This window comes from Photobacterium phosphoreum, from assembly GCF_002954725.1.
Taxonomy (GTDB): Bacteria; Pseudomonadota; Gammaproteobacteria; order Enterobacterales; family Vibrionaceae; genus Photobacterium; species Photobacterium phosphoreum.
Map to the genome: position 1 here is coordinate 1737200 of NZ_MSCQ01000001.1, position 115343 is coordinate 1852542.

Below are 115343 nucleotides of genomic sequence, written 5' to 3' on the forward strand. Positions count from 1 at the left end.
GCTTGTTCTACTGGCGCAACATAGGGTTGAGGTTCAACATGCGGCGCAGCTTGTTCTACTGGCGCAACATAGGGTTGAGGCTCAACATACGGCGCAACTTGTTCTACTGGTGCAACATAGGGTTGAGGTTCAACATACGGCGCGGCTTGTTCTACTGGTGCTACATAGGGTTGAGGTTCAACATACGGCGCAGCTTGTTCTACTGGTGCAACATAGGGTTGAGGCTCAACATACGGCGCAGCTTGTTCTACTGGTGCAACATAGGGTTGAGGTTCAGCATGTAATGTCGATGCAGTATCCATTAATGGATCAATAACGGCTGCTGTTGGGCGAATAATAGGGGTTGTATGAGTAGGGGGATAAACAGGATCCTTTCGCTCAAAAGACGGTGCTATCGCCGACTCTTGATGAGAAGTCCCTTTATAAGATGAGAGTAATAAATCATCTTGATCATCATTATTTCCGTTATGCAGATGTTCTGCATAAGGCATATCCGATTCTGCTGCGATTTCAGTCGCAAACGGACGCATGATTTCGTGCTTATCTGAACGTAATTTATTCAGGATCCACGTTAAACTTGCTAACGTCTTTTCACCTAACAAATCAGCAATTGTTGTCCATGAAATTCCGGTAAATAAGGTAAAACCAATCGCCCATGAGCACATAAGCAGTAAGGTTGCCCCGAGTACATTTAATAGCGGTAAGGTTATATTGGCAACAACATCGCCAATCACACCACCTGATGAGAAATACCAAATATCATCAAAGTTAAGATCAGCCAAACCACAACTGCTTAGAATTAATAACATTAACCCCACCCAGCGGGTACCATAAACCATATAATCCAGTGACAATACTTTAGAGCGGCGATAATAAATAAACCACCCTAATAACACTAAAGCAATGGGAATAATGTAGGCCAGTGCCCCAAAAATAAAGAACAGTGTATCTGCGACTAATGCGCCAAATGAGCCGGCCTTATTTTGAACAACGCCTTCCCAAGCAGTCTGCGACCAAGATGGATCGGCGGGATTAAATGTGACTAGCGCGACCATCATATAAATGGCAACTAAAATACTGATGATCAAAAAACCTTCAATAATGCGTTGCCCACCTGATAAACGCATTTTGGGCAGTTTTTTACCTTTAAACTTCCTCAAGAATAACTCCGGTGTTTCTATCAAATTCGAATATTTTTGCCAAAATGCTGATATTTTCAGCGACCAACGCTAATACTTTGCAGCTAAGCGCAACACAGTATCAAATACCAAGCGATATCGTTGGCAAACTCACAAATATAAAGTAAATGTCTTAATGCCATCATTCTATACTAAAAGACCACATTGTCTGTGTCCGACACCCTTTAAAATACAATTTTTTTTAGTGATCAGTAATAAATGGTAAACCATAAAAGTTAACTATCTCAAACGGCTAAGCATTGTTTATTTTAGACGGTCAGTTATCAAATAAATTCATCATTATGTCAATTCATGCCGACATCTGGATAATTAAACAGCACTTTTTATTCTTATTACGTATAAACAAATACACCCTGAACAACAATCATGTCATTCAGGGTGTATATATTTGACGCTATCACATTGATTAAATCGCGAATATTTAGCGAGTCTTGATAACCAAGTTATTACTTTGCTTAACTTCTTCCATAACAACATAGGTACGGGTATCGTTAACACCCGGAAGACGCAATAACGTTTCACCAAGCAATTTACGGTAAGCTGACATATCTGATACACGTGTTTTCAACAAGTAATCAAAATCACCAGAAACAAGATGACATTCCTGAATATCTTCTAGTTCTTGTACCGATTTATTAAACTGTTCAAAAACATCTGGTGCACCACGGTTCAATGTGATTTCAACAAATACTAATAATGAAGCATCAAGAAACTGTGGATTTAGTAGTGCAGTATACCCACTAATATAGCCTTGGCGCTCTAAACGACGTACACGCTCGAGACATGGCGTTGGTGATAAGCCAACACGCTTTGAAAGCTCTACGTTTGAAATTCGACCATCTTTTTGAAGTTCATTCAAAATATTACGGTCAATGCGATCCAATTCCTTGGATGGTTTCTTTTTGGTATCTACCATTTATATTCCACCTTCTCACTTCCTTGCAAAAAAATATACTACATCTTATCTATTTTTAGAATCAAATACTCTAATAGTCAAACAATCAGTGATAAATATCAGATGATCATGCTATTTATTTACAATAATTGTTTAATTCTATTTCAGAGTAGTGATAGCGGTTACACCCTAACATCCGAGGATTGTCCTGAAAGCAGCCATTAAAAAACAAACATTTAACTATTTGTACCAAAATAAAGTTGATTATCAAAGCAAATTAATCACATCAATACAAATAGGTTAACAAATTGGTGTTTTTTATCGAGTCTTAACGCTTAAATCAATCGCTAAACTCTCGTTATTCGCAAAATTAAAATGTGACTTATTGACTATTTTTCTTAATTAAGCTTGTGCTAGATCAAAAAATCACGATCTGACTTTTCACTTTTAACGCTTCAAAAAACCCGGCCGCTACGGTATTTTTGTGACCAATGTAACATCTACAATTTAATGCAACTCAAGTGCTGTTAAACATTTATGGCTCAACGCCAATAGTGCCAACAAATTATTGATTGTCTTACATCCTCTTCCTTTACGACTGCAATTTACCTACAATCAGTCTTCCATAATAATAATATTCAGCCTGGAGAAAAAATGAGTAACGTAAAACATTGTGAACTACTCATCCTTGGTTCTGGACCTGCAGGTTACACCGCGGCGGTTTATGCAGCACGTGCCAACCTCTCACCAGTAATGATCACTGGTATGCAGCAAGGTGGTCAACTTACGACCACGACAGAAATAGAAAATTGGCCGGGTGATGCAGACGAGCTAACTGGCCCTGCATTAATGGATCGCATGAAAGCCCATGCGGAAAAATTTGATACTGAAATCATTACTGACTTTATTAGCGAAACTGATTTTAGCCAACGCCCATTCCGCCTCAAAGGTGAAACGGGTGAATACACCTGTGATGCATTGATTATATCAACCGGTGCTTCTGCTAAATATATTGGTTTAGATTCTGAAGAAGCGTTTAAAGGCCGTGGTGTATCGGCGTGTGCTACCTGTGATGGTTTCTTCTACCGCAACCAAAAAGTAGCCGTTATTGGTGGTGGTAACACTGCTGTTGAAGAAGCGTTATATCTGTCAAACATTGCCGCAGAAGTACACCTTGTTCACCGCCGTGACACCTTCCGTTCAGAAAAGATTTTAATTAATCGTCTGATGGATAAAGTCGCCAATGGCAACATTATTTTGCACACTGATCGCACCCTTGATGAAGTATTAGGTGACGACATGGGTGTAACAGGTTTACGTCTTAAAGATACCCAATCAGGTGCGACAGAAGAACTTGATGTAATGGGTGTATTTATTGCGATTGGCCACCAGCCAAATACGGCTATTTTCAATGGTCAACTTGATATGGAAAATGGCTATATTAAAGTCCAATCAGGTCTTCACGGTAACGCAACTCAAACCAGTGTTGAGGGCATTTTTGCTGCGGGTGATGTGATGGATCATACCTATCGTCAAGCCATTACCTCTGCGGGAACAGGTTGCATGGCAGCACTCGATGCAGAACGTTATTTAGATGCATTAGCTGACCAACAATAAATAACATAAAGCGACTGTTTATACTGTGGCTTTTTTCCCTTACCGCACTATGCATCTCAACCATAGTGCGGTAAGAGCAACTCACCATAAATACCGTAATGAAACCTTATTTATATGGATAAAGAATTACAACGCGATTTGACCAAATGGTTAAAATCCCAAAGTAAACTCGCCAAACGCTGGATGATGTTCAGTATTGGCTTAGGGTTTATTTCGGGATTATTGCTTATCGGGCAAGCGGCTTTATTAGCCAATATTCTGCATCAACTGATCATCGAACATACGGATAAATACCAACTCGTAAATCAGTTTGTTGGCCTTATTATTATTATTGGATTACGTGCATTATGTAGCTGGGGACGAGAAGTTTGTGGCTATCGCTGCGGTGAACAAATTCGACTCCACATTCGCCAATTAATTCTCAACCGCTTAAAAAACCTAGGTCCTGCTTATATTAAAGGCAAACCTGCGGGTGTATGGGCAAGTCTAGTGCTTGAACAAGTGGAAGAAATGCAGGATTTCTTTGCGCGTTATTTACCACAAATGTCACTGGCGGTATTAATTCCAGTGGTTATTTTAGTGGTAGTATTCCCTCTTAACTGGGCTGCTGGCTTAATCTTCCTTATTACTGCGCCTTTAGTGCCCTTCTTTATGGCATTAGTCGGTTTAGGTGCTGCAGATGCTAACCGTCGTAACTTTAAAGCCTTACAGCGTTTATCTGGGCATTTCTATGACCGCTTACAGGGTTTATCAACTCTACGGTTATTTAATCGCGTTGATGCTGAAGCTGAAAATCTAGACGCAGCGTCACATGTGTTGCGTAAACGCACCATGGAAGTACTACGACTCGCCTTTTTATCGTCGGCAGTATTAGAGTTTTTCTCTGCTATTTCTGTTGCCATTGTTGCGGTCTATTTTGGCTTCATGTTCATTGGTGAACTCAACTTTGGTAACTACGGTGTACCTGTTACGCTATTTACTGGTTTATTTGTATTAGTGCTCGCACCTGAGTTTTATCAGCCCTTGCGCGATCTTGGTACGTTTTACCATGCAAAAGCACAAGCGATTGGTGCGGCTGAATCTATTGTTGAGTTCTTAAACATTGAAGCAGATGAAATGAGCAGCGGTGAAAAACCATTACCAACGCCAAATGCGATTCAAATAACCGTTACCGATCTCGAAGTACTCAGCCCTGAAGGTCAAGTATTGGCTGGACCATTGAGCTTTACCATTAATACTAATGAACATGTGGCGTTAATTGGTCCAAGTGGTGCAGGTAAAACCAGTTTACTCAATGCCCTACTCGGCTTTTTACCTTATCGCGGCAGTATTAAAATTAATAATGTCGAACTGAACGAACTTAAACATGATCAATGGCGTCAAGCGATCAGTTGGGTCGGTCAAAATCCATTGTTAGTCCATGGTACTGTACGTGACAACATTACCCTTGGTGATCCAAGTGCCAGTAATGAGGCTATCGATCACGTTGCTCGCCAAGCCTATGCGGATGAATTTATTCAACGTCTTGAAAAAGGCTATGAACATCATGTAGGTGATCGCTCAGGTGGTTTATCTGTCGGTCAAGCACAACGTATTGCTGTTGCTCGTGCGATGCTACAAAACGGCGCTTTTTGGTTACTGGATGAACCCACAGCCAGCCTTGATGCTAACAGTGAACGTTTAGTGCTTGAAAGTTTAGCGTTAGCAGTCACTAACCGCACCACGTTAATGGTGAGCCACCGCCTTGATCAACTGCATGTGATGGACCGTATTCTGGTTATGGATAACGGTAAATTAGTTCAGAACGGTACTTTTGATACCATTAGTCATCAAGGTTTACTCGCCGACATGCTCACTCATACCGATAAGAGGGATCTCGATGCGTGATTTAATCCCTTACCTTAAACTTTATCGTAAACACTGGTTTGGCTTAACTTTAGGCATGATTTTAGGTTTATTAACACTATTATCTGCCATTAGTCTATTGACGTTATCAGGTTGGTTTATTGCCGCCTCTGCCGTTGCTGGTCTAAGTATTATTACTCGTCAAACCTTTAATTACATGTTACCTGGCGCTGGTGTACGTGGCTTTTCAATGTCACGGACTGCTGGCCGTTGGGGTGAACGTGTGGTTAGCCATAATGCGACCTTTAAATTGCTGGCTGATTTACGGTTATTCTTTTTCCGTAAATTAACGCCTTTAATTCCCGGTCGCCACGCTAATTTACGTGATGCCGATTTACTCAACCGTTTAGTCGCTGATGTTGATGCGATGGATCATATCTATTTACGTTTAGTCAGCCCGCTGGTTATCGGTATCTTAGGTATTACCATTGTTACTGGCTTTCTCGCTTGGTTTGATCCCACCATTGGTTTTACGCTGGGTGGCATTTTACTGGCATTAATGATTATTCTACCGATTGTTTTTTATCGTTTAGGTAAACGCAATGGTGAAACATTAACCCACGCTAAAGCCAACTACCGCATCACGCTGTTAGACTGGATCCAAGGCCACGCTGAATTATTACTGTTTAATGCTGAAGAACGCTACCGTCAACAAGCGGAAGCAGAGCAAGATAAATTACTTGATGCTCAGCGAAAAATGGCAAGCTTAACCGGCATTGCTAACGGTCTATTAATGGCAGCAACAGGCTGGACGCTAGTGCTCATTATGTGGATTGCAGCTAACGGTATCGCAGGTAATGCGCCTGATCCTTTCGTTGCAATGGTGGCATTTACGACCATGGCAAGTTTTGAAATGATGATGCCAGTCGCTGGTGCATTCCAATACTTAGGCCAAACATTATCGTCAGCTAAACGCCTTAATGAAATTATTGAAGCAACGCCTGACACTGTGTTTGATCCAAAAGGTTACAGCGCTATTGCTAAGGGTGATATTCGTCTTAATGATATTAGCTACACCTATTATGGCAGCGATAAACTGGTCGTTAAGCACCTGTCGCTTAACATTAAACAAGGCGAGAAATTAGCCCTGCTTGGACGTACGGGTTGTGGTAAATCAACCTTACTGCAATTACTAACGCGTAGCTGGGATCCTCAGCAAGGTCAAATCCTACTTGATGGGGTCGAACTGCCACGTTGGAGTGAACCTGCACTACGCAATGCTATTACCGTAGTCAGTCAACGCGTTGATGTCTTTAATGGCTCATTACGTGAGAACTTAGTCTTAGCCAAACCTGATGCTACCGATGAGCAATTTGTAGCAGCACTCCATAAAGTCGGTCTTAATAGCTTACTCGACGATAAAGGCTTAGACACCTGGCTTGGCGATGGTGGTCGACATATCTCTGGTGGTGAACGTCGTCGTATTGGTATTGCGCGCGCCCTCCTTCATGATGCACCGATCCTATTGTTAGATGAGCCAACGGAAGGACTTGATCGCCGTACTGAACAGCAAATATTGACCTTATTACTTGAGTTTGCCAAAGACAAAACCGTGGTATTTATTACTCACCGTTTAGTTGGTCTCGATAGTATGGATCAAATTTGCTTAATGGACGAAGGTGAGATCATTGAACATGGCCAGCATCAACAACTGCTGGCACAAAATGGTCGATACGCTGAATTATGTCGTCGTATTTAATCACAGCTTAACTCACTAGCACCAATATAACGCCGATAATCAATTGTGATTATTGGCGTTTTTTTTATCAGTCGTTAAATGTTATATTGATAACAGTAGCCTTTGACGCGCATATTATTGATAAAAATGACGATTTATATACCCGAAATTGATCCGTCTTCATTGCAATTCCCAGATCCAAATACCGCACTCCTTGACCCTAATGGTCTGCTCGCTTTTGGGGGCGATCTTAGTCCACAACGTTTATACCAAGCTTATCGTCATGGTATTTTTCCATGGTATTCACAAGGTGAGCCTATTTTATGGTGGAGTCCTGATCCTCGAGGTGTTTTTATTCCACAGCAATTTACGCCCAGTAAAAGTTTGCGTAAATTTATGCGTAAATCACCGTATACGATTACACTCAATCATGCATGTCATGCCGTGATCCGCCAATGTGCTGAATCACGCGGCCCAGATCAAACGTGGATCACAGAAGCGATGATTAACGCCTACCAAACATTGCATGATGTGGGTGATTGTCACTCGGTAGAAGTCTGGCAAGATCAACAATTAGTCGGTGGTTTTTATGGAGTGGCTGTTGGACGTATTTTTTGCGGCGAGTCGATGTTTTCCCTCGCTGATAATGCCTCGAAAGTGGCTTTATGGTACTTCTGCCATCATTTCAATCAACATGGTGGTCAGTTAATTGATTGCCAAATGATGAACCCACACCTCGCATCTTTAGGCGCGAGTGAATTAGATCGTACTGCTTTTTTAACACAACTGCATCAGCATCGAGACACCGTATTAGCGGCTGAATGTTATCACCCTCAAACTTTAGTGTTATAACGAATTAATGATGAAAGAATTATCCTTACAACTGGGCCTTACCCCTGAAAGTGATTGTAATTACTTACCGCAACAGCGTGACCAACTTGGTGTTGTGATGGATCAACCCTGGTTAACCCCTAATGGTTATGATTTATTAATTAGTTCTGGGTATCGTCGTAGCGGCAGCATTATCTATAAACCAATGTGTAAACACTGTAATGCCTGCACCCCATTACGGGTTGATTGTTCTCAATTCACACCCACTAAAAGTCAAAAACGCCAACAAAACCAACTCAAAAAACTGCAGTGGGAATTTAAACAACAATTAGACCCAGATTGGTTTGAACTCTATGAACGTTATATTACTGTTCGCCATGCCAGTGGTTCAATGTTCCCTGCTAATAAACAGCAATTTTTTGATTTTATTCGCGCACCATGGATGAAAACGGCGTTCTTACATATTTATGAAAATAATCAATTAATTGCCGTTGCTATTACCGATGTTTTTCCCGATTCACTGAGCGCGGTTTATAGCTTTTTTGAGCCAGAACATAAGTTATCATTAGGGACATTGTGCGTGCTATTACAAATTGAAGTTTGCCATCAAACGCAACGCCAATGGCTCTATCCTGGCTATCAAATCGATCAATGCCGTGAAATGAATTATAAAGTTCGCTTTGTACCACATCAAAAATTAATTAACGGTGAATGGGTAGGTTAATTATCAAAAAACACGCTAAACGGTCAAATTAACCGCAACAGTGAAATATTTTGCATCTGCTTTTGTTAATTTACTGAGAAAAAATGGATTAATCGCGAACAAAAGCTGACAAAAACAACTGGCAAGGGTAAAATTACGTCCTAAACTTTACACTCAAACAGTTTCAAGGCATTATCCAGCCCGATCAAGATGAATGGCTGGTAGCCTAAGAGGATTCAATGGCAAAAGAAGACGTAATTGAAATGGCTGGTACTGTACTAGATACACTACCAAATACAATGTTCCGCGTTGAGCTAGAAAACGGTCACGTTGTTACTGCTCACATCTCTGGTAAGATGCGTAAGAACTACATCCGTATCCTTACTGGCGACAAAGTAACTGTGGAACTGACTCCTTACGACCTAACTAAAGGTCGTATCGTCTTCCGCGCACGTTAATCTTTCTCTAAAAGATTAGTGCTGCAAATAAAACCCAGCCTTTTGCTGGGTTTTATTTTAGCGAATGATGATCACAAGTAGTCATAATATAAAAACGCCGCAGATAGTTGGTACTATCTACGGCGTTTTTGCTTATGTGAAATACACTAACAAGATTTTATTAGTGGGCAGCTTCCATCTCACTACTGAATTGGAAATCTAGTTCACCATTAATGTAATCAACGCGTACTGAACCACCATTAACTAATGAACCAAACAACAATTCATTGGCAAGTGGTTTTTTAAGCTTCTCTTGAATCACACGAGCCATTGGACGTGCACCCATAGCCTTATCGTAACCTTTCTCAGACATCCACTCTCGTGCACGCTCAGACACTTCCATTGAGACACCACGTGCATCTAACTGTGCTTGTAGTTCCACAATAAACTTATCGACCACTTGTCCAATAATGTCTTTTTCTAGGTGGTTAAACCAAATGATATTATCAAGACGGTTACGGAATTCAGGGGTAAAGACACGTTTAATCTCTGCCATCGCATCATGGCTATGATCTTGCTGGATCAGACCAATTGATTTACGTACTGTTTCCGTTACTCCGGCATTGGTTGTCATTACAAAAATGACATTACGGAAATCAGCTTTACGGCCATTGTTATCGGTTAGTGTACCGTTATCCATTACTTGTAATAACAAGTTAAATACATCAGGGTGTGCTTTTTCAATTTCATCAAGCAATACCACTGAATGAGGATTTTTGATCACCGCATCCGTTAATAATCCACCTTGGTCATAACCAACATAACCAGGAGGCGCACCAATCAAACGACTGACGGTATGACGCTCCATGTATTCAGACATATCAAAACGCAGTAGTTCTATGCCCATCGTACGCGCTAACTGTACCGTGACTTCCGTTTTACCAACACCTGTTGGCCCGGCAAATAAGAACGAACCTACGGGCTTATTATCGGCACTTAATCCTGCGCGGCTTAACTTAATCGCTTCCGTTAATACATCAATCGCACCATCTTGACCGAAGACGAGCATTTTCAGTCTCGTATCCAAACTTTGCAATACATCACGATCACTGCTTGAAATTGATTTTTCTGGAATACGTGCCATTCGAGCAATCATGGCTTCAATATCACCGACATTGACCGTTTTTTTACGACGACTTGCAGGCGCTAAACGACAACGAGCACCCGCTTCATCAATGACATCAATCGCTTTATCAGGTAAATGACGTTCATTAATGTATTTTGCTGATAATTCCACCGCAGCACGAATCGCTTTATTGGTAAAACGAACTTCGTGGTGAGCTTCGTATTTTGATTTTAAACCCATCAAAATTTTAGTGGTGTCATCAAGTGACGGTTCAACGACATCAATTTTTTGGAAACGACGCGATAGTGCACGCTCTTTCTCAAAAATATTGCTGTATTCTTGATAGGTTGTTGAACCCATACAACGTAACTTACCACTACTCAATAATGGTTTTAGTAAGTTAGCCGCATCGACCTGACCACCAGATGCTGCACCAGCACCAATAATGGTGTGGATTTCATCAATGAATAAAATCGCATGTTCTTCTTTTTCAAGCTGCTTTAAAATACCTTTAAAACGCTTCTCAAAATCACCACGATACTTAGTACCGGCTAATAATGAACCGATATCCAAAGAATAAATCACACAGTCTTGAATAATTTCAGGTACTTGACCTTCAACAATACGCCACGCAAGACCTTCTGCAATAGCCGTTTTACCGACACCAGCCTCACCCACTAATAGCGGATTATTTTTACGACGACGGCAAAGCACTTGCACTGTACGCTCAAGCTCTTTATCTCGACCAATCAGAGGATCAATACCACCTGCTTTTGCTAACTGATTAAGGTTAGTCGCAAAATTTTCAAGTTTATCTTCCGAACTTTGTTCAGTACGTTGTTCTTCGGTATTGCCAATCTCTGAAGGGTTTACATCATCATTGTCACTGCCTTTAACAGTGCCATGAGAAATAAAATTCACCACATCAAGACGGCTAATATCACTCTTCTTCAGTAGATATGCAGCATGCGACTCTTGCTCGCTAAAAATCGCAACCAGTACATTAGCACCAGTTACTTCGCTGCGACCAGAAGACTGCACATGAAACACCGCACGTTGCAACACTCGCTGAAAACTCAACGTTGGTTGAGTTTCACGGCTCTCGTCATCCACTGGAATTAAGGGTGTTGTTTGTTCAATAAAAGAATCTAGCTCTTTACGCAACAAATCAAGATCAGCGCGACACGCTAATAAGGCCTCTTGCGTAGCTACATTATCTAACAGAGCCATCAATAAATGTTCGACCGTCATAAACTCATGACGCTTTTCCCTTGCGCGTGCAAATGCACCGTTCAGGCTCGCTTCAAGTTCTTTATTTAGCATAAGGCACCTCCCCTAAAAACCACTCAATATGGCGTGCCGGAAAAAGATTATGCTTTTTCCATCGTACATAACAACGGGTGTTCATTTTCCCGTGCGTACATCATTACTTGCGCAACTTTGGTTTCTGCTACTTCGGCGGTGAAAGTGCCACAAATGGCTTTACCTTCATAATGTACCGCGAGCATTAACTGAGAAGCTTTCTCCAGATCCATGGAAAAAAAAGTTTGTAACACATCGATCACAAAGTCCATCGGCGTGTAATCATCATTATTTAAAATTACTTTATACATCGATGGCGGCTTAACTTGGATTTCTTCCTTATCCAGTACATCAGATTCAGGATTCATCCATTCGTATAACTTACTCATAGTTTTATCTTAGTTCATTCATTCGTGAGCTGGCTATAGCCAAGTTAATAAAAGATTTTATTAAAATGTTACAAACAATACTTGACTGACTAGTTTATTTTACTACATTGTAAATTGTAGTGGATATAATCTGCATTAAAATCGCATTAGTATGCAATCAAACGTTACAAAATGATCGACTAATGTCAAATGGAACTTGAATGCAAAAAGGATGTATAAGCATGGCAATAGGTACAGTGAAATGGTTCAATAACGCCAAAGGATTTGGCTTCATCTGTCCCGAAGAAGGTGAGGACGATATTTTCGCCCACTATTCAACGATCCAGATGGATGGTTACCGAACACTTAAGGCAGGTCAACAAGTGAACTACGAGGTTCAAACTGGCCCTAAAGGTTACCATGCAAGTGCTATTGTTCCCGCACAAGGCGATGAAGCCAAATAAGCGGATTCAGTATTAATTGCCTATTAAAAGGTGGGATTATGCCACCTTTTATTTATTCATTCGAAATCAAACGCTAATAACAGACACAATATACCAATTACCCACTGACTTCGACAGTCATCTAAGGTTATTCAGTGTTCGTATTCAATTTTACATTATAATATTCATCGGCAGCTAAAAATACGTTTTTTTACCCTTCGTAACAACCGCATAAAACCCGCATAAAAATCGCATAAAAAAAGGTGTTTTATCATTCTTTTAAATGCGACTCAAAACAGCATTTAGTTAACAAAAAACAAACATCACATTTATAGATCTATCCTATGCCTATTTTAATTGACTGCCTATATCTAGATAGTTCTCTTGTTATATGTTTGAGAGTTAGCGCACGAGTGCATAGTGTATTTAATTAATTTACCACCATATTTTCTCTGTTTACCCAACACTTTTGCATTAATAAATCAGTTTAATAATACAACGACAATAAAAAAGGCCCAGCCAATGCTGAGCCCTAAGCGGTTTATATCGATTTATCTAATGATTACATTTGTTCAATCATATCATCAGCAAATTCAGAACATTTACGTAGGTTAGCACCGTCCATTAGACGCTCAAAATCATACGTTACTGTCTTATTACTGATCGCAGCTTCCATTGAACTGATAATTAAATCTGCCGCTTCTGTCCAACCCATATGACGTAACATCATTTCAGCAGAAAGAATCAGTGAGCCTGGATTTACTTTATCTTGGCCTGCATATTTAGGAGCTGTACCGTGAGTTGCTTCAAACAATGCCACACCATCACCAATGTTGGCACCTGGTGCAATACCAATACCGCCAACCTGTGCAGCCAATGCATCAGAGATGTAATCACCATTAAGGTTCATGGTTGCAATCACATCATACTCTTCTGGACGCAGTAAAATCTGTTGTAAGAAGGCATCAGCAATACAATCTTTAATCACAATTTCTTTGCCCGTATTTGGATTTTTTAATGTCATCCAAGGGCCGCCATCAAGTAATTCTGCACCGAATTCTTGTAGCGCAACGTCGTAACCCCAATCTTTAAACGCACCTTCAGTAAATTTCATGATGTTACCTTTATGAACTAAAGTTAACGAATCACGATCATTATCAATGGTGTACTGGATTGCAGCACGTACTAGACGTTTAGTTCCCGCTTCTGATACGGGCTTAATGCCAATACCACATTGTTGTGGGAAACGAATCTTCGTCGCGCCCATTTCTTGCTGTAAGAACTGAATCACTTTATCTGCTTCAGCTGTTCCAGCTTGGAATTCAACGCCAGCATAAATATCTTCTGAGTTTTCACGGTAAATAACCATGTCGGTTAACTCAGGACGTTTAACTGGGCTTGGTACGCCATCAAAATAACGGACAGGGCGAACACAGATATAAAGATCAAGCTCTTGACGCAATGCAACGTTAAGAGAACGAATACCGCCACCAACAGGTGTAGTTAATGGGCCTTTAATGGCAACTTTATATTCGCGAATAAAATCAAGCGTTTCTTGTGGGAGCCATGCGTCATCGCCGTAAACTTGGGTTGATTTCTCACCTGTGTAGATTTCCATCCACTCAATCTTTCGATCACCGGCATAGGCTTTCTTAACGGCGGCATCAACAACTTTAATCATTGCTGGACTTACATCAATCCCGATACCGTCACCTTCGATGTACGGAATAATCGGGGCATTAGGAACAATCAATTTACCTTCAGCGTCTACTGTGATTTTTTGACCTGCTGTTGGTACAATTACTTTACTATCCATTTTAAATCTCCTGGCATCCATTTGTTATCATTTTGTAAGAGGCGAGCAAATCATACTTTAAATTTTATCAATACGTCAATTATGTAATTTTTCACGTATAATATGATTGTCCAACTCATTAACTCTCACAACAACGCGTATTTATGAAGCCAAACACTACAAATCGTCAACCTCTTCGTGCCAATAATGAGCGTCGAGCGTCAAGAAAAATAAATAAACCGAAGCGTCCTCGCGGCCCTCAAAAAGTCATTTTATTTAACAAACCTTATAACACTTTGACCCAGTTTTCAGGTGAACCTGGTGACAGTACTTTAGCTGATTTCATTCCAGTAAAAGATGTTTACCCAGCAGGTCGATTGGATAAAGACAGTGAAGGATTATTGGTACTAACCAATGATGGTATTTTGCAAGCTCGATTGACACAACCACAGTCAAAACAAGCAAAAGTCTATTGGGTACAAGTTGAAGGTGCACCAACAGAAGAGCACTTACAGCAGTTACGTGATGGGGTGACATTAAAAGATGGCCCAACATTACCAGCGGGAGTTGAAGTGATCGAATCACCACAAATGTGGGATCGCACACCGCCGATTCGTGAGCGTAAAAACATTCCAACAACATGGATCGCGATTACCTTACGTGAAGGTCGTAATCGCCAAGTACGTCGTATGACAGCGCATATTGGTTTTCCAACATTACGCTTAATTCGTTACCAAATGGCACAATGGACGGTAGCCGATCTAGCACCCGGCGAATGGAAAGAAATAACCCTTCCATCTCCCACCCTCAGTTAATTTATCATTTGAATAATTCGCGCTCCATATTGAATATCGGAGCGCATTATTCCCATCAGTAGCATAAAACTATTTCCCTCAACAAAAAACTACACATTTTTGTCTACATCCTCTATGATTGAGGCAAATAGCAAACGTTTGCTATTTGATTTAATCTAAGCGCTAATAATAACAACAATAATGCCTTAATTTATATATCTATCCGTTTTTAAAGGTTTTTTTGTGTCGCTACTGTCTAAATGAGAACTGTCATTATCGTGAATAACTATTTATTGGAGTGTGATTCTGCTCTCGATCTGTTTCAGGCGCTGGGTTTCTGTTAGAATTACGCTCTTAACACTAAATTAGCGACAGTAGAGAAATATGTCTGATAACAGCCAAAAGAAAGTCATTGTCGGCATGTCCGGCGGCGTAGATTCATCAGTATCCGCTTACCTGCTTCTTCAACAAGGTTATCAAGTTGAAGGCTTGTTTATGAAAAACTGGGAAGAAGACGATAACGACGAATACTGCTCTGCTGCAGAAGATCTCGCTGATGCACAAGCGGTATGTGACAAACTTGGTATTACACTGCATACCATCAATTTTGCAGCTGAATACTGGGATAACGTGTTTGAATACTTCCTTGCTGAATACAAAGCAGGTCGTACGCCAAACCCAGATATTTTGTGCAACAAAGAAATCAAATTTAAAGCCTTCCTTGAGTTTGCCGACGAAGTGCTTGCAGCCGACTATATAGCAATGGGTCATTATACTCGTCGCAGTTTCCCGACAGTTGAAGGTGAAAAACCTCAAATGCTGCGCGGTGTCGATAACAACAAAGATCAAAGCTATTTCTTGTACACCTTAGGTCACGAGCAAATAGCACGTAGTTTATTCCCTGTTGGTGAGCTTGAAAAACCTGAAGTTCGTCGCATTGCTGAAGAGCAAGGTTTAATCACTGCCAAGAAAAAAGATTCAACCGGTATTTGTTTTATCGGTGAACGTAAATTTACCGAGTTTTTAGGTAAATACCTACCCGCTCAACCGGGTAAAATTGAAGTCGCGGATGATGGTAGTGTTATCGGTGAGCACCAAGGATTGATGTACCACACATTAGGTCAACGTAAAGGCTTACATATTGGTGGTCAAAAAGGCGGAAATGGTCTTGAAGACGCATGGTATGTTGTTGATAAAGATCTAAAACGTAATGTGCTTATTGTTGGCCAAGGTAAAGATCATCCTCGTTTAAAATCAAACGGTTTGATTGCCTCTCAATTACATTGGGTTGATCGTCAACCGATCCGTGAGACAATGGCATGTACGGTGAAAACACGTTACCGTCAGCAAGATCTTGCTTGTACTGTTATCCCAATGGATGATGAAACCATTAAAGTGATTTTTGATGAGCCTCAAATTGCGGTAACACCTGGACAATCCGCTGTGTTTTATAACGGTGAAATCTGTCTTGGTGGCGGCATTATTGAAGAGCGAATCTAAAGGAGTTTTTGCGCGTGGCTTACTCTATTTATGATCGAACGATTGCGTTTGCAGGCATATGCCAAGCAGTCAAATTAGTTCAAGACGTTGCCCGTAATGGCAATTGCGACTCAGCAGCATTAACCACTATGCTCAACAGCATTATGGCAACCGATCCTACCAATACGGTAGGTGTTTACGGCAACGAAGCTGATTTACGTATCGGTTTAGAATCGATGGTACGTGATATTGATGGTTCATCATCAGGCAGTGAAATAACGCGCTATCTTGTTGGCGTTATGGCGCTTGAACGTAAACTATCAGCACGTCGCGATAGCATGGCACAACTGGGTGATCGGGTTGACACATTGAAGCGTCAAACAGCTCATTTTGAACTACTTGATGAACAAATGCTGAGTAATATTGCCAGTATTTACTTAGATATTATCAGTCCATTAGGACCTCGAATTCAAGTATCAGGTACGCCAGCACAATTACAATTACCCCATGTTCAGCACCGAGTGCGCGCATTATTACTTGCCGCTGTTCGTAGTGCCGTATTGTGGAGTCAAGTTGGTGGTAAACGTCGCCATTTATTATTTGGTCGTAAGCAAATGCTAGAGCAAGCAAAAATTCTGCTCGCTCGAAACTAAGTTAACGCATTGCTCACTCCCATTCAGCCTGAAAAATCAGGCTGAATATCAATTTTGTTTTAACCCTCATAAACCAGGAGAGATCAACATGGAACTGTCAGCACTGACAGCTGTTTCCCCAGTAGATGGCCGCTACGGAAGCAAAACAAGCGTACTACGCAGTATTTTTAGTGAATTCGGTTTACTAAAATACCGCACTATCGTTGAGATCCGTTGGTTACAAAAATTAGCCGCTACTGATGCTATCGTGGAAGTTCCTGCATTCAGCGCAGAAGCGAATGCTTTTTTAGATCGTATTGCTAGTGAGTTTAGCGAGCAAGATGCACTTCGTATTAAAACAATCGAATGCACTACAAACCACGATGTAAAAGCAGTTGAATACTTCCTAAAAGAAAAAGTGGCAGAACTGCCTGAATTACATGCCGTAAATGAATTTATTCACTTTGCATGTACCTCAGAAGACATTAACAACCTGTCGCATGCATTAATGCTAACAGAAGCACGCAAAAACGTGATGCTACCTGAAGTGCGTAATGTTATTGATGCAATTAAAGCACTAGCAAACGAATACCGTGACATTCCAATGTTAACGCGTACTCACGGTCAGCCAGCTTCTCCATCAACAATGGGTAAAGAAATGGCAAACGTGGCGTACCGCATGGAACGTCAATATAAGCAAATCGAAAACGTTGAAATCCTTGGTAAGATCAATGGCGCGGTTGGTAACTACAACGCTCACCTATCCGCTTACCCTGATATCGACTGGCACCAATACAGTGAAGAGTTTGTGACTGCGCTAGGGATTACATTCAATCCTTACACAACACAAATTGAACCACATGATTACATCGCAGAATTATTTGATGCCTTTGCGCGTTTCAATACTATTTTGCTTGATTTCGATCGTGATGTTTGGGGTTATATTGCATTAGGTCACTTTAAGCAAAGAACAATTGCAGGCGAAATTGGTTCTTCTACCATGCCGCATAAAGTTAACCCAATCGACTTTGAAAACTCAGAAGGTAATCTTGGTCTTGCTAATGCAATCTTTAATCACCTAGCACAGAAACTTCCTGTTTCTCGTTGGCAGCGTGACCTAACAGATTCAACAGTATTACGTAACCTAGGTGTCGGTTGTGGTTATGCAATTATTGCTTATACATCAACGCTAAAAGGTATCAGCAAGCTTGAACTTAACCAAGCTGCGCTAGAAGCTGAATTAGACCGTAACTGGGAAGTGCTTGCAGAGCCAGTACAAACAGTAATGCGTCGTTACGGCATTGAAAAACCGTATGAAAAACTTAAAGAATTAACTCGTGGTAAACGTGTTGATGGTGAAGGTATGCGTACATTCATTGATGGTCTAGAATTGCCTGAACATGAAAAAGCCCGTCTTAAAACGTTAACACCAGCGAACTACATTGGTGATGCTATTAAGTTAACGGATCAGCTATAAATTGCCATCAGTATAATTTAAGCTAACAAAAAAGGACGTTATTGATTAACGTCCTTTTTTATTAACCTTTAGCTGTCAATTAATTGACGGTTTATTGACAAAACAAATAGCGCCTACTCTTATACTTTTTAACAGCAACTTAAAGATTCATTACTTATTTTGTAAATAGTCAATATTTATCATTAACATCCCATATTTTATAAAAATGCACAAGTATATAAAACAAACGACTTATTCCAAAATGGAATTATCAACCAATTTCATATTCGTTTTATTACAGATCAATATCTTACTATTATATAAAAAATGATAAATATAGTATGATTTGATTTTTTATTGTTTTCATAACTCTTCAGAAGCATCTCGAATTTATTTTTGCTATCTTAATTATGTTAATTGGCAAATATAATAGTAGAGTTATCTCATCGTGATCATTCGACGTCCTTCAATTTCATTATATAACATTACATTAGTGATGTTACTTATCACTATCGGTTTAGTGGTGTTAGCACTTACTTCGCATACTGTTGGTCGTCAACTGTTTAAATATAATCTTGAATTATTTGAGCATCAACGGACTGAGAACTATTTACAAAGCATTAAATCTACTTCTATCTTGCTTGATAACCTCCAATATCACCTTTCTTATTCTTGTGATAAAAAAGACATTTCAGAGCTCGAGCGCGCCAGCTATTACTCAGCAAATATTCGTAGTATTAGCTTGGAAACTGACTCAGGTAAAATCTGTGGTGATCACAATAATCTCAGTAAACTTTACGACCCATTAACTGAAAAAATCCCATTAAATCGCGAAGTTATTCTTGTCGCAAATGCCGATAATGATGAATCAATTCTTCAATACCGTAAAAAAGTGGTTGGCGGAATTATTACCGTTGACATAGAAAAGCAGCCCATTAATTCTTTATTATCAGATGCTTGTGATAACTGCTGGTTGCAAGTTATCGAAAATAATGGCATCTCTTTATATACCAGCGATACAAAACATGCTTCCAAGATCATATTTTCACATCCATTAGTTCAAAATAATGCCCTTAATGATATGGTTAAACCTATTTTATCAATACCATTTCATAATAAAGCATGGATAAAATATTATGTTACTCCAGAAGTAATTACTGGCTACCGTGCTCACATTAAGCCCTTTTTGCTGTTTATTTTAAGTGGTCTTATTTTTATTGTATTAGTGATGCTATATCGTCGCTATCACAGCACCAGTATTATTCAATTCTTAATACTCAATGCGATCAAACAAAAACATTTAGTGCCTTATTACCAATCTATTATTGATGCTGAAAAAGGCATAACATGCGGTTATGAAGTATTAATTCGTTGGGAAACTAAAAAAGGTAAAGTTATTCTACCTGATGAGTTTATTCCTCAATGTGAAGCTAATGGTGTTATTACACCGTTAACCTTTCAATTAATTAATACTGTTGCACGTGATATTCGTAAATTAGAGATGCAACATGGTAAAACGCTACCTTATTATTTCAGTATCAATATCAGTGCCAGTGTACTGCAAGATCCTGAGTTAATTGAGATTACACGCTCAGCCCTAGCCCATTATCATATTGCGCCACATAATATTGCTTTTGAGTTAACTGAACGCTCTCCGATTGATAATATCGAACAAGCAGAACAAAATTGTATAAAACTCAATGCAATGGGCATTCAAATTAAATTGGACGATGTCGGCAACGGGTATTGTGATTTCTTAGCATTACAAAAACTACAAGCAACAACGATTAAAATAGATAAAGTTTTCATTGATGACATTGACTCTTTGGCTGCTAATACCATCGTTCAGTCGTTAGTGGCATTTGCTGATAAAGCAGAAGTGGAAGTGATTGCAGAAGGTGTTGAAACAAAGCAGCAAGCACAAATATTGATAGATCTCGGTATTCGTTACCATCAAGGATTTTTATACAGTAAGCCAATACCGTTTTATTTATTAGCTAATGATAAGAATTTTAATGTCTAAGCCTGAAGAGCATATATTAGAAAAGCACAATTCAAAATGGAAAATTGAACATATTTTATGTAATCATAATATGATCAGACGTAGTTTAACTGTTTTTTTAAATCTACTGGCACTAATAGTAATCGTCGGATTTAGTTTACATCAAGAAATAAATGAAACACGTTTATATATAGAAGCAAACCTAAATCAAATAAAAAAAACAGCAGATTCATTAGCATATCGAAATAAACGTTATGCGAATACTGCAACAAAATCCATTGCTGATTTTAATAAGCAAAATAAACAATTACAAGTACTCGCAGATATTCATTATTACCCAAAATTAAAAGAATTTGGTTTTAATCGAGGCATTTATCCTAATAATTTGTTCAATGGCAGTTTAATAGGCCCTGGATTTCCTAATCAATTAATTCAAAAAGATACCCATTTATTTGTCGTGTTAGATGAACTATGGGCAGAACAACAAAATCATCCGATTGTATATAATTACTATTATGTTTCGCATGCTTTAAAGTACTTCTACCTATCATCTAAAATTCCAGCAAATCAATTTAATACCACCAAAGAATATTTTTTAACCGATTTTTATAATTATCAACACTCGATGTCTCAACAACTCAATAAATTACAAAAAGGGATGTATTACACTTACCCTTATATGGATTTTTTCTCTCACCAAAAAGTCATTACCATTAAATCTCCCGTTTATAGTAATAACGAAATTGTGGGTGATATTGGTGTTGATATTCCTGTAAAATCACTAATAAAATCAATCACCTTACCAAAAAAATTAAAATCTTCGCTCAACTTTTATCTTTATAATATAAACAAAAATCAAAAAATTGAAATTTATGATGGCTATAGCAGTCACCTATTGCCGCCAATTCCTGTGCATACTCATTTAAATAAGCAAACATTAATTTTTGCTGATATATCACCGTGGTTTTTTGTAAGCTTTGCGATAAAAATAACAATATTATGTATTTCTTTGTTAATTATTATCAATTATATGAATGTAGTATTAAAACGTCATAAATTTCAAAAACAACGTTATCAATTAGAAGCTTATACTGATTTACTCACTGGGTTATTTAATCGCCGAGTGATGGATACTATTATTAAAGATATCGTTACTGAAAATAATAATAAATCTCAACCCACGGCAATAATTATATTTGATGCTAATGATTTTAAAATAATTAATGATACCTATGGTCATAACATTGGTGACTTAGCATTAAAGCATATATCATCAACTATTAATGATATGACACGAGATAGTGATCTTTGTATTCGGCTCGGTGGGGATGAATTTTGTATCGTTTTACCTAATGCTAATTTAGAACAGGCATTAGTAATGGCAGATCGCTTAGAATTGGCTATTTTTAGTGGATACTTTTGTCATTACAATATTAAAATATCAATTTCAACAGGCTGTACTGTTATTGAAAAAAACGAAACGTTACATAATGCCTTAGTACGTGCCGATAAAATATTATATCGCAATAAAAAAAATAAAGCCGAAAATAAAAAAGCGTTACAACGGCAATTAAATAATTATATTTTCAAATCTCCACCAAAATTCCCTAAAGAAGAATAACACCCAGTTAATCACTGAGCGTTATTCATATATTAAAAATTAAGCTTCTAGGCATGCGACCACATGCTGATAAGTACCTTGCAGTTGTGGTTTTTTCTCAGCACAAATAGCAACCGCTTTAGGGCAACGAGTACGAAAAACACAGCCCGATGGCGGGTTCATCGGTGACGGTAAATCGCCTTCTAACAGCTCAATATGTTTATTACGCTCTAACTGTGGATCAGGGATCGGCACCGCCGACATTAAGGCCTTAGTATAAGGATGCTGAGGGTTAGCAAACAGAGCTTTACTGTCTCCCATCTCAACCGCATTACCTAGATACATTACCAATACTCGATCAGAAATATGTTTAACAACCGACAAATCATGGGCGATAAATATTAAACTTAGTCCCATTTCTTTTTGCAACGACTTAAGTAAATTCACCACTTGCGCTTGAATAGAAACATCAAGAGCTGATACTGGCTCATCACAAATAATCATTTTAGGCTTTAAAATCAACGCACGTGCAATACCAATTCGTTGACATTGTCCGCCAGAAAATTCATGAGGATAACGATTGATTACGTTCGGTAATAGTCCGACTTTTGTCATCATTGCTTGTACTTGTTGTTTGATTTCTTCGGCTGATAATTGGCTGTAAAATGCTTTTAATGGCTCTGCAATAATTTCGCCAACGGTCATACGTGGATTTAATGATGCTAATGGATCTTGAAAAATCATCTGAATCTGTTTGCGAGTTTCACGTCGAGCGCTGTGATTAAGCTTGGTCAGATCTTGTCCTAGCCATACCACTTGCCCTTCAGTCGCTTCTACTAAGCCAATAATGGCACGTGCAAAGGTCGATTTACCACAGCCAGATTCACCCACAACACCTAAGGTTTCACCTTCATACACACACACATTAATCCCATCAACCGCTTTTAATTTTGAAGGTTGACTCCAAGGCCATGCTGATTTAGACGCAATATTAAAATGTACTTTAAGGTTGGTAATATCCAATAATAATTTCTTTTCCGTCTTCATTACTATGCTCCCATATCAGCAAAACAAGCACGTAATCTATCTTGTGCAAACGGCATTAATAGTGGTGATTCTTGTTTACAGCGCGACAATACTCGATGGCAACGCTCTTGATACGGACAGCCAACAGGCAAACGTAATAAGTTCGGTGGATTACCTGGAATCGTTGGTAGATCTTCACCTTCGGTATCTAAACGTGGTATCGCACGTAGTAATCCCTCGGTATATGGATGGCTAGGACGATAAAAAATATCATTAATATCGCCGTATTCCATCGTTCGTCCAGCGTACATCACTAGCACTTTGTCACAACTACCTGCCACTACACCAAGATCGTGGGTGATCATAATGATCGAAGTATTAAAGTCAGATTTAAGATCATTTAATAACGTCATGATCTGCGCTTGTACCGTCACATCAAGTGCCGTTGTTGGTTCATCTGCAATTAACAACTTTGGTCGACATAGTAATGCCATTGCTATCATCACTCGTTGACGCATACCGCCTGAAAACTCATGCGGATACATGCTAATACGTTGACGAGCTTCTGGAATTTTAACCGCATCTAACATTCTTACTGATTCTTCAAAAGCTTGAGATCGACTCATGCCTTTGTGTAACATTAGCACTTCCATCAGTTGCTCACTGACTTTCATATACGGGTTTAATGACGTCATTGGATCTTGGAAAATCATCGCTATTTGTTCAGCACGAATGCGATTTAATTCTTTTTCAGATAAATTTAAAATCTCACGGCCTTCAAATTTAGCGCTACCACTAATAATGCCGTTCTTAGCCAATAACCCCATGATTGCAAATACGGTTTGGCTTTTACCTGAGCCAGATTCACCAACGATACCTAAAGTTTGACCTTGTTCTAGCGAAAAATTAAGATCATTGACCGCTGTAACATTGCCATCTGGTGTGGTGAATTCAACCCGTAAGTCTTTAACTTCTAACAAACTCATACTACTTCCTTGTGATCAACAATAAGCACCGTACATTCGCTTCGGTTATTATTTATTATCCAGTGAATGATGTTGGCGATAACCACTTTATTCATCTAACTGTAGTGATCAATAAAAAGTGATCAATAAAAACGGCACTGATCAATAAAATGGATCGCGGCTTATTTCTATCTATCTTTAGGATCTAACGCATCACGTAGACCATCACCGACATAGTTAAAACAGAACAATGTGATCATCATAAATCCAGCAGGAAACAATAACTGCCAAATAGCCACTTCCATCGTTTGTGAGCCTTCATTCAATAATGCTCCCCAACTTGTCATTGGTTCTTGTACTCCAAGCCCAAGGAAACTTAAGAAGGATTCAGTTAAGATCATCGCGGGTACTAACAAGGTTGAATAAACAGCAACAATACCTAACACGTTTGGCACAATATGACGGGTAATGATCCGCCAGCGGCTAACACCACTAACATGGGCTGCTTCAATGAACTCTTTACCTCGTAACGACAAGGTTTGACCACGAACAATACGTGCCATATCCAGCCACGAAATAGCCCCGATAGCGATAAAGATCAGCATGATATTACGACCAAAAAAGGTCACTAATACGATCACAAAAAACATAAACGGAATCGAATACAAAATTTCTAATATTCGCATCATGACCCGATCCGTTTTACCTCCAATAAAACCCGAAGCCGCGCCATAAAGTGTACCAATGACCACTGCCACTAAAGCACCTAATAAACCAACCATCAATGAGATTCGACCGCCGACTAATGTGCGCGTATAAAGATCGCGCCCTAGACTATCGGTACCAAAGAAATGCCCTTCTGCCCCTAATGATGGCGCGGCATGTAACGCATACCAATCAGTATCATCAAACGCATATTGGCTCACCATAGGTCCAAAAATAACCGCCAGTGTAATTAGTCCTAAAATAACGAGTGACACCATCGCTGCTTTATTACGGAAAAAACGTGAGCGCGCATCTTGCCATAAACTACGACCTTCTATTTCAAGGCTTTCTGAAAATTTCTCCAGCGCTTCAATATTATCTTTTTTTGTTAAAATCATAATTATCAGCCTCTTAGTAACGAATTTTAGGATCGATCATCGCTAACACAATATCGACAATAGCATTGAAGATAATCGTTAATGAGCCAATCAAAATCGTAATACCAAGCACTAACGAGTAATCACGATTAAAAGCAGCATTGACAAACAACTTACCGATACCGGGCAGACCAAAAATAGTTTCAATCACAACAGAGCCCGTAATAATGCCGACAAAAGCAGGTCCCATGTATGACACCACAGGCAACAATGCCGGGCGTAAAGCATGCTTTAATATAATATGTCGGTAGCTCAATCCCTTAGCACGAGCAGTACGAATAAAGTTACTGTTTAAGGTTTCAATCATGCTGCCACGGGTAATACGCGCAAAGGTAGCGACATACAGTAATGCCATCCCTAGCATTGGCAGAATAACAAACTTGAACGATCCATCTTGCCAGCCACCAGCAGGTAGCCACTGTAAATTAATGGCGAAGATATAAATCAATACAGGGGCGAGAATAAAGGATGGCATCACCACCCCCGCCATCGCAGTGGACATGATGGTGTAATCAAGCCACGTGTTTTGTTTTAATGCGGCAATGGTGCCGACAGTCACCCCCATCACCAATGCAAAAATAAACGCAAAAAAACCAATTTTGGCAGAGACGGGTAAGGCTTTAGAGACTAATTCGTTAACTGTAAAATCTTTATATTTAAATGAAGGCCCAAAATCCCCTTGAACAATATTGCCTAAATAGGTGATGTATTGTTCAGAAACAGGTTTGTCTAAACCATATTTTGCTTCAATATTGGCAAGAACTTCCGGTGGTAAAGGGCGGTCTGAGGTAAAAGGGCTACCAGGGGCGAAGCGCATCAAAAAAAATGAGATAGTGATCAATACCAAAAGTGTCGGTATTGCTTCTAAAATCCTTTTAGCAATGAATTTAATCATATAAAGCTACCGTATTTACTGTGCATGCGGGCGCTGCCTTCATAGTAGAAGGCAGCTAATTATTATTATGAAAAGCGTACTATTTAGCGATGAAGTACATATCTTTAGAGTAGATATTATCTTCTGCATTCTTCATTGGGTAACCACCTAATTGAGGGTTAACCAATCGCGCATTAACATAGTGATAGATAGGCATAATTGGCATATCTTGCGCTAAACTTGCTTCTGCTCGTTTATAATCGGCTGCACGATCTGCCGCTGTTGGGGCAAGAATGGCATCCTCAATCGCTTTGTCATAATCAGCACTAGCATATTTAGGGTAGTTCTGTGAGTGACCAGTGCGCATAATCGCTAAGAACGTTGAGGCTTCATTATAATCACCACACCAACCTGCACGAGACACATCAAAGTTACCTTGGCGCTTACTGTCTAAATAACTTTTCCACTCTTGGTTTTCTAATTGTGCTTCAACACCCAAACTTTTTTTCCACATTGATGCAATCGCAACCGCTATCTTTTTATGGTTTTCAGAGGTGTTGTACAACACTTTAAATGTCAGCGGATTATTCTGGTTATACCCAGCCGCTTCTAATAATGCTTTAGCTTTTTCTAAACGTTGTTTTTGATTTAATTTAGCGTAATCAGGCATTTCAACTTCAAGTCCGTTAGTTGCTAACGGCGTAAAGTTATACGCAGGCGTTTCACCTTTACCGACAATAAATTTCGCTAATACGTCACGATCGATAGCATAAGATAACGCTTTACGTACATCGCTATTATCAAACGGTTTACGTGCCGTATTAAACTCATAATAGTAAGAGCATAAATAAGGGGTTACTTTGACATCTTGCGGATAATCTTTGGTTAAACGCTTGAAATGTTCATTAGGCATTTCATACGTCATATCCACTTCACCAGCAAGAAAACGATTCATTGCAGCAACTTGGTTTTCAATCGGTAAGAATGTCACTTGATTGATCACTGTCGCTTTATTATTCCAGTAATTATTATTACGGGTTAATACAATACGTTCGTTCACAACCCAGTTATCAAGCTGATACGCACCGTTAGATACGTAATTGCCAACTTTAGTCCATTGATCACCAAACTTTTCAACAGCATTTTTATTAACAGGCTTCATTGAGGTATGTACAAGCATTGACGCAAAATAAGATAATGGCTTATCCAATATTACTTTTAATGTATGTGCATCAACGGCTTCAACACCTAATGTCTCAGGGGATTTTTTACCTGCAATAATATCTGTGGCATTTAACATGGTGGTCATATCAAGGTATGACGCATAAGGTGACGCTGTTTTTGGATCAGCTAGACGACGCCATGTATAAACGAAATCATCAGCGGTTACCGCATCACCATTCGACCACTTAGCATCATCACGTAGATGAAAAATCCACGTTTTGTTATCTGTCGTTTGCCATGATTTAGCAACACCAGCGACCAAGTTGCCTTCAGCATCTTGATTAACTAAGCCTTCAAGTAAATCACGAATAACATTAGATTCAGGTACACCAGATACTTTTTGCGGATCAAGCGATTCTGGCTCAGTGCCATTCGCACGTACTAATTCTTGTTTATCCGCTAATTTAATATCAGTGGGAACTTGTGCTGCAAAAGTTGAAAAAGAAGGAAGAGCAACAACGAGGCCTGCACCAAGTAACAAAGCTTGGGTAATTTTATTTTTATACATGTATTAACTCCAATACATCAATTATAACGTCCATGACATTCTCAGCAGGTCATATTAATTAATAACAAAATAGTAATTCTCTATCCTAGAGAACAACTACCAAACCGAAGAATTATCTAAAACATTAACAGGAGTTATATTAATTAGCCACAAACAGACAAATGAAACACATTTAATACCAAACATTTACTTAACAACACGTAACATTGACTAGATAAATGTTACATTTATAGGTTTTTACACCTATCATTGGTAAGGTTAAAGATATTAATATTATCAAAATGAGCTCATTATTACTTTTTTATGGTTATAATTTGTACATCAATCCTAAATTAGAATATAAAACCAATAAAACGCCTCACAACTAACCATAATGGAAACAATAACATTACAAATTAGACACAAAAAAAGGCACTACCTAAGTAATGCCCTTCTATATAATACTGCATAATGTTTACTTACTTTCGCTATCCAGTTTAATAAGCTGCTTGTCTTGACTCACCGCTTGCTCTTTTTGTTCCAGTAATAGCTGATCTTCATTGTCATGATGATGATTATCATTAACACCAATATCCGCCATCATCTGTTTGACTCTTTTACAAGACATTCGTTTATGCATTATCAACTTCTCCGCTGTTAAATGATGCCAGCAGACCTTTACTACTACTTCAACTACTTGGCCTTATACTAGCTAAATAATATCTTTCTAAATCTTCACCTTATAAATATGGCACATCAATCATGATCTTACCGCTTCATTCACTGTATTTTTGCGTATTAATAACAAAAGGATCTTAAAACAGTAACAGATAGATTATTTTATCTAACAACATCATAAGCTGGTAAAGATCCTATAAATTAGCTAATAAGCCCGCTACTATTTATCCACTAAGAAATATATCCTGCACCACCCTAAAATTCTTAGTAATACCTCTGTCATTTCATACGGTGAGAATAAGAGTAAAATTATGAGACCTACAGGCTGCATTTCACGACCAAGTCCATCCCGTTTTCGTACAAGTTACGTACCTACAACAACCGCCAATAAAGATAAGAATAAAAATAAGAAATAATATTTATCGTTAACCGTTATCGATAACAAAGCATAAAAAAAAGGAGCTAAAATTAGCTCCTTTTTTATATATCAAATTGTTATCACGACCATCTATCAGCAGCAGAATTATCAGTTTCACGCGCATCGACCCAGCGACTTTCTGATGGCGTTTGTTCTTTCTTCCAAAACGGTGCTTTGGTTTTTAAGTAATCCATAATAAATTCACAGGCTTCAAATGCAGCACCACGATGAGCACTTGTTACACCAACAAAAACTATTTGATCACCTAAATCAAGATCACCCACACGGTGAATAACACGTGTTTGTAATAACGGCCAACGGCTACGCGCTTGCACAATAATGTCTTGCAGCGCTTTTTCTGTCATACCAGGATAATGCTCTAACGATAAACCTGTTACTGCATCACCTTGGTTAAAATCACGTACTTTACCAATAAACGTTACTACTGCACCCGCTTCATTACCTTCAGCAAGTTTGGTGTATTCATCAGCAACAGAAAAATCCTCATGTTGAACTGAAATCATATTAACCCCCAGTAACGGGTGGGAAGAAAGCGACTTCATCACCATCTTTAATCGCAGTATCTAAGTGACAAATTGTTTGATTAACCGCAACCAATAATTTGCCTGACTCTAACGCTAACTGCCATTTATCACCACGGCTTAACAAGGCTTGACGTAAATCATCAGCGGTTGCAAATTCCGCTGCAACCTCAATCTTATCAATACCTACTAACTCTTTAATTTGAGCGAAAAACAATACATTAATCATGCTTCTGCCTTAAAGTGACCTGATTTTCCGCCCGTTTTTTCAAGTAAGCGTACTTGACTAATAACCATGTCTTTTTGAACCGCTTTACACATATCGTAAATGGTTAACGCCGCAACAGATGCCGCTGTTAATGCTTCCATTTCAACGCCCGTTTTACCAGCAAGCTTACAGCAAGATTCAATACGAACTTTATTCTCAGCAGGTATCGCTTGCAACTGAACTTCAACTTTCGTCAGTAATAATGGGTGACATAATGGAATTAAATCCCATGTTTTCTTGGCTGCTTGAATACCCGCAATACGTGCTGTCGCAAACACGTCACCCTTATGATGCTGACCTGAAACAATCAATGCTAATGTTGCGGGTGCCATGTGTACAAAGGCTTCTGCGCGCGCTTCTCGTACTGTTTCAGCTTTTGCCGAAACATCAACCATGTTAGCTTCACCTGAAGCATTAATATGGGTAAACTGATTCATTTTATATTCCCAATAAAAGCAATAACTTAAACACAATCAAAATGCTTATCTCGATTGCTTATTTATTATTTATTATCATTCTTCGTACTATTTAGCCGCCAATAGATGCAAGGTTTGGCGTCATGCCCGTTTTACCTTCATCGAGGAAGTGGCTGACCGCTTTTGTGTTTAAACTGGTTTGAATACGCTCAATGAGTTGTGGCTGCTGGCTATCATCTGCCAACAAATCGCGTAACTCGACACCATCTTCACCAAATAGACACAGGTGTAATTTACCTTTGGCTGAAATACGAAGACGATTACAGCTTTCACAAAAATTCTTTTCATATGGCATGATAAGGCCAATTTCACCAATATAATCAGGGTGATAAAAAACTTGTGCCGGGCCATCATTATTATCTTTAACTTTCAATAACCATCCATTCGCAATGAGATGATTACGAATACTCACACCTGAAACATGATGTTTACTAAAAAGACTGTCCATTTCACCAGTTTGCATTAACTCGATAAAACGTAATTGAATCGGGCGAGTTTTGATCCATTCTAAAAACTTCGGCAGTTCTTGAGAATTAAGATCTTTCAGTAATACGGTATTAATTTTAACTTGCTCAAATCCAGCATCAAAAGCCGCATCAATGCCTTCCATTACCTGATGAAACATATTTTCACCGGTAATTTGGTAAAACATTTTAGGATCTAAACTATCAACACTGACATTAATGTGTGTGAGCCCTGCCTGACGCCATTCATGGACATGTTTCGCCATACGGTAGCCATTAGTGGTCGTCGCCACCTTAGTGATGCCTGGTTGGCTCGCTACGGTACGAATAATATCAGTAAAATCACGACGCAAACTAGGCTCTCCGCCAGTTATACGTACTTTGGTTGTACCACAATCAGCAAAAGCTGCTGTCACTCGATGAATTTCATCCAAGGTTAAAAAAGAAGGTTTCTTCTTATCCGTCGGTTGATAACCATCAGGCAGGCAGTAAGTACATTTAAAGTTACACACATCGGTAACTGAGAGTCGTAAATAATAAAATTTACGATGAAAACTATCTTCTAATTGTTTAGCCACGGAACACCTTTCCAAATGCGGGAGGCCAGTTCATTTCTAAACCAACCCTGGTGACATTATGTCACTGGCGTTAATCACTTATTGACTCTTGATTATTCTTTTATGAATCAATCAAACAGCGCGTAGCAACTTAGTGAAAAAAGCTCGGAGTTATGGCAGTTATGCACATCAGTCGTTGATGAACTATTAATGTTACACAACGGCATGTCTTATTTAAAAGTATCAGAGTTTTTCGAAAATTGACAAATAACTGAAAAAAACAGGCTGACATTCTACCTTTCGAGCTGAAACACGACAATACTAGTTAGGTATTTAACGCTAAAATGATGTCAATAGTGGAGGATTTATGTCCAATATAATCGAATCAGCAACACTGGATGATATTGCTCTTTATCTACAACGAGAAGAAAGTCTTGATTCGGATTCTGCGCATACGGCTGCTCAACAGGTACTCGGTAATTTTATCGAAATGCGTAATAAAGGATTAATTAAAGGTTGGTATTTTGATGATTTTGGCCACTTAGAATTATTGCCAACCGACAGTATTCAATTATGGATTGATCAAACGAAGTGAAGTCACTAGGCATAATGGTTTTTATTTTGCGCGTAAATATGACCGAGTAGTCATGATTTCTCAACAAGAATAATCAAACCGTGATTGTTTATTTATTTAAAATCAGTCAGTTGATTTATTAATAACGTTTTAGTTCGACTTCGGCACCAGACTTGCTTGTCTACAAAAGAAGACATCTCAAACAATAGTGTCATCATGACTACTCTAAATATGCCTTTATTATTTCAAAAACGCCATATTCTGCCTACGGGACGGATGCAACTCCATTTATCTTCAATTACACATACCGCAATATTAAAAGCTATTTTATCATCAAAGATTGGCATCGGTATTTGTATGGTTAGCAATAAATCGTCACAACAACAGATATACGACATTGGTACCCGCGTTACGATTGAGGACTTTAACAAAAAACCAAACAACCACTTGATTAAATTAAATATTTACGGACAAGAACTGTTTAAAATTACAACTATTGAAGAATGTGATAATGATATTATATGGGGAAAATGCCAACAACTTCCTCAATGGCCTGTGCATCGTATCGCCACAGAACAGCAATTACTCGCGGTACGATTAAAAGTCATGTTTAACAAACATCCCGATTTAAAAAAGTTACACTACCAACATGAATTTAATAATTTAAGCTGGTTGTGCCAGCGCTGGCTTGAAATATTACCAGTACCCGCCCAAGAAAAACAAATTTTACTCAATCATCCTGATTGTCTTCATGCCTGTGATTACTTAATGAGCATGATTCAAACCCATCATTAACTCACCCCATCGCTAATATTTCTCATATTAAAATGAACATAAACCAATAAATGCACTAATCCATATCATTTGTTAAAATATACTCATAAAATAATAATTAGAACCCATATTATGTCTATAGAGAGTACAGCTGTAACTCGTATTGTTGCCATTGGTGGCGGCCACGGACTAGGTCGTGTTTTATCATCGTTATCCGATTATGGTTCACAAGTCACAGGTGTAGTAACCACAACAGATAACGGTGGCTCAACGGGTCGTATTCGTGCTTGTCAGGGTGGGATTGCCTGGGGAGATATGCGTAATTGTATTAATCAACTCATTACCGAACCGTCTATTGGTTCAATGATTTTTGAATACCGTTTTCGTGGCAACGGCGAACTTAATGGTCATAATCTTGGTAACCTGATGCTCACTGCACTGGACAATCTTTGTATTCGTCCTCTCGATGCCATCAATCTGATTCGCGATATGCTTCATGTTAAGCCGTATATTATTCCAATGTCTGAACACCCTTCAGATTTAGCTGCAATCACTTATGGTGGTAAAATCATTAGAGGTGAAACCAGCGTTGATGAATTAGCTGAAATCCCTAAACGCCTTTATTTAGAGCCTGCAATACCCGCAACTAAAGAAGCCGTTAGTGCCATAATGGAAGCAGATATTATCCTATTAGGCCCAGGTAGCTTTTTAACCAGTATTATGCCGGTATTACTATTGCGTGATATTGAACAAGCATTGAAAGTCAGTACAGCAAAAATTGCTTTTATTACGAATCTTGATAAAGAAAAAGGCCCAGCTGGAGAAATGAGCCTTGAAACGATGATTCATTGGTGTGAACGCGCAATGGCAGGAAGAGTCATTGATACCATCATTACTGACGTACATCAGCCACAACTCGCACCTCAATATCAGCAAATAGTACTTAATTTAGCCTCTAATAATCATGAATGGCGTCATGACCGCAACAAACTAAAGCATGCGGTTGATAGACTCATTGCTTCCCGCTAATTGTTTATACTCAACTGCCATTCCTTCGACCATTTGTCTAAATTGAGGCAAATGGTCAATCATCCAGTCATCTTGGCCTTGTCTGACGCGGTATTCACATTCTTGCGCCATTAATGCCAGATCATCAGCCCCAAAACTTGCCGCACTACTTTTAATTGCGTGGCTAATTTCTCCGATTTGATTCACTGATGGCTGACTTGATAGTTTCTGTAAATATTGTTCAAGTTCATCACTAAAAACATTAAGCAGTATCACTACTGTTTCAGCACCAACTTCCGCTGACAATCTTTTTAATGTTTCTGCATTTATATTAGTTGCCATTAATCAATCTCCCTACTACCCGCAGTTTCTTGCCAAGTTTGTAATTTACGATAAATTGTTGATGGGCTTACTTCTAATAATCCTGCGGCTCGAGGAACATTACCGTCACAAGCATCAATTGCCCATTGAATGGCGCGTTTTTCAACGATCCAAAGAGGTTCAACTTTATCTTTCTGTATTTCATCAACAAATGATGTGTTCACTGTAGACGTTAACGTATTCAATTGTGGATAGATCGACATAGGTGAAGCAATTTCCGCACCAACAATAGCATTTATGGGTGGTGGCACCATTTCTTTCGTTACTTCTTCTGCCGTATTTAACACAACAATATTACGAATAATATTTTGTAACTCACGCACATTTCCCGGCCAAGAGTAAGACTCAAAAAGTTGTAAAACTTCTTTTGAGAAACGACTAAAGTCTTTACCTTCTTCTAATGACATTAATCCAAGTAATGCATGAGCGATTTCGATGATGTCGTTACCACGATCACGCAAAGGAGGTAATGTAATCGGTATCACATGGAGACGGTAATAAAGATCTTCTCGAAAACGTCCTTCTTGGACTTCTTGCCATGGGTTTCTATTGGTCGCGCACACAAAACGAACATCAACATGGCAAGTTTTAGATGATCCTACCTTTTGATACGTCCCCGTTTGAATAAAACGCAGCAATTTGCTTTGTAAATCCAAATCCATTTCGCATAACTCATCCAACATTAAAGTGCCCTTATGTGCCATTTCAACGGCACCTTGGCGTTCAGTGGATGCGCCTGTAAATGCACCTTTTACATGACCAAATAATTCGCTTTCAATAAGTTCTTTGGGGATCGCCGCACAATTTAAAGCAATAAAGGGTTTATCGTGTCTTGGGCTCGCTGCGTGAATAGCCTCTGCACACACTTCTTTCCCTGTACCACTCTCACCCATAATAAACACAGTTGCTTTACTTGACGCAGCAGATTCAATAACACGATATACCGCTTGCATTGGTAAACTATTACCAATAAATCCTTGATATTGCGCGCCATCAGATTGTTTTGAGGGAGTATTAGATGATGATTTAGTGTTGCCTTTAAATACATTATTAACAGTGATGCGTAACCGATCAGCTTCGCAAGGTTTAATTAAAAAATCTTGGGCGCCTTGCCGAATAGCATCAACGGCAATATCGATTGACCCATGAGCTGTCATAATAACTACAGGAATATTACCGTGATCTTGTCGAACCTGTTGTAATACTTCCATGCCCGTCATATCGGGTAAACGGAGATCTAATAAGATTAGATCAGGAATAATATTTTTAATAAAACCTAGTGCGTCTTTACCTGTCCCCACAATGCTAACATTGAGTCCGAGGGGATTTAAGTAAGATTTATATAAGGCAGCCACTGACGCGGTATCTTCAACCATTAAGACTTGGCGTTGTCGTGTAATGCTTTCCATCGCTCCTCCAAAAACGAACCCCTGTAAACTAATTGTAATCAATTCAACAGAAACTGGGTTCCTAATTTGTATTTTTTATATTATGCCAGATTGCTTTGCATAATGGTTCGCATTTTGCGAAAACATTATTTTTCTGCGCTGATAACACGACAAATAAAGACACTATATTCAGCATCAATTCATAAAAAAAGCCTAATACACCCATTTTTAAAAGTTGGCATACAGTATGCATTATTAACACTGACTCTCATCTTAGGAGTCAACCTAGCCAACTGACGTTGTTTGTGGATTCTTTCACTTAACAATGAAGCCAACCGAACCTCTTTATCGGCTGGCTTTTTTTTTGCCTCAATAATACGATTTAAAAGCATATTATTAACAATGCCACTTCACTTACGATAATCATTAACTGTTAGCAATAAACTGCTGCCTTAATTGATGAATTTTATCTCGCGTGTCAGCCGCTTGTTCAAATTCTAAATTTTGCGCGAAGTCATACATTTGTTTTTCGAGACGCTGTATTTCAAGCTCTAATTGTTGCGGAGTTAATATTGAATACGTCCCTTTTGATTCCGCTACTTTATGTAAATCTGCGGCTTTATTGCGTGACTTAGCCCGTCCACTTGGAGCACCTAATTCTAATAAGTCACCCACTTTCTTATTAAGCTTTTGAGGGGTTATATTGTGCTCTAAATTATAAATTATTTGCTTTTCACGTCGACGTTGGGTTTCATTAATCGCACGTTCCATTGAACCAGTAATTCGATCACCATATAAAATAGCTTTTCCTTCAATATTACGAGCAGCACGTCCCATGGTCTGAATTAATGATCTTTCTGAACGCAAAAAACCTTCTTTATCAGCATCTAAAATGGCAACTAAAGACACTTCTGGAATATCTAGCCCTTCACGCAGTAAGTTAATCCCAACTAACACATCAAACTTACCTAAACGTAAGTCACGAATAATTTCAACCCGCTCAACGGTATCAATATCAGAGTGAAGATAACGTACTTTCACACCATGCTCAGTGAGATATTCAGTGAGATCTTCAGACATCCGCTTCGTCAACGTCGTGACTAATACCCGTTCTTTTTTTACTGATCGAATATGAATTTCCGATAATAAATCATCAACCTGAGTAGCGACAGGACGGACTTCAATTTCAGGATCAAGTAAACCTGTTGGCCGCACCACTTGCTCCGCTATATCGTTGCCTGATTTTTCTATTTCATAATTACCCGGCGTGGCTGAGACATAAATAGTTTGAGGGGCTAATGACTCAAATTCCTCAAACTTCATCGGACGGTTATCAAGTGCGGAAGGTAATCGAAACCCATATTCAACTAAATTTTCTTTACGTGAACGATCGCCACGGAACATGGCACCAATTTGAGAAACAGTAACGTGGGATTCATCAATAATTAATAAACCATCAGCAGGAAGATAATCAAACAAGGTTGGTGGCGGCTCCCCCTCTGTTCGTCCACTGAGGTAACGGGAATAGTTTTCAATACCAGAACAAAAGCCGAGCTCATTCATCATTTCGATATCAAATTGCGTTCGCTGCGAAATACGCTGCTCTTCAACCAATTTATTATTATCGAGTAATTGTTGCTTACGCTGGGTTAGCTCAAGCTTAATTTTTTCAATGGCTTCTAATATTTTCTCTCTTGGTGTCACATAGTGTGTTTTGGGATAAATCGTCGTACGGGCTAAGTTCCGTTGAATAATTGCGCCTGTCAGAGGATCAAATGATGAAATAACTTCAACTTCATCATCAAACAATTCCAATCGAATCGCTTCTTTTTCCGATTCAGCAGGGAAAATATCAATCACTTCACCGCGAACACGGAACGTACCGCGTTCAAAAACAGCATCATTACGTTTATATTGAAGTTCGGCTAAACGACGTAAAATATCACGTTGATTAAGTACATCACCGCGACGTACATGCAACATCATTTTCAAATACGATTCAGGATCACCTAAACCATAAATAGCAGAAACAGAGGCAATAATAATAACATCACGCCGTTCCATTAATGCTTTTGTTGCTGATAATCGCATTTGTTCGATGTGGGCATTTACCGATGCATCTTTTTCAATAAAGGTATCGGTGGTCGGTACATAAGCCTCTGGCTGATAATAATCATAATAAGAAACAAAATACTCAACCGCATTGTCAGGGAAAAAATCCCGCATTTCACCATATAGCTGAGCGGCTAAGGTTTTATTAGGAGCCATAATAAGGGTAGGACGGTTGGCTTGAGCAATGACATTTGCAATCGTGAACGTTTTTCCTGATCCCGTCACTCCCAGTAACGTTTGCTGTGCAAGACCAGAGTCGAGTCCATCCATTAATTGTGCAATTGCCGTGGGTTGATCACCCGCAGGAGAATAATCAGATACAAGGCTAAACAGCTTACTCATTACATATATCCGTAATAACAATACTGTCTATCATTGTGAGCACCCACCCAATAATGTCAATACTGGTTTGGATAAGTTAGTGAATACTCAATGTAGTAGCAGATGGCAGATGGCAGATGGCAGATGGCAGAAAAAATAGCTTCAGTAATAAAATATAACTTATTAAAATTTGAACACCAAACTCAATCTTAACAGTAAAAGTCACAACCTAGTATTAACACTAGGCCCCCTTTGGACTTTTAAATTTTATTACCGAAGCAAATCAACTAATGTTGAATTAAAAATAAAAACAGATATCTACATATAAAATATGTCATTGTTTTGACATCAAATATTTCATCTCTTACTAACTTTTGGATTAGAAGAAACAGAAGACAATAACGAATACAGAAATATTTAATGCCACAAAATAATAAGCAAAAGATCATCGATAATAAATACTGGTCAATGAATATATTAGCCAGCATAAATAACCAAGCTAAATAGATAGTGCCGCAATTTATCATGCAAACATAACAGCCACATGAATAAACAATAAAATCTGTTTTTATTCAATTAGATACAAACATCTAATGGTTATTTATTCTTATAGCTAAAATTAAATTTTATAATGTATTAATAAATTATTCATTGTATTTTATGTCTTTTTACTCATAAAACACTTTTTAATTATATCCACCTCTTAATATTCAACCAATATCATTACTTTCCTTATGAAATGTTATTCTTTGTATATCGTCTCGTCGATGACTCGTTTTATTAATTACTCCACATTGATGACAATAAATCCGATATCATCCACAGCTTTTACAATATTTGTTGGTATTTAATATCACACTATAGATAGTTATATTTATTCATTAATAGTAATAAATTTATATTTACGCTAGCAAATAGCCCCCTGTCACCATTGCTTTCAAAGCTAATTTACTCATCAAATACTTTATTCACACCAATCTAAACAATGATCCATCTCAGCATAGTTATCCACAGAAATTGTGGACAACACCTAAAAACCCATACCATTAGGCACTTCTTAAAAATCAAGTGTTTTTTATCAAAACAAAAAAAAAGCTAACCTAAATGGCTAGCCTCTCTCGATGTTAACTTTTGTTACAATAACCTTAATAACTAAGATTCATCAGGAACTGTACATCATCACCTGGTTGGTAATAAATTGGCTCATTACCATAACTAAAGAATTTTAATGGCTTGCCGTTAGCAGCATGATAACTAATGTTATTGTCGGTTATAGCCAACCATGTACCTTCAGGAATACCAATCACTGGCTCATGTTGATTAACTTCAAGAAACTCTTCAATACGCTCATCACGGGTTTCGCCCATATGACCTTCAACAGACGCTTCTAAATAGTGAGGATTAATTTGGAAAGGGACAAAATTTAATGACGATAAAATAGCACCAGTAACAATTGGCATATCATTCGTTGTACGAATAGTTGGACAACCGATATTCGTGCCCGCACTCCAACCAATATATGCCTTACCTTGTTTCAATACCGCTTTACGAATTGGACCTACTAACCCTAAATCATGTAAGGTTTTATTGAGTACCCAAGTATTACCACCGCTAACAATAATACCATCAGCTTGCTCAATAGCCGTGACAGGATCTTCAGCACGGTGCAAACCCGTTGCAATACAATCTAATCCTAATTTATCAAATGTTGCTTGAACTAATGCAACACGATCATCATGACTTGAACGAACAACAGCGTATGGGATCACAACAAAATGCTTCGCTCCAGTACGTTTTACTTGCTCGATAATTGCATCAGCGGCAAATTCCATCACATGAGTGTTACCAGCAATTTTACCGTTACTAAGTAATAAAATATCCATTGTTCCATCCTAATAGCTTATGTTTATTAATCATCCGTGTAATCACGAAGACTATTTATAGAAAACTCAGCTATATCAAACGCAGAATTGACTAACTTTACAACCGCCAGAATCACAATTTGCAAAAACTTCAATAAAAAACATTTATTTTTTCATAATAATTATCAGTTTATTCACTGAATAAACACATCTTCAGTCCCATAAAAATCAAAACCAATACATTTAAGCAACAATAGATCGCTAACAATAAGGTTAAAAGAAGATTTTTATTTAACTAAAAACTTATATTTCAATCAACTACTCAAATTTAATACTATTAATAGATAAAACCTTACCCTTGAGGAGTTGTTATAGGGCTCACAAAATCAGATAATGTTAAGATCTCTTGCAATGATAATGAACTCGGTATGACTGAATACCTGTTACTCCTCATCGGTACTGTGTTGGTTAACAACTTTGTACTCGTTAAATTCTTAGGCTTATGTCCTTTTATGGGCGTATCTAAGAAACTAGAAACAGCAATCGGAATGGGCTTAGCAACAACATTTGTGCTAACCCTTGCTTCTGTGTGTGCGTATCTCGTTGAAACCTACATTTTGGTACCTCTTGGTATCCAATATCTACGTACGCTTAGCTTTATACTCGTGATTGCAGTTGTGGTGCAATTTACCGAAATGGTGGTGCATAAAACTAGCCCAACACTTTACCGTTTATTAGGTATTTTCCTGCCGCTGATCACTACCAACTGTGCAGTGTTAGGTGTGGCTTTATTAAATACCAATGAGCACCATAACTTCATTCAATCCGTTATTTATGGCTTTGGTGCAGCGGTGGGCTTCTCATTGGTATTAGTATTGTTTGCCTCTATGCGTGAACGTATTGCTGCTGCTGATGTACCTGCACCATTTAAAGGTGCCTCAATTGCCATGATAACGGCAGGTCTTATGTCTCTTGCCTTTATGGGCTTTACTGGATTGGTGAAATTGTAATGAGCGGGATCTTAATTGCTGCCATTGTGCTCGCCGTTTTAGCGGCAATATTTGGCATTATTTTAGGTTTTGCTTCAGTACGTTTTAAAGTTGAAGCTGATCCGATTGTTGAGCAAATTGATGCTATTTTGCCGCAAACACAGTGTGGCCAATGTGGTTTTCCTGGTTGCCGTCCTTATGCTGAAGCAATAGCGAATGGCGAAATCATTAATAAATGCCCCCCTGGCGGTCAAGCAACCATTGAAAAGTTAGCCGACCTAATGGGGGTTGAAGTGCCTCAGGCTTCTGACGAAGTGACTAACAGCATTAAAAAAGTGGCGTTTATTCATGAAGATATGTGTATTGGATGTACAAAGTGTATTCAAGCATGTCCAGTCGATGCAATCGTCGGCGGCACTAAAGCCATGCACACAGTAATAAAAGATGAATGTACGGGCTGCGATCTTTGTGTTTCTCCTTGTCCTACAGACTGTATTGAAATGATCCCAGTAGAAGAAACACCGGATAACTGGAAATGGCAACTCAACCAAATACCGGTTGTTAATATTGCTGCGACAGTGAATGTAGAAAAGGTTAAGCCGTAGTCATGCTCTCAATTATTGAACAAATTAAACAAGGTAAGCTATGGGATTTCCATGGCGGTATTCACCCTGCTGAAAACAAAGCATTGTCGAGTAAGCAAGCCATTAAGGCTGCAGGCATTCCTCAAGAATTAATATTACCGTTAAAGCAACACATTGGCTCTCGTGGCGATATTATCGTCAATATTGGTGATTACGTATTAAAAGGCCAACCACTGACGCAAGGTGATATTGCGATGTGTGTACCTATTCATGCGCCAAGTTCTGGTACTATCACCGCGATAGAGCAACGTACTACCGCTCACCCTTCAGGCTTAACCGATTTATGTATCGTGATTGCAACCGATAACCAAGATACTTGGTGTCATGCAACGCAATATCCCGACTATCAAGATCGCGATCCTGCAGAGCTTATTGAAGCTATTCGTTTAGCGGGAATTGCAGGTTTAGGTGGCGCAGGTTTCCCTACAGCACGTAAGCTGCAAGGGGGTTTAGGTAATGTTGATATTCTGATTATCAATGCGGCTGAATGTGAACCTTATATCACCGCTGATGACAGACTAATGCAAGATTATGCCGATGAAGTTATCGAAGGCATTCGCATTTTACGTCATATTATCTCGCCCAAATTAACCTTAATTGGTATTGAAGATAATAAACCTGATGCGATCAAAGCATTAGAAGCCTGTGTCAACGAAGACGATAATATTATTATTCGCGTTATTCCGACCAAATATCCATCAGGTAGCTCAAAACAATTAGTGAAGCTATTAACCGGCCGCGAAGTACCAAGCCAAGCACGTTCAACCTCGATTGGGGTTATTATGCAAAACGTAGGTACTGCATTTGCAATTAAACGTGCAATTGTTAATGGCGAGCCATTAATTGAACGCGTGGTCACCTTAACCGGTGAGGCTTTTAAACAGCGCGGTAATGTCTTTGCTTTACTTGGTACACCGATTGCTTATTTGCTTGAAAAGTTTGATTATAAAGCCGATAAAAAATATCCGCGGGTGATTATTGGTGGCTCATTAATGGGCTTTACCTTGCCACATGCAAACGTCCCGATTACCAAAATTACCAACTGTATTTTAACGCCTAAGCGTAAAGAATTACCGCTGCATACTTATGAAATGGCCTGTATTCGCTGTTCTGCCTGTGCTGATGCTTGCCCTGCTTCATTATTACCACAGCAGTTACAATGGTATGCCAAAGATAAAAACTACGACAAATGTGAAGAATATAACCTAAGCGACTGTATTGAATGCGGTGCTTGTGCCTATGTTTGTCCAAGTGAAATACCGTTAGTGCAATATTATCGCCAAGCTAAAGCTGAAATTTGGGAACGTAAACAAGATGAAATGAGTGCCGAACGCGCTCGTCAACGTTTTGAAGCCAAACAACAGCGGATGGATCGCGATAAAGCAGAGCGTGAAAATCGATTTGCTAAAGCCGCTACCGATCGTCGCCAACACATGGCAACAGCTGGTGGAGATGATGCCGTTGCCGCAGCCATTGCCCGAGTGAAAGCCAAACAAGCAGCAGCAACTGATACTGCAACCCCAACAATAAAGCCTGCTGTTGCTGCTGCTATTGCTAAAGCAAAAGCGAAACAAGCCGCTTCAGTATCAGAAGAGGCAATACCAGACAACAGCGAAATGGCAGCACTGCGTAAACAACGTAAACTGCAAGCTCGTGAACAAAAAGCGGCTAAGCATGCAGAGTTAATGCAGCAACAAACCGTTACAGAGCAACCACCCGAGCAAGCTAGCGATAAAAAAGATGCCGTTGCCGCAGCCGTTGCACGTGCTAAAGCCCGTAAAGCTGCTCAGCAGGCACAATCAACCACTGAGACTCAACCTACGGTTGATGCTAAACCAACAACCGAAGTAGACACTGACGTTAACGTTGATCCTAAAAAAGCCGCGGTTGCCGCAGCCATTGCACGTGCTAAAGCGCGTAAAGCAGCCCAGCAACAACAACCAACAGCTGCCACTGAGCCTACGGCTGAAGTGAACTCTGACGTTGCAAACGATCCTAAAAAAGCCGCTGTCGCTGCTGCCGTTGCACGCGCTAAAGCCCGTAAAGCTGCCCAGCAACAACAACCAACAGCTGCCACTGAGCCTACGGCTGAAGTGAACTCTGACGTTGCAAACGATCCTAAAAAAGCCGCTGTCGCTGCTGCCATTGCACGCGCTAAAGCCCGTAAAGCCGCTCAACAAGAGCAAGCAACAGCTGCTGCCGAGCCTACGGTTGAAGTGAACTCTGACGTTGCAAACGATCCTAAAAAAGCCGCTGTCGCTGCTGCCGTTGCACGCGCTAAAGCCCGTAAAGCCGCTCAACAAGAGCAAGCAACAGCTGCTGCCGAGCCTACGATTGAAGTGAACACTAACGTTGAAAGCGATCCTAAAAAAGCCGCTGTCGCTGCTGCCGTTGCACGCGCTAAAGCCCGTAAAGCTGCCCAGCAACAACAAATAACAGCTGCTGAGCCTACAGCTGAAGTGAACACTAACGTTGAAAGCGATCCTAAAAAAGCCGCTATCGCCGCAGCCGTTGCACGTGCTAAAGCCCGTAAAGCAGCCCAGCAGGCACAATCAACCACTGAGACTCAGCCTGCGGTTGATGCTGAACCAACAACCGAAGTAGACACTGACGTTGCCGTTGATCCTAAAAAAGCCGCGGTTGCCGCAGCCGTTGCACGTTCTAAAGCCCGTAAAGCAGCTCAGCAGGCACAATCAACCACTGAGACTCAGCCTGCCGTTGATGCTAAACCAACAACCGAAGTAGACACTGACGTTGCAGTTGATCCTAAAAAAGCCGCGGTTGCCGCAGCCGTTGCACGTGCTAAAGCCCGTAAAGCAGCCCAGCAAGCCAATAAAGTACAACCCAACATTGAGGAAGAATAATCGTGGCTTTTAATATTGCCAGCTCACCCCATGCACATAACCGCCGCAGCACAAGTGCCATCATGCGTACTGTTATTTTATGTGCGATTTTTGGTGTTATTGCTCAATGCTACTTTTTTGGTTTGGGTACATTGATCCAAATTGTTTTCGCCTCAATCTGTGCGATTACCTTTGAAGCAATTGTGCTCAAATTACGTCAACGACCATTAGCGCCTTATCTACGTGATAATACTGCCCTCTTAACAGGTGTCTTAATTGGTATTTCAATTCCACCACTAGCACCATGGTGGATCACGGTGATCGGCGTATTCTTTGCTATCGTAATTGCTAAACACCTTTATGGTGGCATGGGTCAGAACCTGTTTAACCCTGCGATGGTTGCTTATGTGGTATTACTGATTTCCTTCCCTGTCCAAATGACAACATGGTTACCACCAATATCATTAAGTGCCAATCCCGTCACTTTTATGGACAGTCTATCGGCGATTTTTACTGGTTTTACACCTGATGGTTTTAGTGTTCAACAATTAAAAATGTCAGTCGATGGCTACACGATGGCAACCCCATTAGATACGCTAAAAACATCATTAAAAACAGGCATGACGATTGCAGAAGCAATGAAACAACCTGTGTATGGTACGCTGGCAGGTATTGGTTGGGAGTGGGTTAATATCGGCTTCTTATTAGGCGGGTTATTGTTACTTAAATTACGCGTTATTCAATGGCATATCCCTGTTGCAATGCTAACGTCATTATTCGTTATTAGTAGCATTATCTATGTCATCGACCCAAGCGTTGCAGCCTCACCGTTATTACATATGTTCTCTGGCGCAACCATGCTTGGTGCATTTTTTATTGCAACGGATCCTGTAACAGCATCAACAACGGTAAAAGGTCGACTGATCTTTGGTGCTTTTATTGGCGTAATGATCTACCTCATTCGTACTTGGGGCGGCTTCCCTGATGGTGTCGCTTTTGCTGTGCTATTGGCTAACTTGTGTGTACCGATTATTGATTACTACACACGCCCACGCACTTATGGACACTAATAATGAGCATGCCCATGTTTAAATCTATGAAAAAAAATGGTCTGATTTTGGCTGTTTTTGCTTTGTTATCAACAGCATTAGTTTCTCTTACTCACTATTTCACTGCTGATCGTATTTTTCAGCAGCAACAGCAGCAATTACTGGATACTTTAAACCAAGTTATTCCCGTTGCGAGCCATAATAACCTACTCTATAAGAGTTGTACTTTAGTTAAAAATCAGCAATATATCGGCACTAAAACTGCTATGCCTGCTTATATCGCGACTCAAGATGGTAAGCCGACAGGCATTGCTATTGAAGGTATTGCACCTGATGGTTATAGCGGTGCGATTAAACTGATTGTTGGGCTTGATACTAAAGGCGTTATAACCGGTGTGCGTATTTTAGAGCAACATGAAACACCGGGGCTGGGTGATAAAATTGAAACGTCCGTCAGTGACTGGATCTATAGTTTCACAGGTAAGCGGGTTAATGGTGCAAACGATCCTAAATTCCATGTTCGCAAAGATGGCGGTGAATTTGATCAATTTACAGGGGCAACCATTACCCCACGTGCTGTTGTAAAAGCGGTAAAAAATATCTCGTTGTACTGGCAAAATAATCAGCAGCAAATTCTGAGCCAGCCACTAGACTGTCCGAGTGAATAATTATGACAACATCTTATAAAGAGTTGATGAAAAATGGCTTATGGTACAACAACCCAACAGTAGTACAGCTGTTAGGTTTATGTCCATTACTCGCGGTGTCATCAACCGCGACCAATGCGCTCGGATTAGGGCTTGCCACTACCATGGTATTGGTGATGTCTAATTTTACTATTTCAGTCATTAGAAAATTAGTCCCGTCAGAAATCCGTATTCCTGTGTTCGTGATGATCATTGCGTCACTGGTAACTTGCGTACAGTTATTGATGAATGCTTATGTTTATGGCTTATATAAGTCTTTAGGTATCTTCATTCCTTTGATCGTAACTAACTGTATTATTATCGGTCGCGCTGAAGCTTTTGCGTCTAAAAACAAACCATTACCTGCCGTATTAGACGGTTTATGGATGGGGCTTGGTATGACATCAGCCCTATTTTTACTCGGTGCAATGCGTGAGATTTTAAGTAAAGGTTCGTTATTTGATGGGGCTAACCGCTTATTAGGTAACTGGGCATCAGTACTGCATATTCAAATTTTTCATTTTGACAGTAGCTTTTTACTTGCAATGTTACCGCCTGGTGCCTTTCTTGGTGTTGGCTTTATGATTGCACTTAAAAATATTATTGATAAATACAAAGCAGACAAACAATCGGTGTTAGAGAAACAGCAACCACCGAAAGTTGAACGTGCGCGTATTACCGATGCTAAATAATACGGTACTCGTCACTGACCAATAATAAGACTGGCTTGCGGGCCAGTTTTTACTATTGCTATCCCCATAAATATAATCAATGCTGTCAATATTACCCATCGGTGCTCACCCTTAATAATAATGGTGATATTGGCATTATATCTCGTCAGGAAAGACCATGAATAATCAAAAACGGGTTCAGATATTAGAACGATTACAAGCTGAAAACCCACACCCACAAACAGAACTTCATTGGACAACACCGTTTGAGCTATTAATCTCGGTTTTACTATCAGCACAAGCGACGGATGTTAGTGTCAATAAGGCAACAGCTAAGCTTTACCCTATCGCCAATACGCCGCAAGCTATCTTTGATCTTGGGGTTGATGGCGTTAAACAATATATAAAAACCATTGGCTTATTTAATTCTAAAGCTGAAAATGTCATCAAAACCTGCCGTATTTTGCTCGATAAACATAACAGCGAAATCCCAGAAGATCGCGAAGCGTTAGAAGCCCTACCCGGTGTCGGTCGTAAAACTGCCAACGTCGTGCTAAACACAGCCTTTGGTTGGCCGACAATTGCTGTTGATACCCATATTTTTCGCGTGTGTAATCGCACTAAATTTGCGATGGGTAAAAATGTTGAACAAGTAGAAGAAAAGCTGCTAAAAGTCGTACCCGCAGCATTCAAGGTTGATGTCCATCACTGGCTTATTTTACATGGGCGCTATACCTGTATTGCACGTAAACCCCGTTGCGGTAGTTGTATTATTGAAGACTTATGTGAATTTCCAGGACGACAAGAGATTGTCGATAATACTTAGGAATATCACCTCAAACACGAATCTTCAATACACGGATTAAATACTTGGTTGAACGATACAGGTCTGGCATCATGCGCCCAAGAATGCCGTGGTCAGTAAACGGTATAAAAAGTGTGAAGGTAGTCCGTGGTAGAAAATAGCCAACAATTAAGTAACAGTTACAACGAACAGGGTTACTTTGTTATTAGAAATTATTTCGATGAAGCTCAAATCTCATCGCTTAGAAAAGTAGTCTTGAAATTCCATGAATTATGGAAAGCAGACAACAAAGAGTTCTATCAAGAAGAAGCGTTTAACTCGTCTTTAATCACGGGAAGCGAATATTTACCTGTCGACGACAGAACGATACTTTTTGACTTTATCAGTTCCAAAAAAATCATGAATGTCGTCGATGCGGTAATACCAGAAAATCCTGCATTCATGAATACACAGCTGTTCTTCAACCCAGTAAATCCGCGACAAAAAGACTTCTGGCACCGTGACTGTCAATATGACTATGATATTGAAGACCAAATGAAAGTCATACTAGAAACACAAGTATTACATCTTCGCATCCCCTTATTTGATGAGCCCGGCATGGAGATCATCCCCGGAACACACAAACGATGGGATAATGAAGAAGAGTACAACGTTCGCCAAGAAGTGAATGGCAAAGTCAGTAATGATAGTATCTCCGGCGGTAAACAAATTGCGTTAGCGGCAGGTGACTTGTTGGTATTTTCTGCCGATATGATCCACCGAGGTTTATACGGATTAGATCGTTTGGCGTTGGATATTTTGATTTTTGATTCAGCAGCGGATTATGTCGACTACGTCGATGACGATTGCCTACCGACACAATCAATGTTGAATAAGATTGCCGATCCAAGATTATTTATCAACACCTTGCACCTAAAATCAATGGTGTGTTGTTAATAAAAACATATATATCATATAGTTAAAATACAAAAAGGAGCACCTCGATGCTCCTTTTTTATTAAAAATAACACCTCATTACAATGATTGGCAGTTACGATTAAAACCATTTTGTTTACGCTTAGCCGCTAACTCTTCAGCACCTTTTGCTAATCCCTTTAGTAATTGGTCCCGTTGTTGAGGTGATATTTTTTTACCACTAGCATCCAATGATTGCTGTAATTCTACCAGTGCTTTTTGATTATCACCTTGCAAATAACTTTCTTGCGCTAATGCAATATAAGCCATACTGCGCGCTAAAGGTTGGCCTTCATGTCCAAGAGCCTGTAATTGAGTATCTGCACCGGATTGACACAATTGTTGATTTTTAATCGCTGCTACAACTGGTTTTAAATTCGCTTTAACGACATTATTGAGTACATCTTTGGTCGTATCTGTTGCTACATTTTCAACCGTGGTGGTAAACATTTTGATGCCAATAATGGCTGCGGCAATGATCACAATGCCAGTTAATATACGCTTATTCATACCAAAATCCTTATTCAATGATTAACACCACCATCATAAAGGTGTGATCAACAAGCTATGTCAACGGAGGATTAACATTCTGATAATGAATAACTCAAACGGCACTACGCCCTAACGAAATAACCACTCGGCGGTTTTGATGACGACCAACAGGGGTTGAGTTATCCGCAATCGGTCGTCGTTTGCCATGTGCTTCGACTTGGATTCGATTGTCAGGTAAACCTAATGCTTTAAAATAGCCTTCAATTTTATCTGCTCGTTGCTCAGATAAACGCTGCCCTTCAACCGTACCTTGTGCTGAATCACTGTATGCCGCCACCAGCACTAAATCGATATCATCGGAGTAACGCACATAATCTGCAATTTGTGCTAATCGCTTTTGAGACATATTATTCAGTTCATCACTGTCATGATTATAATGTAAAATAGTAAAAGCAATATCATCAAAGCTAAATGGCATTAGGTTATTTAAGCATTGGCTAAATAGTTGATATGATTTATTAAAATTCACCGCAGACAAACCAACTTCTAACTGGCGCTGTTGTTGTGTCGGCCAACTTTTATAATTGAAAGTAGGGTTACGTCCATCTTCTAATTCAGCCAACATTTGCCATGCCGTATTTCCTTCAATATAACCATCAAATTGTTTAAAAAATTTCAGATTAACCATCGCATGTGCAGCATCACCAGGCATCCATGATGGCGGCATTGAGGTTAATTTAACATTACGGGTCGCCCCTAATTGACGATTCATCTTCAATTCAAAGTGAAGATTCATTGTTTTACTAGAAAGAGCTGAAAATTGCGCATTCCCGTAACCCGGAATAACATGATTAAGACGACACTCTAAAGGGGTATCAACTGTTATTTGCCACTGAGATTGGCTCGGCTGTGCCAAATAGTTTTTAGCCACAGCCATCGGCATTGAAAAAAACACACCCACAACTAATCCAATTCGCAACCAAGCTGTTAATAATTCAATTGAATTCATTTTATAACCAAACTAAAAGAAAATAATACAATGGCGATAACATCATTAATGCTTCTATATCGGCATTAATGCTGTGAGCTTTAGCCTTCTCTTATTTATAGAATTATCACCTTATCAAATCATACTTTCGAAAGCCTAACAGCAATGAAATTAGCGCATTAATCTGCCATAATATCTGATTCTATTATTTTGACAGCAGTGCTATGAGCCAAGATAACCAATTTAATACCCTAAAAAGTCGCTTTCGCGGCTACTTTCCTGTCGTCATTGACGTTGAAACAGCAGGTTTTAATTCAAAAACAGATGCCTTATTAGAAATTTGTGCTGTCACTTTACAAATGGATGAAGATGGTTGGCTAAAACCGGCAACGACCATTCATTTCCATGTTGCTCCTTTTGAAGGCGCGATCTTGCATAAAGAAGCATTGGAATTTAATGGTATTCGTGACCCATTTAGCCCATTACGTGGTGCGGTATCAGAAGAAGTTGCACTTAAAGAAATTTATAAGCAGATAAGAAAAGAACAAAAACACACTGACTGCACACGTGCAATTATGGTGGCACATAATGCGACGTTTGATCATAGCTTTGTAATGGCAGCATCAGAGCGCGCTAAACTAAAACGCAACCCATTCCACCCTTTTGCAACATTTGATACCGCTGCATTAAGTGGTTTAGCCTTTGGACAAACAGTATTGGCTAAAGCCTGTCAGACCGCTGAAATTCCATTTGATAACAAAGAAGCACACTCAGCACTATACGATACAGAACGTACTGCTGAATTATTTTGCAAAATCGTTAATAAGTGGAAACAACTTGGCGGCTGGCCACTCTTCACGCCATCAGCAGAAGAAACTGAAACAGAATAACGCTCATTATCTGCCCTTTCTATTAAACCCATCCTTGCATGGGTTTTTTTATACCTGTCACAAATACTCCTAGCTAACCACCAGCATAAATAAATCCCAATAATTTAACAATTAATTAACATTGCTCTTATACTTGATCTGTAATGCGTTTTGTTTTTCCTCATGGATGAATAAAAAATGAAATAACGACAACAGAGAGGCAGAATAATGTCCGTAAATATACGTTATCTTTCCCTTGTTCTTTGCACAGCCCTTACCAGTAGTTCAGCTTTTAGTGCCGGTTTTCAAGTATCAGAACAATCAGCATCAGGCTTAGGTCGTGCTTTTGCTGGGGAGGCAGCCATTGCTGATAATGCTGCCGTGATCTCTCGTAACCCAGCAGCAATGACTCAATTTAGCACCATGACAGTGTCAGTCGTCGGCAGTATCGTCATGCCCGATGTTGATGTGATTGCGTATGATGCGCCTAACGGTGTCCAAACTGCAAAAAATGTTGCTCCTACTGCTTTTGTTCCTGCCAGTTATTTTGTTCAACCGCTTAATGATCGTCTTTCTTGGGGGCTTGCCTTATTTTCAGGCTATGGCGTTACTACAGATTATCCCGCTGATTTTTATGATGGCACATCCGCAGGTAAAACCTCACTCGTTGCAATGAACTTAAATCCAAGTGTTGCTTACAAAGTTAATCACCAATTAAGCCTTGGTGTAGGTCTCAATGCTGTTTATGCCAAGGCTGAACTTTATCGTCATTATGGTCAGAATGCGTTACCTTTCTATCCCGCGATTAAGCCTAGTGATAAAACCATTAACATGGAAGGTGACACGTGGAGTTGGGGATGGAATATTGGAGCTTTCTATCAATTAGACGATAACAATCGTTTTGGCCTTGCCTACCGTTCTAAAGTTGATCTTGATTTTGAAGGCGATTTTACTGATTACTCTGGATTAGTATTAGGTAGTGCCAATCGGGGTAACACGATTAAAGGTAAACTTCCAGTTGTCCTACCTGCCACTGCTGAATTCTCAGGTTTTCATCAGCTTAATCATCAAATTGCCGTTCATTACAGTATTTTCTGGACTCAATGGAGCTTATTTAAGGAATTACGCGCCACCAATGAGCAATGTAATTTAAATGGTCAAATGCCGGGTATCTGCTTACTAAAAGATGAAGACTATAGTGATGCATTTCGATGGTCTATTGGTACCACATATACCCTCAATCCTAGCGTGATATTACGCGCAGGGTTTGCCTACGATGAACAAGGTGGTAAAGCCACATTGAGTATTCCTGATACTGACCGATTTTGGTATTCAGCTGGCGCAACCTACCAACATAGTCCTCAATTAAGCATTGATCTTGGTATTAGTTATATCTATGGCAAAGAAAGTGACTTTATTGAAAATAAACAACGTTTTACTGCCAGTAGTGTTGCCTATATTGGGGCTGCACAACTTAACTACACCTTTTAGCCGCTATACATAACAACATTTAATAAGGAAATATATGAACAAGTATATTTTAACGATACTAACAACAAGTTTAGGGCTAATGGGCTGTGGTGGTGACAATAAACTTGAGGGAGCACCAACGCTAGATCCAAGTATTACCGATAACATCAACGCCGCCACTAAAATTAACTTTGATTTAATCACTGATCCACAAAACCCTGTCCTCGTCCAACCCACTTATTTATTAATGGACAGTCGCGATGGCACCTTAAATACCGAACTCGCAGCAGCAGATCCCAATGATCTCAGCGATCCATTAGTCGCCATGGGACACACTGATGGTTGGAGTACAAGCCAACCACTACAACTGCAATTTGTTGGCGTTAACCTTGATAGTACCACTATCGCTAATGGCTTTTATTTAATTGAATCTAACGATCCTACCAATAGTACCGATACCACAGAACCGATTAAACTCACTCAAGAAAAGGGCGATTTTACGCTCTCAGCATCAGGTACTACCCTGACTGTTATGTTGTTAAAGCCGCTAAAACCAGCCAGTCATTATATGTTTGCGATTACTAATGACCTTAAAGACAGTAACGGTGATAGTGTCGGCATGAGCAACAGCTATGCGGTATTAAAAGCTAATGCACCCGCTCCTGTTGCAGCCCTACTTCCCGCCCAAAATATTACCCACGCCACAGAAGCTGAATTTGTTAAAGCGGGTGTTGACAAAAACAGTATTATGTTCTCTAGTTGGTTTACAACCGCTTCAGTCGGTGATGCCGTTTATGCCGTCAAAGCAGCCACTGCATTAGCATTACAACACGGCGCAAAAACAGTGTGGCAAGGCAGTGCTGTTAGCGATGACGTCACCGCTTCTGACCTACGCAGTCTGTTTACGTTTGCTAACCTTACTGATAGCAAAACAACCACACCACAAGCAAAAGGTGAAATCTATACAGGTACAGTAGCACTGCCCTATTTCTTAAATAATACTGCCGCAGGTTTTGTTATAACACCTTGGCAAAGTGGCATGCCAAGTTTAGCTATTATTAGTTCAATATTAACCACAGGCAGCGATGCTGATAAAGCAGCAATCATTGAGCAATTAGCCATACTGAATGTCACCCCGACCGATATTGCAGCGGCGAGCAGTGATGCTGACATACAACGTCGATTATTGACCACACTAGCAGGTGCAACACTGATATTAGCCAATGGTGAACAACTTGATCCACAGCGATTGATCACCCGCTTTAGTCCATTACCCAAATTACAATCAGTACAATATATTGATTACACGCTCGTTCTTCCGATAGATCCTAAATGCGACAAGATAGGAAAAAACGGCACTAATATTTATTTACACGGTATTACCAGCACCAAAGACAGCGTATTAGCACTGGCAGATAATATTATTGGTGATAATTGCCAAGCTATTTTTGCCATCGATCATCCATTACATGGCAGCCGAACAATCAAAGGTATTGATGGCAGTGCCAGTAACGGCCACCCTGAATACTATTTAAATTTATCAACGCTCACTGTCGCAAGAGACAATCTACGCCAAAGCACAAGTGACATCATTGGATTACGAGCAGCAATTGGACAAATATTTGCCACTATTGCAACGGGTGATACCACAGCAATAGGTAGCCTAGGCAATTTAAAAACCCTCGATCCAACGCAAGGGGTTAGCTTTATTGGCCACTCTTTAGGGGCTATTACGGGTGTTAGTGTGGCAAACCTTGTCAATCGTCCAGTAAGCCAACCTCAAACAGACGCTGTATTGTTTAATATCAATGCACTGGCATTAGCTAACCCTGGCGGTGAAATTCCTTATTTATTGCTTAACTCTGGCAGCTTTGGGGATTTTGTTAAGGGTAATTTAATGGCAACAACCAATGAAACGTTTAATGCTTTTTGTCAGCAACAGTCACTCGCCGCGGAGGTTTGTTTTAACACTTATCAAAGTAATTTGATCACACAAGGCGATCCAACATCACTCGCGATACTCACAGCAATGTATTCTACCTTTAATAATTTTGGGTATGCAGCCCAAACGGTGCTAGATACCATTGATCCAACCAACCACGCACCATTAATAAATTCAAACATCGCGGTATATCTGGCGCAGGTAAAAGACGATGCAACCATTCCAAACGCTGTCACGCTAGGTGCAACCGTTACTGGAACCAACATTGCTCAACCATACTCACCTTTTGCGGGCACAACCCCTTTAATTAGTGGTCTACAGCTGGTTATCACCACTCAATCAATCAGTCATCCAGTAATACGTAGCGCATTATTATTTAAAGCCGGTGATCACTCATCACTACTCTCACCACACTCTAATGCCGCGGTAACAAAAGAAATGCAACTAGGAATAGCCTCTTTTACAGAGAACAACGGTAAAAACTTAATCGTTACCAATAAAAGTGTTCTCACAACAACACCTTAATATTTTATTAAAAAAAATATCACATTATAAAAGCGAGCATTTTGCTCGCTTTTATTTCTTTTTAAAAACAATAACATATAACAATTTACACACCGAAAATCATACATTTGTACTGCGTATATTTTTTTCTCGACAAATACTGAAAATCAAGCACACTGTGATATATGAGATCAACGTCTCATAATAATAATTAAATCTGTTGTTTCAGTCGCTATAAATGCCCTAAAAAACGAAGCAATATCGTAAACATAAACTATAGATGGAACATCCCTTTTTATGAATCCTGTAATTATCGCCGTATGCATCATGCTGGTACTCGCTTTAATGCGAGTCAATGTCGTGGTTGCTCTTACATTTAGTGCCATTGTCGGTGGCCTCATCGGAGGATTATCCCTTACCGATGCTGTTTCTGCCTTTGAAGGTGGCTTAGGTGGCGGTGCAACAACTGCATTAAGCTATGCCATGTTAGGTGCTTTTGCCGTCGCTATTTCGCGATCAGGCATTACTGATGTCCTTGCTCAAAAAGTTATTAAGCGCATTAGCGGCCACGAAAATATCGCGGCTGCGACAGGTGTTAAATATAGCGTTCTTATCATTTTAGTATTACTTGCCATTTCTTCTCAGAACGTCATTCCTGTCCATATCGCCTTTATTCCAATTGTTATTCCACCGCTATTGCATGTTTTTGCAAAACTTAAACTTGATCGTCGATTAATTGCGTGTGTATTAACCTTTGGTTTAGTCACACCTTATATGGTACTTCCCATTGGTTTTGGTGGTATTTTCCTCAATAATATTTTGCTTAAAAACTTACACGATAATGGTTTAGATGTTGTTGCAAGCCAAGTGCCTATCGCAATGATTTTACCCGCTTGTGGCATGCTGTTTGGTTTATTAACTGCTATTTTTGTGAGCTACCGTAAACCTCGTGAATACTCAGAAGAAAAGATCCTAGCGAGTGAGCCAGAAAAGAAAGAAATTGATATGCGCCATGTTTATGTGGCTGTCGGCGCAATTTTTGCCGCATTAGGGGCACAACTTTACAGTGGCTCAATGATTATCGGTGGTTTAGTCGGTTTTATGGTGTTTACCTTTACCGGTGTTATCAAGTGGAAAGAAACCCACGACGTGTTCACTCAAGGTGTGCATATGATGGCAATGATCGGCTTTATTATGATTGCAGCAGCAGGTTTTGCAGCAGTAATGAAAGCAACAGGTGGCGTTGAAACTTTAGTTAACTCACTAGAAGCTATTATCGGTAACAACAAGCCATTGGCTGCATTGTTAATGCTAGTAGTAGGTTTATTAGTGACCATGGGTATTGGTTCATCATTCTCCACCATTCCCATCCTAGCGACAATTTATGTGCCTTTATGTATCTCTTTTGGTTTTTCACCAATGGCGACTATTGCAATAGTCGGTACGGCCGCGGCTCTGGGCGATGCGGGTTCACCTGCCTCTGATTCAACCCTTGGTCCAACATCGGGTTTGAATGCCGATGGACAACATGATCATATTTGGGACTCTGTAGTACCAACGTTTATTCACTACAATTTGCCATTGATCGCCTTTGGCTGGATAGCATCAATGATCCTTTAGTGATTGTCAGTTAAATATAACCCCAGTCATTTAAGATAAAACAAAAAAAACCGCCAACGGTCAACGTGGCGGTTTTTTTATAAGCGCTAAATAACACACTAATAGATAAGCTTACTCAGCAGCTTGTGCATCACTACGTGCAGCTGACTCTTTAATTAACGTCTGCAACTCACCTTTTTGGAACATTTCCAAAATGATGTCACAACCACCAATTAGCTCACCGTCAATCCATAATTGTGGGAATGTTGGCCACTGTGCATAAATAGGTAATTCAGCACGGATATCTGGATTTTGAAGAATATCTACAAACGCAAATTTCTCACCGCAGTTCATTAACGCTTGTGATGCTTGTGATGAGAAGCCACAGCTTGGTAATTTTGGAGAGCCTTTCATGTACAACAAAATAGCGTTATCTGCGATTTGTTGCTTAATTTTATCGATAGTTTCCATAGCTTCCTCGTCCGATTCTAATAATCATTTATTATAAACCCTACCATTCTACTTGGTTATCGTCACCAATAAAAATACTTTCAAATTATGTTTAGCGGCTCTTTTCAGCAATAAAGCGCAATCTTAGTTATATTGATATCTATTAAGTGGTTATTGACCTTATGAATAACGAGGTATAGGGTATTTTTTTAAGCTTAATGCTTTTAATAAACTAAAAACTTGCTAAAATAAAACGGTCAGATTCAAATAATAAGTAGGCGCCAACGTCTACTAGAAGTAATGTCGTGGGCAGTAAGCCCAATAACAACAATTAAAATGGAGAATTGAGCAATGGCATTTGAACTACCAGCTCTACCGTACGCAATCAACGCTCTTGAGCCACATATCTCTCAAGAGACACTAGAATACCATTACGGTAAGCATCACAACACGTATGTTGTTAAGCTAAACGGTCTTGTAGAAGGTACTGACCTTGCTGAAAAATCTCTTGAAGAAATCGTACAGACTTCTACTGGTGGTGTTTTCAACAACGCAGCTCAAGTATGGAACCACACATTCTACTGGCATTGCCTAAGTCCAAATGGCGGCGGCGAGCCAACTGGCGAATTAGCGGATGCAATTGTTAAAGCATTTGGTTCTTTCGCAGAATTCAAAGCTAAGTTCACAGATTCTGCAATCAACAACTTTGGTTCAGGCTGGACATGGTTAGTTAAAACAGAAGATGGCGCATTAGAAATCGTTAACACTTCAAACGCGGGTTGCCCTATTGCAGAAGAAGGTCTAAAAATGACTCCACTTCTAACAGTAGATGTATGGGAACACGCTTACTACATCGATTACCGCAATGTTCGTCCTGATTACATGGCTGCATTCTGGGCATTGGTTAACTGGGACTTCGCTGCTAAAAATCTAGCTGCTTAATTTACAGTAATAAAAACACTAAAAACCCGCTTATTTAAGCGGGTTTTTTTATTGCTCTAATATTTAAAATTAGGCTTTTGCTGCTAGTAAAATACGTAGTGTACGACGTAACGGCTCTGCTGCCCCCCAAAGTAACTGATCGCCAACCGTAAACGCATTCAGGTATTTATCACCCATAGCAAGTTTACGTAAACGACCAACAGGCACAGATAACGTTCCTGTCACTTTCGCTGGACTCAATTCTTGTACTGTAATATCACGCTCATTAGGGATCACTTTAACCCAATCATTATGGGATGCAATAATCGCTTCAACTTCATCTAGCGGAACATTTTTCTTGAGCTTTAATGTTAATGCTTGGCTATGACAACGCATTGCACCAATACGTACACACGTACCATCAATTGGAATCGGGCTATCTTGCAATCCTAAAATTTTATTGGTTTCAACCGATGCCTTCCACTCTTCTTTGCTTTGACCATTATCACGCTTAACATCAATCCATGGAATTAATGAACCCGCCAATGGTGCGCCAAATTCTTGAGCAGGAAAATCTGCCGAACGCAGTGTTTGTGCAACTTTACGATCAATATCTAAAATTGACGACGCTGGATTGGCTAACTCACTAGCAACAGAATCATTAACCACGCCCATTTGGCTGATTAACTCACGCATATTCTTGGCACCAGCACCCGATGCAGCTTGATAAGTTTGAGAGGTCATCCACTCAACCAAACCCGCTTTATATAAGCCGCCAACTGCCATTAACATCAAACTAACAGTACAGTTACCCCCCACATAGGTATTAATTCCGCTATGAATACCTTGCTGAATCTGATCAAAGTTAACTGGATCAAGAGTAATGATTGAATCGGGCTGCATGCGTAATGTTGATGCAGCATCAATCCAATAGCCTTTCCAACCTGCTTGACGCAATGCTGGATACACTTTTTCAGTATAACTACCGCCCTGACAGGTGATCACGACATCCAGTCGCTTTAATGCTTCAATATCAAACGCATCTTGTAGTACACCTGCATCTTTACCAAAATTGGGCGCCGCTAAACCGACTTGTGATGTGGTAAAAAAGACCGGGTCAATAACGCCAAAGTCACCTTCTTCGACCATGCGCTGCATCAAGACTGAACCCACCATGCCACGCCAACCCACTAAACCTACTGTCATCATTTGCAACTACACTCCCTGTGGTATTAAAATCTCTTTATCCATCTATAGAGATTTACGAGACCAAAAACAAGCATAATTTTCAATTATAAATAAAAAAATATCGTACTTTACACCTAACCATATTTTACGGCTTTATTATCATTTGAGTTTCTTATCAGCCACATTAGGTTTTATTATCGCTTATATTAGCATCAAAAAAAGCATAAAAACCAATCAATAATTATTATAAAACAGTATTTAATGGTTATTAAACGAGCTTATCCATTGATTATGCAATCAAGCTAGTAAAAGGTTAACCTTGGCAGAACTTTGAAAAAAAAACCTTTCCCTGATAGTCTCCCCTACTGTGAATAAGCAGGTAGATAATTCATAACTACTATAATTAGTAGCTTTTTATACTTTACCCATCACTTTTTATAAGATTTTAGTAGACACACCACAACTTTACAAAAAATATAAAACACAACATAAGAACCATCAATTAACACTAAAAGAACAACTAAAGTCAGTGTTTTACGAAAGATCTGCATCAAAAAGACTTAGATCACAGAAAGAAACATTATTTATCACGATGATAAATCAATTTGCTAAAGTAACGCCGCTTCAGTCGCCGTCTTTTTCAATCCGATTTAAAAACCAATGATAAATAGTATTGATTGGTTGGGTTGGACCCAATTTCAACAAGCTCGATAAAACAAGGTTAGAAGTATGGAAAAACAGACAATAGTGAAACTACCCTCAGTAATGCAAGTCATTATTGCCCTTGGTATTTTCCTTGCCCTTGCATTCTCTTTTACCTCAAAATTGAATTTGCCAATCCAACTGGCGTTATATATCGGTTGGTTTGTAATTATTGCACTAGGTATTAAACTCGGACACGATTACAAATCGCTAGAAAAAGCCGCGACAAAAGGTATTGCTAACGGCTTAGGCGCAGTACTGATCTTATTAGCTGTTGGCTCGCTAGTCGGCACTTGGATTGCTGGCGGTATTGTTCCAACTATTATTTACTACGGTCTTGAAGCGATTCACCCTTCCATTTTCTTGCTAGCAACAATGATCATCTGTTCATTAACGGCATTAGCAACAGGCACATCTTGGGGAGCTGCAGGTACTGCAGGTATTGCAATGATGGGTATCGGTCAAGGTCTTGGTATTCCACCACCAATGACAGCTGGTGCAGTACTTTCTGGTTGTTATTTTGGTGATAAAATGTCACCACTATCAGATTCAGTGATCCTTGCTTCTTCAATGTCTAACGTTGAAATCATGGAACACATTAAAGGCATGTTGCCCATTGCGCTGATCAGTTATGTCATCACTGGTATTTTATTTACTGCCGTTGGTTTCCACTACGCTGGTAGCGTTGACATGACCCAAGTAGATTCTGTGATTGCGGCAATGGATAAACAATTTGTTATTTCACCGTTATCATTTATTCCTGTCATTATTGTTCTAGTATTATTAGCGTTCCGTTTACCTTCTTTCCCTGTGATTTCATTTGGCTCACTGTTAGGTATTGTGTGGGCGATTATGGTTCAAGGCATGGATCCGCTTAAAGCGATTAACGCAGCATGGGCTCCATTCTCTATTAGCTCTGGGGTTGAATTTATTGATGCGATTCTAAACCGTGGTGGTATGTCATCGATGCTGGGTTCAGTAGCGGTTATTATCTTTGGTTTAGGTTTTGGTGGCTTACTTGATAAAGTCGGCGTTCTGCAAACCATCGCACGCTTATTTGAAAGCAAAGTAAAGTCAGCAGGTAGCCTTGCTGTTTCTACTATCGCAACCGCTTTCCTTGGTAACGTTTTTGGTTCTGCAATGTACGTATCATTAATTCTAACGCCAAAAATTTGTGCTAAGAACTATGACCGTCTAGGTTACCAACGTAAGAACCTATCACGTAATGCTGAATTTGGTGGCACGCTTACTTCAGGCATGGTGCCTTGGAGTGATAATGGTATCTACATGGCGAGTATTTTAGGTGTCGCTACCTTCTCTTACGCGCCATTCATGTGGTTAAGCTTTGTCTGTATTATCGTGACGATTGTAACGTCTTACATGGGCTGGTTTGTCGATCGTTGTCCACCAGCAACCGCAGAGCAATTAGCTCAAGATGACGAAGATGAATTAATGACAATAAAGAAACTTACGTCATAATTTATTAACCATCAAATATAAGCGGTATAACGAACCCCTTTATTTTATATAGAGTAACTATTTTATATAGAGCAGCTCTTTCATATAGAATAGCTAAAAGGGGTTCTTTTTTATGTTCTCAATGTCAACATTCCCTGAGTCAAAATAAAATCAATAATAGTATCCAGTCCTTGAGATTTTTTAAGGTTAGTAAAAACATACGGTTTGGTTGGTCGCATTAGTTGCGTATCCGCTTCCATAACCTCAAGTGATGCGCCAACATAAGGGGCTAAATCTATTTTATTGATCACCAATAAATCAGAGCGGGTGATCCCCGGCCCACCTTTACGCGGGATCTTTTCACCTTCAGCAACATCAATAACATAAATCGTCAAATCAGCCAGCTCAGGGCTAAATGTGGCACTTAAATTGTCACCACCACTTTCAATAAACACCACGTCTAAATTTTGATGCAATTGAGCCAATTCTTCCACAGCGGCTAAATTCATTGAGGCATCTTCACGAATAGCAGTATGAGGACAGCCGCCAGTTTCAACCCCAATGATCCTATCAGGGGCTAACGCTTGGGCTTGCGTTAATATCTTGGCATCCTCTTGGGTATAAATATCATTGGTTACCACCGCAATATGTAATTTATCGCGAATAGCTTTACATAATACTTCTAATAATGCTGTTTTCCCTGAGCCAACAGGACCACCGACACCAATACGTAATGGTTGTTTATACTCCATCATGATCTTCTCCTTAAGATTATTATTCCTAGCTTAATAACAAATTATGAACGAAATAAACGGGTATATTGAGTTTCATGTCGACTACTGGCAATCGCACCTGAGGGAAGATAACTGCCAATATCATCATCTTTAATTGTCTCTGCTTGCTGTAACGCTAACGGAAAATGTTCGGTTAACTGTAGTAACGTTTGTTGCCCCGCAGTTTGTCCTAATGGCACTAACTTAACCCCTGCCATCACCATATTTTCCGCCCAACTCCATATATATCCTTGTAACAATTTATCCAGCGGTATATGCCAATAAACCGCCGCAATCGCTAACCCTAATAATTGATTGGTATGGGTCGATTGGTACGGTAATGGCATATTTTGTAGTACATCGAGTTGCTTTAATAATGTAAACAGTGCCCGACCACGCTGTTGTTCTTCTGCTCGTAATTCTTTGGTCTCTCGACACGAATGAAAATAATCATTCCAGCGATCAATAGCGTTGATATCTTCTGCTATTACCGCCTGATAATATCGATGCAACAAGGGTAATTCTAAGGTGGTAATACTTTGTTCAAGCACCACCGCCAGCCAGTCAACTAAACTTTGTTGCGAGTTAACCCATTGCGCTTCAACTGCCCACTCAAGCCCTTGAGAGTAAGTAAAACCACCAATGGGTAACGATGGGCTAATCAGCTGAAATAATCGATACTGCGCAACAGACTCATGCTGTAATGCTTTATTTTTTAACATAAGCATATACCGAGCCGCTAATGACAATAATCAACAACAGACTCAATATTAATAAATGACTATTACTCAAAAAAGAATGTTCAGCTTCTGTCGTAAATAAATGTGTATGTAATTTTTGCGCAATATAGTGACCACTATGCGCCCACACTGAAGGTGATATAAATAACATCACAATATATAACATGCTATTTTTCATAATTAATATCCTTATTTTTGAAATAAATATCCTATTAATATTAATGATTATGGTGTTCAGTTATCGCTGCGCCATAAGCACCACCTTCAGGTTCAAAAGGCTCAATTTCTGTCTTTACCTCCCCTCCTAAACCCAAGACCATTTGATCTAACACATGATCATGTTGATAACGTAGCCATTGCTCGGTGATTTGTAATGGCACATGACGGTTACCTAAATGGTAAGCAATTCGACTCAATAATAATGGATCGCGACAATAAACCGTTGAAACAGATTCAGGTGCGGCTTTTATTTCGATGGTTAATCCACATCGACTTAATAATTGTTGACCGTCACGTAATATATGTCCTCGTGGTAAAAACACCCCACCACAACGTCCATCATCTAAGGTCACTTTTAAACGGCTTTTAATTCGGCTATCAATGGGTAAACTTAAATAACCATGGGGGTCATGGATGTTATTCACTTTAATTGCGACTAATTCAATCATCATTTATCTCCTTTAATATGCTGATAAATAAACGCTAAAAAGCACTAAAATAAAAAATACCGTTGTGCCATGGGTAATATTTCTGCAGGTTCACACACTAATAATTCGCCATCAGCCCATACTTGATAAGTCTGAGAATCGACCTCGATATGTGGTTGCCAACTATTTAAGCGCATATCACTTTTTGAGATTGAACGGCAGTTATTAACCGTACCAATTAAACTTTCCAACCCTAATTCTGCCGCTAACTGCTGTTGCTGAGCTTGCTGTGAAATAAACAACATCGAGGTCTGTTTGTTTGCTTTACCGTAGCTACCAAACATGGGGCGATAATGCACTGGCTGCGGGGTAGGTATCGAAGCATTTGCATCCCCCATTGATGCCATCGCAATCATGCCGCCTTTGATGATCAAACTCGGTTTCACCCCAAAAAATGCGGGTTTCCATAACACTAAATCGGCTAATTTACCGACTTCTATTGAGCCGACTTCGTGTGACATTCCATGAGTGATAGCAGGATTAATGGTATATTTAGCGATATAACGTTTCAGGCGAAAATTATCATTATCATCACTATCCTCTGCTAAAGGTCCACGTTGAACTTTCATTTTATGTGCTGTTTGCCAAGTCCGTAAAATCACCTCTCCCACTCGTCCCATCGCTTGTGAATCAGAGGCAATCATTGAGAACGCCCCTAAGTCATGCAAAATATCTTCTGCTGCAATGGTCTCACGGCGTATTCTTGATTCAGCAAACGCAACATCTTCCGCAATCGAGGGCGATAAATGATGACAAACCATCAGCATATCCAAATGCTCATCAACGGTATTTATAGTGTAAGGTCGAGTCGGGTTGGTTGAGGAAGGTAATATATTGGCAGAGCCACAAGCACGAATAATATCCGGAGCATGGCCGCCGCCCGCACCTTCTGTATGATAGGTATGAATCACTCGATCACCGATGGCATCAAGGGTTGATTCAACAAAACCCGATTCATTAAGGGTATCGGTATGAATCGCAACTTGAACATCCATTTCATCAGCTACAGATAAACACGTATCAATTGCTGCAGGGGTTGTTCCCCAATCTTCATGAAGTTTTAATCCTACCGCTCCCGCCACCACTTGTTCACGCAGGCCTTCTGGTTGACTGCTATTACCTTTGCCTAATAACCCAAAATTCATTGGGAAATGATCAAGTGACTGTAACATTCGATGCAGATTCCAAGGCCCAGGGGTACAAGTTGTTGCATTGGTTCCCGTTGCAGGTCCAGTTCCGCCACCAATCATGGTTGTGATGCCTGAAGCCAATGCTTCTTCAATTTGTTGCGGACAAATAAAATGAATATGGGAATCAATTCCTCCAGCAGTAAGAATATTGCCTTCGCCAGCAATGATCTCTGTGCCGGGTCCAATCACAATCGTTACTTCTGGTTGAATATCCGGATTACCTGCTTTACCTATTGCGGTAATACGACCATTTTTTACCGCAACATCGGCTTTAACGATCCCCCAATAATCTAAAACAACCGCATTGGTGATCACTAAATCAGGTGTTTCAGCACTGGGGCGTTGGCTTTGTCCCATTCCATCACGGATAACTTTCCCGCCGCCAAACTTCACTTCATCACCATAAACGGTATAGTCATGTTCAACACTCAGCCATAACTCGGTATCCGCTAAACGCATTTTATCGCCAACAGTCGGACCAAACATTTCTGCATATGCTTGTCTTGATATACTCGCCATTACTCATCCTTAAGGCACGCTACATCACCCATTATTTTCCCTTGAAAACCAAAAATCTGTCGTGTTCCCGCATAAGCAACGAGTTCAACGGTACGTTTTTGTCCAGGCTCAAAACGAACCGCAGTGCCTGCAGCAATATTTAATCGATAACCTAATGTTGTTTCTCGAGTAAAATCTAATGCATTATTTGCTTCATAAAAATGATAATGCGAGCCTATCTGAATCGGTCGATCTCCCATGTTAATCACGCAAATCTTGACCGTATCACGGTGTTGGTTTATTTCGATTTCCCCTGCTGCCACACAAATCTCTCCGGGGATCATCGTCTTCGGTTCAATCGCCATTATTGACCTCACACTATGGGTTCATGGACGGTAACGAGTTTGGTGCCATCAGGAAATGTCGCTTCAACTTGCACATCGGGGATCATCGTCGCAATGCCATCCATAACATCAGCCACGGTTAAAATAGTTCGACCATAATCCATTAACTCAGCAACGGTTTTTCCAGCTCGTGCGCCTTCCAGTATTTCAGCGCTGATCAAAGCTATCGCTTCAGGATAATTCAGTTTAACGCCATGCTGTAACCGTTGTTTTGCGACTAATCCTGCGCAAAAAATAAATAGCTTATCCTTTTCTCTTGGGGTCAATTCCATAATGATCTCCTTGTTTAATTAGCAACTTTAATTAACCACAACTTTAATTAAAAACAGCGTAAAGTAATCATCTTCACTATGTTGCCCAAATTCGAGGGATAACAGGCGTATAACCTAACCATTGCTCGCGGACTTGCTGCCAAATTTTCACAAATACATGCATGATAGTTTCACTCCAATTTGCTAATGCCCGTATCACAATGAGCCCTTCTATTTGGGTCACAGCTACCACTAACTGTTGCGATGAATAATACTGTTGTTGTTGATCCAGCAAGGTCTGTACCATTGCTAATAATTCAGGCGAATCATTGGTAATAAAAAAACTAGCCGTTAAACTAAAATCTTGTAAGCCATTAATAAGAAAACGTTTATCTTGACCATCCATAGCAACTCGTTCAGTTAAAATCCGTTTGTTTGCTATCCATATTTCAGTTTTTCCTGTCACAGTTCCACAGCCTAAGCCCTCATTCAGTGCAGGGCGTCCAAAACAGTGCAGCTCCCACCCCATAAATCGAGCCGTTGTGGCTAATTCAATTCGTGTGATTAGATGCACCTTCGCATCAGTAAAGAAAATATTTTCCTGAGGTAACCACTCTAAATAACTATTTTCTTCAACGACCAATGTTTGGCTTTGGTGGGCAATTTTCCCTTCGCTACTACGATAAAACTTCGTCGCACCAGGTGTCGTCAGTAGACTATGCGCACAAGGCGCTACTCGAGCCGTAATCGTTAAACTATCACCACCAACAACCCCTCCTGGAGGATGCAATACATAAGCATGACAAATATTACCTTCAGGATAGAACGGACGCTGGACTGCTAATGGTCCTTGCTGTTTTTTATGCAATAAAATGGTTTTATTGCCACGAGGATAAAAACTTAAATTGAGGTGGGCTTGCCAACCTTGAGTAATCGCAGCTGTTGATGGTGTCAGATAAGAGGTTTGAGGTTGAGATTGAGGTAACTGAGGATCAATCATACTGTGAGATACTCCGTAATCAGTCCTTTATTCAATGTTGCCATTTCTCCAGCAGCAACATTACGACCACGATCCAATAAGCAAAAATGATCCCCAACCTTGCGAGCAAACGGTAATTTTTGCTCAACTAATAACACCGTTAGACCATATTGCTGATTGAGCATTTGAATAATATCGCCAATTTCATGCACGACATTAGGTTGAATACCTTCCGTGGGTTCATCAAGGATCAATAAGCTAGGATTAACGACTAAGGCACGTGCGATGGCTAATTGCTGTTGCTGTCCACCAGATAAATCGCCACCATAACGATATTGCATCTGCTTCAGTACTGGAAATAACGCATAGATAAAGTCAGGCACAATACGATCCCCTTTTGCCCTCACTGGCAATCCTATCGCTAAATTTTCCCCTACGGTTAACATCGGAAATATTTGTCGACCTTGAGGAACATAACCAACCCCTAAATGTACCCGTTCTTCTGCTCGACAATGACTAATGTCTTTGCCATCAAGTTGAATTTGACCTTTATCTGTTGCTAATAACCCCATAATACATTGTAATAATGTGGTTTTTCCTACGCCATTACGCCCCATAAGCACCGTACATTTACCTTTAGGAACATGAAGATCAATATCCCATAAGGTATGGCTCTCTGCATAATATTGATTTAAACGCTTAATCGTTAACATTATGATCCTCCAAGATAAACATCAATAACTTGTGGGTCTTGCTGTATTTTACTCATGCTACCTTCTGCTAATACATGCCCTTGGTGCATCACTGTTACCTGGCTGGCAATCGAACGCACAAAATCCATATCATGTTCAACCACCACCACCGAATGTTTACCCGCCAACCCTGTGAGTAGCTCTGCGGTACGATCCATTTCTTGATGTGTCATTCCCGCAACAGGCTCATCAACCAATAATAATTTCGGATTTTGCATCAATAACATTCCAATTTCTAACCACTGCTTTTGACCATGGGATAAATTTCCAGCAGCAACATCGGCATGATCTTGTAGTTGAATCAGGGTTAACACTGACGCGAGTTTATCTTTTTGTTCTCCCGTTAACTTAGCGCGAAATGTCGCCCAAACAGTACGGGGACCGGTCATGGCTAATTCTAAATTGTGCCATACGGATAAACAGCCAATCACCGTTGGTTTTTGAAACTTACGCCCGACACCCGCATTGGCAATTTGTGCTTCATTCATCGTCAGTAAATTTAAACGAGAGCCGAGCCAAACCTGCCCAGAATCAGGACGGGTTTTGCCAGTGATAATATCCATCATGGTTGTTTTCCCTGCACCATTAGGACCAATAATGCAGCGTAACTCTCCTTCTTTGATATATAGATTAAAGTCATCAATCGCTTTAAAACCATCAAAGGTTTTATTTACCCCCTCAAGGTAAAGCAATATATTATGTCGCGTATCAATTAATGGGTGCTGTTGAGGTTGCATAAAACCAAAAACTTTATCTCTAGAAACTAAATCTTTAATTGATGCGGTAAGTTTTAATTGATCAGTAATAATAGTCACCTATTTCTCTCCTTTTATTATTTACGTTTTAAACCCACGTTTGATCCATCCCCTAACTATTTTAGGAGAATGATTAAATAAGCCCGTAACACCTTGCGGTAAATATAAAGTCGATAAAACAAATAAACTACCAAGAGCAAACAACCAAACTTCTGGTAATGCCACCGTAAACCAGCTTTTAGCATAGTTAATAATAATTGCGCCAATAATAGCGCCAAATAATGTTGCTCTTCCGCCTAATGCAACCCACACCACAACTTCAATAGAGTTTAATGGCGAAAATTCACCAGGATTAATAATCCCAACTTGAGGCACATAAAGTGCACCAGCAATACCTGCAATAACCGCAGATAAAACAAATATCCATAATTTAATATTATCAACATCGTAACCCATAAATCGGGTTCGTAATTCTGTGTCTCTAATAGCAATTGCGACTCGACCTAAGCGACTATTAATTAACACTTTACAAACTATATAGGCAATAATTAACATCAAGGCTGAGCAGACAAACAACATCACTTTGGTCGTATCATGTTGTAAACTAAAACCCAAAATTTCTTTAAAATCCGTTAAACCATTATTACCACCAAACCCCATTTCATTTCGAAAGAAAGCTAACATTAAAGCGTAAGTTAATGCTTGCGTCATAATCGATAAATACACCCCAGAAACGCGAGATCGAAAAGCTAATCGTCCAAATAAATAAGCTAAAGCGCCGGGAATAATAATAACCATCAAGCAAGCAAACCAAAATTGATCAAATCCCTGCCAAAACCACGGTAATGATTGCCAATTAAGAAACACCATAAAATCCGCTAAGATTGGATCGCCATAAACACCACGATCACCAATTTGGCGCATTAAATACATTCCCATCGCATAACCACCCAGTGCAAAAAAAGCACCATGACCTAAGCTGAGAATACCTAAATATCCCCACACTAGATCAACCGCCAATGCTAATAATGCATAACTTAAATATTTACCTAATAACGATACAGTAAATGTATCAATATGCAGTGGATGACTATTAGGAAGAACTAAATTACAAAAAGGGACAATAATTGCGATGAAGAATAAAACACTCAGAGTAATGGTTCCCCCTCGGTCTTTATTCAATACAGAACTAAAAAACATAACCACTCCTTAGTATATTAACTATCGGCAGTTCGACCGCGTTGGGGAAATAATCCTTTGGGCTTTTTTTGAATAAATAGAATAATAAAAATTAATACCATTATTTTGGATAATACCGCACCAAACCATGGCTCTAAGAACTTATTAAAAATCCCTAAACTTAATCCTGCGACTAAAGTACCCCATAAATTACCTACTCCACCAAAGACCACCACCATGAAGGAATCAATAATATAGCTTTGTCCCATATTAGGACCGACATTGGTCAACTGAGATAATGCAACGCCTGCAATGCCGGCAATCCCTGAACCTAAACCAAAAGTTAACGCATCAACACGTTGAGAATGAATTCCCATCGCTCTTGCCATCGGCCTATTTTGAGACACCGCCCGAACCTGTAACCCTAATGGCGTTTTTTTCAAAATAGTCAGTAATAATAAAAATACCGCCAAACAAAAGAAAATAATATAAAGCCGATTATAGGTAAACAGCAGCATCGGATTTAAGGTTAATGAACCCGACATAAATTCAGGGGTTATTACTGAACGATTTAACGGAGAAAATACTGAACGCACCGCTTGTTGTAAAATCAAACTAATACCAAATGTGGCTAATAATGTTTCTAATGGTCGTCCATATAAATGCCGAATAACACCTTGCTCGATCATGATCCCAATGCAACCCGACACAATGAACGCAGCAGGAATAGATAAAATTAATGCGACGGCTAAATGATTAGGCATTAATTGCTGTAATACATAGGTGGTATAAGCCCCTATCATAATCAACTCACCATGTGCCATATTAATTACGCCCATCACGCCAAACGTAATCGCTAAACCTATCCCGGCAAGAGCCAATACTGAACCTAAACTTAAACCAAAAAAGACGGTTTCTACACCTGCATAAAGACGCTGTTGTTGTTTATAAGCTTCTAAACCATTTTTAGCCGCCGCAACAACGTGTGGATCTTGGCTGTTAGTAACGACCTCTGTTAGGGTTTGATACACAATCGGATGCTTTTCCTTGCCTAAAAGAACGACAGCATTACGTTGTTCTTCACCAAGACTGTTACGTGCTTGATAATTAGCAAAAGCAAGTTGATATTGTTGCTTAACGATCGTACTTTTTTCTGTTTCATTGTGCTTTTTCATTACGGTATATAAATGAAAATCCACTTTATCCATTAATATATTTATCGCTTGTTCGCGTAACGATGGGCTCTTATTCGTTAAATCAAGTATTGCCAACTGTATTTTTAATCCATTACGTAATTTATTATTTACGCGTATTTTTTTAAATCCCTGCTTATTTACAATTGTTGTACTTTGTCCAGTATCAATTGAAAAAGCATTCATTTCTGAGTGTGATTTTTCAATTCTATATAATTGATTATCTGTTTTATTTATATAAAGCTTACCTTTTATCCAAGCAGAGAAAATTGTTTTCTGACGCATAGTATTATCTGTTTTAGATAGCCATGCTATAGCGTTAACCTTGGCTTTATTATTCTTCCCAGAAATAGTACTAATAAACGAACTGTACGAATTAATTTCAATAGCAGCATGGACTTTCAGACTTATTAGACAAAGAAACAAACTAACACATAATATGTATCTCATTGGCATCACTCCATTGTGAACTTAAATAACTAAGCCCCTCGAAAGAGGCTCTGTCATTCTATTAATGGGTACTGCCCGAACATTTCTTATCAATTACATTATAACTACCACAGGCAAACGGCTTGCTCCAACTTGAAAACAAATCACGCGATCCAGGTAAATAATTAGACCACGCATCACCATTTACAAGCCCCGTTGTTTCCCACACGACTTCAAATTGACCATCATCTTGTATCTCACCAATTAATACAGGTTTGGTTATATGATGATTAGGTAGCATAGTTGAATAACCACCAGAAAGATTAGGTACCGAGACCCCAATTAATGCATCTTGAACCGCTTCTGGATCGGTGGTTCCCGCATTAGTAACGGCCTGTGCCCACATATTAAACCCAATATAATGCGCTTCCATAGGATCATTGGTAACGCGCTTTTCATTTTTAATATATTTCTGCCAAGTCTCTACAAATTCTGAATTTTTCACGGTATCAACACTCATGAAATAATTCCATGCGGCTAAATGCCCCACTAACGGTGATGTATCCATGCCAGATAATTCTTCTTCACCTACCGAGAATGCAATCACTGGGATATCATCAGATTCAACCCCCTGAGCGCCAAGTTCTTTATAGAAAGGTACATTGGCATCGCCATTAACTGTTGAAATAACAGCGGTTTTTTTACCTTGCGCCCCGAATTTTTTAATGTCAGAAACAATTGATTGCCAATCTGAGTGCCCAAATGGCGTATAATTAATCATGATATCTTCAGCTTTTACGCCTTTCGCTTTTAAATAAGCCGCTAAGATCTTATTTGTCGTGCGAGGATAAACATAATCGGTTCCAGCAAGTACCCAACGTTTAACGCCTAACTCATTCATTAAATAATCAACCGCTGGAACGGCTTGTTGATTAGGCGCAGCGCCCGTATAAAATACATTTTTTGATGATTCTTCACCTTCATATTGTACGGGGTAAAATAAAATACTATTAAACTCTTCAAATACTGGCAGCATTGATTTTCGAGAAACAGATGTCCAACCACCAAACACAACATCTACTTGTTCTTTTTCAATTAACTCACGAGCTTTTTCTGCAAATAATGGCCAATTAGAAGCAGGATCAACAACAACAGCCTCTAATTGCTTACCTAATAAGCCCCCTTTTTTATTCTGTTCATCAATTAACATTAAAACGGTATCTTTCAAGGTGGTTTCACTGATTGCCATCGTGCCTGACAATGAATGTAATACCCCTACTTTAATCGTATCCTCTGCTGCAAGGGTGATCTGAGAGAAACATGTAAGAACAGATAGGACACTTAGCTTGATCAACTTTGATTTGATTGGCATCTTTTTACTCTCCTTGTTATGAACAATAATTTAATCCAAGATGCGTACCATAAATAAAAAACAACAAAATTAATCATAACTACATGATTTAAAATTAAAAATTATTTACTTGTTTTCTTTTGGTTTATTTTAATTGATAGAGGATAGTGCAAGTTTCTGTTGGTATCACACTAATGGTGCAGTCCCACGATTATTAACAAACAACTAAATAGCAGTAACCGCCACCACCTATTCATTCACCGTAGGCATAGATTGACCCAAAATAGTGCTCGATATCGATGTAGCTCACAAATACGAGATCCATATTTCATCAAACTTACTTTTCAATCCAACACCTTGACCCCAATCAATATTTCAAAATCATTTTTAATGAAAATACCGCTATTACCGAATTAATCACTAAATGCACAACTTGAAAACGTCACCACAGAAATAATCATCGGCGTTCATTTGGTGAAACCCTTTTTTATCTTTCCGTTTTATAAGGACATAACTATGAGCAACAACGCGATAGAAGGTCGTAAAGTTACCATTGGCAGCTACCTTGCCCTCGCTTTTGCGGTGATTTTCTTTTCAGGCGCACTGCAATCGAATCAATGGTATGGCGTATTTGACTTCACGACCTTAAACGGATCGTTTGGTAATGTGGTTTATTCAGTTAACGATACCGCAGAAGGTGTGGAAGCGGCATCAACGTCATTCCGAGGCAAAGGTGGTAGCGGTGCGCGTGATGGCTTTATTTTTGCTTTAACGTTAATTCCAACAGTGATGTTTGCTTTAGGCATGATCAATGTGCTTGAACATTACGGTGCGCTCGATGCGGCGCGTAAATTATTAACCCCACTACTACGTCCATTAATGGGTATTCCGGGTAACTCAGGTTTGGCTTTAATTGCCTCACTACAAAGTACTGATGCTGGCGCTGCTATGACTCGTCAGTTACAGGATGAAGGTCATTTAACCAAGCGAGAAACGGATGTTTTTACCATGTTCCAATTCTCTGCGGGTGCTGCCATCGTTAACTTTTTCTCATCTGGAGCGGTACTCTTTACCTTAACCACAGCCTCTGGTGAACCCGCTGTTACTTCTTCTATCGGTCTTGCTGTTGCGATTATGTTTATCTTCAAATTTGTGGGCGCCAATATTTTCCGCGTGTACTTAAACATCACTGAAGGCAAAGAAAACAAAGACACTAAACCAACAACTGTTACTCAGGAAAACGCATAATGACTATTACAAAAAAACCTATGGTGACTGATATTTTTGTTGAAGGCGCTAAAAAAGGCTGGGTAATTGCAACCACTTCAACAGTGCCTAACGTATTAATGGCGTTCGTGATCATCAAAGCACTGCAAATCACTGGTGCGCTAGAATTAATGGGCACATTATTCTCACCTATCATGGCTATTTTTGGTCTTCCTGGTGAAGCTGCGGCGGTATTGATTGGCGCATGGATGTCAATGGGCGGCGCTGTAGGTGTGGTTATTACCCTGTTTGACCAAGGTATTTTAAATGGCGAGCACATTGCGATTCTTGCTCCTGCGATTTATTTGATGGGCTCACAAGTGCAATACATGGGTCGTATTATGGGCCCAATCCGTACTGAAGGTCGTTACATTCCAGTGATGATCGCCATCTCGGTATTAAATGCCTTTGCAGCAATGTTTGTAATGAATGTCTTAGTGTAATGACTTAACACACTGGAGCTGTCTTAGTTCCAGTGTGATCCTCTCTTTGATTACCGATAAGCCACCAATGGCTTGGAGCCTTTACTATGTCTTTTTCTCTCAATAATTATCTCGAAGAACTACGCCCTCTCATTAATATTGATTGCGGTACATTAACTGTTGATGGTATCGATGTGGTTGCCACGCTCATGGCGCAGAAATACCTTGATTTAGGTTGGAATGTTAAGCGTATAGATTGTGGCATTGCAGGCACAGGTCTTGAAGTGCGTAACAAGCCACAAGCTGATCATATTGATGTGATGTTAATTGGTCATATGGATACAGTATTCCCAGTAGGCACTGCTGCTGCTCGCCCAATGACTCACGATGATGAACGTGCTTATGGCCCTGGTGTTTCTGACATGAAATCAGGTTTGTTAAGTGTGGTTTATGCCCTGCGTGATCTCGATCCTACTGCACTTAATGCATTATCTATTTGTGTGTGCATGAACCCTGATGAAGAAATCGGTTCACTACATTCAGAAACATGGCTAAAAAGCGTTGCCATTAATGCTAAACATGTTTTAGTGGCAGAAGCTGCTCGTGCTGATGGATCACTCGTTAAAGCGCGTAAAGGTATGGCACGTTACCGTTTAAGTTTCCACGGTAAAGCGGCTCATGCAGGTAATGAACCTCAAAATGGTCGTAGTGCGATCACAGAAATGGCGCATTGGATTTTAGCAATTAACGCGATGACTGATTTTGAATCTGGCACCACGTTAAATGCAGGGGTTGTCAGTGGTGGCGCTGGCGCTAATATTGTGCCTGATTTTGCAGAAGTCGTGGTTGATGTTCGTTTCTGGGATAACGATGAATATGCCGCTGTTGATGCTCAAATTCGCACATTAACAGAAACACCGTTTATTGATGGCGTTACGATTACTGTTGAGCGAGAAGCACATAAGCCTTCAATGGTGCCAAGCCCACAAACTGAAGTGTTAATGGCGCAAGTTGAAGCAGTCGGTAAAGAATTAGGCATTGATATCACGTGGCAAGCGGTCGGTGGCGGTTCAGATGCTAACCTAACAGCAGTATTAGGTATTCCAACCTTAGATGGTTTAGGACCTATCGGTGCAGGCTTTCACAGCGAAGACGAATGGTTAGATTTAGCTTCGATTGAGCCACGTATTCGCTTATTACAGCAAGTACTGGTGAAAATCGCACAGCAATAACCAATAGCCAATAGCCAATAGCCAATAGCCAATAAAAAAGCATTAAAAAAGGCTGCATTTCTGCAGCCTTTTCTCCTTAATAAATAACGCACAATGGCATTACTAAAGGAGGTACAATCGTTTCAGTTGTTAGGTTAAATCAATATCTGTTTAACGAAATCGATATGGATTTAACTCGTTTTTGCTAGAATATTAGCTTTCGCGGCTGACATTTGGACACTACGTAAATTGTCTAACTTAAAGTGTATAGCCCGAAATGGATGACGCCAAAAATAACGTGGATACGTCCAACGTAAAACATGGATCATCTGAAGACGCTTGGCAGATTGATAGCAATGCCCAATACAATGCACACAACTTGGCTTCTCTTCACCAAGACGACAACCTGTTACTCTCTCTTCAACATACTCGATAAGACTTTCACATTCAGAGCACATTACCGCCCCACGGTGCAACGTTTTACAATATAGGCGAATCATCGCTTTCACTGTATTCAGTTCACGCTGCGAACGAACTGAATGATTGTTAATAACTATCATAGTCGTTCCATTATCCATTCCTCTGTTGCAGTGCCAATGATAAAAATCAAATTTATGCAAAAATCAGAACCTAATGGGCAAAAATCATAATCACAATCACTCTGGTGGTGATTTATCACACTTTAATACATTGTTCGAATAAATTGCGAACAATGTACAAATATAAAAAAAGACTATCGATGTCCAATATCCGCGTTTTAAATAGCAAAAAACCACTGTGATATATGCAAATATTAGTGAGTGCATACTTCACAGTGGCTTTATTTTTAACCCGTCACGCTACACATCAGCGTTGATGATTAATTATCGCTATTTAAACGACGTAATAACTGATCTTTTAAATTAGGCGGCGTGCCTTTGATGGTTAATGTATCGGTTTCGGCATCATAGAAAATACGCTCACCTAATAACATACTGTCAAAGTTAAGCGTCATGCCACCGCCTGAACCCACAAACTTAGTCAATTTACGCATTGCAGTACGATCGGCCGGAAAACTGTCTTCTAACTCATAGCCTTGCTTAGAGGTAAAATCATAGAAGTTAGCACCGTCATCAGACGTCGGTAATTCACCTGACAATTCTTTGACTGTCACCTCATCACCGGCTTGCAGCTGACCATTACAATAATCATAAACTTGCTTACGATATTGCTGCTTTTCTTCTTTATCTAAACGCGCATCAGCACAGAAATCTTCTACCGCTTGCATCAGTACTTGGTTCTGAACTTTTACATCCAAGCCAATTTCCGCCTGCATAAAATCAAGGAAGAAATCAGCGATTTTACGACCGACACGTCCTTTTGCAAATGTTAGGTAGCGGGTTGATTCTGGGTTGGTTTCCCATGATGACAAATCAATACGTGCAACGATATCCATCTTATTAATATCAAGATAATCCGTCGCACTGATGTCTAACTGATCAGTTACTTTCATGCTATGACATGTTGGTAACATACCAATAAACAAATAATCAGTTGCCAATGATTGGTATTCAGCCATCACTAATGTACCCGCTTCAGCAAACGGGTATTTAGCTAATTCCGTTTGTAAACGTTGCACTGACTGATTAGAAAATGTTAGGAAATCCAACTCACCTTGACGAAATTGTTTTAGCCAATGAGCAAACTCACTGTCTGCGGCAAAATGAGCAAAGCCTTTTGTGCCTTTACTGCTATAAATTCGATGTAATTCAGCAACGAGATCCTCTGTCGCAGAATCATTATCAAGAGTTTGATTTCTAAGGTGAATTTCTAGTTCATCTTGGTCGTTTTTTACTATTTGGTGTAGAATGACGTTCGAAAGTGTAAGACTCATAATGGAAAAGGTTTTCAGGAAAACTGAACTCTAGGTTATCATAAGTCGTTATCCTAAACATTAAACAAGATTTCTTATGCCAATCACTTCAAAATACAGTACAAAAAAAGTTGAACAAATCATTGATGACGTGTTCGATGTTCTAGACAAACATAAAACATCACCAGAATTAGCCCTAATGGTTGTGGGTGATATTGCTACTAACATTATCAATGCCAATGTACCTGTTGCACAACGTGAAGTTCTTGCACAAAAATTTGCAAAAGCACTACAGGCCTCAATTAAAAAAGATTAAGTTTAGCTTGAGAGTTAAACATAGCATTGAAGACTGAGAAGAATTGACATTTATGGTCGCCAGCACATACAAAGACAAAGTTTCCCAGCTAATTAGTTGGGGACACTGGTTTAGCTTTTTCAATATCATCGCTGCCATGCTATTGGGTACGCGTTATATTATTTATTCAGAATGGCCGACGACAACGATCGGACAACTGTATCTAGGATTAAGCTGGATCGGACATTTTGGTTTCCTTGTCTTTGGTATTTATATACTGATCCTCTTTCCTGCAAGTTTTCTTATCCCTTCACAACGCTTAATGCGAGTGTTTGCGGTATTAGTTTCAACGGTAGGATTGACAACACTGCTGCTCGATACTTACGCCTATCAAAGCGTTGACTTACATTTAAGTCCGTTAGTATGGGATTTGTTATTAAGCGGTGAAAAAACAGAACTAAATACACGCTGGCAATATCTGTTTATTGTCGTTCCAGTCATATTCCTGATCGAGATGATATTCTCAGAATGGATCTGGCGTAAACTTAGAAAGCTAACCCGTAAAAACGTCGGTGGTCCCATTGCCATCATGTTCGGTCTATGCTTTCTAAGTAGCCACATTATTTATATCTGGGCGGATGCTAACCTTTACCGCCCGGTGACTATGCAACGTTCAAATTTCCCATTGTCATACCCAATGACCGCAAAAACGTTCATGGAAAAACATGGCCTATTAGATCGCCAAGAATATGTTAAACGCCAAGCACAACAAGGCATTAATAACAGTGAAATGATGCGCTACCCTATTGATAAAATTAACTTTCTCGATAAGGGCACCAAGCAAAACTTACTGATTATTATGGTCGATAGTCTACGCAGTGATATGGTAAATACTGATACCATGCCTAACTTGACCGCTTTTGCTGAGAACAATATTAATTTTACTGATAACTACAGTACCAGTAATAATAATAGTGGTGTCTTTGGCTTACTGTATGGCTTACCAAGTGGTTATGCCAACAGCATTCGTGCCGAAGGTAAATCGCCACTGCTACTTGATACCTTACAAAATCGTGGTTATCACTTTGGCCTATTCAGTGGTGAAGGTTTTGAACAACCGATCTACCGTGATGCTATTTTCTCTAAAACTCAGTTGGCGACCATTGATAACCTTGATAATGGTAAACGTACACCAAGTGATCGTTTAGCCTTTAATGATTGGCACCGTTGGGTAGAAAAACAAAAGGTCAATGACCCATGGTTTAGCCTACTTGAGTTAACATCTGTTGATCAATATGAAGAAAGTAGTGATTATCCAACTAAATTTACGCCATCTTTAGGCAGTAATTTACTCCATGATAAAAAAGTAAATTCTAATGTGTTACTTAAAAATAGTTACCGTAATGCGGCTTATCATATTGATACGATTTTAGGTAAAGTGTTTGCACAGTTAAAAGCACAAGGAATGATGGACAACACTATTGTTGTTGTGACGTCAAACCATGGCACTGAATTTAATGAAACAGGTAATAATACCTGGGGCTCTGACAGTAATTACAGCCAGTACCAAATAAAAGTACCAATGATCATTCACTGGCCGCAACATGCTGCTCAAGTTGTTACCCGTCCAACCAGTAACCTTGATTTAGTACCTACTTTGATGGAATCATTATTCAATGTGGCGTCTAACCCATCAAATTACAGTTCAGGTATCAGTCTCTTTGATCATGACAGCGATCGCCGCTGGATCTTGGCAGGTAATAATAATGATATCGTGGTGATTCAAAAAGGGACTACTACCGTTGTCGATAAATATGGCAACTACCGTGTCTACAACGATCATTATCAGCTAATGGCGCAAGATAAACCGAAACTATCGACACTGATGCAGGTAATGCATGAGTTAAAACGATTTTACGTCCCGAATGATCTCAATAATTAATCTCAAATAACAAAAAGCAGCTTTCGTAAGCTGCTTTTTTTTATCTACACCAATAAACAAAACCGATGTTAACAATCAATTAATCAGACTCATTACAGATAACTATCACGATCATCTGCATAGCAATGCTCAAAACCATCTTCCCAGCCTGAACGATATTTTTTCACAACAACAGAGCGTTCAGGATCACGTCGAAAACCATCCTGATACGTTTTCCCTGCCATTGAACGGCTATAGCAACCATCTTGATAACCATCAAGATAAGCCCTCTCAAATCCTAGCTCTACTAATTGTTGATGGCGACTGCTACTGCAACCACTTAATACACTAAAATAGATTATCGCAACTAATATTGTCGCCTTCATTATCGCGCCTCCTTTCTTGCACAAATATTATGCTGCTTAATTTTTATCCTTATAATAAAAATAGATAATGTCTATTTAGTTGAACTGTAAAATTAATGAGAATAACCACGATAACAAATATGCGTTGCATCTCATTTTGACGTGTAAAAAAGAATATATAACTAATTTGAGGTATATATCCTGCTAATTTATAAGTGAATCGTTAACAATATAGAGAAATAATATAACCCTCTCGCTAGCTGACTCATGGAACAGAGTATTAATGAACGAAAAGATTAACGTTTTTTACCAAACAGTTGCTAAACAATGTAGTAATGCTCATAGTCTTAGAACTATTTGTGAGCTAATTTGCCGTAATCTTATTCAACATTTTTCCGTTAACCATTTACAGCTCATAATTAAATATAATAAAGAATGGAAATTATTATTAGATCTAAACTCAGAAGGTATTAAATACCATTTCCCGCCAATAGTGATACCTAAAAATAATGAATATTATTATAAAAGTATTCATTATTACACCCATAAAACTGAAGCTTCGATTGATATCGTTGAGAACCATCGTTATTTATTAATTCCACTTAAACATCATTCAATCATTATCGGGCATTTAACTATTGCGGTACCATTAACATCAGCATTATTTCCTAAACATTTAATAATATTAGCATCATTATTAGCAGCAGAAATTAAATCTATCGTTGTAAAACAAACCACTAAAAAGAACAGTCTCCGCCGAATTAATACCGAAAAAGAATTACAATCAAGCCAACAACAACAACAATCTTTGCTTAATCAGCTTCAAAGTATGCATGATATTTCTTTTCAGTTATGGCGCAGTAACTCAATGAAAGATATGTTATTTATCGCGATAGATGAAGGAAAAAAACAATTAAAAATAGACAGAATGGCTATTTTTCTATTTGATGAACAAAAACAAATGCATGGTACTTTTGGCACTGATATTAATGGTAATACTGTTGACGAATTTTATTTTTCATCCGCAATTCCTGATCAATGGTATGCCGCTAATACATTAAAAGATAAAGAATATATTGCCATTCAAGAAAACACGCCTTTATACCATGACTTACAACAAATAGGTTTTGGCTGGAGTGCTTATATTGCTTTATGGGATGAAGATACCCCGATTGGATGGATTGCTTGCGATAACTTAATTACAGGGCAACCATTATGCAGTTACCATCATCAATTACTTAAACAATATGGTTTTATTGTTTCACAACATATTTTACGTCTGCAAGCGGCGGATAACCTTATAAAGCTCAATTATGATCTAGAACAGCGAGTACAAAGCCGTACCCAAGCACTCAATAAAGCCAATGCACAACTACAAAAATTATCGCGTATTGACGCGCTAACCAATATAGCTAACCGCCGTGTATTTGATGAAACAGTGACGACTGAATGGCGACGAGCAAACCGACTCACATTACCCCTATCGTTACTCATATTGGATATCGATAATTTTAAAACTTATAACGATAAACTTGGCCATGCCGCTGGCGATCAATGTTTAAAAATTATTGCTTCAGCACTGTCTAAAGTTGAACGTCGAGCTGGTACACTGTTTGCGCGCTATGGTGGCGAAGAATTCGTGCTGTTACTGCCAGGCCAAGATCAACAAGCAGCAATAAATAATGCCCAACGTTTAATCAATGCGATGCACCAACTTGCATTGCCTTTTCCTTGTCTTGATCCTAATAATGGTAAAGCAATTGTCACGATCAGTATTGGCGTAAGCACTATCATTCCATCTCAAACAACAACCTATTGTGATTTTTTCAAACATGTTGATACAGCACTTTATCAAGCAAAAGCTAATGGTAAAGATTGTTTTCAAGTCTTTTTACCAGACTAGCCCTCATAGGAACAACAATAAATTATCGAATAACGATAAATTTTTATTGTATAATATTTTTTAGTCCCCTATTCTAAGGGACATAAAATGAATGAGGAAAAACCACATGTCAAAAATTCAACAACAAAGCCGCAGAGTAAAAATACTATTCCAGCTATTTTTTATTCTGACGCCAATTTTAGTCTGCTTTTTTTGGTTAACAGTAGAGACACCCTATGACTTTTTAAGACATACGGGTATTGTACAAACATCGTTTAATATCAATCAGCTAACAGAAACGCCATTAACATTAACTACGCGTTTATTCGCAATATTAACGAGCCTGATCTATTGTTCGATTATTATGTATGCGTTAAAAATCCTCATTCAGTTATTTGGTAATTATGAAAATAAACACATCTTTACTTTAGAAAATGCAAGGTGCTATCAAAAACTTGGCTACAGTGTATTTTATTGGGTAGGCGGATCTATTTTTTACCAACCATTAATGACGTTAATATTAACATTCAATAATCCACCCCATCACCGCATGATCATGATTAGCTTTCAAGGTATTGATTTTTTAACCCTATTAATAGGCGCTATTATTGTTATAATTTCATGGGTTATGAAAGAAGGCTATCACCTCGCCGATGAGCAAAATTACACAATTTAAGAGTTTATTATGACTATTGTTATTAACTTAGATGTCATTATGGCGAAACGAAAAATACGGTTAAAGGCATTAGCTCAAGCAATGGAGATGACCGAAGCTAATTTATCAATACTTAAAAATGGTAAAGCAAAAGCCGTTCGATTTTCGACACTTGATAAACTTTGCCAACAACTTGATTGCCAGCCAGCAGATATTCTTGAATTTCAAAAAAACGATGACAATTAGCGTTTCGTTTATGGCGATAACTATTTTTAAAAGATATAAATAACTTTTAAAAATATAAATAACAAAAAAGCAGCATATTTATGCTGCTTTTTTGTAAGTTATCAATCAGTAATTAAATCATCTACTACGATTTACGCTTTGGTGCAGCCTTAGGTTTGGCCGACGTCGATTTTTTGGCATAACTGCGTTTTTTAGCACGAGGCTTAAATTCAGGTGAAGTCAATGAGCGTAAACTTGGTGGCACATCGCTCACTTTGACCTGCTCCATCAAGGCTGTCACTTGTTGCTCTAATGCCGCCATAAACGGTTGATAGGCACATTTCCTATCTGCCATATCATGTAATTGATGCTCCCAATGCGCGGTCATATCAGGATATGTTGAGCTATCAGGTAACGCATAAATCAATCCCTTTCCTGCCTCTGAAGCGTGAATGGCTTTACCTTGGCGTTGCAATAACTGCCGTTTAAACAACATCTCTAAAATCCCTGCTCGCGTTGCCTCTGTGCCTAAGCCATCGGTATCACGCAGAATTTTCTTTAATGAAGCATCAGATACAAACCGCGCAATACCCGTCATCGCTTGTAATAACGTCGCTTCAGTAAATGCTTTTGGGGGCTCAGTCATTTTATCTTTGATCTCACCATCACGGCAGACCAATACAGTGCCTTTATCTAATGGTGGCACTTTGTCCGCCAGATCACTGTCTTCTTTTTTATCATCACGCCCTAGTAATATTCGCCAACCTGGTGACATCAATTGTCGACCTTTAGCAATAAATACCCCTTGAGAGATAGTGAACACCAACTTAGCATCAGCATATTCTGCAGCTGGATAAAATTGCATTAAGTACTGGCGAGCAATTAACTGGTATATTTTCGCTTCATAGCCAGTTAACACTGATGATGATTTAGGGGTTGGAATAATCGCATGGTGAGCATCCACTTTTTTATCATTCCATGCTTTTGATTTTAATGCTGTATTAGCATTATCAACCGCGGAAGCTAATTGATTATCTGAAGCCGCAATGGCACGACAAACATCATTAGCTTGTTTGAAATGATCTAATGGTAAGTGGCGACTGTCTGAACGAGGGTAAGTGATCACTTTATGTTTTTCATACAGTGACTGACAAGTTGATAATACATCCGCAGCACTCATTCCAAAACGCTTAGCGGCATCAATTTGTAACGCTGATAAAGAATATGGCAACGGTGGCGCTGTTTTAGTTCGTTTACGTTCAGATTCAGTCACTTCTGCGGGTTGACCTTTAATCCGTGCGACCACATTTTCACACAGTTTACGGTTGAGAATTCGCCCTTCAGAATCTTGGTGAGGTTCACACGATTTACTCGGTTGCCACTTGGCATAAATCGTTTGTTCACCATAAGTAATTAACGCTAATACCTCATAAAAAGGTTTAGCGACAAAATTAGCGATTTCATCATCTCGCCTAACCACTAGCCCTAAAATAGGTGTTTGTACGCGCCCAACAGACAACACACCTCGATAACCGCCCTTTTGCCCCAACAAAGTATAAGCACGAGTCATATTCATGCCATATAACCAATCGGCACGTGAGCGCGCGAGGGCTGAGACTGATAACGGAATAAAATCACAGTTACTGCGCATGGTCGCTAAAGCTTTTTTAACTGCCGCAGGGTTTAAATCAGAAATCAATAATCGTTGCGCCGCTTCTTTTTTTGTTTTAGATATTTTGACGTAATCAATTACTTCATCCACCAGCAACTGCCCTTCACGATCGGGATCGCCTGCATGTACCACTGAGGTTGCTGTTTTCGCTAGTTTTTTAATCACAGCTAATTGTTGTTTAGCCGCTTGGCGGGGAATGAGTTGCCATTGCTGAGGCACAATAGGTAAATCGTCTAAGTGCCATTTTTTGTAGCGCGCGTCATAAGCATCCGGTTCGACTTGCTCTAACAAATGCCCAATACACCAAGTGACAATATCGCCATTGCCTACTTCAATATAGCCAGTATTATTTTTATGTGGACGAGGTAATACCGCAGCAATGGCTCGACCTAAGCTTGGTTTTTCAGCTATATATAAGCAGCTCATGGGGATCTTTTTATGAAAGGATTAATACTATGACTGTACCGAAAATGGATGCTAACGGCAACATAACACTGGATATTAAACCAGTACTTATTCACATAATACTCTTTTTTGCAATTGATCTTGAAAGATCGTCGACCAACCAGTGCAGTGATCGTTTAAACAAAAAAAGCCAAATGCATCATATTATATTAATAGATACGTTTGGCTTTTTATCAAATCAGTTTATATCAAATAAACTAGCGAGCAGCTAACCACTCTTTTACTTGGTGGTAATCACCTCTAAATACAATCCGATCAGCTTTTTTGCTTAATTGATAAGTATACATAGGATCATAATATTGCTCTAACAACGGCGCCAACCAAGCATCATGCTCAGCTAACGAACCCGTCGCTTGCATAACTTTCACTGCATGTTGTTGAGCTTTCAGCATCACTTCATAGCGCTCTAAACCTAAACGCTTACGAATATTAAACATGCCTTTTTCTAAATACTCAGCAAATAAAATCCAACCCTGTTCCTCACCGTAATGAGCCACATAATCACGTTGCATTTTAATCACATAATCATCCAACAAACGCGCTAAACGCACATCGACAGGATCATCAATCACAGCAACATCAGCGTCTTGCATCGCACGATTAATCGCGATTGGTACCGTTACACAACCAATGTTTTTACCTTCATCTTCAAACACAAAGTGTTCAATACCACGATCAAGTTTTTTGAGCATTTGAATCGCAAGATCATTTTCAAAGGCAATCTGAGTACGTTGTGGGGTTACATAGCGACCAAATGATGATCCGCGATGGTGAGCGGCACCTTCAAGATCAAGACCATTAGCAAGTTCATTCACCATGATAGTCTTACCGCTACCGGTATTACCGGCAACAATTGACATTGGCTTAGTGGCAACATCATCAATAGTATCAACTAAGTAACGACGTAATGCTTTATAGCCTCCGGTAATAAACGGATAATCAATACCCGCTTCTTTTAACCATTGCTGAGTAACTTGTGAACGTAAACCACCACGGAAACAATACAAATAACCGTTTGGGTTTGCTTCACAAAATGCTTTCCATTGCGCTACACGTTCTGCTTTAACATCACCATTAACCAGCTTATGACCAAGTGCAATTGCAGCATCTTGACCGCTGTTTTTATAACACGTACCCACAGCGGCACGCTCATCATCAGTCATTAACGGATGACTATGAGAGGTTGGAAAAGCACCTTGTGTAAATTCAACAGGCGCTCGCATATCCATTAATGGCGTGTCGTTTACAAACAGATGACGGAAATCTTCGCAATTGGGACGCGACATTAGCAGACCTCAATAAAGGTATCGCCATCCATCGGCACAAGTTCACCAATCGCTTCCAGCAAGATGTTATGTTTTTTAGCAATCGCTTGTACTTCAGCATCACTGCTTGGTTCAACGGCTAACAGTAAGCCACCTGATGTTTGAGGATCACACAATAATGCTTTTTGTAGATCTGTCATTGAGCTGACTTTATGACCGTAGCTCATAAAGTTACGTTCAGTACCACCAGGAACACAACCTTGAGCGATATAATCATATACGCCTGGTAATGTTGGGATTTTATCAAACCAAAGTTTTGCTTTTAAGTTACTGCCTTCACAAATCTCGGTTAAGTGGCCCATTAAACCAAAGCCAGTCACGTCGGTTAATGCTTTCACACCTTCAACATCAGCAAAATCTGCACCCGGTTTATTCAGTTTACACATCCAATCACGTGCCAAACCTTTATGCTCATCAGCCAACTTAGATTGCTTTTCAGCAGTCGTTAATACGCCAATACCTAATGGTTTAGTTAGGTATAAATGACAACCCGCTTCTGCGCTGTCATTACGCTTAACACGATCAGTACTGACTAATCCTGTTACAGCAAGGCCGAAAATTGGCTCAGGAGCATCAATAGAGTGACCACCAGCAAGTGAAATACCCGCTTCACGGCACACAGAACGACCACCATCAATCACTTTTTGAGCGATTTCTGGAGATAACACGTTCACAGGCCAACCTAAAATAGCAATCGCCATAATGGGTTTACCGCCCATCGCATAAATATCACTAATAGCGTTAGTGGCAGCAATACGACCGAAATCAAACGGGTCATCAACAATTGGCATAAAGAAGTCAGTGGTGCTGATGACTGCTTGACCATTACCGATATCATAAACGGCAGCGTCATCTTTACTTTCATTACCAACCAGTAAATTAGGATCTTCAAAAGGTGCTAATTGACTACGAAGAATGGTATCAAGCACTTGGGGAGAAATTTTACAACCACATCCTGCACCGTGGCTGTATTGTGTTAGGCGAACATTTTCCATGACACGCTCCAAAATATAGAAAGAAGCAGCGATTCTACTCCTGCCCTCGACAACTGTCATCTTTCCAACTAAAAAGCCGCTATTTTCCGTTGATACAAATCAACATTGGCACTAAAAATTATCAATTAGTACTAAAAAAGGTGATGTCATTCACGGTTTCATACCATAAAACAACGATCACCTTTTCTTTTTAACCTTTCATTCACATTCGTTCAGACTAAATCGCGACTGAATGCTACATCAATAACGATGCTTCAATTACAAATATTCAACGTATTGGGCCAGATCGCGTTCATGTACTTTCGCTTCACGGCACCCAATCGACCCTAGATATAAAAAGCCAACAATCATATCTTCGCCTTCAAGACCCAAAGCTTCACGAACAACCGCATGGTATGCCCAAGACCCTGTACGCCAAAAACCAGAATATCCTTGTGCTACAGCAGCCATTTGCATCGCTTGAGCTGCACAACCTGCCGATAAATGCTGTTCTATAACAGGCACTTTATGATCAGAGGTCACTTTACTCACCACAGTGATCACCATTGGAGCGCGAAAAGGCGCTTTTGAGGCTTTTTCAATCACAAAATCATCTAAATTATCCGCTTTAGCAGCAGCAACCAAAATATCAGCCAGCTTGGTTAACCCTTCACCTTGAGAAACAATGAAACGCCACGGTGTTAAGCCACCATGATCGGGAGCACGTAACCCTGCACGAAAGATATTCTCAAGAACCTCTCCTGCGGGGGCTGGCTCAACTAATTTTGGTAATGAGCGACGATTAAGCAGAAGTGATAGCGCGTCCATAACAACCTCAAAATGAAAATAATTATTGTTTCGCATATAATAAGACAGGTAAAGCCGTCAACACAAGTAACAGCGATTATAACTTCGAAGCTAATTCAACCCCTTGTCGAATCACTCGTTTGGCATCGACTTCGCCAGCATCTTCTGCACCACCAATAACATGCACAGAGACGCCCAACGCCGTTAATTGTTGAGATAGATTATCGACTGAAGTTTGACCAGTACAAATAACAATATTGTCGACATCAAGCGTATGAGTTTGCCCATTAACAAGAATATGTAGCCCTTCATCATCGATTGCTTGATATTGCACCCCTGCCCATAATTTAACGCCACGCTTTTCTAACGTACGACGATGGATCCAACCCGTTGTGCGCCCAGGGCCTTTACCTACTTTGCCTTGACCACGTTGCATCAACCACACTTGACGCGGACTAATATAATCATCAGTGGGTAATAAACCACCGCGATGACGTAAACTTTTATCGATATTCCATTCTCGCAGCCAACTATCAAGATCACCCTCTTCAGGCTCAGTCAACATAGTCGCAACATCCACTCCAATGCCACCCGCGCCAATGATTGCCACTTTTTTTCCAAGCGTAATTTGTTGGCTAATCAAGGTTTGGTAATCAATCACTTTCGAATGTTCAATACCTCGAATAGGCGGAATTTTAGGTTGGACCCCAGTAGCAATAACGACTTCATCATAATCACGAAGTTGATCGATATTAGCCTCAACGCCTAACCAGACCTTAACCCCTGTTTGATCTAACTGGCGAGTAAAATAACGGATGGTTTCTTTAAATTCTTCTTTACCCGGAATTTGCATCGCTAAATTAAATTGACCGCCAACATGATCATTTTTTTCAAACAAATCAACGTTGAAACCACGCTCAGCGGCTGCAACAGCACAAGCCATTCCGGCAGGACCACCACCAATCACCGCCACTTTTCGTGCTGTCGCCACGGCGGTTAACACTAATTCAGTTTCATAGCAGGCTTGAGGATTGACTAAACAACTAGCACGTTTACCCACAAAAACATGATCCAAACAGGCTTGATTGCAACCAATACAAGTATTTATATCATCAGCACGATTTTGCTCAGCTTTTAATACAAACTCAGGATCCGCTAAAAATGGTCTTGCCATTGACACCATATCAGCTTGCCCTTGTGCCAAAATATTTTCAGCCACTTGCGGAGTATTAATGCGATTACAGGTCACAATCGGAATAGAAACTTGTTGTTTAATTTTTTCCGTTACCCAAGCAAATGCAGCCCGTGGTACTTGGGTGGCAATGGTAGGAATTCGCGCTTCATGCCAACCAATCCCGGTGTTTAAAATAGTGACGCCAGCCGCTTCTAATTCAATCGCTAGCTGCACTACTTCATTATAGGTACTGCCTTCTTCAACCAGATCCAACATCGACAATCGAAAAATAATAATAAAATCACGACCAACACGCGCCCTCACAGCACGTACAATCTCAACCGCAAACCGAATCCGATTGTCATAACTGCCACCCCAATCATCGCAACGTTGATTCGACCGCTGACAAATAAACTGATTAATGAGATAGCCTTCAGAGCCCATCAACTCTATCCCATCGTAACCCGCTTCACGCGCAAGTTCGGCACTATGGGCAAAATCATTAATGGTATTATTAATTTGACGCTGACTCATTTTGCTCGGCGTGAATGTAGAAATAGGAGAACGAATAGCAGAGGCACTGACCGCAAACGGTGACATCGCATAGCGTCCTGCATGCAATAACTGTAACGCAATTTTGCCGCCATGCTGATGCACAGCCGTGGTTATATTACGATGTTTACGTACATGGCGATGAGTACTAAATTCAGCACTGAATGGATGTAATCGACCACGAAAATTAGGTGAAAAACCCCCCGTAACAATAAGCCCAACCCCCGACTTGGCTCTAAGAGAATAAAATGCAGCCAGTTTATGGAAACCGTCACGTTTTTCTTCTAGCCCTGTATGCATTGAACCCATCAAGACGCGGTTACGCAATTGAGTAAAACCAAGATCCAGCGGTGCCAATAAAAAAGGGTATCTTTTATCGTCCATGAGCTGCTCCTAACTGTTATGGTCTGACCAGTATATTTCAGCTTACTTAATAACACCACTAACTATTAACAGATCAGCAACATTTACATGATGCAACTCACTATTTATAATCAATTATGTCTCTTTATTTTTACGTTCACTAACAATTACACCGTAAAAAAACCTGTAATTCAGTAGTGACTACGCTACGATACTGCAATCATCATTATCAGGAATTTTCATGAAAGCCATATTCTCAAGGATTGGAAAATTCTTCCTTGCTATCGGGAAGTTAATTAATTTTACTCGCAAATTTGTCCTCAACATTTTGTTCGTTCTTATTATTGGCGCGATAATTTTTGCATTAACCGATGACGATAAGTCTACGGATACCACTGAACCCTCAGCATTAGTACTTAACTTATCAGGTCCGATTGTTGAACAAAAAAATTATGACAATCCCCTTGATAGTGTCATGAGTGAAGTCTTAGGCAAACCTGAGGTGCAGCAGAATGTGCTATTTGATATCGTAGAAGCTATTCGTGCAGCAGCAACAGATAAAGACATCACCGGCCTAGTGCTTAACCTCAAGGGTATGTCTGAAACCAGCTTAACGAAACTACGTTACATCGCCAAAGCAATCGAAGAATTTAAAGCGTCAGGTAAACCTGTTTATGCTTATGGTGATAATTACAGCCAAAGCCAGTACTACCTTGCAAGTTATGCCGATAAAGTGTTTTTATCACCCGATGGTGGCGTAATGCTAACCGGCTACGGTACTTACACGCTGTATTATAAGAGCTTACTGGCTAAGTTAGACGTAACAACCCACGTTTTCCGCGTTGGCACTTATAAGTCATTTGTTGAACCTTATATTCGTGATGGCATGTCAACGGCAGCCAAAGAAGCAAATACGGTATGGTTAACTCAACTATGGGGTGCATTCAGCGACGATGTAGCCAAAAACCGCCATATTAAGCCACAGACATTAACCCCAAATATCGATGAGTTTGTAACCCAATTAGAATCGGTCAATGGCGATTTTTCCCAGTTAAGTAAAAAATTAGGCTTGGTTGATTCACTGGTCACGCGTGATCAAATGACCCAATATTTAATTGATACTTTTGGTGCTAACGACAAACACAGCTTTAAACACATTAGCTATTACGATTACCTACCACTCTTGGTTGATGATCAACAACCATCACCAAATAAAGTGGCCGTTGTTATTGTAAACGGTGCAATTGTTGATGGTAAAAGTAGCCAAGGTTCTGCTGGCGGTGACACTATTGCCTCACTATTAAACCAAGCACGTTTTGATAAACAAGTGAAATCTGTGATTCTACGAGTTGATAGCCCAGGGGGTAGCGCTTTCGCCTCAGAGGTTATTCGTAATGCCGTTGATGGACTCAAAAGAGCAGGTAAACCAGTGGTGGTTTCAATGTCGAGTGTAGCGGCATCTGGCGGTTACTGGATCTCATCCAGTGCCAATGAAATCATTGCTCAACCAACAACGATCACCGGTTCGATTGGTATCTTCGCTATTTTAACTACCTTTGAAAAAGGCTTAGAAAAACTCGGTGTTTACAGTGATGGTGTCGGTACAACGCCTTTCTCTGGTGTTGGTATAACACGTGCGCTACCTGAAGGTGTTGCGAAAGTATTCCAACTTGGAGTTGATAATGGCTACCAGCGTTTTATTGGTTTAGTCAGCAAATACCGTCATATGTCATTAGCTCAAGCAGATAAAATTGCTCAGGGCCGAGTATGGACAGGTGAAGATGCTCAACAACGTGGTTTAGTGGATAAATTAGGTGATTTCGATACTGCCATTACCGCTGCTGTTGAATTAGCCAAACTCAAAGATTATCAATTGGTATGGATGCAACAACCGCTATCGCCAGTACAGCAGTTCTTTAAGGAAATGTCAGGTGAAGTGAAAGTCCAAATCGCGGCAATGGTCTTTGGTGATATGCCATCGACCTTAGCACCAGTGACGAAAGTGGCTAAAGATCTTACCTCACTGACCAACTTTAATGATCCTAATGGCCGTTATGCCTTCTGCTTAAATTGCAGTACGGTTAATTAACCATAACAACCCATATATAACCCGACTCTTATTATGCTTTTAACTAGAAAGAGAATAATGGTCGGGTTTTTCACTTTTTCATCATTTCTACTCTTATGTAAAGTAGTGATTTAAAGTAGTAATTTAAACTGCAATAGTTCAATTAATAAGCACAGTTAACTACGATCACATTTTAACTCACACAATAACACTGCAAATTTAACTAACCTCGCATCTTCATATAGTTTGCGTATAATACGCGCACGCATTCGTTCATTCTGAGCTTAAAAATGGAAAGAAAACACATTTACATCGCTTACACTGGCGGCACTATTGGTATGCAAAAGTCAGATCATGGCTATGTTCCTGTTGCCGGTTTTATGCAGAAACAATTGGCAAGCATGCCAGAATTCCATCGTTCAGAAATGCCAGAATTCACTATTAATGAGTATTCTCCGCTCATCGATTCATCGGATATGACCCCGATGGATTGGCAACGAATTGCTGATGATATTAACGCTAATTATGATAAATATGATGGCTTTGTAATTTTACATGGCACCGATACCATGGCTTACACCGCATCTGCATTATCATTCATGTTTGAAAATTTAGACAAACCGGTGATTGTGACTGGCTCACAGATCCCATTGGTTGAATTACGTTCTGATGGTCAAAGTAACCTATTAAATGCACTTCACATTGCGGCTAATTATCCAATCAATGAAGTGACCGTATTTTTCAATAATCAATTAATTCGTGGTAATCGTAGTACTAAAGCGCATGCCGATGGTTTTGGTGCTTTTATTTCACCAAATTTACCACCGCTATTAGAAGCTGGAATTAATATTACGGTTAACAACATTACTCAAATAGATAAAAAACCTGAAGGTGCATTTAAAGTTCACACCATTACACCTCAGCCGATTGGCGTTATTACTATGTACCCAGGTATTTCTCCAGAGGTGATCCGAAATACATTACGCCAACCTGTCAACGCAATGATCTTACTGACATTTGGCGTAGGTAATGCACCACAAAATAAAGAATTACTCGAACAATTAAAAGCCGCAACAGATCGTGGTGTTATTGTTATGAACCTAACCCAATGTCTATCAGGCAAAGTGAATATGGGTGGGTATGCGACAGGCTGTGCACTGGCAGAGGCCGGTGTATTAAGTGGTTATGATATGACCCCTGAAGCAGCGCTGGCTAAGTTACATTACTTATTAAGCCAAAACCTGACCACAGAAACGATTCGTAGCATGATGCAGCAAGATCTACGTGGTGAATTAACCCACTAGTGGTTGATAAACCATTGGTTCAGCCGCACCCTAAAAAAAAGAGCCTTGATGGCTCTTTTTTGATCGCGACTTTCTATCCCTGATAATAACAAAGCAAACTACACTTATTGCAATACTATCGCTCATTGAGCCAAGCAATAAGTAACCATTATGATTTTACACGGCACATCAATCTCACCTTCCGTTCGCAAAATAATGTTAGCGCTCAATTACAAAGGTCTTCGTTACGAACTCCAGCCTCTTAATCCCTATATCGAAAAAGAACTGGCACACAAACGGCATCCAATGGGAAAAGTGCCCGTTCTTGAGCATGACAAATTAACGATTATAGATTCAACCGTTATTGCGCATTATTTAGATGACGTCTATCCCATTCCGCCCTTGTATCCCGGCAATGCTCACCAACGCGCTCAAATACGTTGGCTCGAATCTTATGCAGCAACGAGAGTAAGCGCTTTAATTGGAGGCGTATTATTTTACCAAAAAGTATTGCGTCAAAAAATACAGAATAAAACCTGTGATGAAGAAGCGGTTGAGCAATGCTTAACCCATCATCTTCCAGACGTACTGCATTACCTTAATCAACAAATTCCGCACCAAGGCTATGTCAGCGACCATTTTTCAATTGCAGAAATCAGTTTATGGAGTGTATTTCGCAGCGGGTGGATGAGTGGGCTACGTTTACAGCCTCACTATCCACAGTTACATGCTTATCTACAACGGATAGAGCTTGAACCATGGATCGCAAATTTTATCGCAGAAGAAGATCATCAATTACAAGATTTTTATTGTGAACCTATGATTTTACCCCATTCACCGACATGATCATTGCAGCTGATCATTACAGTTGATCATGATCAAAACGGGCAATCTCATTATCATCCATTACGGTATCTTGCCTTATCTCGAATCCATCAATGGTGAAGTCTTGTTTAAATTCTGCTTTGGATTTAAATTTAATCTCACCACCAGCAGCTACCGTCATATGGTCGGCATTCATATTATGTCGTGATTGATACAACATGACGGCTTGCTGTGCATTGTCACGTAACTGCGGTGTTAATACTGAACCATCAAGCCATTTACCGGTTTCAACTGCAGTTAACATACGCTGATAAATCTCAGGCGTCATTGCTACTAATAATTGATTAATATCCATATTTTATTATCTCCTTCTTTCATCACTGTTAGATGATACGTATCACTCACGCATCAAAAAAATATATCACTGAATCACATTACCTTAGCTTACTAAAAACAAGTCGTTTACAAAACAAACTATAATGTTAAATTTAAACGTCTATCGCTTATGAGTTCAGCTTTTGGCCATTGTCTCCTTACCTCAGGCTACCACACCTCGTTATAATGCATGCCGTATTATGGCCATCATATTAGTGCCATTCTTACTCAGCGGTTGCTTTGATCGTTATCGATCAACGGAAAGCTTATGTAACGATAATCTCAGCTTATGCCAAGCATTAAATCTTAATGATGGACAATGTCGAATCCAACGTACCAACCTAATATGGCAACGCTATACCACCTTGCAAGATCCCATCGATAAACAAAAATTTAAAGAATTAAAATTAACTAAAGAATATCAATTCTGTCTTGAATATGCGGCAATCATTGAACCTACAGAATTAAAGCAACGAAAAACCAAACGGATACAAGCGCTATATCATAGCTATGAAAGTATTGAGCGACTCAACCAAGAATTACGCCTATCTCAAGATCCACATATTATTTATTATCGTTGGAGCCAAGGCGATCACATTGCTAAACAACAATTTCTCGCGCTTGAAGGCAATAAAAAACTGGAACACCCTAACTTACAATTAGCACTTGCGGGTTATTATATTAGAAAAAACAAAACCAAAACGCTGCATATATTGCATCACAGCCTTAGTCTTTATAAGACCAACGATGATATTAATATCAATATATTACATTCGCTTGCGACATTATATTACCAACAAAAAAACATCGGTTCAGCATATGTATGGGTAAAGGTCGCTGCTAACTATCAACAAAAGAAGCAACAACAAACGACACGCTCTACCATTAAAAATAAATTTAACTTAACGGATAACGAGCGACAAAGATTAGACATAATCGCATTTCAAATAATTGCAGCATTAAAAAGTGGGCAATATAAACGAACAGAAATTATCGCCCAACTTCAATAATCACAACAACTATCCACCATGTTCAAGAATGATGAACAGACAAATCTGCACGCTTAATCATTAACTGAAAAGTCATCCGCTGAAAAAAGCAGTGAGATTGAATTAACACAAAACCGTTCACCCGTTGACGGAGGCCCATCAGGGAAAATATGCCCTAAATGGCTATCACATTGTGAACAGCGAATTTCAGTACGTGCCATGCCATGGCTATCATCGTCTAAATAGCGCACACATTTTGTCGTGATTGGCGCATCAAAACTTGGCCATCCACAACCAGAATCATATTTATTAGTAGAAGCAAATAAATATTGACCACAACAAGTACAACTATAAATACCTGTCTCACGGTTATGTAATAGTGTGCCACTAAAGGGCGCTTCAGTTGCTTGCTGTCTACATACCTGATAAGCCTCAGCAGATAGTTTATCTTGCCAATACAAATCGTCTTTTTTATTCATTCTCCACCTCCTTTGTTTACTAATTTCGATAATCGTAATAATTATATTTGCTATTTAGAGCCACTGTACCACATACTTCTTGTGCAAAAAGTCACATAAACTCAAAACCGATTTTTAGCTTTTGTTAATATGAATAAAAGTTAACAGTTACGGTGACGGTAATTTAAACAACTTTTGTACAAATTACCGTCGTTGTAGTGGAAATGTAAAAAATATCCGAACTTTTTTTTGACCTTAAGCAATTTAAACGATTTTTTTGCTTGCAGGCTTACAAAGGATTCTGTAATTTTACTACCAGTTATATTTCATTAGAAATTAAGTTGTGGAGCAAACTGTAATGACAATCAAAGTAGGTATTAACGGTTTTGGCCGTATCGGTCGTTTTGTTTTCCGTGCAGCGCAAGAGCGCACTGACATCGAAGTTGTTGGTATCAACGACCTAATCGACGTTGAATACATGGCATACATGCTTAAGTACGACTCAACTCACGGCCGTTTCAACGGTACTGTTGAAGTTGAAGGCGGTAACTTAATCGTTAACGGTAAAACTGTACGTGTAACTGCTGAGCGTAACCCTGAAGATCTTAAGTGGGATGCAATCAACGTTGACGTAGTAGCTGAAGCAACTGGCCTGTTCCTAACAGACGAGACTGCACGTAAGCACATCACAGCTGGCGCTAAGAAAGTTGTTCTAACTGGCCCATCTAAAGATGCAACTCCTATGTTCGTAATGGGTGTTAACGATTCAACTTACGCTGGTCAAGATATCGTTTCTAACGCTTCTTGTACTACTAACTGTCTAGCGCCTATCGCTAAAGTTCTTAACGACAACTTCGGTATCGTTTCTGGTCTTATGACAACAGTTCACGCAACTACAGCAACTCAAAAAACTGTAGATGGTCCTTCAGCTAAAGACTGGCGTGGCGGTCGTGGTGCTTCTCAGAACATCATCCCATCATCAACTGGTGCTGCTAAAGCAGTAGGCGTTGTTCTTCCAGAAATCAACGGCAAACTAACTGGTATGGCTTTCCGCGTACCAACTGCTAACGTTTCTGTAGTTGACCTAACAGTTAACCTAGAAAAAGGTGCTTCTTACGCAGCTATCTGTGCTGCAATGAAAGCTGCATCAGAAGGCGAACTAAAAGGCATTCTTGGTTACACTGAAGATGCAGTTGTTTCTACTGACTTCAACGGCGACACTCGCACTTCAATCTTTGATGCTGCAGCTGGTATCGCACTTAACGATAACTTCGTTAAAGTTGTATCTTGGTACGACAACGAAATCGGTTACTCAAACAAAGTTCTAGACCTAATCGCTCATATCTCTAAGTAATGTAGCAATTAGCTGACTTTCTTTGAAAGCAGATAGTAAGAAGCGACGCTTAAGGGTGTCGCTTTTTTTATACCTAAAATATAGCTAATAATGCAGTATAGTCACTCATGATTATAAACTCACATGTGATAACACCAATAATTCACACCTCTTATTCCTAGCCCATGAAATATAACGATCAAAAATGTCACAAAAATTACAAATAAATCTTAATATTCTTTGATACTTTAAAACGAAAAATAAGTTTTCATGTTTATATTTTTAGCCTGTATATAGCCAAAAACATAAACATGGGCGCTTTCGCCACCTCACATTAAGGAAAAGAAGATGGATTTACGTCAACTTTCGACAATCAATGCATTATCTGATGCTGTTACCGTATGCGAATATCAAGGCGTGAAGGTTATTCGTGTCATTCACCCAATGGTAGAAGCCGGAATTTCACTTCATGGTGGTCATTTACTTTGGTTCAAACCTGCCGGTGAAAAAGATGTGATCTGGTTGAGCGAAAAAGCTGAGTTTGATATAACAAAAGCAGTTCGTGGCGGGATTCCAGTCTGCTGGCCATGGTTTGGTAAAGCCGCAGTACCATCACATGGATTTGCTCGTACGAGTGAATGGACGTTATCACAACACCGTGAAAATGATAACGGTGTTATTGTTACTTTAACCCTTGAAGATAACCAAGATACACGCTCAATTTGGCCGCATAAATTCCATAATCAAATGACGTTTGAAATGAGTGCTGAACTTAATGTTAGCTTAACATCAACCAATACTGATACTCATCCTTGGTCATATGGGGGTGCATTACACACTTACTTTAACATTGCTGATATCAATGCCGTTTCAGTTACTGGCATGGGCGCTGAATATTTAGATAGTACTCAGGCAGGAAAAATATGTCATGGTAATGATACCTTAACATTCAATACTGAAACTGATCGTGTTTATACTCACCCTCAGCCAACAATTACAATTAATGACCAAGATAATCAACGTACTATTTTAGTAACGAATCAAGGTAATAACGCAGCTGTTATTTGGAATCCTTGGCAAGAGTTATCGATTAACATGGGTGACATGGCAAATAACAGCTTTGAAACCATGGTGTGTGTAGAATCAACGATTCATACTCCAACCATAGAATTACAGCCAGGACAAACACATACGCTTTCAACTCGTATTGCCGTTCAACGCTAATGTAAAACAACGGATCACTAGTAAGTTATTTCAGCTTGCTAGTGACGTTATGCCAGCATAGAGCCCGTTGATTCAATCAGTACCCAACCGTTGCCATCGGGATCATTGAAAGTCGCAAATCGCCCTTCCATCATCGTAATAATTTCAGACAACGCAACCCCTCGACCTGTTAGTTCCTGATGCGTTGATTGAATATCATAGGTTTGAACCACCAAACCTTGTATACCTCCCGCCTCCATTCCTGCAAATGGTTTCACTAAGCTGATCGTCGTTTCTGCCCCTTTAGGTACCAGTTGTACCCATCGTGTTTGTTGACTCTCAGCATGATCTCTAATCAATTCAAAACCTAGTACATCACGATAAAATTGCAGCGCCTGATTTTGATCAGAGACAGGAATCGATACCGTATCGACACGACAAATAGCCATAGCATCTTGCTCCACATTTTAAAAACAATATCAAACATCACCTATTGAGATTAAGTCAGCAGCAACACTTTTGTAAAAAAAACAAAATTTCTGGCGTAAATTCTTACAATTTTTGATTTACTCTTGAACCTAAGACAGAGCAAAAAAATACCCTAATGACAAAAAAACACAATAAAACCACCATGAACATAAATTTTGAATTATTACTTCAAAATTTGCTAATTAACCAGATATAAGAGCCAATAAGAATGTAAATATAAGCATTTTAAACCTAGTGATAAAACCATCAATTAAAATATAAAAAACAAACACATATAAATAATTTTTGCAACAATTTAACTTGCGAAACCCCAGTAATTCAAGGATAGTGATTGATATCGGTTATTTAATCGGCAGTTATATTCTCATTCTTCAAAAGATATTTATTTACCAATCAGTAACTCTGCAATACAAAGTGATAAGTTCAGACTAGGCTTAAGTAAGTAAGCAATGCAAAAACATCATGTTTTTCATTAGTTACTCTTAAATATAAGAACGATTCAGGGGGCATACTATGAGTATTTTTGACCACTATCGTCAGCGCTACGAAGAAGCTAAAGACGAAGAGCTTTCATTACAACAATTCCTTGATATCTGTAAAGACGATCGAAGTTCTTACGTCAATGCAGCAGAGCGTCTTCTAATGGCTATTGGCGAGCCAGAAATGATAGATACAGCACAAGATCCACATCTTAGTCGCTTATTTTCAAACCGCGTCATATCACGTTACGACACCTTTAAAGATTTTTATGGCATGGAAGAAGCCATTGAACAAATTGTGTCTTACCTTAAACACGCAGCACAGGGGCTCGAAGAGCGTAAACAGATCTTATACTTATTAGGTCCAGTAGGTGGTGGTAAATCATCCCTCGCTGAAAAGCTAAAAAGTTTAATGCAAAAAGTGCCTATTTATATTCTCACAGCCAATGGTGAGCGTAGCCCTGTAAACGATCATCCTTTCTGTTTGTTTGATAAACAAGAAGATGGCGGACTACTTAAAGATGAATATGGCATTCCTGGGCGCTATCTTAATAGCATTATGTCGCCATGGGCAGCCAAACGACTGCATGAATTCGGTGGTGATATCACCCAATTTAAAGTGATCAAAGTTCGTCCTTCAATTCTTGATCAGGTCGGTATAGCTAAAACTGAGCCCGGTGATGAAAACAATCAAGATATTTCATCATTAGTCGGTAAAGTTGATATTCGTCAGCTTGAGCATTTCTCTCAAGACGACCCTGATGCTTATAGTTATTCTGGTGCCTTATGTAAAGCTAACCAAGGCTTAATGGAATTCGTTGAGATGTTTAAAGCACCATTAAAAGTGCTGCATCCATTATTGACGGCGACACAGGAAGGTAACTATAACGGTACCGAAGGGTTATCTGCATTACCATTTGATGGCATGATTTTAGCGCACTCAAATGAATCAGAATGGCAAACATTCCGAAATAATAAGACTAACGAGGCCTTCTTAGATCGCGTCTATATCGTTAAAGTACCTTATTGCTTACGTGTCTCTGAAGAAATGCGTATTTACGAAAAACTATTACAAAACAGTGAGCTATCATCAGCACCATGCTCACCTAGTACCCTAGAGATTTTAGCGCGTTTCACTGTGCTATCGCGTCTTAAAGAGCCTGAAAATTCCAGCGTGTATTCAAAAATGCGGGTTTATGATGGTGAAACACTCAAAGATACCGATCCTAAAGCAAAATCATATCAAGAGTACCGTGATTACGCCGGTGTTGATGAAGGTATGAATGGATTATCAACCCGTTTTGCCTTTAAGATCCTATCACGGGTATTTAACTTTGATCATGCTGAAGTTGCGGCTAACCCCGTTCATCTTTTCTACGTGCTTGAACAACAAATTGAGCGTGAACAATTCCCGCAAGATATTGCAGAGAAATACCTTGAACACCTTAAAGGCTTCTTAACCCCTAAATATGTTGAGTTTATTGGTAAGGAAATTCAAACAGCCTACCTTGAGTCTTATTCAGAGTATGGCCAAAACATCTTTGATCGTTATGTAAGCTATGCTGACTTCTGGATCCAAGATCAAGAATACCGAGATCCCGATACTGGCCAATTATTTGATCGTTCTGCACTTAATAACGAACTGGAAAAAATTGAGAAACCAGCGGGCATCAGTAATCCAAAAGATTTCCGTAATGAAATCGTTAATTTTGTCCTTCGTGCACGTGCCAATAATGCAGGTACAAATCCAAATTGGACCAGCTATGAAAAACTACGCACTGTGATTGAGAAGAAAATGTTCTCAAACACCGAAGAACTGTTACCGGTTATTTCCTTTAATGCAAAAACCTCAACCGATGAGCAGAAAAAACATGATGATTTTGTCGCTCGAATGATGGAAAAAGGCTATACCCGTAAACAAGTTCGCTTATTGTCTGAATGGTACTTACGCGTGCGTAAGTCGTCGTAACCAACTGACAACAAAGGGGGGATACTATGGCACATTTTATTGATCGAAGGCTCAACGGTAAAAATAAGAGCACCGTCAATCGCCAACGTTTTTTACGTCGTCATAAACAGCGGATCAAAGAGTCTATTGCTGACGCAGTAAATAAACGTTCGATTACTGATGTCGATAGTGGTGAGGATATAACCATCCCCTCTCGCGACATTAGCGAACCAATATTTCATCAAGGTAAAGGTGGACAACGAGAAGTCGTCCACCCAGGTAATGACCAATTTAGCCCTGGTGATCGCATTGAACGTCCACAAGGTGGTGGCGGTCAAGGAGGCGCGGGAGAAGGTCAAGCAAGTCCTGATGGAGACGGTCAAGATGATTTTGTCTTCCAAATATCGAAAGATGAATACCTTGATTTATTATTTGAAGATTTAGAACTGCCGAACTTACAAAAAAATGCGATTAATCAGCTTGTCGAATGGAAAACATTCCGGGCAGGTTATAAATCACAAGGCGTACCGTCAAATATTGCCATCGTAAAGTCATTGCAAAATTCACTCGCAAGACGAACAGCAATGACAGCTGGTAAGCGTCGTAAAGTACGAGAGCTTGAACAAGCACTTGAACTATTATTTACAACTGAACCAGCTCAACCGTTTGAAGAAGAACGGATTAAACAAGAAATTGATGGACTACGGAAAAAAATTAATCGTACTCCGTTTATTGATACGTTTGATTTACGGTATAAGAACTACGAGCGTCGCCCACAACCATCAAGCCAAGCGGTTATGTTTTGTTTAATGGACGTATCAGGCTCAATGGATCAAGCAACCAAAGATATTGCTAAACGGTTTTATATCTTACTTTATTTATTTTTAAACCGTACTTACAAAAATGTTGAAGTGGTGTTTATTCGTCACCATACCCAAGCCAAAGAAGTGGATGAGCATGAGTTTTTCTACTCTCAAGAAACCGGTGGCACGATAGTTTCTAGTGCATTAAAAATGATGCATGACATCGTTAAACAACGCTATCGCCCTGAAGAGTGGAATATTTATGCAGCACAAGCATCAGACGGCGATAATTGGGCTGATGACTCTCCAGGCTGTCGTGAATTACTGGATAAACACATACTTCCGGTAACACGTTATTACTCATACATTGAAATTACTCGCCGAGCACACCAAACCTTATGGCGAGAGTATGAGGCTTTGCATAGCAGCCATGAAAATTTTGCAATGCAAAACATTAAAACTGTTGATGATATTTTTCCTGTATTTAGGGAATTATTTAAAAAACAAGTCAGTTAAATTAACGCCACTCCATGGTAAGAAACATAATCGGCACAGTCATAAACTTTGTGCCGATTTATGCCAACTTATCAGTCAACGAGTGGACAAACATGGGGAGATTGAGTGATGGCAATAATGACAACAACAAAACCACTCAGTGATGGACCAGATTGGACTTTTGATTTACTTGAACAATACCACGTTGAAATTAAACGTGTAGCTGCACACTATCGCCTTGATACTTACCCAAATCAAATTGAAGTTATCACTGCCGAACAAATGATGGATGCCTATTCCAGTATCGGTATGCCGATCAACTACCACCACTGGTCATTTGGTAAACGCTTTATTGAAACAGAACGAGGCTACAAACATGGTCAGATGGGCTTAGCCTATGAGATCGTGATCAATTCAGATCCTTGTATCGCTTATCTAATGGAAGAGAACACCATTACTATGCAAGCCCTCGTAATGGCGCATGCCTGTTATGGACATAATTCTTTCTTCAAGGGCAATTATCTTTTTAAAACATGGACTGATGCTAGCTCTATTATTGATTATCTGTTATTTGCTCGTAAATATATTACTGAATGCGAAGAAAAGTACGGTGTTGATGATGTAGAGAAATTACTCGATTCTTGTCATGCACTTATGAATTACGGCGTTGATCGCTACAAGCGACCTCAAAAAATATCGTTAGTTGAAGAAACCGCACGCCAAAAAGCCCGAGAAGATTACCTCCAATCCCAAGTAAACTCGTTATGGCGAACCATTCCACAACACCAAGCAAAAGAAGCGGTGCATGAAGAGCAACGTTTTCCTATTGATCCTCAAGAAAACATTCTGTATTTCTTTGAAAAACACGCGCCATTACTTGAGCCGTGGCAGCGAGAATTAGTCCGTATCGTTCGCAAAGTTAGTCAATATTTTTACCCCCAAAAACAAACCCAAGTAATGAACGAAGGCTGGGCAACATTTTGGCATTACACGATTTTGAATCACCTTTATGATGATGGGTTAGTCACTGATAGATTCATCATGGAATTTCTACACAGTCATACTAACGTTGTCGCCCAACCGGAATATAATAGCCCCTATTACAGCGGAATTAATCCGTATGCATTAGGCTTTGCTATGTTCCAAGACATACGACGTATTTGTGAAAACCCTACTGATGAAGATAAATATTGGTTCCCTGATATTGCAGGATCTGATTGGCTTGAGACATTACATTTTGCGATGGAAAACTTTAAAGATGAGAGTTTTATTAGTCAATTCTTATCACCGAAGTTAATGCGTGATTTTAAACTGTTTGCGGTGAACGATGATGATCGCCATAACTATGTCGAAGTCAGTGCAATCCATAACGAAGAAGGCTATCGCGCTATTCGTGAAAAATTATCATCACAATATAATCTCAGTAATAATGAGCCTAATTTACAAGTTTGGAATGTCGCTTTACGCGGAGACCGTTCACTGACATTACGCTATATTCCTCATAACCGTATCCCTCTCGCGGAGAGTCATACTGAGGTCATCAAACATTTACATCGACTATGGGGCTTTAACGTTACCCTCGAAGAAGAATTGCCTGATGGTCGAGGGAAAATTATTGCAACCTGCCCTGCCAATACACAATATAATACTGATATATAATACAGAAATAAAAAGCACCCATAACAAAACGGGGAACCAACATAACGTTGATTCCCCGTTTTAATTATTTCAAAAAACAGTGACTATTACTGTTCTTCTTCATATAAATACTTAGAGATCTTAACGCGATGGGTATACCAAATCGCACCAGTTTCTCGGCCATATTTTTTAATACGATCCGCGACTAATTCTGCTTGATGATCATCACAACATGCTTGTAAGTCACTATAAAAATCAAGTGCTAATTGGCATGCTTCAGGATTCATAAAGTAATAGCCGCCAACGCGAGTATAAATCTTACGTAATCCATTTATTGTCAGCACATAAAGCGTGTTACCTGATTTCCCGGCCATACCTTGAAATAAGCGGTAATCATAATAGTTAAAAGCGCGTGCTCGACAAATTTCCTCACATAACTGAGGATCACTCTTACCGTATTTATCAACGATTTTCTTTACTTCTTGGAGTAACTGTAATCGATCGTCACTATTTTCAATAAACTCAGCAAAACTCTCAGCCGCTAATAATCGCTGACATGATTCAATAACATGTTGAATTAATTCGCTGGAGTTTTCTGGATTACCTTTGACAGCATAGCGCATAAAAACACTACTGATATCCGTACGAGCCGCTAATAAATCAGCCAATACTCGTTGGACATCCTGTCCATCCAATGTGATTAACGTATCTAAAATGCTTAAACCTGAGGTATCCATGTAATTATTTACACGGGTCGGTTTACCATGTTGAATCGTTAGCCAGCCATCTCGCGCTAAACGCTGTAATACTTCACGTAATGTTGTTCGCGTTACGCCAATAAGTTCTGAAAGTTCACGTTCAGCAGGAAGAATCGAGCCCTGAGGAAAGTGATTATTCCAGATACTTTCAATAATGTATTTCTCAGCAAACGTCGCTGGGCTATCAGCCTTAATAACCATCTAAGTTCAATCCAATTCGCTTCTTGCTTATGTTATTTATTAACACTCATCATACCACTAGTTGTTCAATAGCTGAAATCTAGTACACAAGTCTGACACTAAGCAGATAGATATGTACAAAAATAAACCATCTATACCTATAAAGGCCGATATAGTTGCATTATTTTATCATGAAGCAATATTTAGCCTTCAGAATTCTGTATATTATCACGCTAATGTCTTAGGTATCACCCTCAGTTTGTGATGAAAATGTCATGATAACTTTACATATATGTGTATACGGTTGACTAATAAAATTCAATCAGTAGAGTTGTCATTAACAAACTGGGAGCAAATGGATGCTGCTGCCTGCTTTAAGTTAAATATCATCATTGGTTATTTATGGTGTTTATCTTAAAGAGCTTATCACCACTGAAAATTTTTAGCATGATGCGATTAATTAGCAGTTGATTAGTGCTAGCAAGCAATTAGTGCCATTTCATACCTTCAATTTGCACTAATAATAAGAGATTTAAACATGGCTATATCGCTAGGGAATGCCTTTATTAAAAATTTTTTAGGGAAGGCACCTGACTGGTACAAGATTGCAATCATTTCTTTTCTTATCATTAATCCTTTGGTTTTCTTTCTCGTCGATCCTTTTGTCGCTGGCTGGTTACTCGTTGTAGAGTTTATCTTTACGCTGGCAATGGCGCTTAAATGTTATCCCCTACAACCTGGTGGTTTACTTGCTATTGAAGCCGTTGCCATCGGTATGACCAGTGCTGAACAAGTGAAACACGAACTTGTAGCAAATATCGAAGTATTATTACTGTTGGTATTTATGGTCGCTGGCATCTACTTCATGAAGCAACTGTTACTGTTTATTTTTACCAAAATATTAATAAGCATTAAATCTAAAACACTGCTTTCTCTCGCTTTTTGTGTCATGGCGGCTTTTCTATCCGCATTTCTTGATGCACTAACCGTTATTGCTGTGGTAATTAGCGTAACGGTTGGCTTTTATAGCATTTATCATAAAGTTGCGTCAGGACAAGATCCTAATACGAACCATGATCATACCGATGATGATCATGTTCAAGACCTCAGCCGTGATGATCTTGAAAACTACCGCGCCTTTTTACGCAGCTTATTAATGCATGCCGGTGTGGGTACCGCACTTGGTGGTGTAATGACGATGGTCGGTGAACCACAAAACTTAATCATTGCCGACCAAGCGGGTTGGCAGTTCGGTGAGTTTATTATTCGTATGTCACCCGTCACCATCCCTGTTTTTATTTGTGGCCTCTGTACTTGTGCATTGGTTGAAAAATTCAAAGTTTGTGGTTACGGTGCCCAACTACCTGACAATGTTCGTACCATTTTGGTTGATTTAGATAACGAAGAGCGCAAACGCCGTACTAACCTTGATTATGCAAAATTTATCGTCCAAGGCATTATTGCGGTTTGGCTTATCGTTGGTCTGGCGATGCACTTAGCCGCTGTAGGATTAATTGGTTTAACGGTCATCATTTTTGCAACAGCATTTACGGGGATCACCGAAGAGCATGCATTAGGCAAAGCCTTTGAAGAGGCGTTACCTTTTACGGCTTTATTAGCGGTGTTTTTCTCAGTGGTTGCGGTGATTATTGATCAACAATTATTTACACCGATTATCAGTTGGGTATTAACCCTTGAAGGTAGCTCGCAATTAACGATGTTCTATATTGCTAATGGCTTATTATCGATGGTATCGGATAACGTTTTTGTCGGTACGGTATACATCAATGAAGTTAAAACCGCATTAATCAATGGTGTCATCGATCGTAATCAGTTTGATATGTTAGCTGTTGCTATTAATACTGGTACAAACCTACCTTCTGTAGCGACACCCAATGGTCAAGCAGCCTTCTTATTTGTATTAACATCTGCGCTAGCACCACTTATTCGTCTCTCTTATGGACGTATGGTGTATATGGCCTTACCTTATACTATCGTATTAACATTTGTCGGCTTAGCGGGTATTGAATTATTATTGGTACCAATGACAGATTGGTTCTATAGCATGGGCTGGTTAACTCAAGGAGCAATCGATGCGGCGGCATTAGCGCCAGCTGTTGGCCATTAAAATAACCGAACCCACTTAATGACGATTTACTTATATCAAGAGCTATGATTGAATAACACTCGTTAATAAGTACCGTATACATTTTCAAGGCCCTGATGTTCAGGGCTTTGTTTTATCCAGTTAGTCATTAGAGTACCAATAATGCAAGTGCTTAATTCTTTTTCAAAAACACGTTTAGCCTGGTTGTTACTACTACTATCCATTATTTTCTTTGAAAGCTCTGCGCTCTTTTTCGAGCATGTCATGAAACTCGCACCCTGTGTAATGTGTGTTTATGAACGTGTTGCGATGATGGGGATTGGTATTGCCGCTCTAATTGGTCTACTCGCACCTAAAAATAGCGTATTTCGCTGGTTAGGTTTAGCAGGATGGGGTTATGGTGCGTTCCGTGGCGCAGAATTGGCCTACCAACATGTCGGTTTTCAATTTAATCCGTCACCCTTTGCTACTTGTGATTTATTTGTATCGTTCCCTTCTTGGGCACCATTAAACCATTGGGTTCCATGGATGTTTGAAGCCTATGGTGATTGTGCCAAAGTGGTATGGACCTTCCTTGACCTCTCAATGCCACAATGGCTAGTAATTATTTTTGCTGCCAACCTTATAGTATGGGCAGTGATGGTTATCGCACAATTTTTTGGTAACAAGCGTTAAATTGCCGCATCAGAATAGAAAATAAAACATAAAAAAGCGAAGCTCAATGCTTCGCTTTTTTGATCATGCAATCTACGCTACATCAATAATTTTACACTTCAGTGTGACTCTTCAACGCAATATGATCATGTAACGCTGTGATAATAGGATAGTCAGCAGCACAAAACTGATAATTTCCTAATTGTGCCAATGAAACCCATGCCATTTGTTGATGGCTATTTAATTGAATCTCACCTTGCTGCCAATGGGATAAATAGCCTTTAAGCTCAACAATTTTATCTCCGTAATCAAATACGCTATCAGCTAACCATAGCCCAGTTACGGTTCGAATAGCCAACTCTTCATATAACTCACGTTCAAGCGCCAGAGAAGGAGTCTCACCGACTTCAATTTTTCCACCAGGAAACTCCCACAAACCACCCTGTGTTGCATTATCAAACCGTTGTGCAATAAGATAATCACCTTGCTTTTCAATCACACCAGCAACCACAATCAAACGTAGCTTACTTGCTGACATTACAACGTTTTACCACAACATTGTTTGAATTTTTTACCACTTTCACACACGCATGGATCGTTACGTCCAATACCTTTAAATGGATTAATTGCCTGTGCGCCTGAACCAATTTGCAATTGATCAGCAGCCATCATCACTTCCGTTAGCATCAACGGTAATTGTGAATACAACTCACTTGGCGCTGGCATACCAACCATGCCCGCTTGTTCCATTTGAGCTAACGTTTCGGCTTCATCCTCCAACAACATTAAAGTGGTTAATAATGCTGACAACATTCGCATAGTGCCATCTGATACAGTTTGCTCTTCCCAATTCGGCTCAATGAATATCCATACTGCTAAGAATCCTTCAGCAAATTGACGTAATGCACTCTGATTACTGCCATCTTGTTGCCAAATCAAACTCTCGGGTAATTGGTATTCACCCGCTTTTACCATGCGATATTGCATTTCAAAATGATTAAAAATCGGCATTTTATCTGCATCATCAACCATCACTACAGCAACATCATCACCGCCACCATTCATTAAAACGGGTAACCACACTTCTGGCTCCATTGGCTTTGGGTTAGCGTTTGCAGCAAATAAAGCGCCTTCAATAAAAGCAGCTGACATACCTTGCCAGTGTGATGGTAGCGTCATTAATGTGTTCATTCGATGTCCTAGTTAATTCTTTTGATTCATTTTAGCGATATTATACGTCGAATATGCGTGACAACAGCCATTACTGCACCATAAATCCCCCCAATGATTGAAATTTGATGCACTTAAAAGCAAATTAGATAAAAATACGCTATTTATAGTCTCTGACTTATTATGATGGATACACTTATGTCACCCCATTCACTGAATGCGATTATTGCTGGGGCCAGCGGCTTAGTCGGTACTGAGCTATTACATCAATTACTCGATCACCCTCGTTTTAATAATATCTACGCCCTGACTCGTCGCCCATTACCTTTTCATAGTAAGAGATTACATCAAATTATAGACAGTCAATTACGTATTATTGCTTGGGAAAACGAGCAGCCAGTACCTGAATATGGTTTTATTTGTTTAGGCACCACCAAAAAAAAAGCAGGCAGTAACCAAGCGCTTGAAGATATTGATGTTGATTTAGTCAAAAATGTCGCTATCACCATGAAAAATATTGGTGTAAAACACCTGATTGTCATATCAAGTTTAGGTGCGTGTAAACATTCACCCTCTCATTATTTACGCTGTAAAGGTAAAATGGAGCAGGCATTAACAGCATTAGCGTTTGAGCATTGTGTTTTTGTTCGCCCAGGTCCACTCAAAGGTGAGCGTAATAAACCCCGTAAAGATGAACTGGCTATTCAACGGATATTTGAAACTATTCACCCAATGATGATTGGTCCGCTGAAACACTTCACACCAATTCCAGCAGAAGATGTTGCTACAAGTATGGTCAAAATGGCCATCGCATGTGATAAGCACCACTTACAACCTATCACCATTATTTCGGGTCATCATCTACGCTCAATATAAAAACAAAGATGACAAATTATCCAACTCGCACTAGACTCTCGCCCCTTAGCGTATTTATAGAGTAGAGCAAACACCCCTATGCGAGTTATTTTAGGCCCGATGGAAGGCGTATTAGATCATCTAATGCGCGAGATGCTAACCGAAATTAATGACTACGATCTTTGCGTAACTGAATTTGTACGTATCATTGATAGCCTACTACCTAATAGTGTTTTCTATCGTTTATGTCCTGAATTACACCAAGGTGGAAAAACACGCTCCGGCACGCCCGTCCGCGTCCAATTATTAGGTCAATACCCACAATGGATGGCTGAAAATGCCCATCGTGCTTGTAACCTTGGTTCAGCAGGGATCGACATTAACTTTGGTTGTCCCGCCAAAGCGGTCAATAAAAGTCGCGGTGGTGCGGTGTTACTTAAAGAGCCGGAATTAATCTATCAAATTGTGAAAGCGACACGAGACGCGGTCAATCCAACTAAACCCGTGACGGCAAAAGTACGTTTAGGCTGGGATGATCCACAGCAGTGTTTTGAAATTGCCGATGCCATTGCTCAAGCAGGTGCTGATGAAATGGTTATTCATGCGCGTACAAAAGACGATGGTTATAAAGCAGAAACCATCAAATGGGATTACATTCGCCAGCTTCGCCAGCATGTAAAATTACCGATTATTGCCAATGGTGAAGTGTGGAACCATGCTGATGGTCAAGCCTGTTTAGCCGCAACCAATACTGATGCCTTAATGGTGTGTCGCGGCGCATTAAACTTACCCAACTTAGGTAATGTGGTTAAACATAACCAAGCCCCTATGACATGGGAACAAGTATTAGCGCTGCTATTAACCTATTCTCAATTTGAGATCAAAGGTGATAAAGGCTTATATTACCCAAATCGGGTTAAACAATGGTTTGCTTATCTGCGCCATCAATACCCACAAGCTAAAGAGTTATTTACTGATATTCGCTGTCTCAAAAAAGCAGCGCCAATTATTGAACGATTAGAACAAGCACAACAGCAATTATAACGACTACCAGTCACTCCCCTTTGTTAATCATAATGTTAGGGGAGTCCATTAGGCAACTAACAAACCCTCGTATTCCCCCTAATTAAGAAAAACTTCCACTAGTACACATTTTTGAGCCATTATTTAATCAGCTATCTATAACAATAAAGGATTGATAATGCGTTGGAAGAACTCCCGCCAAAGCTCAAATATTGAAGATCGACGTGGCGACAGCCCGACTCAAGCAAATACCCCTCCTGTTGCTGGGTTATTACGCTTAGTGCCCTTACTAATGCGCAGTAAAATAGGACGAATAGTATTAGTAATGGCTGGGCTATTCTTTGCCTACCAATATTTTACTGGTGGTAGTAATTCTGTTGGTATTCAACAATCACACTCACCGAAAACAGCATCAGTGCAGTTAAATGATGAAAACAAGCAGTTTGTTGCTGCGATTCTGGGATCAACAGAAAGTGTTTGGAACAAGCAACTGGCAGGGAAATACCAACCACCAACATTAGTTTTATATAACAATGTTACCCATACGGGTTGTGGTACAGGATCGGCGCAAACAGGACCTTTTTATTGCCCTGCTGATCAAAAAATCTACCTTGATCTTGGCTTTATTAATGAATTAAATAAATTAGGTGCCTCTGGTGATTTTGCCTTTGCCTATGTGATTGCACATGAAGTGGGTCACCATGTTCAAAAACTATTGGGTACCAGTGATAAAGTCTCTCAACTACAACAACGTAGCGATAAAGTCACTGCCAATCTGCTCAGTGTAAAATTAGAGCTTCAAGCTGATTGCTATGCTGGAGTCTGGGGCTATTACGTTAACCAACAAGGAATGCTGGATGCGGGAGATCTTGAAGAAGGTATCAATGCCGCAAGTGCTGTGGGTGACGATCGATTACAAAAAATGGCAGGACAAGCAGTACAACCCGATGCATTTACTCATGGCAGTTCACAACAGCGTATTACATGGTTTCAAAAAGGCTTTAAATCTGGTGACCCAAGTAGTTGTGATACGTTTGCCCGACCATAATTGAGTCATTCACTAATAACGAAACGAATAACCACTGATCATACAGTAACCACAAATCCGTTTTTTCGTTCTATTATCTATATAATGTAACAATTTTTTACAATTATACTTTTTCTCTATCGCAACAATCCGCTATAACAACAGCTTAATCAAACATGAACGAAGTTGCTGTTATTTCTATAGGGAAAATAGAATGTTCAAAAAAAGTCTTTTTATCTTACTGTGTTCTTTTTCAGCTTATGCTCAAGCTGGCTTTGATATCATTACGTTAGGCAGTAAGGGAGGTATTCAAGATGGTAATCTAACCGCATTTCTCATCAAAGATAGCCTCGACAATAATTATATTACTCTTGAGGCAGGAACCGTGGTTAACGGTCTGATTGCTGCCGAACAAAAACAAGCATTTCAAGATATTGATGTCCCTAAAAACTCGCCGTATACCAAAGTCGGCTATATTCTGCGTGAAAAAATCAAAGGTTATTTCATTAGTCACGCTCACCTTGATCACCTTGCTGGAATGATAATAGCCTCGCCCGATGACAGTAATAAACCAATATATGGCTTACCGTCAGTCACTGAAATCATTTCAGAAACCTATTTTAACTGGCGTGCTTGGCCCAATTTTGGTAGTAGCGGTCAAGGTTATCAATTAGGTAAATATCAATATCATGATTTATCACCTCAAAAGTGGTTATTAATTAAAGACACCCATTTACAAGCCAAAGCACTACCATTAAGCCATGCTGGTATTGAGTCATCGGCATTTATTATCAAAAACAATCAAAAACAAGTCATGGTTTATCTCGGTGATACCGGAGCTGACAGCGTAGAACAAAGCGACCAACTCAATAATTTATGGTCTACATTAGCGCCTTACATTAAAAACAAACAATTAAAGGGGATCATGATTGAAACCTCTTTCACCAATGATGTTCCCGAGCGCTCTTTGTATGGTCATTTAACGCCAAAACTACTGTTAGAAGAACTCGCCTTACTAGAATATAAAGCTGGCGGTAAAGGTGCTTTAACTGGATTGCCGATAGTGATCACCCATATTAAATACAGTTTACTTAAAAAGACAAATCCGCTCACTGTCATCCAACAACAACTTAATGCCGGTAATACCTTAGGAGTCACATTCCACTTTCCCGTACAAGGTGAACGTTTTAGCTTATAACACCTTAAGACTTTCCTATAAAAACGCCCCCGTCACTGTCTCAGTCACGGGGGCGTTATTTATTCAGCCATAGCGGGTTTATTTACGCGGCATTATTCACTAATACGATTAGGGTGATTCAGAATGTGATCCTCCCAATCTATAACATCAATTTCATACACAATTTTATTACGTACAGATTCATCTGCTTTGTGCATTGCCTCTTTAGAGCCAGTGAGCAAAGGATGCCACTCAGGTAACGGCTTACCCTCCGCTAATAAACGATAAGCACAGGTTTCAGGTAACCATGCAAACTCTTCGATCCGTTCACGGGTTAACTTAAGACACTCTTCGCCAGATTCAAACCGGTTAGGATAGTCTTTACATGAACACGTTTTGTTATCGAGTAAACTACACGCGACATTGGTGTAATAGATATCATCAGTATCATCATCAATTAACTTATGTAGACAACATTTTCCACAGCCATCACAAAGTGATTCCCACTCTTGATCTGTCATTGTCGTTAAGTCTTTCTGTTGCCAAAAATGGGTCATGATACTTACACCAGTATTGTTATTTGTGTCGTTCAATACGCCACAATAATGAATGAGCTTATCAAAAAATAAAGCAGGCAGTTTTTATAGCGATCAATACGGTAAACTGCAAATTAAAAATACCTATTAATCACCAATAGCGATGGAAATAATAGCTATTATCATTTAGCTTAGGAATAAATGCGCACTCTGTAAATAATCACTCAGGAGAAAGTCACTAAGTCATTTGGCTTTTAGGGTTAACAATGGTAATTTGCGCAGCCGATTTGTAAAGCAGAAAGAGAGAAGTATGATGGAATGTCGTTTAGGTTGTGGAGCATGTTGTATTGCCCCGAGTATATCATCATCCATTCCAGGAATGGTTAACGGTAAGCCTGCAGGTGTTCGCTGTATTCAACTTAATGAAAACAATTTATGCCAATTATTTGGTAAGCCTGAACGCCCCGCGGTATGCCATCATTTTAAAGCTTGCTCTGATATTTGTGGTAATACCAACGAGCAAGCCTTAACAATTATTACCGAACTTGAGCAAATGACGTAATCATTTTACAGTTCGTCATTGAAAGATAACGTTATTCTTTTGCCGCGCCAGTAAGAATACGTAATGCATTTTTGGCATTTTCTACAACTTGATGGCCAGAATATGTCAAATATCCCCCATCCTCTTCAGTCACTAATCCTTTCGCATACAAACGCTGTGCTGCAGAGATAACGGTTGGACTTGCATCGCTATGAACCTTAATGCCTTCCATATTGCTATGCATAGGGAATTTTACCAGTAGATTCATTTCATCAACGATATCGGGAGTGTACGGCATAGTCACCTCTTTCATGGAAAATCCCAGTGGGATAAATAATCTAATATTAATATTAGCGTTTGTTGGTAATAAAACTAGGTGCAGAGATCAATATCTGAAGATCTTTCTCTATCAATATGAGATCCACGTCAAAAAATCGAATATCTATCAGTCATTCACTTTCATAACTGTACAAAAAACAACCCAAGTTATTGAGGGATATAAAAAAACCGCTTAGAAAAGACAACATATAATATGAAATCTTTTGCTGTTAGCGGTTTTTTGATTGCAATAAATTACAATTACGATTGAATACCAACAATTAACCATGGTGCATTAGGTTTGCGTAAATCACGCTCTAAATGCCACACATCAGTAATGTCTTCTTCTACGCCTTCAGCGCTATCTTTATAACGGCCACTGAACTTAATACTTAACTGTGCCATATTTGCGTCGTGATCAGCACGTACCAATTCAGCATCAACGTACATCACTTCAGTGTGTTGCTCACCTGACAGTTTCGCACGCTCAGCAGTTAAATCTGCCATCAACGCTGGTGATACATATTCACGAATTTTTTCTAATTCGTTATGATTCCATGCGCCCTGAATAACACGGTAATGATCACGAGAACCATTTAAAAATGTATTCATATTGAAGTTTGGCGGCAGGTTAAACGGCACTTCGCTATCGGTTGATTCATAACCAGACGACTGTTGTTGTGCTGCACCTTGACGAAACTGTTGCTGTTGTTGTTGTTTCTGTTGTTGTTGCTGCTGAGACTGACGCGGAGAATTGCCCGCATAAGACTCTCGGTGCCCCATCGGAGTCCCTTTATTCGCACGCATTGCTTTAAAGATCTTAAACAATACAAAAGCAATCACACCAATGATAAGAATATCCATAAACTGGATACCATCAAATGCACCACCAAAGAAAGCAGCTAACAAACCACCAGCAAGAAGACCACCTAACAGACCCCCCATTAGACCTTTTTT

General features: G+C 39.6%; 107 protein-coding genes and 1 riboswitch (1 of these 108 cut by a window edge). Of the genes, 54 read left to right on the forward strand and 53 right to left on the reverse strand.

Going from position 1 to position 115343, the window contains the following annotated elements:
• Both BTO21_RS07525 and lrp read right to left on the reverse strand, forming a co-directional pair.
• The coding region (locus BTO21_RS07525; RefSeq protein ID WP_244906767.1) for a DNA translocase FtsK 4TM domain-containing protein at positions 1–1160 on the reverse strand (1160 nt) is incomplete at its 3' end.
• 460 nt (positions 1161–1620) lie between these two features.
• Entirely contained in the window at positions 1621–2115 is a 495-nt protein-coding gene (gene lrp, locus BTO21_RS07530; protein WP_005368765.1) for a leucine-responsive transcriptional regulator Lrp, read from the reverse strand.
• A 633-nt stretch (positions 2116–2748) separates the two neighbouring features.
• Here lrp and trxB point away from each other — a divergent pair.
• From trxB to infA, 6 genes are all read left to right on the forward strand, one after another.
• Positions 2749–3711 (forward strand): thioredoxin-disulfide reductase, encoded by a 963-nt coding sequence (trxB, locus tag BTO21_RS07535; RefSeq protein WP_045027851.1) that lies wholly within the window; start codon positions 2749–2751, stop codon positions 3709–3711.
• Between the two features lie 114 nt (positions 3712–3825).
• Positions 3826–5598, forward strand: coding sequence for a heme ABC transporter permease/ATP-binding protein CydD (gene cydD, locus BTO21_RS07540; protein ID WP_045027850.1), 1773 nt, complete (start codon positions 3826–3828; stop codon positions 5596–5598).
• Positions 5591–7315 carry a heme ABC transporter ATP-binding protein/permease CydC gene (gene cydC, locus BTO21_RS07545; protein WP_045027848.1) on the forward strand — a complete coding sequence of 575 codons (1725 nt, stop codon included), beginning with the start codon at positions 5591–5593 and terminating at the stop codon, positions 7313–7315. Before cydD ends, cydC begins: the two co-directional genes overlap by 8 nt.
• A gap of 126 nt (positions 7316–7441) precedes the next feature.
• Complete coding sequence (gene aat, locus BTO21_RS07550; protein WP_045027847.1) at positions 7442–8146, forward strand: leucyl/phenylalanyl-tRNA--protein transferase; 705 nt, start codon at positions 7442–7444, stop codon at positions 8144–8146.
• A 10-nt stretch (positions 8147–8156) separates the two neighbouring features.
• Positions 8157–8849: an arginyltransferase gene (locus BTO21_RS07555; RefSeq protein WP_045027845.1), complete on the forward strand. Its 693-nt coding sequence runs from the start codon at positions 8157–8159 to the stop codon at positions 8847–8849.
• 218 nt (positions 8850–9067) lie between these two features.
• The gene (gene infA, locus BTO21_RS07560) at positions 9068–9286 is read left to right on the forward strand and encodes a translation initiation factor IF-1 (RefSeq protein ID WP_005368778.1); all 219 of its coding nucleotides are present in this window, start codon (positions 9068–9070) and stop codon (positions 9284–9286) included.
• Between the two features lie 160 nt (positions 9287–9446).
• Here the strand turns inward: infA and clpA are convergent, their stop codons facing one another.
• Positions 9447–11714, reverse strand: coding sequence for an ATP-dependent Clp protease ATP-binding subunit ClpA (gene clpA, locus BTO21_RS07565; protein ID WP_045027843.1), 2268 nt, complete (start codon positions 11712–11714; stop codon positions 9447–9449).
• A 47-nt stretch (positions 11715–11761) separates the two neighbouring features.
• Positions 11762–12082, reverse strand: a complete 321-nt coding sequence (gene clpS, locus BTO21_RS07570) for an ATP-dependent Clp protease adapter ClpS (protein WP_036793886.1) — start codon at positions 12080–12082, stop codon at positions 11762–11764.
• Between the two features lie 221 nt (positions 12083–12303).
• Here clpS and cspD point away from each other — a divergent pair, with 221 nt between their 5' ends.
• Positions 12304–12525, forward strand: coding sequence for a cold shock domain-containing protein CspD (gene cspD, locus BTO21_RS07575; RefSeq protein ID WP_045027870.1), 222 nt, complete (start codon positions 12304–12306; stop codon positions 12523–12525).
• 541 nt (positions 12526–13066) lie between these two features.
• Here the strand turns inward: cspD and icd are convergent.
• Positions 13067–14320, reverse strand: coding sequence for an NADP-dependent isocitrate dehydrogenase (icd, locus tag BTO21_RS07580; protein ID WP_045027842.1), 1254 nt, complete (start codon positions 14318–14320; stop codon positions 13067–13069).
• Positions 14321–14463: 143 nt separating this feature from the next.
• Here icd and BTO21_RS07585 point away from each other — a divergent pair, with 143 nt between their 5' ends.
• From BTO21_RS07585 to BTO21_RS07610, 6 genes are all read left to right on the forward strand, one after another.
• Complete coding sequence (locus BTO21_RS07585; protein ID WP_045027840.1) at positions 14464–15114, forward strand: pseudouridine synthase; 651 nt, start codon at positions 14464–14466, stop codon at positions 15112–15114.
• Positions 15115–15477: 363 nt separating this feature from the next.
• Entirely contained in the window at positions 15478–16593 is a 1116-nt protein-coding gene (gene mnmA / locus BTO21_RS07590; protein ID WP_045027839.1) for a tRNA 2-thiouridine(34) synthase MnmA, read from the forward strand.
• A gap of 14 nt (positions 16594–16607) precedes the next feature.
• Complete coding sequence (hflD, locus tag BTO21_RS07595) at positions 16608–17225, forward strand: high frequency lysogenization protein HflD (protein ID WP_045027837.1); 618 nt, start codon at positions 16608–16610, stop codon at positions 17223–17225.
• A gap of 88 nt (positions 17226–17313) precedes the next feature.
• On the forward strand, positions 17314–18681 hold the full coding sequence (gene purB, locus BTO21_RS07600; protein WP_045027836.1) for an adenylosuccinate lyase: 1368 nt from the start codon (positions 17314–17316) through the stop codon (positions 18679–18681).
• 427 nt (positions 18682–19108) lie between these two features.
• Positions 19109–20683 carry an EAL domain-containing protein gene (locus BTO21_RS07605; RefSeq protein WP_045027834.1) on the forward strand — a complete coding sequence of 525 codons (1575 nt, stop codon included), beginning with the start codon at positions 19109–19111 and terminating at the stop codon, positions 20681–20683.
• The gene (locus BTO21_RS07610; RefSeq protein ID WP_170064500.1) at positions 20676–22283 is read left to right on the forward strand and encodes a sensor domain-containing diguanylate cyclase; all 1608 of its coding nucleotides are present in this window, start codon (positions 20676–20678) and stop codon (positions 22281–22283) included. Before BTO21_RS07605 ends, BTO21_RS07610 begins: the two co-directional genes overlap by 8 nt.
• Before the next feature lie 39 nt (positions 22284–22322).
• Here the strand turns inward: BTO21_RS07610 and oppF are convergent, their stop codons facing one another.
• The 10 genes from oppF to moaA form a co-directional block, all read right to left on the reverse strand.
• Positions 22323–23309: a murein tripeptide/oligopeptide ABC transporter ATP binding protein OppF gene (oppF, locus tag BTO21_RS07615; protein ID WP_045027829.1), complete on the reverse strand. Its 987-nt coding sequence runs from the start codon at positions 23307–23309 to the stop codon at positions 22323–22325.
• Between the two features lie 2 nt (positions 23310–23311).
• Entirely contained in the window at positions 23312–24274 is a 963-nt protein-coding gene (gene oppD / locus BTO21_RS07620) for an ABC transporter ATP-binding protein (protein WP_045027828.1), read from the reverse strand.
• A 167-nt stretch (positions 24275–24441) separates the two neighbouring features.
• Positions 24442–25353, reverse strand: coding sequence for an oligopeptide ABC transporter permease OppC (gene oppC / locus BTO21_RS07625; RefSeq protein ID WP_045027868.1), 912 nt, complete (start codon positions 25351–25353; stop codon positions 24442–24444).
• 16 nt (positions 25354–25369) lie between these two features.
• A complete protein-coding gene (gene oppB / locus BTO21_RS07630; RefSeq protein WP_045027826.1) occupies positions 25370–26290 on the reverse strand; it encodes an oligopeptide ABC transporter permease OppB in 921 nt (306 codons plus the stop codon).
• Between the two features lie 79 nt (positions 26291–26369).
• Positions 26370–28001 (reverse strand): ABC transporter substrate-binding protein, encoded by a 1632-nt coding sequence (locus BTO21_RS07635; RefSeq protein WP_045027821.1) that lies wholly within the window; start codon positions 27999–28001, stop codon positions 26370–26372.
• 454 nt (positions 28002–28455) lie between these two features.
• Entirely contained in the window at positions 28456–28608 is a 153-nt protein-coding gene (locus BTO21_RS20065) for a hypothetical protein (protein ID WP_162270869.1), read from the reverse strand.
• Positions 28609–29156: 548 nt separating this feature from the next.
• Entirely contained in the window at positions 29157–29600 is a 444-nt protein-coding gene (gene moaE / locus BTO21_RS07640; RefSeq protein WP_045027820.1) for a molybdopterin synthase catalytic subunit MoaE, read from the reverse strand.
• A 1-nt stretch (position 29601) separates the two neighbouring features.
• Positions 29602–29847: a molybdopterin synthase sulfur carrier subunit gene (moaD, locus tag BTO21_RS07645; protein ID WP_045027818.1), complete on the reverse strand. Its 246-nt coding sequence runs from the start codon at positions 29845–29847 to the stop codon at positions 29602–29604.
• Positions 29844–30323, reverse strand: a complete 480-nt coding sequence (gene moaC, locus BTO21_RS07650) for a cyclic pyranopterin monophosphate synthase MoaC (RefSeq protein WP_045027816.1) — start codon at positions 30321–30323, stop codon at positions 29844–29846. The genes moaD and moaC overlap by 4 nt, the downstream gene beginning before the upstream one ends.
• Positions 30324–30414: 91 nt before the next feature.
• A complete protein-coding gene (gene moaA, locus BTO21_RS07655) occupies positions 30415–31404 on the reverse strand; it encodes a GTP 3',8-cyclase MoaA (protein ID WP_045027815.1) in 990 nt (329 codons plus the stop codon).
• A riboswitch (molybdenum cofactor riboswitch) is annotated at positions 31393–31566 on the reverse strand. It overlaps the preceding gene by 12 nt.
• Before the next feature lie 184 nt (positions 31567–31750).
• On the opposite strand from moaA, the gene BTO21_RS07660 reads away from it, so the two are divergent.
• From BTO21_RS07660 to yvcK, 3 genes are all read left to right on the forward strand, one after another.
• On the forward strand, positions 31751–31978 hold the full coding sequence (locus BTO21_RS07660; protein ID WP_045027813.1) for a hypothetical protein: 228 nt from the start codon (positions 31751–31753) through the stop codon (positions 31976–31978).
• Between the two features lie 195 nt (positions 31979–32173).
• The gene (locus tag BTO21_RS07665; RefSeq protein WP_065193482.1) at positions 32174–32752 is read left to right on the forward strand and encodes an LON peptidase substrate-binding domain-containing protein; all 579 of its coding nucleotides are present in this window, start codon (positions 32174–32176) and stop codon (positions 32750–32752) included.
• A 111-nt stretch (positions 32753–32863) separates the two neighbouring features.
• Positions 32864–33760: a uridine diphosphate-N-acetylglucosamine-binding protein YvcK gene (gene yvcK / locus BTO21_RS07670; protein WP_045027812.1), complete on the forward strand. Its 897-nt coding sequence runs from the start codon at positions 32864–32866 to the stop codon at positions 33758–33760.
• Here yvcK and BTO21_RS07675 read toward each other — a convergent pair.
• The 4 genes from BTO21_RS07675 to pepE form a co-directional block, all read right to left on the reverse strand.
• Positions 33722–34081 carry an Hpt domain-containing protein gene (locus BTO21_RS07675; RefSeq protein ID WP_045027810.1) on the reverse strand — a complete coding sequence of 120 codons (360 nt, stop codon included), beginning with the start codon at positions 34079–34081 and terminating at the stop codon, positions 33722–33724. The genes yvcK and BTO21_RS07675 overlap by 39 nt on opposite strands.
• Entirely contained in the window at positions 34081–35529 is a 1449-nt protein-coding gene (luxO, locus tag BTO21_RS07680; RefSeq protein ID WP_045027808.1) for a quorum-sensing sigma-54 dependent transcriptional regulator LuxO, read from the reverse strand. The genes BTO21_RS07675 and luxO overlap by 1 nt, the downstream gene beginning before the upstream one ends.
• Before the next feature lie 405 nt (positions 35530–35934).
• Positions 35935–37962 (reverse strand): excinuclease ABC subunit UvrB, encoded by a 2028-nt coding sequence (gene uvrB / locus BTO21_RS07685; protein ID WP_045027806.1) that lies wholly within the window; start codon positions 37960–37962, stop codon positions 35935–35937.
• A 1124-nt stretch (positions 37963–39086) separates the two neighbouring features.
• Entirely contained in the window at positions 39087–39824 is a 738-nt protein-coding gene (gene pepE, locus BTO21_RS07690; RefSeq protein ID WP_045027804.1) for a dipeptidase PepE, read from the reverse strand.
• Between the two features lie 407 nt (positions 39825–40231).
• Here pepE and rsxA point away from each other — a divergent pair, with 407 nt between their 5' ends.
• The 8 genes from rsxA (at position 40232) to BTO21_RS07730 (ending at position 48426) form a co-directional block, all read left to right on the forward strand.
• Entirely contained in the window at positions 40232–40813 is a 582-nt protein-coding gene (gene rsxA / locus BTO21_RS07695; RefSeq protein WP_036793848.1) for an electron transport complex subunit RsxA, read from the forward strand.
• The gene (gene rsxB / locus BTO21_RS07700) at positions 40813–41397 is read left to right on the forward strand and encodes an electron transport complex subunit RsxB (RefSeq protein WP_045027800.1); all 585 of its coding nucleotides are present in this window, start codon (positions 40813–40815) and stop codon (positions 41395–41397) included. Before rsxA ends, rsxB begins: the two co-directional genes overlap by 1 nt.
• A gap of 2 nt (positions 41398–41399) precedes the next feature.
• Positions 41400–44300, forward strand: a complete 2901-nt coding sequence (gene rsxC, locus BTO21_RS07705) for an electron transport complex subunit RsxC (protein ID WP_105026754.1) — start codon at positions 41400–41402, stop codon at positions 44298–44300.
• Positions 44301–44302: 2 nt separating this feature from the next.
• The gene (gene rsxD / locus BTO21_RS07710) at positions 44303–45349 is read left to right on the forward strand and encodes an electron transport complex subunit RsxD (RefSeq protein ID WP_045027799.1); all 1047 of its coding nucleotides are present in this window, start codon (positions 44303–44305) and stop codon (positions 45347–45349) included.
• 14 nt (positions 45350–45363) lie between these two features.
• Positions 45364–45996: an electron transport complex subunit RsxG gene (gene rsxG / locus BTO21_RS07715; RefSeq protein ID WP_045027867.1), complete on the forward strand. Its 633-nt coding sequence runs from the start codon at positions 45364–45366 to the stop codon at positions 45994–45996.
• A 2-nt stretch (positions 45997–45998) separates the two neighbouring features.
• Positions 45999–46706 carry an electron transport complex subunit E gene (locus BTO21_RS07720; RefSeq protein ID WP_045027797.1) on the forward strand — a complete coding sequence of 236 codons (708 nt, stop codon included), beginning with the start codon at positions 45999–46001 and terminating at the stop codon, positions 46704–46706.
• Between the two features lie 157 nt (positions 46707–46863).
• Complete coding sequence (gene nth, locus BTO21_RS07725; RefSeq protein WP_045027795.1) at positions 46864–47511, forward strand: endonuclease III; 648 nt, start codon at positions 46864–46866, stop codon at positions 47509–47511.
• Positions 47512–47637: 126 nt separating this feature from the next.
• A complete protein-coding gene (locus BTO21_RS07730) occupies positions 47638–48426 on the forward strand; it encodes a phytanoyl-CoA dioxygenase family protein (protein ID WP_045027793.1) in 789 nt (262 codons plus the stop codon).
• Positions 48427–48504: 78 nt separating this feature from the next.
• Here BTO21_RS07730 and BTO21_RS07735 read toward each other — a convergent pair whose 3' ends face one another.
• Positions 48505–48954 (reverse strand): hypothetical protein, encoded by a 450-nt coding sequence (locus tag BTO21_RS07735; RefSeq protein WP_045027792.1) that lies wholly within the window; start codon positions 48952–48954, stop codon positions 48505–48507.
• A gap of 94 nt (positions 48955–49048) precedes the next feature.
• The gene (motY, locus tag BTO21_RS07740) at positions 49049–49945 is read right to left on the reverse strand and encodes a flagellar protein MotY (RefSeq protein WP_045027790.1); all 897 of its coding nucleotides are present in this window, start codon (positions 49943–49945) and stop codon (positions 49049–49051) included.
• A gap of 203 nt (positions 49946–50148) precedes the next feature.
• Here motY and rnt point away from each other — a divergent pair, with 203 nt between their 5' ends.
• The 4 genes from rnt (at position 50149) to BTO21_RS07760 (ending at position 56329) form a co-directional block, all read left to right on the forward strand.
• Positions 50149–50814 (forward strand): ribonuclease T, encoded by a 666-nt coding sequence (rnt, locus tag BTO21_RS07745; RefSeq protein ID WP_045027789.1) that lies wholly within the window; start codon positions 50149–50151, stop codon positions 50812–50814.
• A 207-nt stretch (positions 50815–51021) separates the two neighbouring features.
• Positions 51022–52284 carry an outer membrane protein transport protein gene (locus BTO21_RS07750; RefSeq protein WP_045027788.1) on the forward strand — a complete coding sequence of 421 codons (1263 nt, stop codon included), beginning with the start codon at positions 51022–51024 and terminating at the stop codon, positions 52282–52284.
• Between the two features lie 34 nt (positions 52285–52318).
• Positions 52319–54730, forward strand: coding sequence for a VolA/Pla-1 family phospholipase (locus tag BTO21_RS07755; protein WP_045027787.1), 2412 nt, complete (start codon positions 52319–52321; stop codon positions 54728–54730).
• Positions 54731–55006: 276 nt separating this feature from the next.
• Complete coding sequence (locus tag BTO21_RS07760; RefSeq protein ID WP_045027786.1) at positions 55007–56329, forward strand: Na+/H+ antiporter family protein; 1323 nt, start codon at positions 55007–55009, stop codon at positions 56327–56329.
• Between the two features lie 111 nt (positions 56330–56440).
• On the opposite strand, the gene BTO21_RS07765 is transcribed toward BTO21_RS07760, so the two are convergent.
• On the reverse strand, positions 56441–56779 hold the full coding sequence (locus BTO21_RS07765) for a Grx4 family monothiol glutaredoxin (RefSeq protein WP_045027785.1): 339 nt from the start codon (positions 56777–56779) through the stop codon (positions 56441–56443).
• Between the two features lie 330 nt (positions 56780–57109).
• On the opposite strand from BTO21_RS07765, the gene sodB reads away from it, so the two are divergent.
• Positions 57110–57700: a superoxide dismutase [Fe] gene (gene sodB, locus BTO21_RS07770; RefSeq protein WP_045027784.1), complete on the forward strand. Its 591-nt coding sequence runs from the start codon at positions 57110–57112 to the stop codon at positions 57698–57700.
• 69 nt (positions 57701–57769) lie between these two features.
• Here sodB and asd read toward each other — a convergent pair whose 3' ends face one another.
• A complete protein-coding gene (asd, locus tag BTO21_RS07775; protein WP_105026829.1) occupies positions 57770–58885 on the reverse strand; it encodes an aspartate-semialdehyde dehydrogenase in 1116 nt (371 codons plus the stop codon).
• A 711-nt stretch (positions 58886–59596) separates the two neighbouring features.
• Between asd and nhaC the strand changes: the two genes are divergently transcribed.
• A complete protein-coding gene (nhaC, locus tag BTO21_RS07780) occupies positions 59597–61048 on the forward strand; it encodes a Na+/H+ antiporter NhaC (protein WP_045027780.1) in 1452 nt (483 codons plus the stop codon).
• 110 nt (positions 61049–61158) lie between these two features.
• Here the strand turns inward: nhaC and ureG are convergent, their stop codons facing one another.
• From ureG to urtA, 13 genes are all read right to left on the reverse strand, one after another.
• The gene (gene ureG, locus BTO21_RS07785; protein WP_045027778.1) at positions 61159–61782 is read right to left on the reverse strand and encodes an urease accessory protein UreG; all 624 of its coding nucleotides are present in this window, start codon (positions 61780–61782) and stop codon (positions 61159–61161) included.
• A gap of 41 nt (positions 61783–61823) precedes the next feature.
• Entirely contained in the window at positions 61824–62522 is a 699-nt protein-coding gene (locus BTO21_RS07790) for an urease accessory protein UreF (protein ID WP_045027777.1), read from the reverse strand.
• Positions 62509–62718 (reverse strand): hypothetical protein, encoded by a 210-nt coding sequence (locus BTO21_RS07795; protein WP_045027775.1) that lies wholly within the window; start codon positions 62716–62718, stop codon positions 62509–62511. The genes BTO21_RS07790 and BTO21_RS07795 overlap by 14 nt, the downstream gene beginning before the upstream one ends.
• Before the next feature lie 40 nt (positions 62719–62758).
• Positions 62759–63208 (reverse strand): urease accessory protein UreE, encoded by a 450-nt coding sequence (gene ureE, locus BTO21_RS07800; protein WP_045027773.1) that lies wholly within the window; start codon positions 63206–63208, stop codon positions 62759–62761.
• Positions 63209–63252: 44 nt separating this feature from the next.
• Positions 63253–64956: an urease subunit alpha gene (gene ureC, locus BTO21_RS07805; RefSeq protein WP_045027772.1), complete on the reverse strand. Its 1704-nt coding sequence runs from the start codon at positions 64954–64956 to the stop codon at positions 63253–63255.
• On the reverse strand, positions 64956–65300 hold the full coding sequence (locus BTO21_RS07810) for an urease subunit beta (RefSeq protein WP_202907361.1): 345 nt from the start codon (positions 65298–65300) through the stop codon (positions 64956–64958). The genes ureC and BTO21_RS07810 overlap by 1 nt, the downstream gene beginning before the upstream one ends.
• Positions 65301–65308: 8 nt before the next feature.
• The gene (ureA, locus tag BTO21_RS07815; protein WP_045027770.1) at positions 65309–65611 is read right to left on the reverse strand and encodes an urease subunit gamma; all 303 of its coding nucleotides are present in this window, start codon (positions 65609–65611) and stop codon (positions 65309–65311) included.
• 76 nt (positions 65612–65687) lie between these two features.
• Positions 65688–66590: an urease accessory protein UreD gene (locus tag BTO21_RS07820; protein WP_105026755.1), complete on the reverse strand. Its 903-nt coding sequence runs from the start codon at positions 66588–66590 to the stop codon at positions 65688–65690.
• Positions 66587–67282: an urea ABC transporter ATP-binding subunit UrtE gene (gene urtE / locus BTO21_RS07825; RefSeq protein ID WP_045027769.1), complete on the reverse strand. Its 696-nt coding sequence runs from the start codon at positions 67280–67282 to the stop codon at positions 66587–66589. Before urtE ends, BTO21_RS07820 begins: the two co-directional genes overlap by 4 nt.
• Positions 67282–68058, reverse strand: a complete 777-nt coding sequence (urtD, locus tag BTO21_RS07830; protein WP_082056798.1) for an urea ABC transporter ATP-binding protein UrtD — start codon at positions 68056–68058, stop codon at positions 67282–67284. The genes urtE and urtD overlap by 1 nt, the downstream gene beginning before the upstream one ends.
• Positions 68059–68157: 99 nt before the next feature.
• Complete coding sequence (urtC, locus tag BTO21_RS07835; RefSeq protein ID WP_045027767.1) at positions 68158–69276, reverse strand: urea ABC transporter permease subunit UrtC; 1119 nt, start codon at positions 69274–69276, stop codon at positions 68158–68160.
• A 17-nt stretch (positions 69277–69293) separates the two neighbouring features.
• Positions 69294–70898 (reverse strand): urea ABC transporter permease subunit UrtB, encoded by a 1605-nt coding sequence (urtB, locus tag BTO21_RS07840; RefSeq protein ID WP_105026756.1) that lies wholly within the window; start codon positions 70896–70898, stop codon positions 69294–69296.
• A 61-nt stretch (positions 70899–70959) separates the two neighbouring features.
• Positions 70960–72249 carry an urea ABC transporter substrate-binding protein gene (urtA, locus tag BTO21_RS07845; protein ID WP_105026757.1) on the reverse strand — a complete coding sequence of 430 codons (1290 nt, stop codon included), beginning with the start codon at positions 72247–72249 and terminating at the stop codon, positions 70960–70962.
• 495 nt (positions 72250–72744) lie between these two features.
• On the opposite strand from urtA, the gene BTO21_RS07850 reads away from it, so the two are divergent.
• The 3 genes from BTO21_RS07850 to BTO21_RS07860 all read left to right on the forward strand — a co-directional run bounded on the left by BTO21_RS07850 (position 72745) and on the right by BTO21_RS07860 (position 75148).
• Entirely contained in the window at positions 72745–73476 is a 732-nt protein-coding gene (locus tag BTO21_RS07850; protein WP_045027765.1) for a nucleoside recognition domain-containing protein, read from the forward strand.
• A complete protein-coding gene (locus BTO21_RS07855) occupies positions 73476–73937 on the forward strand; it encodes a YjiG family protein (protein WP_045027764.1) in 462 nt (153 codons plus the stop codon). Before BTO21_RS07850 ends, BTO21_RS07855 begins: the two co-directional genes overlap by 1 nt.
• Before the next feature lie 86 nt (positions 73938–74023).
• Positions 74024–75148 carry a M20 family metallopeptidase gene (locus BTO21_RS07860; protein ID WP_045027762.1) on the forward strand — a complete coding sequence of 375 codons (1125 nt, stop codon included), beginning with the start codon at positions 74024–74026 and terminating at the stop codon, positions 75146–75148.
• A 170-nt stretch (positions 75149–75318) separates the two neighbouring features.
• On the opposite strand, the gene BTO21_RS07865 is transcribed toward BTO21_RS07860, so the two are convergent.
• On the reverse strand, positions 75319–75687 hold the full coding sequence (locus BTO21_RS07865) for a nitrous oxide-stimulated promoter family protein (protein ID WP_045027760.1): 369 nt from the start codon (positions 75685–75687) through the stop codon (positions 75319–75321).
• A 299-nt stretch (positions 75688–75986) separates the two neighbouring features.
• Positions 75987–77000 (reverse strand): nucleoid-associated protein YejK, encoded by a 1014-nt coding sequence (gene yejK, locus BTO21_RS07870; RefSeq protein WP_045027759.1) that lies wholly within the window; start codon positions 76998–77000, stop codon positions 75987–75989.
• A 76-nt stretch (positions 77001–77076) separates the two neighbouring features.
• On the opposite strand from yejK, the gene BTO21_RS07875 reads away from it, so the two are divergent.
• Together BTO21_RS07875 and BTO21_RS07880 are read left to right on the forward strand one after the other, a co-directional pair.
• Positions 77077–77295, forward strand: coding sequence for a YejL family protein (locus tag BTO21_RS07875; RefSeq protein WP_045027757.1), 219 nt, complete (start codon positions 77077–77079; stop codon positions 77293–77295).
• 52 nt (positions 77296–77347) lie between these two features.
• Complete coding sequence (locus BTO21_RS07880; protein ID WP_045027755.1) at positions 77348–79216, forward strand: DUF3413 domain-containing protein; 1869 nt, start codon at positions 77348–77350, stop codon at positions 79214–79216.
• A 92-nt stretch (positions 79217–79308) separates the two neighbouring features.
• Here the strand turns inward: BTO21_RS07880 and BTO21_RS07885 are convergent, their stop codons facing one another.
• Positions 79309–79581 (reverse strand): hypothetical protein, encoded by a 273-nt coding sequence (locus BTO21_RS07885; RefSeq protein WP_045027753.1) that lies wholly within the window; start codon positions 79579–79581, stop codon positions 79309–79311.
• A gap of 262 nt (positions 79582–79843) precedes the next feature.
• On the opposite strand from BTO21_RS07885, the gene BTO21_RS07890 reads away from it, so the two are divergent.
• The 3 genes from BTO21_RS07890 to BTO21_RS07900 all read left to right on the forward strand — a co-directional run bounded on the left by BTO21_RS07890 (position 79844) and on the right by BTO21_RS07900 (position 82343).
• Complete coding sequence (locus BTO21_RS07890; RefSeq protein WP_045027752.1) at positions 79844–81463, forward strand: GGDEF domain-containing protein; 1620 nt, start codon at positions 79844–79846, stop codon at positions 81461–81463.
• 106 nt (positions 81464–81569) lie between these two features.
• Positions 81570–82118 carry a DUF2975 domain-containing protein gene (locus tag BTO21_RS07895; protein ID WP_045027750.1) on the forward strand — a complete coding sequence of 183 codons (549 nt, stop codon included), beginning with the start codon at positions 81570–81572 and terminating at the stop codon, positions 82116–82118.
• A 9-nt stretch (positions 82119–82127) separates the two neighbouring features.
• Positions 82128–82343, forward strand: a complete 216-nt coding sequence (locus BTO21_RS07900) for a helix-turn-helix domain-containing protein (protein WP_045027748.1) — start codon at positions 82128–82130, stop codon at positions 82341–82343.
• 124 nt (positions 82344–82467) lie between these two features.
• Here the strand turns inward: BTO21_RS07900 and BTO21_RS07905 are convergent, their stop codons facing one another.
• The 5 genes from BTO21_RS07905 to BTO21_RS07930 form a co-directional block, all read right to left on the reverse strand.
• Positions 82468–84420: a DNA topoisomerase III gene (locus BTO21_RS07905; protein ID WP_105026758.1), complete on the reverse strand. Its 1953-nt coding sequence runs from the start codon at positions 84418–84420 to the stop codon at positions 82468–82470.
• Positions 84421–84656: 236 nt separating this feature from the next.
• The gene (gene mnmH / locus BTO21_RS07915; protein WP_045027745.1) at positions 84657–85745 is read right to left on the reverse strand and encodes a tRNA 2-selenouridine(34) synthase MnmH; all 1089 of its coding nucleotides are present in this window, start codon (positions 85743–85745) and stop codon (positions 84657–84659) included.
• Complete coding sequence (gene selD, locus BTO21_RS07920) at positions 85745–86779, reverse strand: selenide, water dikinase SelD (RefSeq protein ID WP_045027744.1); 1035 nt, start codon at positions 86777–86779, stop codon at positions 85745–85747. The genes mnmH and selD overlap by 1 nt, the downstream gene beginning before the upstream one ends.
• A 258-nt stretch (positions 86780–87037) precedes the next feature.
• Entirely contained in the window at positions 87038–87586 is a 549-nt protein-coding gene (locus BTO21_RS07925; protein WP_045027742.1) for an NAD(P)H nitroreductase, read from the reverse strand.
• 76 nt (positions 87587–87662) lie between these two features.
• On the reverse strand, positions 87663–89675 hold the full coding sequence (locus tag BTO21_RS07930; RefSeq protein ID WP_045027740.1) for an NADPH-dependent 2,4-dienoyl-CoA reductase: 2013 nt from the start codon (positions 89673–89675) through the stop codon (positions 87663–87665).
• Positions 89676–89895: 220 nt separating this feature from the next.
• Between BTO21_RS07930 and sppA the strand changes: the two genes are divergently transcribed.
• The 3 genes from sppA (at position 89896) to BTO21_RS07945 (ending at position 93851) form a co-directional block, all read left to right on the forward strand.
• A complete protein-coding gene (sppA, locus tag BTO21_RS07935; RefSeq protein WP_045027739.1) occupies positions 89896–91743 on the forward strand; it encodes a signal peptide peptidase SppA in 1848 nt (615 codons plus the stop codon).
• Positions 91744–92012: 269 nt separating this feature from the next.
• The gene (ansA, locus tag BTO21_RS07940; RefSeq protein ID WP_045027737.1) at positions 92013–93026 is read left to right on the forward strand and encodes an asparaginase; all 1014 of its coding nucleotides are present in this window, start codon (positions 92013–92015) and stop codon (positions 93024–93026) included.
• A 150-nt stretch (positions 93027–93176) separates the two neighbouring features.
• The gene (locus BTO21_RS07945) at positions 93177–93851 is read left to right on the forward strand and encodes a glutathione S-transferase family protein (RefSeq protein WP_045027735.1); all 675 of its coding nucleotides are present in this window, start codon (positions 93177–93179) and stop codon (positions 93849–93851) included.
• 16 nt (positions 93852–93867) lie between these two features.
• Here BTO21_RS07945 and BTO21_RS07950 read toward each other — a convergent pair whose 3' ends face one another.
• Positions 93868–94185 carry a YeaC family protein gene (locus BTO21_RS07950; RefSeq protein ID WP_045027734.1) on the reverse strand — a complete coding sequence of 106 codons (318 nt, stop codon included), beginning with the start codon at positions 94183–94185 and terminating at the stop codon, positions 93868–93870.
• Positions 94186–94405: 220 nt separating this feature from the next.
• Between BTO21_RS07950 and BTO21_RS07955 the strand changes: the two genes are divergently transcribed.
• Positions 94406–95215 (forward strand): DUF2989 domain-containing protein, encoded by an 810-nt coding sequence (locus BTO21_RS07955; RefSeq protein WP_045027863.1) that lies wholly within the window; start codon positions 94406–94408, stop codon positions 95213–95215.
• A gap of 53 nt (positions 95216–95268) precedes the next feature.
• On the opposite strand, the gene msrB is transcribed toward BTO21_RS07955, so the two are convergent.
• A complete protein-coding gene (msrB, locus tag BTO21_RS07960) occupies positions 95269–95673 on the reverse strand; it encodes a peptide-methionine (R)-S-oxide reductase MsrB (RefSeq protein WP_045027732.1) in 405 nt (134 codons plus the stop codon).
• A 337-nt stretch (positions 95674–96010) separates the two neighbouring features.
• On the opposite strand from msrB, the gene gap reads away from it, so the two are divergent.
• Positions 96011–97006, forward strand: coding sequence for a type I glyceraldehyde-3-phosphate dehydrogenase (gene gap, locus BTO21_RS07965; protein ID WP_045027731.1), 996 nt, complete (start codon positions 96011–96013; stop codon positions 97004–97006).
• Between the two features lie 327 nt (positions 97007–97333).
• Positions 97334–98209 (forward strand): D-hexose-6-phosphate mutarotase, encoded by an 876-nt coding sequence (locus tag BTO21_RS07970; protein ID WP_045027729.1) that lies wholly within the window; start codon positions 97334–97336, stop codon positions 98207–98209.
• Positions 98210–98256: 47 nt separating this feature from the next.
• Here BTO21_RS07970 and BTO21_RS07975 read toward each other — a convergent pair whose 3' ends face one another.
• Entirely contained in the window at positions 98257–98637 is a 381-nt protein-coding gene (locus BTO21_RS07975) for a VOC family protein (RefSeq protein ID WP_045027862.1), read from the reverse strand.
• 553 nt (positions 98638–99190) lie between these two features.
• On the opposite strand from BTO21_RS07975, the gene BTO21_RS07980 reads away from it, so the two are divergent.
• The 3 genes from BTO21_RS07980 (at position 99191) to BTO21_RS07990 (ending at position 104061) form a co-directional block, all read left to right on the forward strand.
• Positions 99191–101125, forward strand: coding sequence for a PrkA family serine protein kinase (locus BTO21_RS07980; RefSeq protein ID WP_045027727.1), 1935 nt, complete (start codon positions 99191–99193; stop codon positions 101123–101125).
• A gap of 26 nt (positions 101126–101151) precedes the next feature.
• Positions 101152–102423 (forward strand): YeaH/YhbH family protein, encoded by a 1272-nt coding sequence (locus tag BTO21_RS07985; protein WP_045027726.1) that lies wholly within the window; start codon positions 101152–101154, stop codon positions 102421–102423.
• Between the two features lie 108 nt (positions 102424–102531).
• Positions 102532–104061, forward strand: coding sequence for a SpoVR family protein (locus BTO21_RS07990; RefSeq protein ID WP_065193505.1), 1530 nt, complete (start codon positions 102532–102534; stop codon positions 104059–104061).
• 86 nt (positions 104062–104147) lie between these two features.
• Here the strand turns inward: BTO21_RS07990 and fadR are convergent, their stop codons facing one another.
• The gene (gene fadR / locus BTO21_RS07995) at positions 104148–104999 is read right to left on the reverse strand and encodes a fatty acid metabolism transcriptional regulator FadR (protein ID WP_045027723.1); all 852 of its coding nucleotides are present in this window, start codon (positions 104997–104999) and stop codon (positions 104148–104150) included.
• Positions 105000–105516: 517 nt separating this feature from the next.
• Between fadR and nhaB the strand changes: the two genes are divergently transcribed.
• Together nhaB and dsbB are read left to right on the forward strand one after the other, a co-directional pair.
• The gene (gene nhaB / locus BTO21_RS08000; RefSeq protein ID WP_105026759.1) at positions 105517–107106 is read left to right on the forward strand and encodes a Na(+)/H(+) antiporter NhaB; all 1590 of its coding nucleotides are present in this window, start codon (positions 105517–105519) and stop codon (positions 107104–107106) included.
• Positions 107107–107247: 141 nt separating this feature from the next.
• Positions 107248–107760, forward strand: a complete 513-nt coding sequence (dsbB, locus tag BTO21_RS08005; protein ID WP_045027720.1) for a disulfide bond formation protein DsbB — start codon at positions 107248–107250, stop codon at positions 107758–107760.
• Positions 107761–107851: 91 nt separating this feature from the next.
• Here dsbB and BTO21_RS08010 read toward each other — a convergent pair whose 3' ends face one another.
• Positions 107852–108277 carry a (deoxy)nucleoside triphosphate pyrophosphohydrolase gene (locus tag BTO21_RS08010; protein ID WP_045027718.1) on the reverse strand — a complete coding sequence of 142 codons (426 nt, stop codon included), beginning with the start codon at positions 108275–108277 and terminating at the stop codon, positions 107852–107854.
• Positions 108277–108930 (reverse strand): YecA/YgfB family protein, encoded by a 654-nt coding sequence (locus BTO21_RS08015; protein WP_045027716.1) that lies wholly within the window; start codon positions 108928–108930, stop codon positions 108277–108279. Before BTO21_RS08015 ends, BTO21_RS08010 begins: the two co-directional genes overlap by 1 nt.
• 177 nt (positions 108931–109107) lie before the next feature.
• On the opposite strand from BTO21_RS08015, the gene BTO21_RS08020 reads away from it, so the two are divergent.
• From BTO21_RS08020 to BTO21_RS08035, 4 genes are all read left to right on the forward strand, one after another.
• Positions 109108–109785, forward strand: a complete 678-nt coding sequence (locus BTO21_RS08020) for an NAD(P)H-binding protein (protein WP_045027715.1) — start codon at positions 109108–109110, stop codon at positions 109783–109785.
• 78 nt (positions 109786–109863) lie between these two features.
• On the forward strand, positions 109864–110808 hold the full coding sequence (gene dusC / locus BTO21_RS08025) for a tRNA dihydrouridine(16) synthase DusC (RefSeq protein WP_045027713.1): 945 nt from the start codon (positions 109864–109866) through the stop codon (positions 110806–110808).
• 157 nt (positions 110809–110965) lie between these two features.
• Entirely contained in the window at positions 110966–111835 is an 870-nt protein-coding gene (gene ypfJ / locus BTO21_RS08030; RefSeq protein ID WP_045027711.1) for a KPN_02809 family neutral zinc metallopeptidase, read from the forward strand.
• 193 nt (positions 111836–112028) lie between these two features.
• Positions 112029–113012, forward strand: a complete 984-nt coding sequence (locus BTO21_RS08035) for an MBL fold metallo-hydrolase (protein ID WP_045027710.1) — start codon at positions 112029–112031, stop codon at positions 113010–113012.
• Positions 113013–113104: 92 nt separating this feature from the next.
• Here the strand turns inward: BTO21_RS08035 and BTO21_RS08040 are convergent, their stop codons facing one another.
• On the reverse strand, positions 113105–113548 hold the full coding sequence (locus tag BTO21_RS08040) for a YcgN family cysteine cluster protein (protein WP_082056796.1): 444 nt from the start codon (positions 113546–113548) through the stop codon (positions 113105–113107).
• Between the two features lie 292 nt (positions 113549–113840).
• Here BTO21_RS08040 and BTO21_RS08045 point away from each other — a divergent pair, with 292 nt between their 5' ends.
• Positions 113841–114089: a YkgJ family cysteine cluster protein gene (locus BTO21_RS08045; protein ID WP_045027859.1), complete on the forward strand. Its 249-nt coding sequence runs from the start codon at positions 113841–113843 to the stop codon at positions 114087–114089.
• 31 nt (positions 114090–114120) lie between these two features.
• On the opposite strand, the gene BTO21_RS08050 is transcribed toward BTO21_RS08045, so the two are convergent.
• The gene (locus BTO21_RS08050; protein WP_045027858.1) at positions 114121–114366 is read right to left on the reverse strand and encodes a TIGR02647 family protein; all 246 of its coding nucleotides are present in this window, start codon (positions 114364–114366) and stop codon (positions 114121–114123) included.
• A gap of 281 nt (positions 114367–114647) precedes the next feature.
• Positions 114648–115343: the 3' portion of a Tim44 domain-containing protein gene (locus BTO21_RS08060; RefSeq protein ID WP_065193531.1), read on the reverse strand. The gene runs 189 nt beyond the window's last position; the window shows 696 of its 885 coding nt (coding positions 190–885); the start codon falls outside the window, past its right edge; it ends in the stop codon at positions 114648–114650.

Excerpts from the sequence above, each read along its gene's own strand:
- BTO21_RS07610 (WP_170064500.1), top strand. The coding sequence starts at position 20,676 with ATGTCTAAGCCTGAAGAGCATATATTAGAAAAGCACAATTCAAAATGG.
- BTO21_RS08015 (WP_045027716.1), bottom strand. The coding sequence starts at position 108,930 with ATGAACACATTAATGACGCTACCATCACACTGGCAAGGTATGTCAGCT.
- BTO21_RS07755 (WP_045027787.1), top strand. The coding sequence starts at position 52,319 with ATGAACAAGTATATTTTAACGATACTAACAACAAGTTTAGGGCTAATG.
- BTO21_RS07925 (WP_045027742.1), bottom strand. The coding sequence starts at position 87,586 with ATGGACGCGCTATCACTTCTGCTTAATCGTCGCTCATTACCAAAATTA.
- BTO21_RS07735 (WP_045027792.1), bottom strand. The coding sequence starts at position 48,954 with ATGAATAAGCGTATATTAACTGGCATTGTGATCATTGCCGCAGCCATT.
- BTO21_RS07820 (WP_105026755.1), bottom strand. The coding sequence starts at position 66,590 with ATGATTGATCCTCAGTTACCTCAATCTCAACCTCAAACCTCTTATCTG.
- ureG (WP_045027778.1), bottom strand. The coding sequence starts at position 61,782 with ATGATGGAGTATAAACAACCATTACGTATTGGTGTCGGTGGTCCTGTT.
- BTO21_RS07585 (WP_045027840.1), top strand. The coding sequence starts at position 14,464 with ATGAAGCCAAACACTACAAATCGTCAACCTCTTCGTGCCAATAATGAG.
- oppD (WP_045027828.1), bottom strand. The coding sequence starts at position 24,274 with ATGAGTTTGTTAGAAGTTAAAGACTTACGGGTTGAATTCACCACACCA.
- BTO21_RS08010 (WP_045027718.1), bottom strand. The coding sequence starts at position 108,277 with ATGTCAGCAAGTAAGCTACGTTTGATTGTGGTTGCTGGTGTGATTGAA.
- nhaC (WP_045027780.1), top strand. The coding sequence starts at position 59,597 with ATGGAAAAACAGACAATAGTGAAACTACCCTCAGTAATGCAAGTCATT.
- trxB (WP_045027851.1), top strand. The coding sequence starts at position 2,749 with ATGAGTAACGTAAAACATTGTGAACTACTCATCCTTGGTTCTGGACCT.
- mnmA (WP_045027839.1), top strand. The coding sequence starts at position 15,478 with ATGTCTGATAACAGCCAAAAGAAAGTCATTGTCGGCATGTCCGGCGGC.
- BTO21_RS07720 (WP_045027797.1), top strand. The coding sequence starts at position 45,999 with ATGACAACATCTTATAAAGAGTTGATGAAAAATGGCTTATGGTACAAC.
- nth (WP_045027795.1), top strand. The coding sequence starts at position 46,864 with ATGAATAATCAAAAACGGGTTCAGATATTAGAACGATTACAAGCTGAA.
- ureE (WP_045027773.1), bottom strand. The coding sequence starts at position 63,208 with ATGATTGAATTAGTCGCAATTAAAGTGAATAACATCCATGACCCCCAT.
- ypfJ (WP_045027711.1), top strand. The coding sequence starts at position 110,966 with ATGCGTTGGAAGAACTCCCGCCAAAGCTCAAATATTGAAGATCGACGT.
- BTO21_RS07885 (WP_045027753.1), bottom strand. The coding sequence starts at position 79,581 with ATGAAGGCGACAATATTAGTTGCGATAATCTATTTTAGTGTATTAAGT.
- BTO21_RS07765 (WP_045027785.1), bottom strand. The coding sequence starts at position 56,779 with ATGGAAACTATCGATAAAATTAAGCAACAAATCGCAGATAACGCTATT.
- BTO21_RS07810 (WP_202907361.1), bottom strand. The coding sequence starts at position 65,300 with ATGGCGATTGAACCGAAGACGATGATCCCCGGAGAGATTTGTGTGGCA.
- uvrB (WP_045027806.1), bottom strand. The coding sequence starts at position 37,962 with ATGAGTAAGCTGTTTAGCCTTGTATCTGATTATTCTCCTGCGGGTGAT.
- infA (WP_005368778.1), top strand. The coding sequence starts at position 9,068 with ATGGCAAAAGAAGACGTAATTGAAATGGCTGGTACTGTACTAGATACA.
- moaD (WP_045027818.1), bottom strand. The coding sequence starts at position 29,847 with ATGATTAATGTATTGTTTTTCGCTCAAATTAAAGAGTTAGTAGGTATT.
- urtD (WP_082056798.1), bottom strand. The coding sequence starts at position 68,058 with ATGCAACCTCAACAGCACCCATTAATTGATACGCGACATAATATATTG.
- clpS (WP_036793886.1), bottom strand. The coding sequence starts at position 12,082 with ATGAGTAAGTTATACGAATGGATGAATCCTGAATCTGATGTACTGGAT.
- urtB (WP_105026756.1), bottom strand. The coding sequence starts at position 70,898 with ATGAGATACATATTATGTGTTAGTTTGTTTCTTTGTCTAATAAGTCTG.
- BTO21_RS08020 (WP_045027715.1), top strand. The coding sequence starts at position 109,108 with ATGTCACCCCATTCACTGAATGCGATTATTGCTGGGGCCAGCGGCTTA.
- clpA (WP_045027843.1), bottom strand. The coding sequence starts at position 11,714 with ATGCTAAATAAAGAACTTGAAGCGAGCCTGAACGGTGCATTTGCACGC.
- luxO (WP_045027808.1), bottom strand. The coding sequence starts at position 35,529 with ATGGAAAGCATTACACGACAACGCCAAGTCTTAATGGTTGAAGATACC.
- BTO21_RS07890 (WP_045027752.1), top strand. The coding sequence starts at position 79,844 with ATGAACGAAAAGATTAACGTTTTTTACCAAACAGTTGCTAAACAATGT.
- BTO21_RS07980 (WP_045027727.1), top strand. The coding sequence starts at position 99,191 with ATGAGTATTTTTGACCACTATCGTCAGCGCTACGAAGAAGCTAAAGAC.
- ureA (WP_045027770.1), bottom strand. The coding sequence starts at position 65,611 with ATGGAATTGACCCCAAGAGAAAAGGATAAGCTATTTATTTTTTGCGCA.
- BTO21_RS07555 (WP_045027845.1), top strand. The coding sequence starts at position 8,157 with ATGAAAGAATTATCCTTACAACTGGGCCTTACCCCTGAAAGTGATTGT.
- BTO21_RS07955 (WP_045027863.1), top strand. The coding sequence starts at position 94,406 with ATGGCCATCATATTAGTGCCATTCTTACTCAGCGGTTGCTTTGATCGT.
- BTO21_RS07850 (WP_045027765.1), top strand. The coding sequence starts at position 72,745 with ATGAGCAACAACGCGATAGAAGGTCGTAAAGTTACCATTGGCAGCTAC.
- moaC (WP_045027816.1), bottom strand. The coding sequence starts at position 30,323 with ATGAATCAGTTTACCCATATTAATGCTTCAGGTGAAGCTAACATGGTT.
- rsxA (WP_036793848.1), top strand. The coding sequence starts at position 40,232 with ATGACTGAATACCTGTTACTCCTCATCGGTACTGTGTTGGTTAACAAC.
- yejK (WP_045027759.1), bottom strand. The coding sequence starts at position 77,000 with ATGAGTCTTACACTTTCGAACGTCATTCTACACCAAATAGTAAAAAAC.
- BTO21_RS08050 (WP_045027858.1), bottom strand. The coding sequence starts at position 114,366 with ATGCCGTACACTCCCGATATCGTTGATGAAATGAATCTACTGGTAAAA.
- pepE (WP_045027804.1), bottom strand. The coding sequence starts at position 39,824 with ATGGATATTTTATTACTTAGTAACGGTAAAATTGCTGGTAACACTCAT.
- oppB (WP_045027826.1), bottom strand. The coding sequence starts at position 26,290 with ATGATTAAATTCATTGCTAAAAGGATTTTAGAAGCAATACCGACACTT.
- cspD (WP_045027870.1), top strand. The coding sequence starts at position 12,304 with ATGGCAATAGGTACAGTGAAATGGTTCAATAACGCCAAAGGATTTGGC.
- BTO21_RS07855 (WP_045027764.1), top strand. The coding sequence starts at position 73,476 with ATGACTATTACAAAAAAACCTATGGTGACTGATATTTTTGTTGAAGGC.
- urtC (WP_045027767.1), bottom strand. The coding sequence starts at position 69,276 with ATGTTTTTTAGTTCTGTATTGAATAAAGACCGAGGGGGAACCATTACT.
- BTO21_RS07970 (WP_045027729.1), top strand. The coding sequence starts at position 97,334 with ATGGATTTACGTCAACTTTCGACAATCAATGCATTATCTGATGCTGTT.
- ureC (WP_045027772.1), bottom strand. The coding sequence starts at position 64,956 with ATGGCGAGTATATCAAGACAAGCATATGCAGAAATGTTTGGTCCGACT.
- ansA (WP_045027737.1), top strand. The coding sequence starts at position 92,013 with ATGGAAAGAAAACACATTTACATCGCTTACACTGGCGGCACTATTGGT.
- nhaB (WP_105026759.1), top strand. The coding sequence starts at position 105,517 with ATGGCTATATCGCTAGGGAATGCCTTTATTAAAAATTTTTTAGGGAAG.
- mnmH (WP_045027745.1), bottom strand. The coding sequence starts at position 85,745 with ATGTCGCGTCCCAATTGCGAAGATTTCCGTCATCTGTTTGTAAACGAC.
- sodB (WP_045027784.1), top strand. The coding sequence starts at position 57,110 with ATGGCATTTGAACTACCAGCTCTACCGTACGCAATCAACGCTCTTGAG.
- BTO21_RS07760 (WP_045027786.1), top strand. The coding sequence starts at position 55,007 with ATGAATCCTGTAATTATCGCCGTATGCATCATGCTGGTACTCGCTTTA.
- BTO21_RS07975 (WP_045027862.1), bottom strand. The coding sequence starts at position 98,637 with ATGGCTATTTGTCGTGTCGATACGGTATCGATTCCTGTCTCTGATCAA.
- BTO21_RS07865 (WP_045027760.1), bottom strand. The coding sequence starts at position 75,687 with ATGATAGTTATTAACAATCATTCAGTTCGTTCGCAGCGTGAACTGAAT.
- BTO21_RS08035 (WP_045027710.1), top strand. The coding sequence starts at position 112,029 with ATGTTCAAAAAAAGTCTTTTTATCTTACTGTGTTCTTTTTCAGCTTAT.
- BTO21_RS08045 (WP_045027859.1), top strand. The coding sequence starts at position 113,841 with ATGGAATGTCGTTTAGGTTGTGGAGCATGTTGTATTGCCCCGAGTATA.
- BTO21_RS07635 (WP_045027821.1), bottom strand. The coding sequence starts at position 28,001 with ATGTATAAAAATAAAATTACCCAAGCTTTGTTACTTGGTGCAGGCCTC.
- motY (WP_045027790.1), bottom strand. The coding sequence starts at position 49,945 with ATGAATTCAATTGAATTATTAACAGCTTGGTTGCGAATTGGATTAGTT.
- selD (WP_045027744.1), bottom strand. The coding sequence starts at position 86,779 with ATGGAAAATGTTCGCCTAACACAATACAGCCACGGTGCAGGATGTGGT.
- BTO21_RS07880 (WP_045027755.1), top strand. The coding sequence starts at position 77,348 with ATGGTCGCCAGCACATACAAAGACAAAGTTTCCCAGCTAATTAGTTGG.
- cydD (WP_045027850.1), top strand. The coding sequence starts at position 3,826 with ATGGATAAAGAATTACAACGCGATTTGACCAAATGGTTAAAATCCCAA.
- lrp (WP_005368765.1), bottom strand. The coding sequence starts at position 2,115 with ATGGTAGATACCAAAAAGAAACCATCCAAGGAATTGGATCGCATTGAC.
- BTO21_RS08040 (WP_082056796.1), bottom strand. The coding sequence starts at position 113,548 with ATGACCCATTTTTGGCAACAGAAAGACTTAACGACAATGACAGATCAA.
- urtA (WP_105026757.1), bottom strand. The coding sequence starts at position 72,249 with ATGCCAATCAAATCAAAGTTGATCAAGCTAAGTGTCCTATCTGTTCTT.
- BTO21_RS07930 (WP_045027740.1), bottom strand. The coding sequence starts at position 89,675 with ATGGACGATAAAAGATACCCTTTTTTATTGGCACCGCTGGATCTTGGT.
- urtE (WP_045027769.1), bottom strand. The coding sequence starts at position 67,282 with ATGTTAACGATTAAGCGTTTAAATCAATATTATGCAGAGAGCCATACC.
- sppA (WP_045027739.1), top strand. The coding sequence starts at position 89,896 with ATGAAAGCCATATTCTCAAGGATTGGAAAATTCTTCCTTGCTATCGGG.
- BTO21_RS07895 (WP_045027750.1), top strand. The coding sequence starts at position 81,570 with ATGTCAAAAATTCAACAACAAAGCCGCAGAGTAAAAATACTATTCCAG.
- cydC (WP_045027848.1), top strand. The coding sequence starts at position 5,591 with ATGCGTGATTTAATCCCTTACCTTAAACTTTATCGTAAACACTGGTTT.
- BTO21_RS07675 (WP_045027810.1), bottom strand. The coding sequence starts at position 34,081 with ATGGCAACTAATATAAATGCAGAAACATTAAAAAGATTGTCAGCGGAA.
- moaE (WP_045027820.1), bottom strand. The coding sequence starts at position 29,600 with ATGATTTCAGTTCAACATGAGGATTTTTCTGTTGCTGATGAATACACC.
- BTO21_RS07875 (WP_045027757.1), top strand. The coding sequence starts at position 77,077 with ATGCCAATCACTTCAAAATACAGTACAAAAAAAGTTGAACAAATCATT.
- BTO21_RS07750 (WP_045027788.1), top strand. The coding sequence starts at position 51,022 with ATGTCCGTAAATATACGTTATCTTTCCCTTGTTCTTTGCACAGCCCTT.
- purB (WP_045027836.1), top strand. The coding sequence starts at position 17,314 with ATGGAACTGTCAGCACTGACAGCTGTTTCCCCAGTAGATGGCCGCTAC.
- BTO21_RS07905 (WP_105026758.1), bottom strand. The coding sequence starts at position 84,420 with ATGAGCTGCTTATATATAGCTGAAAAACCAAGCTTAGGTCGAGCCATT.
- BTO21_RS07790 (WP_045027777.1), bottom strand. The coding sequence starts at position 62,522 with ATGTTAAAAAATAAAGCATTACAGCATGAGTCTGTTGCGCAGTATCGA.
- BTO21_RS07950 (WP_045027734.1), bottom strand. The coding sequence starts at position 94,185 with ATGGATATTAATCAATTATTAGTAGCAATGACGCCTGAGATTTATCAG.
- BTO21_RS07945 (WP_045027735.1), top strand. The coding sequence starts at position 93,177 with ATGATTTTACACGGCACATCAATCTCACCTTCCGTTCGCAAAATAATG.
- yvcK (WP_045027812.1), top strand. The coding sequence starts at position 32,864 with ATGTCTATAGAGAGTACAGCTGTAACTCGTATTGTTGCCATTGGTGGC.
- dsbB (WP_045027720.1), top strand. The coding sequence starts at position 107,248 with ATGCAAGTGCTTAATTCTTTTTCAAAAACACGTTTAGCCTGGTTGTTA.
- asd (WP_105026829.1), bottom strand. The coding sequence starts at position 58,885 with ATGACAGTAGGTTTAGTGGGTTGGCGTGGCATGGTGGGTTCAGTCTTG.
- oppF (WP_045027829.1), bottom strand. The coding sequence starts at position 23,309 with ATGAAGACGGAAAAGAAATTATTATTGGATATTACCAACCTTAAAGTA.
- BTO21_RS20065 (WP_162270869.1), bottom strand. The coding sequence starts at position 28,608 with ATGTCTTGTAAAAGAGTCAAACAGATGATGGCGGATATTGGTGTTAAT.
- BTO21_RS07900 (WP_045027748.1), top strand. The coding sequence starts at position 82,128 with ATGACTATTGTTATTAACTTAGATGTCATTATGGCGAAACGAAAAATA.
- gap (WP_045027731.1), top strand. The coding sequence starts at position 96,011 with ATGACAATCAAAGTAGGTATTAACGGTTTTGGCCGTATCGGTCGTTTT.
- BTO21_RS07660 (WP_045027813.1), top strand. The coding sequence starts at position 31,751 with ATGTCCAATATAATCGAATCAGCAACACTGGATGATATTGCTCTTTAT.
- BTO21_RS07990 (WP_065193505.1), top strand. The coding sequence starts at position 102,532 with ATGGCAATAATGACAACAACAAAACCACTCAGTGATGGACCAGATTGG.
- dusC (WP_045027713.1), top strand. The coding sequence starts at position 109,864 with ATGCGAGTTATTTTAGGCCCGATGGAAGGCGTATTAGATCATCTAATG.
- BTO21_RS07665 (WP_065193482.1), top strand. The coding sequence starts at position 32,174 with ATGACTACTCTAAATATGCCTTTATTATTTCAAAAACGCCATATTCTG.
- icd (WP_045027842.1), bottom strand. The coding sequence starts at position 14,320 with ATGGATAGTAAAGTAATTGTACCAACAGCAGGTCAAAAAATCACAGTA.
- aat (WP_045027847.1), top strand. The coding sequence starts at position 7,442 with ATGACGATTTATATACCCGAAATTGATCCGTCTTCATTGCAATTCCCA.
- fadR (WP_045027723.1), bottom strand. The coding sequence starts at position 104,999 with ATGGTTATTAAGGCTGATAGCCCAGCGACGTTTGCTGAGAAATACATT.
- BTO21_RS07860 (WP_045027762.1), top strand. The coding sequence starts at position 74,024 with ATGTCTTTTTCTCTCAATAATTATCTCGAAGAACTACGCCCTCTCATT.
- rsxC (WP_105026754.1), top strand. The coding sequence starts at position 41,400 with ATGCTCTCAATTATTGAACAAATTAAACAAGGTAAGCTATGGGATTTC.
- BTO21_RS07795 (WP_045027775.1), bottom strand. The coding sequence starts at position 62,718 with ATGAAAAATAGCATGTTATATATTGTGATGTTATTTATATCACCTTCA.
- rsxG (WP_045027867.1), top strand. The coding sequence starts at position 45,364 with ATGTTTAAATCTATGAAAAAAAATGGTCTGATTTTGGCTGTTTTTGCT.
- rnt (WP_045027789.1), top strand. The coding sequence starts at position 50,149 with ATGAGCCAAGATAACCAATTTAATACCCTAAAAAGTCGCTTTCGCGGC.
- BTO21_RS07985 (WP_045027726.1), top strand. The coding sequence starts at position 101,152 with ATGGCACATTTTATTGATCGAAGGCTCAACGGTAAAAATAAGAGCACC.
- rsxB (WP_045027800.1), top strand. The coding sequence starts at position 40,813 with ATGAGCGGGATCTTAATTGCTGCCATTGTGCTCGCCGTTTTAGCGGCA.
- msrB (WP_045027732.1), bottom strand. The coding sequence starts at position 95,673 with ATGAATAAAAAAGACGATTTGTATTGGCAAGATAAACTATCTGCTGAG.